The sequence below is a fragment of the Nonomuraea sp. NPDC049419 genome (assembly GCF_040676995.1).
GTDB lineage: Bacteria > Actinomycetota > Actinomycetes > Streptosporangiales > Streptosporangiaceae > Nonomuraea > Nonomuraea salmonea.
On the sequence record NZ_JBFAQB010000017.1, the window covers coordinates 1 to 111215 of the forward strand.

The following is a 111215-nucleotide window of genomic DNA, read 5'->3' on the forward strand; positions in this document are numbered from 1 at the left end:
CCATCTGGATGCGGTTCGACACCGTCGGCCAGCGGCGCAAGGAGGCGAAGAAGGCGCAGGTGGAGGCCGAGTTCGAGGAACTGTCCGAGGAACCGACGGCCGGTGGCTTCCCTGTGCCGCCGCTCGACCTGCCGCACTACCACGGGGTGCAGCACAAGGAGATTCCCAGTGGGACTAACTGACTGGCTGAACCCCGTCAAAGGCTTCGGGGTCACCTTCCACACGATGTTCAAGAAGCCCGTCACGACGAACTACCCGGAGGAGAAGAAGCCGACGGCTCCTCGCTTCCACGGGCGTCACCAGCTCAACCGCTGGCCTGACGGGCTGGAGAAATGCGTCGGGTGCGAGCTGTGCGCCTGGGCGTGTCCGGCCGACGCCATCTACGTCGAAGGCGCGGACAACACCGAGGACGAGCGCTACTCGCCGGGCGAGCGTTACGGACGCACGTACCAGATCAACTATCTGCGGTGCATCCTGTGCGGCCTGTGCATCGAGGCGTGCCCGACGCGAGCGCTCACCATGACCAACGAGTACGAGCTCGCCGACTCCAGCCGCGAGAGCCTCATCTACACCAAGGAGATGCTGCTCGCGCCCCTCACGCAGGGCATGGAGCAGCCGCCGCACCCCATGCGGCTCGGTGAGACCGAAGAGGACTACTACCGGCTGGGGCGGACCAATGGGTGAGACCATCACTTTCTGGGTGCTGGCCGTCGTCTCCGTCGGCGCCGCACTCGGCATGGTCTTCAACCGCAAGGCCGTGTACTCCGCGCTGATGCTCGGCACCGTCATGCTCTGCCTGGCCGTCCTGTACGCCGTGCAGGACGCGCCGTTCCTGGCCGCGGTGCAGATCATCGTCTACACCGGCGCGATCATGATGCTGTTCCTGTTCACGCTCATGCTCGTCGGCGTGGACTCGTCCGACTCCTTCGTCGAGACGCTGAAGGGCCAGCGCTTCTGGGCGATCATCGCCGCCGTCGGCTTCTCGGTGCTGATCATCCTGGCCGTGGGCAACGCGATCTTCGCGCCCGAGGCCGGGCTCGCGGCGGCCACCCAGCAGGGCGGCTACATCCGCTCGATCGCGCTGCAGCTCTTCACCAAGTACGTGTTCCCGTTCGAGATCACCTCCGCGCTGCTGATCACCGCGGCGCTGGGCGCGATGGTGCTGGCGCACCGCGAGCGGGTCACCAAGAAGGCGACCCAGAAGGACCTGTCCCGGGCCCGCTTCCAGGGCGACCGCCCGTCGCCGCTGCCCGGCCCCGGCACCTACGCCAGGAACAACGCCATCGACATGCCGGCGCTGCTGCCCGACGGGTCGGTGGCCGAGTCCTCGGTCAACCGCTACATCGCCCGCTACGACGTGGAGCACGACCGCCTGCCGGACAATCCCAAGCTGGCCGAGGCGATCAAGCACACGGCCGAGGAGGGCACCGCGCCGACCGAGGCCGAGCAGGACGCCGAGAGCAATGAGGTGACCAAGTGACGACCCACTACCTCGTCCTGTCCGGCCTGCTGTTCGCGATCGGCGCCATGGGCGTGCTGATCAGGCGCAACGCCATCGTGGTGTTCATGTGCGTCGAGCTCATGCTCAACGCCTGCAACCTCGCGTTCGTGACGTTCGCCCGGCAGGTGGGCAACCTGGAGGGCCAGATCATCGCGTTCTTCGTGATGGTGGTGGCCGCGGCCGAGGTCGTCGTCGGCCTGGCCATCATCGTGACGATCTTCCGAACCCGCAGGTCCGCGTCCGTCGACGACGCCAACCTGCTGAAGTACTAAGAGGTGACTGGTGGAATCTCAACTCGCTGAGATCGTCCAGCACACCGGTGGAGTGATCGGCAACGCCTGGCTGATGATCGCGTTCCCGCTCGTGGGCGCGTTCATCCTGCTGGTGTTCAACCGGTTCACCGACCGTTGGGGCCATCTGCTGGGCGTGGCCATGTCCCTCGCCTCGTTCGTCGTGGCGGTGCTGGCGTTCTTCGAGCTGATCGGGTTCGGGGCGGAGGAGCGCCGCCGGGCGGTGCACCTGTACGAGTTCATCCCCGGCATGGTCGACATGGGGCTGCTCATCGACCCCCTGTCCATCAGCTTCGCGCTGCTGATCACCGGTGTGGGCTCGCTGATCCACATCTACTCGATCGGCTACATGGCGCATGACGAGCACCGGCGCAGGTTCTTCTCCTACCTGAACCTGTTCGTGGCCGCGATGCTGCTGCTGGTGCTGGCCGACAACTACGTCGGGCTGTTCATCGGCTGGGAGGGCGTCGGTCTGGCGTCGTACCTGCTGATCGGGTTCTGGCAGTTCAAGCCGTCCGCGGCGACCGCGGCGAAGAAGGCGTTCGTCGTCAACCGCGTCGGTGACTTCGGCCTGCTGGTCGGCATGTTCGTCATCTGGACCACGTTCGGCACCCTGACCTTCCAGGGGCTGGGCGAGCAGATCCAGCCCGGCCAGACCAACGGCACGATGCTCGCCATCGGCCTGCTGCTGCTCCTCGGCGCCTGTGGTAAGTCCGCGCAGCTGCCGCTGCAGTCCTGGCTCCTCGACGCCATGGAGGGCCCGACCCCGGTCTCGGCCCTCATCCACGCCGCGACCATGGTCACCGCCGGTGTCTACCTGGTGGTCCGCTCGGGGGCGTTCTTCTTCCCCGAAGGCTCGGGCGCCGCGCTCGCCGCCGCCATCGTCGGCGCGGTCACGCTGCTCGCCGGTGCGATCATCGGTTGCGCGAAGGACGACATCAAGAAGGGCCTGGCCGGCTCGACGATGTCGCAGATCGGCTACATGATGCTCGGCGCGGGCCTCGGCCCCGCGGGCTACGCCTTCGCGATCGGCCACCTGATCACGCACGGCTTCTTCAAGGCCGATATGTTCCTCGGCGCCGGCTCGGTCATGCACGGCATGAACGACGAGGTCGACATGAGGAAGTACGGCGCCCTGCGCAAGGCCATGCCGATCACGTTCGTCACGTTCTTCATCGGCTACCTGGCGATCATCGGTTTCCCGCTGCTGTCCGGCTACTTCACCAAGGACGGCATCATCGAGACCGCGGTGCACCACCAGCCGATCCTCGGCTGGCTGGCCGTGCTCGGCGCCGGCGTCACCGGCTTCTACATGTCGCGGATGGTCTTCATGACCTTCTTCGGCGAGAAGCGCTGGGACAAGGAGGCGCACCCGCACGAGTCGCCGCTCGTGATGACGGTGCCGCTGATGATCCTCTCGCTCGGCGCGCTCGGCCTCGGTGCCTACCTGGTGCTGGGCGGCACGCTGTACAAGTTCCTGATCCCGGCGGTCGGTGGCAGCCTCGACACGGTGCCGGAGTTCGCGCCGTTCAGCACGCCAGGGCTCGTCACGCTCGCGCTCGTCGCGGTCGGCGTCGTGTTCGCCTGGCTGCGTTACGGCCGGGTCGAGGTGCCGTCGGTGCAGCCGCGCGGCAACTTCCTCACCACGTTCGCCCGGCGCGACCTGTACGGTGACGCGCTCAACGAGTCGCTCTTCATGCGGCCCGGCCAGTGGCTGACCCGCCTCGCGGTGTTCTTCGACAACCGCGGCATCGACGGGATCGTCAACGGCCTGGCGGCGGGCATCGGCGGCAGCTCCGGGCGCCTTCGGCGGATCCAGACGGGCTTCGCCAGAACGTACGCGCTGTCCATCCTGATCGGTGCCGCCCTGCTGACCGGCGCCCTGCTCCTCGTTGGGAACATCTGATGTCACCCTGGCTTCCGATACTCATGGCGGTGCCCGTGGTGGGCGCCGTCGTGGTGGCCCTGCTTCCCAAGGGCAGTGACAAGCTGGCCAAGCAGGTCACCCTGCTGTTCTCGCTGGCGACGCTGGTCCTGACCGGCGTCATGGCCGCCGGGTTCGACCCCGACGGCGACCGCTTCCAGTTCACCGCCGCCTACAACTGGATCCCGAGCTTCGGCGTGAAGTTCGGGGTCGGCGTGGACGGCGTCGCGCTCGTGCTCATCGCGCTGTCGGTGGTGCTGGTGCCCATCGTGGTGCTGGCCTCCTGGCACGACGCCGACGGCGTGAAGACCGCCGACGGCACGGTGATCGCGCCCAAGCGCTCGGTGAAGACGTACTTCTCCCTGCTGCTGGTGCTGGAGACGATGATGATCGGCGTCTTCGCGGCGACCGACATCTTCCTGTTCTACGTCTTCTTCGAAGCCATGCTGATCCCGATGTACTTCATGATCGGCTCGTACGGCGGCGCCCAGCGGTCCTACGCGGCCGTCAAGTTCCTGCTGTACTCGCTCTTCGGCGGCCTGCTCATGCTGGTCGCGGTCATCGGCCTCTATGTCGTCGCCGGCAAGCAGTCCTTCATGTTCCCCGAGCTCGTCGGGGCCATCCAGGACCCCGCCATGCAGAAGTGGCTGTTCGGCGGCTTCTTCATCGCCTTCGCCATCAAGGCGCCGCTCTGGCCGGTGCACACCTGGCTGCCCGACGCGGCCGCCCAGGCTCCGGCCGGCGCCGCGGTGCTGCTGGTGGGCGTGCTGGACAAGGTCGGCACGTTCGGGATGCTGCGCTTCTGCCTGGAGCTGTTCCCCGACGCGGCCAAGGCGTTCACGATGCCGATCGTCGTGCTGGCGGTCATCAGCATCATCTACGGCGCCATCGTCGCCATCGGCCAGACCGACATGAAGCGGCTCATCGCGTACACGTCGATCTCGCACTTCGGGTTCATCGTGCTCGGGGTGTTCGCCATGTCGGACGTCGCCCAGTCCGGCGCGGCGCTCTACATGGTCAACCACGGCTTCGCCACGGGCGCGCTGTTCCTGGCGGCCGGGTTCCTCATCGCGCGGCGCGGCTCGCCGTTCATCGGGGACTACGGAGGCGTGCAGAAGGTCGCCCCGCTGCTCGCGGGCTTCTTCCTGATCGCCGGTCTGGCCGGTCTCTCGCTGCCGGGCCTGTCGTCCTTCGTCAGCGAGTTCATGGTCATGATCGGCACGTACTCCAGCCAGGCCCACGGGTCCGGCGCGCTGACGGTGGCGGCGATCGTCTCCGCGGTCGCGGTGATCCTCGCGGCCGTCTACATCCTGTGGATGGTCCAGCGGACCATGAACGGGCCGACGGCCGAGCCGGTCAAGGCGTTCAAGGACCTGAACGCCCGCGAGGTCTGGGTGCTGGCTCCGCTGGTCGCCCTGATCATCGGGTTCGGCTTCTTCCCCAAGCCGCTGCTTGACGTGATCAACCCGTCAGTGCAACAGACGCTGACCAACGTGAAGGTACCCACCTCCACCGTCGCTGAGAAGGGGACAGGCCAGTGAACCCCGCCATCGAAGCGCCGACGATCGAGTACGGCACGCTGGCGCCGCTGCTGGTCGTCTTCGGCGCGGCCTGCATCGGCGTGCTCGTCGAGGCGTTCGCGCCGCGTTACCTGCGCAAGTCCATCCATGTGCCGCTCACGCTGCTGAGCCTGGCCGGCGCGTTCGCGCTGGTGCTGGTGCAGACGCTGCGCGGCCAGGTGTCCTCCACGCCGGCCGCCATGGGCGCGCTCGCCGTGGACGGCCCGTCGCTGTTCATCTGGGGCGTCATCCTCGTCCTGTCGTTCGTCTGTGTGCTGCTCATCAACGACGAGGGTCACTTCGTGGCCTCCGCCGCGGCCGTGCCGGGCAGCGCCGACGAGGAGGAGGCCGAGGCCCACGACAACGGCACCGGCCACACCGAGGTCTACCCGCTGGTCCTGTTCGCGGTGGGCGGCATGCTGCTGTTCCCCGCCTCGCACGACCTGCTGATGATGTTCGTGGCCCTCGAGGTCATGTCGCTGCCGCTCTACCTGCTGTGCGGCCTGGCCCGCAGGCGGCGCCTCCTCTCGCAGGAGGCGTCCATGAAGTACTTCCTGCTGGGCGCGTTCTCCTCGGCCTTCTTCCTGTACGGCACCGCGATGATCTACGGCTTCGCGGGCACCGTCTCGCTGCCGGGCATCAACCAGGCCATGGCCGCGGGCAACTCGCTCGACCCGCTGCTGCTCATCGGGTTCGCGCTGCTCGGCGTGGGCCTGCTGTTCAAGATCGGCGCGGCGCCGTTCCAGGCCTGGAAGCCGGACGTCTACCAGGGCGCCCCGACGCCCATCACCGCCCTCATGGCCTCCGGCACCCTCGTCGCGGCCGTCGGGGCCGTGCTGCGGGTCTTCTGGGTCGGCCTGGGCAACCTCGACTGGGAGTGGCGGCCGGTCATCTGGGGCGTCGCGGCGCTCACGATGATCGTCGGCTCGATCCTGGCGATCACGCAGACCGAGATCAAGCGCATGCTGGCGTACTCGTCCATCGCGCACGCCGGCTTCCTGCTGGTCGGTGTGATGGCCACGTTCGGCGACGCGCGGCAGAACGCCGACTCGCTGAAGGCGATCCTGTTCTACCTCGCGGTCTACGGCATCACCACGGTCGGCGCGTTCGCCGTGCTGACCCTCGTCCGCGACCCGGGCGGCGAGGCGGGGCACCTGTCCCGCTGGGCCGGTCTCGGCAAGCGGGCGCCGGTCCTGTCGGGCGTGTTCGCCTTCTTCCTGCTCGCTTTCGCCGGCATCCCGCTGACGAGCGGCTTCTTCGGCAAGTACGCCGTCTTCGCCGCCGCGCTGAACAGCGGCACGCAGCCCGGCGACTCCATGGGCGGCTGGATGGCCGGCCTGGTCGTCGTCGGCGTGATCGCCTCCGCGATCGCCGCGTTCTTCTACGTCCGCGTCATCGTGCTGATGTTCTTCAGCGAGCCGGCCGCCGACGGCCCGGCGGTCGCGGTGCCCAGTATGGGGACCGTGGCCGTCATCGCCGTTTCGCTGCTGGTTACGGTAGGGGTGGGGCTCTATCCGGAGTCCGTGCTCGGTGTTGCCAACGACGCTGCTAGCAGCCTGTTCATCAGATAAGGGGATCTCGTATGTCCGCGCCTCCCGTGGTTGACCTTCCCATCGAGGACGAGCGGTTGGCGCAGGACGTGGCCAACGGACTGGCCGCGGTCGAGAAGCTCCTGCGCTCGTCCGTCGAGAGCGAGAACGCCTTCGTCACGGAGGCGTCCAAGCACCTCATCGAGGCGGGCGGCAAGCGGTTCCGTACGTTGATGGTGCTGCTGGCCGCCCAGTTCGGCGACCCGTCGGCGCCGGGTGTGGTGCCCGGCGCCGTGGTCATCGAGCTGACCCACCTCGGCTCGCTCTACCACGACGACGTCATGGACGAGGCCCCGGTGCGCCGGGGCTCCCCGTCCGCCAACGCCCGGTGGGACAACACCGTGGCGATCCTCACCGGCGACTACCTGTTCGCGCAGGCCTCGGACCTGCTCGCCGACCTCGGTCCCGAGCTGATCCGCATCCAGGCGCAGACGTTCTCGCGGCTCGTGCAGGGCCAGATCAGGGAGACGATCGGCCCGCGCGCCGACGAGGACCCGATCGCCCACTACCTGAGCGTCCTGTCCGACAAGACCGGCTCGCTGATCGCGGCCTCGGGCCGCTTCGGCGCGCTGCTGTCGGGCGCCCCGGCCGACGTGGAGGAGCGGCTCAGCCGCGCCTGCGAGGCCATCGGCGTGGCCTGGCAGCTCGGCGACGACCTGCTCGACGTGGCCTCCTCGGGCGCGCAGTCGGGCAAGACGCCCGGCACGGACCTCAAGGAGGGCGTCAAGACCCTCCCCGTCCTGTACGCGCTCGCCGCCGGTGACCACCCCCGCCTGACGGCGCTGCTGTCCGGCCCGGTCGCCGATGAGGACCTGGAGGAGGCCCTGACCCTGCTCCGCGCCCACCCCGGCATGGAGCGGGCGCGGGCGGAGCTGGTGGCCTGGGTGGATCGCGCCCGGGCCGACATCTCGGGCCTGCCCGACATCCCGGCCAAGGACGCGTTCCTCGCGCTCTGCGACTACGTGGTCGAGCGCTCCGGCTGAGCGACTACGTGGCTGAGCGCTCCGGCTGAGCCCTGAGCGCCGCGACGCGGCTCCGGGCGGTCTGACGTGCCGCCCGGAGACTGTCGTACGAGAAGAGCGCCAGCGCCAGCCAGACGATCGAGAAGCCGATCCAGCGGCTGGGCGGCATGGTCTCCTTGGCGATGAGCACGCCGCAGGCGAACTGCAGGATCGGCGCGATGTACTGCAGCAGCCCGATCGTGCTCAGCGGCACCCTGATCGCCGCCGCGCCGAAGCAGATGAGCGGCACCGCCGTGATGAGGCCCCCCGCGACCAGCAGCAGCGCGTGCCCCGCGCCCTCCTGGCCGAACGTGGCCGTCCCCGTCGTCTGCAGCCAGGCCAGGTAGGCGAGGGCCGGCAGGAGCAGCACCAGGGTCTCGATGGCCAGGCTCTCGGTGGCCTCGACGTTGGCCCGCTTCTTGACCAGGCCGTAGATGCCGAAGCTGAACGCCAGCGTCAGCGCCACCCACGGCAGCCGCCCGTAGTCGAGCGTCAGCACCAGCACCGCCAGCGCGCCGAACCCGACCGCCGCCCACTGCAGCGGACGCAGCCGCTCGCGCAGCAGCGCCACCCCGAACAGCACGTTGACCAGCGGGTTGATGAAGTAGCCGAGGGCGCTTTCGACGACGTGGCCGCTGTTGACCGCGTAGATGTAGGTGCCCCAGTTGACGGTCACGAAGATCGCGGCCAGCGTCAGCAGTCCGAGCTTGGCGGGCTGCCTGAACAGCTGTTTCACCCACGACCAGTGCCGGCGTACGGCCAGCGCCACGGCCACCACGACCAGTGACCACACCATGCGGTGGGCGAGGATCTCGATGGCGCCGGAGGGCTTGAGCAGCGGCCAGTAGAGGGGGAACAGGCCCCACATGGTGTAAGCGGCGATCCCGTAGAAGATGCCACGCCGGGAGTCAGGCATGTACTCCAGTTTCGGGCATTACCACCTTTCAATACAAATTTGATCTTCTTGGAGTGAATATGTAGAGATGCTTAATTGTCGGGCGCCGCCAGGGCTACGACTGCGGCACCTAGTACCGCTCTGCCTTCCACTACCACTTGCCGGAGCTGCGAGCGGCGGTGGAGGAGTCGCGGGATGCGTACCAGCGCGTGCTGAAAACCGCCGGCTACGGCGCCATCACCACCCAGCTCGCCCCGTCGGCCCTTTCGGCTTCGGTGGCATGGTCATCAGCGTAGAAGGCGGTGCTGGTCCTGCACCGTTCTCATCCTGCTCGATGAGCGGAAAAGCGACATAAGAGACAACTTGGACATGATCCATAGTTGATGCGTATGCCGGAGTGTCGGCGTGTTCTTGCGAACGCCCGTGATCCTTCGTGCATCGGCGAGATGTGCTGGTGGTCCTCCTGTCTTGCGGCCGAACCGCCTCCCATCTGAAGCCACACAGGCGGGGAAGCCGAAAGGGCAGGCCGCTCGACATGGTGGTCCTGCTCTCCGCGTGGGACGTACTGTTCTGCCCTCAGGCTTCCACTGGGACGTCTCCTCATCTGAGCAGGTGACGATCCATTCGCCGACTGCGGTGTGGAAGCTGAAAGGGCGGGACGCTTACCTGAACATATATCCAGATGGATACATCAGAGCTACCAAGCGAAGCCCTGGGGCAATGAAAGTGTGGCCCAAAGAGGGTAGAAAATAAAATACCCCAGCGCTGCCGGGGCATTTTTGTCGAGGTCTGAATCCTACTCAGGATTCCACGGTGAGCTCGTCTGTCCGCTGCTGGCGTGGTTCAGAGGGTGATGACGATCTTGCCGTGTACGTGGCGGGCGGCCTGGAGTTCCGTCGCCTCGCGGATCTTGTCCACGGGGAACGTCGCTGCGATGGGTACCCGGATCTTGCCTGTTGCGACCAGGCGGGCGAGCTCCGCCAGGTCGCCGGGGGCGGCGGTGGCGCCGTTGGCGGCTGGTACGCCCTCTACCTGGGCGGCGATGGTGCAGATGCGGTTGTCCGGGACGCCGAGTTTTCTGGCGGTCTCCACCGTCTCCGTTCCGTGCAGGTCCAGGGCGGCGGTGATGCCGTCGGGGGCGAGGGCTTGGACTCGGTCGGCCAGGCCGTCCCCGTACGCCACCGGCTCGGCGCCCAGGTCGCGGAGGAAGCCGGCTGAGGTCGTGGAGCCCGTACCGATGACGCGTGCTCCTGTGAGCCGGGCCAGTTGCACGGCGAAGACCCCGACCCCGCCCCCCGCGCCGCCGATGAGCACGGTGTCGCCTGGACCGAGGTCGGCCACCCCGACGGCGGCCAGGGCCGTGCGGCCGGCGATCGTGAGGGCGGCGGCGGTGAGGTCGTCGATGCCGTCCGGGGTGTGGTGGGCCTCGTTCGCCGCGTTCCCGTCGGCCGGGTCGATCATCACGTAGTCGGCGACCGCGCGGGACAGAGCGCCGCCGAACACCCGGTCGCCGGGCGCGTAGCCGGTCACCCCGTCGCCGACCTGGTCGACCACTCCCGCGTAGTCCGTACCGAATCCGGCCGGGAGGGTCAGGCCGAACCGGGCGGCGGTGTCGGCGTCGGCGGTCATGATCCAGTCCATGGGGTTCAGGCCGGCCGCGGTGACTCGTACGCGGATCTGTCCAGGGCCGACCTCCGGAACGGGGACCTCACGGACGTCCAGGACCTCGGGGCCGCCCCACGCGTCGAGCCGGACCGCCCTGCCCTTCTGCTGTTCCTGCATGTGCACCTGTCTCCTTGGGGATCGAGGGAACGCGTTGAAACGGACTATGCTCCGTTTATTGACTCGACAGTAACACACAACCGGAGCGTGATCCGTTTTGACTGAGGCTGAGATGCGCGCGCCGCGGGCGGATGCGGCCCGCAACCGCGACCAGCTGCTCGCGGTGGCGACCCGCATGTTCATGTCGGCCGAGGCCGAGCCGTCGATGCGGGCGATCGCGCGCGAGGCCGGCGTCGGCATCGCCACGCTCTACCGGCACTTCCCGACCCGTGAGTCGCTGGTCGACGCGGTCTACCGGGACCAGGTCGTACGGCTGACGTCCGGCGCCCGCGAGCTGCTCGACCGCATGCCTCCGGCGGAGGCGATGCGGCGCTGGATGGACCTGTTCGGGGACTGGATCGCGGCCAAGAACGGCATGATCGACACACTGGTCGCGATGATCGAGTCGGGCGAGATCGCCCATGCGCGGACCCGGGGCGAGCTGCTGGCGGCCATCACCACGATCCTGGACGCGGGGCGCGCGGCCGGCGACCTCCGCTCCGACGTCACCGCCGAAGACGTCGCCGACTCCCTCATCGGCGTCTTCACCGTGGCGCCCAGGCGCGAACACGACGCCAAGGCCGCCCGCCTCCTGAACCTCCTGATGGACGGCCTCCGCCCCGTCGCCTGAGCCCCGAACGGACGGTAGGGCTGATGCGCTTTTTCTGGTGGGTGGTGGTGCCGGTGCTGGCCGGGCTCGTTCTGTTCGCCGCCGTACGCGAGGTGGTCCCCGCGTACACCGCGCAGTTCGGCACCGGAATCCCCGGCACTTTCACCGCCACCGAACGCAAATGCGGTGGGCGCAGTTGCAGCTGGCGGGGGAATTTCGTCTCTGACGACGGCTCAGTCGTCAGGCGTGGGATCGGTCTGACGCCGGGCGTGGAGCCGGCCCGGGTGGGGGATCGGGTGCCGGCGATAGAGGCGGGCAACCGGTACAACGTCTATCCACGGGACGGCTCCACGGACTGGTTCCTCATCACCTTGCTCGGCGCGGTCAGCGCGGGCGTGCTCGCCGCTTGGGGCATCGGAGTGGTACGCGCGATTCGCCGATCGGTGGGCTGGGGTTCGTCTGGATCCTGAGTCGGAGGGCTTGCCGCTCTTGACCTTCAAGAGGCGGTCGGCGTGTGGGCTGAGTACCGATCCAAGCCTCAGTAGCTTGCGCATCCTGGTTTCAGCTCAAGGCTTCGTCGGTCCATTCGGCGACCTCGTACGTTTCGTACGCCGCCAGCTCGCCGGGCTTGTGGAAACGGTCGGGCCCGGAATATCTATCAATGCCGGGCGGTGAGTTCCTGGGTGCCGATGACGGACAGCAGAGCTAGGCGCTCGGCGTCCTCCGTTCCCGGTTCGGCGGTGTAGACCATGACGCGCAGGTCCTCGCCGGCCACCACCAGCACGTCGCAGTCGAGCGTCATGGCGCCCACGTGCGGGTGGTCGATGGTCTTGCGGGCTGATTGGTGGCGGCCCACCGCGCCGGACGTCCAGAGGGTTTCGAACTCCGGGCTTTCGATGCGGAGGCGGCCTATGAGGTGGTGCAGGTGGCGGTCGGCGGGGTAACGGGCGGCGGTTCTGCGCAGATCGGCTACCTGGGCGGCGCGGAGGGCGCCGAGTGAGTCCGGGGTGTGGCGGACGCGGGTGCCGGCGCCGAGGAAGTTGCGCCAGACGGCGTTGAGGTCGTCGCCCTGCCAGTCGCCCATCAGCGCCGTGTAGAGGGGGTTGGCCAGGAGCTGGGTCCAGGCGGCGTCGAAGACCGCGACGGGCGTGCCGGTGAGGCGGTCCAGCATGCGGTGGACGCTCGGCGGGATGTACGCGGGGACCGTCGCAGCGCCGGGGGCGGCGAGGCCGGCGAGCTGGTAGAGGTGGGCGCGGGCGTCGCTGGTGAGGCGCAGGGCGCGGGCGAGCGCCTCGACGACCTGGGCGGAGGGGTGGGTGGCGCGGCCCTGTTCGAGGCGGGTGAGGTAGTCGACGGAGATGCCCGCCAGCTGCGACAGCTCCTCCCGCCGCAGCCCGGCGGCCCGCCGGCGACCGCCCGCGCGCAGGCCCGCCGCCTCCGGCGAGACCCGGTCATGCCAGTGCCGCAGCGCCGCACCGAGTTCTGTGGCTGCCATAACGGACAGTGTGCATCATCTCGTACGAACCGGTCCTGGCCCTGGCAGTCCTATGACCTGTCAGCGGCGTCACCGGCGATGGGGGTCGGCGTAAGGGCTCGTCGACTGGCGTACGGACTCGACGACGGGCCGCATGGCCGGTCCGGCCACGTAGTGACGACCTCGTGCCTGCCCCTGCGGCATCAGCCACTTGAGCCGGCACATCTCGCCACCCGCGTCGGAGAGCGCCGGCACGTAGGTCATCGCTCGCCGGTGGCTCTCGACCTCGCGCACCGTGGCGTCGCCGGTCTCCAGCGGGGTCTCCCCGGCCATGAGCGCCTCGACGTCGTCGACGGACGTCGCGTACCCCTCGATGGTGTTCGAGCCGACGATGGCCCTGGCTGTGAGACTGCGGCGCGACTGCTTCGTCCACCGCTCCTGAGGGCGGAGGTGCATGCGGAGCTCGTGTCGCATCTGCTCACATCATGAGTCATGCAGTCAAACGTGCCATGTCGATGGTTCGCCGTGACGGGATCGGCTCAAAGTCACTCGCCGGGTGGGAAGGCGGTGGCGAGGGTGAGGTGGCGCCAGCGGGCTGCTTCCTCGGCCCGGGCGCGGGACGACTGGTCGGCGAGGGTCAGGGCGTCCTCGCCCATGAGGAGGCGTAGCGGGAGGTCGTCCAGGGTGACGACGTCGAGGAGGACGCGGGCGGCGCGGGCCGGGTCGCCGGGGGCCGAGCGGTCGAAGCCGGCGCGGCGGTAGTTCATGGCGCCGACGGTCTGCTCGTAGTCGGGGCCGACCTGCGGGATGTGCATGGACGAGCCGGCCCAGTCCGTACGGAACGCGCCGGGCTCGACGATGGTGACCTTGACGCCGAACGGCTTGACCTCGTTGTTGAGCACCTCGGAGAAGCCTTCGACGGCGAACTTGGCCGACTGGTACGCCGCCAGCCCGGGCGAGCCGCCCACCCGGCCCCCGATCGAGGAGAACTGGATGAAGTGGCCCGAGCGCTGGGCGCGCAGGACGGGCAGGGCGGCCTTGGTGACGTTGACGACGCCGTAGAAGTTGGTCTCGACCTGGGCGCGGAAGTCGTCGTCAGGGGTCTCCTCGATGGGTGAGGAGTTGGCGTAGCCGGCGTTGTTGACGACGACGTCGAGCCGGCCGAACGCGGTGACCGCCTCCTGGACGGCGGCGCGGGCGGCGGCGGCGTCGGTGACGTCGAGGGCGAAGGTGCGGGCGCGGTCGCCGTACCGCTGGACGAGGTCGTCGAGCCGGTGCGGGTCGCGGGCGGTGGCGAGCACGTGGTCGCCGCGCTCCAGCGCGGCCTCGGCGAGGGCGCGGCCGAAGCCGCGCGAGCTGCCGGTGATGAGCCAGGTGGTGGTCATGGTGGTCCTCACGAAATAAGTGTCACTCTTCTGTGGCAGTAAGTTAGGTATATGCCACGCATGTGCGTCTGTCAAAGAGGGATGTGTCACAGTGCGCGTAGACTGATCAGGTGATGAGAGCCGACGCCGCGCGTAACCTGAGGGCGGTCCTGCGTACGGGCGCTCGCCTGCTGGCCGAGGACCCGGCGACGAGCATGAGCGCCATCGCCGCCGCGGCCGGGGTCGATCGCAGGACCGTCTACCGCCGCTTCCCCACCCGTGAGGCGCTGCTCGCCGCCGTCTTCCAGACCAAGCTCGACGGCTCGGAGCGGGTGCTCGACGAGGCCAGGCTGGTGGAGGCGCCCGTGGCGGTGGCGCTGCACCGCTACGTCGAGGGCATCATCCCGGTCAGCAGGGAGTGGCCGGTGGACGTGCGGCGGATGATGCGCGCCGACCCGACGGCCGACGTGCGCCGGAACGAGCAGAGCGGGCGGCTCGACCGGTTCGTGCGGCGGGCCGCCGACGAGGGGCTGATCCGCGGCGACGTGCCGGTGGCGTGGGCCCGCGCGATGCTGGACGACCTCGTCGACACCGCCGCCCACCGCTTCCCCGACCTCGACCCGCCGCAGGCCGCCGACCTGGTCGTGCGGAGCTGGCTCGGCGGCGTCGGCCACGGCTGATCCGTTCACAACGGGAGAGCACGGCTGATCCGCTCGCGACGGGAGGGCACGGCTGATCCGCTCGCGACGGGAGGGCACGGCTGATCCGCTCACAGCGCGAGAGGCGGATTTGTGCGTCTCTACCTGGGGAAATCACGGATTGCGGGCGGGAAAGCGATCACCGTAAGGTGAGGCGTCCCGACCCGAGCGGAGTGGTGATGCGCGAGCCGGAGCCGACGGCGGCTGATCAGTGGTCCACCTGGCCGACCGAGCCCGAGCCGCCGCGCTGCTGGCCGGGGCTCGGCGACGAGCATCGCGGTGACGGGTTCCACATCGACCGCAAGGGCGTCAAGAGCGTCGCGGGGCAGATCGTCGGCCTGTCGTTCGGCATGCGGCGCTTCGACGGGGTCCAGGACGCCGGCCCCGGAGTCCCCGAGGGCGAGTGGCTGCTGCCGTACCACCTCGGCCTGATGCTCTCCTCCGCCGCGCACGCCGTGGACGTGTTCTGGCGGGACCTGCACGCCGAGGTCGGCGTGGCCGGCCTGCTGATCGAGCGGGCGTCCTCCCGCTACGACCTCGCCGACGACCCCAAGCTCGGCGACGTCCCCGACTCCACTCTGAAGGAGCGGCTGCCGATCACGGGCGACCGCAACCACCTGAGCGACCTCTACCCGAACGGCAGCATCGACCTGAAGCTGCCCGGCACGTCGTACGACGTCGGCCACCTGACGGCAAGCCAGGCGCAGTGGAGCGTGTCCACCCTGCCCAGCGCCGCGGGCGCGGCCGGCATGATCTTCGGGCGGATGCCGGAGCCGCTGGTCGACGTGGCCAACCTGCTGCTCCGCCGGGCCCAGGACCTGCGCGACGCCCCCTGGTACGGCGCCGCCGCCGACCGGGCGCAGGGCGTGCTGCGGCAGATCTACGCCAACGCCACGGCGCTGGCCGCCGTCTCCGGCCGGCTGGACGCCGCGGCCCGCTCGTTCGTGGAGATCAGCGACTGGTGCAGGAAGAACTTCGAGCGGGTGGCCGACCCCGATCGCGGCGTCCTGCACGAGACCTTCGACTTCGGCGGCACGCCGGACAGCCGGGCCAGAGACTTCCTCGCGCGGGCGAACAGCGCGTACATGGAGGTCTACGACAGCATGCCCAAGCGGATCGCCGAGGACCTCCCGGGGCTCCAGGTGACCGACCGGGACGTGGGCGCGGAGGGCAGGAGGTTTCTCGAACTGCGGCTCCGTGCCGAGGAGAGCCTGGCCGACAACCTGGCGGACGGCCCGCAGTGGTGGGTGGACCACGAGGAGGTCTTCGAGGGGCGCCGGCAGGCGGAGAAGGAGTACGGCTGAGCAGGCGTCGTGAAATCGGACACCGAATGGACCGCCGCTTTCCGGCCGGTGTCCATCGGCACCGGCAGGTGGACACGGCGAAACGAAGAAAGGATATTGGAAGGAAAGCGGAGGTGTTTTCATGCGCGTACGCCTTGACCATCTCGTCTGCTGGGTCTCCGATCAGCTCGTCTCGCTCCATTTCTACGAGCACGTGATCGGACTGCCCGGGGTGCGGGCCGAGGAGTTCCGTGAGGGGAAGGCACCGTTTCCCAGCGTGCGGATCACGCCGACGTGCATCCTCGACCTGATGTCCTTCGAGGTGACGCGGGGCGTGGACGAGGGCACCGGGGTGCACGGCAGCGCCGGGCACCAGATCAACCATTTCTGCCTGGCGTTCGGAAAAGAGGATTTCGACGCCCTCAAGCTACGCCTCAAGAAACACCGGGTGGAGATCACCGGCACCGGCACGAACTCGTTCGGTGCGCAGGGCATCGCGCCGGAGACTATCTATTTCCCTGATCCCGACGGGAACGTGATCGAGGCCCGATACTACGAGTGAGCCTGGCGCGTACGGCGCGGCGCGCGACGGGGCCCATGTCCTCCAGGGCCGTCACCAGCACCGCCAGCTGTTCGAGCGCGTCGAGCGCCTGCGCCGCGCCGTCGCCGTCGACGCCCTCGTAGAGCTCAAGCCCCACGAACGCCGCCGCCGTGGCCTTGGCCAGCCCCGCGACGTCCACGAACTCGGCCAGCGGCGAGTTCGTCAGCACCCGCGCGAGCGCCTGCTCGACCTCGGCGATCCACAGGTTGAGCCCGGCGACCACGGCGGGCGCCAGCTTCTCGTCGGTCTGGCTGCCGGCGAGGAGCTGCGCCAGCGCCGCCACGTTGCCCTCGGCGGCCTCTTCCGCGTGCACCTCGCGGCCGAGGTCGAGCAGCTCGCGCAGGGTGGTGACGGCGGCGAAGCGGTCGCGGTAGCGCTCGACGCGGCGGGTCGAGCCGTGGGCGCAGGCGGCCGACAGGAGCTGGTCGACGCTGCCGAAATGGTAGAAGACCAGGGCCTGGTTGACGCCCGCCGCGGCGGCGATGGCGCGTGCCGACGCGCCGGACATGCCGGACGTGCTGAGCGTCTCCAGCGCCGCTTCGAGCAGCTTCGTACGTGTGTCGGCCACCGCTCCCACTCCGTGCCGGTCAACGACGGGCGTCCTCCCGTCTGGGCCTCACGCTAGCGGGAACACCGTGCTCCGCGACGTCCACGTACGAGACGGTGAAGCTGCCCCAGTAGCCGAAGACGCGGCCGAGCCACGGGTTCGACACGGTCACCGCGATCCTGAACCGCTCGGCCTGCTCGTCGTAGTGCTCGGTGACCACGGCGGCGCCGGTGGCGGCGGCGGGCAGCGGCAGCGCGAGCGGGCCGAGCAGGCGCTGGCGGCCCGAGCGGATGACCAGGCCGCCCCGGTCGTCCACGGAGAGCGCCAGGGGGACGGCGAGGTGCTGGTGGGTGCCCAGGTAGTCGACGATCTCCCCTTGGACGGGGTCGTAGATCATGGTGGCGTCGAAGCGGCTGCTGGGGAAGGTGCGGACGAAGGTGACGGTCTCGCGGCCGTAGGAGTCGGCGTACGGGTAGTTCTCGATGGTGAACGGCAGGTTCGTGCCGGTGTCGGTGGCGAGGATGTTGCGGCGGCGGCCCAGGGAGAGGAACGGGCGGACGGCGGGGCCCGCGTTCCAGACCCGGTTCATCACGCCGGTGCCGACGCAGGCCTCTCCTGAGTCGAGTCCGACGCCGAAGCGGCGCTGGAGCTGAGGGTGGAGGCGGTCGAAGCGGGCGCCGAGCGCGCGCTGGAAGATCGAGGGCATGGCGGCTCCTGACGTTCGGGGCGGTGACGGTGGTGGTGGCGGACGCAGCGGCGGGCGGCGGGGGTGCCGGGGAGCGGCGGCCAGAGCAGGGCGGCGATGAGCACGGTCAGGGCCGCCCAGAGGGGGAGCGCGCAGCCGGCCGCGACGACGGCGGACGCGCGGACGGCGACCTCCCCGAGCGCCCGCCGCAGCAGGCGCTCCGGGCTGACGCCGGTCTCCAGCCACAGGCGCAGCCGGTCGAAGGACCAGGCGGTGGCCCACCACATGAGGCGGCGGGGCAGCAGGCGGGGGCGGTAGTCGTAGGAGGTGAGGAAGCGCGTGCCGGCCGGGGTGGGCAGGTAGCGCCAGTAGCCGGCGCCTGAGCGGATCGGCGACAGCGGGTGGGTGGAGCCGAAGCGCAGCGCCGACGTACGGGTGCCGTCGGCGGCGTGCCGGTCGCCCGAGGCGATGGCCGTTCCGCTGATGCCCAGCGTCGAATAGCGCAGGCGGCCGGAGCCGAGCGCGGTGATGCGGCCGAAGCGCAGGTCCCAGCGCTGGTGCAGCTCCAGGCTCTGGGTGGCCTGCCAGATCCGGTCGATGTCGGCGCTGATCAGGGTCTCGACGTAGAGGGGCATGGCGCACGTCCCGGTGTTTTTGAGCGACTGCTTAAGGCGACCGTACGACGATTTGAGCGATCGCTCAAGTGCTCGGAAGTGTCGGACTCGTCTGGTACACAGGCGGCATGGGTGTGACCGTGGATGAGTTCCTTGAGCTGCTGGACGAGTTGCCCGAGGTGCGCACGAACCATGCGGGCGAGTGGATCGGCCTCAAGGTGCGCGGCAAGGGCTTCGGCTACCTGTGGGAGGCCACCGAGACCGTCGGGCTCAAGGCGACCATCGAGGAGCAGATCGCGCTGGTCAACGAGCGGCCCGAGGTGTTCGAGGTGCAGTTCACCGCCGGGCGGTTCGGCTGGGTCGTGGTGCACCTCGACAAGATCGACATCGACGAGCTGCTTGAGCTGGTGGCCGAGGCGTGGTGCCTGACCGCGCCCAAGCAGCTCGTGGCCGACTTCGAGGCGAACCACCCGATCGGGCAACGGGTGCAATCCGGGTAATCTCGGGCAGCGTGACCTTCGTGAACGTCCGCCTGCGCGCGTGGCGCGACGACGACGCCCCCGCGGTGCTGCGTGCCTTCCAGGCCCCCGACCTGCGCCCGCAGGCTCCCTGGCCGATCGTCACGCTCACCGACGCCCGCGGGTGGATCGCCTCGTGGGAGGGGGTCGGTCACGCCTTCGCCATCGTGGAGCAGGGCGTCGGAGTGAGTGTCGGGGTGGGTGTCGGCCAGGAGGGTGCGCGAGGCGCCCCAGCGGACGACTCGGCGGACGGCGCGGGGGAGCGGGTCGTCGGAAACGTGGCGGTGACCAGGATCGACGATCACCGTAACGGCTGGGTGTCCTACTGGGTCGTGCCCGAGGCCAGGGGGCGCGGGGTCGCGGTGGCGGGCGTCGAGCTGCTCGCGCGGTGGGCGTTCGAGGAGCGCGGGCTGTTCCGCTTGGAGCTGGGCCACCGCACCACCAACGCGGCCTCGTGCCGGGTCGCCACCAAGGCCGGCTTCCTGCCTGAGGGCGTCGAGCGCGGCAAGCTCGTCCATGAGGGCGTGCGCTACGACGTCGAACGGCACGCCCGCCTGGCCACCGACCCCGCTCTGTCACGCTCGCTTGGTCACTGACCCACTCTGGCACGCCCCCGCTGGCCCCTCGCCTGGTCACGCAGGGGTGTCCTGAACTAACCTTTTCGGGTGGACAGCGAGAGTCTGGCCGCAGCCGGGCTGCTGGCGGCCCTTGGTCGGGCGTCGGAGATTCTCGCCGAGTTACGCCACCCGTTCGTGCGCAGCGCCCCCTTCTCCTACTTCTTCCCGCCCGCGGGCGCCCGCGTCGGCACCGCGCTCACCCTGCCCGACGGCCGCGAGCTGCGCTTCGAGGTGTCGATCCGGGCGGCGGGCGGCGCCTTCCACGTCGAAGGCGGGGTCGCGGCCGAGGACGAGGGGCTGCTGACGCTGCCGCGCAAGAGCGTGCCGGGCATCCACGACGGTCTCGCCGTCTTCGAGGACTACGCGGGGGAGGTGGCGGCGCCGGCGTCGCGGTTCATCGAGCAGCTGCTGGAGGAAATTGTCTGACAACTAGACGCTGACTGTCTTATTGTCTGACAATGTTCGCCATGAGAACCGGACCATTCGCCGTGGTCGGCGCCGCCGTGCTCTGGGGCACCGCGGGCACCGCAGGACTGCTCGTCTCCGCCGACTCCGTCGCCCTGGCCGCCGCCCGCCTGATCATCGGCGGCGCCGCGCTCGCGCTCGCGGCGGGAGCCGGCCTGCGGCGCGTGCTCAGGCCGGGGCTGCTGCTGGGGGCCGTGGCGGTGGCGGCGTACCAGCTGTGCTTCTTCGCGGCCGTGGGCCGCACCGGCGTCGCCATCGGCACGGTCGTCGCCATCGGCAGCGGCCCCGTCTTCACCGGGCTGCTGTCGTGGATCCTGCACGGGCGGCGCCCGACCGGCCGGTGGACGGTCGCGACCACGGCGGCCATCTGCGGCTGCGCGGCGCTCATCGCGGGCGGTGGCGCCCAGGCGGGGGCGCAGGTGGTCGCCGGCGTCCTGCTCGCGCTGCTGGGCGGCCTGCTGTACGCCTTCTACGCGGTCACCGCGGCCCGCGCGATCGACCAGGGCCACGAGTCGAACGCCGTGATGGGGCTGATGTTCGGCGGTGCCGCGCTGCTCATGCTGCCGGTGCTCGCGCTGAGCGGCGTCGGCTGGCTGGCCGAGCCGCGCGCGCTGCTCGCCGTGCTCTACCTCGGCCTCGGTACCACGGCGCTGTCCTACTTCCTGTACGGCCGCGGCCTGCGCACCACCCCGGTCGCCACGGCCGCCACCCTGGCCCTGGCCGAGCCGGCCGTGGCCGCGCTGCTCGGCCTGGTGGTGCTGGGCGAGCGGCTGGCCCCGGTGTCGATCGCCGGGCTGGTGCTGCTGGGGCTGAGTCTCGTGGCGGTGGCCGTACCGGAAAGGGAGCTAGAGTCGCAGCCGTGACGTTGCCGCTCAGACCCGTCTCCACCGTCGGCGCGCTCGCCGACGCCCTGCGCAGCAGGGTGTTGTCGGGTGAGATCCCGCCCGGCACCACGCTGCCCGAGCAGGAGATCGCCGCCTCCTACGGCGTCGCCAGGCCGACCGTGCGCGAGGCGCTGGCGAGGCTGGTGCACGAGGGGCTGCTGCGCCGCGAACGCCACCGCAGCGCCTATGTCCCGGAAGTGACGCTTTCGGACCTGGAAGACCTCATGTACGTCCGCCGCCCCCTGGAGGACCTCATGGCCGGCGCGCTGGCCGGCCGGAGGGTCCCAGGCGCGCAGGCCGCGCTCGACAGGATGGCCGCCCTGCCCGCCGACGCGCCGTGGTCGGAGGCGGTGGCCGAGCACATGGCCCTGCACGAGGCGCTCATCGAGGCGGTCGGCAGCCCGCGGCTGGAGCGGCTCTACGGCGCGCTCGCGGCCGAGACCCGGCTCGGGCTGGTCCGGCTGCGCGCCGTCTACAAGGACCGTGACGTGCTCGTGGACGAGCACCGCGAGCTGCTCGACGCCATCGCGAACGGCCCCGCGGAGGCGGCGCGGGCGGCGGTGGCGGCGCATCTCAGCCACTCCTGGGGCGGTGACTGATCTTCCGTGTGGTGCTCGCATCGGCACCTTTGAGTGCGAACCCTTGCGGGAGTGGCCCGTAACTCGCAAGAATCGCGGCCATGCACGGCAATCCGATGCCGGACTCCTACGTGTATGTCACGGAAGAGGGCGTCACTCGTCACTATGCGGACGGTAGCGTCGAGGCCCTCGCCTGGGAGGACGTGGTGGAGGTCCGTGTCGTCACCGAAGCCGGCGAAGACGTCCTCTACATCCTGCTCGACCGCGAGGGGGAGGGCTGCGTCGTGCCGCGCTCGGCCACGGACGCCACGTTTCTCGCCCGCCTGCGTTACCTGCCGGATTTCGACGTCGACCGGCTGACGCTGGCCGCCGACTCGGCGCACGACGGGGTGGTGGTGGTCTGGCGCAGCCCGGATCCGCCGTCGGCGCTGCCTGACCTCGAATACGACTAGGACGCCGTTTCGCGCGGCCGGGCGCTTGCGTCCGCGTAGCCGCATCCCATAACGGAAATCGACCGAAATTCCCTGGCAAAACTCCTGCCGACTCTTGCCACTTATGGACCGTTCCGTCAACCCCTGGGCCGGTCTATCAATCGTCCGATTGTGGACATATGTCGTTATTCCCCAGCTCGGAACGGATCTTTACTCTTTAGTGGGGGCCGCCGCCCTTTGTTCACGTGGGACTTGTCAACCCATGTGGTGCAAGGAACGTCAAGTTATCGCGGTGAACGGAGTTGACAGGGTGGTGCTATGAGGGTGGGGACTGGGGAGTCCGCTGTCGTGCTCCTCGAGGCCGTACCGCGCCGCGCGTCGAGCATCTGGACGCGTGCGTACTTACGGCTCCTGCTGTACGGCGACACGACCTGCGTACTCCTGGCATGCGTGTGCGTGCTGGGCATCAGGTTGCTCGCCGGGTCGTACATTCCGGTGGCCGAGTTCCTGCTGGGAGCCGGCCTCGTCATCGCCTGGCCGATGGCGCTGATGCTGGGCGGTGCCTACCGCCAGCGCGCCAACGGGGAGGGCACCGAGGAGTTCAAAGCGGTTTTCAACGGCGGAGCCGGGCTGATGGCCGCCGTCGCGATCATGGCGTACGCCACGCAGACCGCCATCGCCCGCAGCTTCGTGATGGCGATGCTGCCGCTGGCGCTGCTGGCCACGCTGTTCTACCGCTACCGGATGCGCAAGCGCCTGCACCGCAGGCGAGCGGCGGGCGAGTACCTGCGCCAGGTGATCGCGGTCGGGCACCGGGAGTCGATACTCGACCTGGTCATGCAGTTCAGGCGGCAGCCGTACCACGGGATGCGGGTCGTGGGGGCCTGCCTGCCCGATCACGCGCCCGACCTGGACCTCGACGGCATCCCGGTGCTGGGCACGTTCGCCGACGTGGCGCGCGTGGTCGAGCGGGAGGGGGCCGACGCCGTGGCCGTGCTGGCCTGTCCCGAGCTGGACGGGGCGGCGCTGCGCCGGCTGGCGTGGAGCCTGGAGAGCGCGCGTACGGACCTGTTCGTCGCGCCGGCCCTGCTCGACGTGGCAGGGCCGCGCATCAGCATCAGGCCGGTAGCCGGAATGCCACTGCTTCACGTGGAACATCCCGAGTTCGACGGCACGCGGCAGTTCGTGAAGAGCGTCTTCGACCGCGTGGTCGCCGGGCTCGCGCTCCTGCTGTTCGCGCTGCCGCTGCTGGGGATCGCGCTGCTGATCCGCGCGACCAGCGACGGCTCCGCGCTGTTCCACCAGACCAGGATCGGCCGGGGCGGCAGGGAGTTCCGCCTGGTCAAGTTCAGGACGATGGTCGTGGACGCGGAGAAGCTCAAGGGCACGCTGCTGGAGGCGAACGAGTTCGACGGCGTGCTGTTCAAGATAAGGAACGATCCAAGGATCACGCGAGTAGGCGCTTTCCTGCGGAAATACTCCCTCGACGAGCTGCCGCAGCTGCTGAATGTCCTGCGCGGCGAGATGTCCCTGGTCGGCCCGCGCCCGCCGCTGCCGGAGGAGGTCGGCAAGTACGGCACCGACGTGCACCGCCGCCTCGCCGTCAAGCCGGGCATGACCGGCCTGTGGCAGGTCAGCGGCCGCTCCGACCTGACCTGGGAGGAGTCCGTACGCCTCGATCTGCGTTATGTGGAGAACTGGTCGCTCATCCTCGACCTGCAGATCCTGTGGAAGACCTGGTCGGTCGTCACCCGCGGAGAAGGGGCTTACTAGCGGTGAAAGCACTCGTGCTCGCCGGAGGGTCGGGCACCCGGCTGAGACCCATCACGCACACCTCGGCCAAGCAGCTGGTCCCCGTCGCCAACAAGCCGGTGCTCTTCTACGGCCTGGAGGCGATCGCCGAGGCCGGCATCACGGAGCTGGGGCTGGTCGTCGGCGACACGCACGCGGAGATCGAGGCGGCGGTCGGCGACGGGTCGGCGTTCGGGCTGCGGGCGACGTACCTGCGGCAGGAGGCGCCGCTCGGGCTGGCGCACGGCGTGCTGATCGCCAGGGAGTTCCTGGGCGACGAGGACTTCGTCATGTACCTCGGCGACAACTTCATCGTCGGCGGCATCAGCGAGCTGGTGGGCCGCTTCGCGCGGGAACGTCCGGCCGCGCAGATCATGCTCACCAAGGTCGCCGATCCGCGCCAGTTCGGGGTGGCCGAGCTGGACGCCGAAGGCCGGGTGATCGGGCTGGAGGAGAAGCCCGAGCGGCCCAAGAGCGACCTGGCCCTGGTCGGCGTCTACCTGTTCAGCCCGGCCGTGCACGACGCGGTCGCCGAGCTGAAGCCGTCGTGGCGGGGCGAGCTGGAGATCACCGACGCCATCCAGTGGCTCATCGAGGCGGGGCTGCGGGTGGAGTCCTCGCTCGTCTCCGGATACTGGAAGGACACCGGAAACGTCACCGACATGCTGGAGGTCAACCGGCTCGTGCTGGAATCGGTCGAGCGCAGCGTCGGAGGGCGGGTGGACGCCGGCAGCGAGCTGATCGGCCGGGTGGTCGTCGAACCCGGCGCGGTGGTCGAAAGCTCGCGGGTGGTCGGCCCCGCCATCATCGGCGCGGGCGCGCTCGTCCGCGACAGCTACGTCGGGCCGTTCACCTCCATCGGCGCCGCCTGCACGGTCACCGGCAGCGAGATCGAATACTCGATCGTGCTGCCGCGAGCGTCGATCGCCGGGGTCGGTCGCATCGAGGCATCGCTGATCGGCCACGACGTCGAGGTCACCCCGGCGCCCAACACGCCAAGAGCCCACCGCCTCGTGCTGGGCGATCACAGCAAGGTACAGATCAGTTCCTGACATCCTCCCCCCTCGTGAACGAGGGGGATTCCCACGGTCGCCCGTCCCACGGAGGTATCTGATGACAAGAGTCCTGGTGACGGGGGGCGCGGGGTTCATCGGCTCGCACTTCGTCCGCACCCTTCACGACGCGTACGTGACCGTGCTCGACCTGCTCACCTACGCCGGCGACCGGGCCAACCTCGACGGGGTGCGCCACGAGTTCGTGCACGGCGACATCTGCGACGCCGAGCTGCTCGCCCGCGTGGTGCCCGGGCACGACCTGGTGGTGAACTTCGCCGCCGAGTCGCACGTGGACCGCTCGATCGAGGGCGCCGCCGCGTTCATGCGCACCAACGCGCTCGGCACGCAGACGCTGCTCCAAGCCTGCCTGGACGCCGGGGTGCCGAAGGTGGTGCAGGTGTCCACCGACGAGGTCTACGGGTCGATCGACGTCGGCTCGTGGGACGAGAGCGCGCCGCTGCGGCCGCGCTCGCCGTACGCGGCCTCGAAGGCGAGCGGCGATTTGATCGCGCAGGCGTACGCCATCACCCACGGCCTGAACGTGTCGATCACCCGGTGCGGCAACAACTACGGCCCCGGGCAGTATCCGGAGAAGATCATCCCGTTGTTCGTGACCCGGCTGCTCGGCGGCGGCACCGTGCCGCTCTACGGCGACGGCGGCAACGTCAGGGACTGGGTGCACGTCGAGGACCACTGCGCCGGCATCCGCCTGGTCGCCGAGAAGGGCGAGCCCGGCGAGGTCTACCACATCGCCGGCACCGCCGAGCTGACCAACAAGGAGCTGACCGCGCGGCTGCTGGAGGCGTGCGGGTGCGGCTGGGACCGGGTCGAGTACGTCGCCGACCGCAAGGGCCACGACCGCAGGTACTCGCTGGACGACAGGAAGCTGCGGGCGCTCGGCTACCGGCCGGGGATCCCGTTCGACAAGGGGCTGCGTGAGACCGTCCGCTGGTACGCCGAGCACCGGGACCGGTGGAGCGCGTGATCGCCCGCTTACGCCGGGAGGCGGCATGAGGTGGCTCATCACCGGGGGCGGCGGCATGCTGGCCACCGACGTGCTCGACCGGGCGGCGCTGACCGGGGAGCCGGTGCTCGCGCTCGGCCGCTCGGAGCTCGACGTGTCCGACCGGCGGGCCGTCCGCGACTTCGTGTGCGCCTACCGGCCGCGCGTGGTGGTCAACTGTGCCGCGTGGACGGCGGTGGACGACGCCGAGGCCCATCCCGACGCGGCCCTGCGCGTCAACGGGCGGGCGGTGGGCTGGCTGGCCGAGGCGTGCTCGCGGGCCGGGGCGCGGCTGGTGCACGTGTCCACCGACTACGTCTTCGACGGCGCCTCGCCGCTGCCCTATGGGGAGGACGCGCCGGCTGCGCCGGTCAACGCGTACGGGCGGAGCAAGCGGGCGGGGGAGCTGGCGGCCCTTGAGCACGGGCACTACGTGGTGCGCACGGCCTGGCTCTACGGCGCCGCCGGGCCGAACTTCGTCCGGACCATGATCGGGCTGGCGGGTGAGCGGGACACCGTGGACGTCGTGGACGACCAGCGCGGCCAGCCGACGTGGACGGCGGACCTCGCCGACTACCTGGTGCGCCTGGCGCAGTCCGACCTGCCGCCCGGCGTCTACCACGGCACCAGCGCCGGCGAGACGACCTGGTACGGCCTGGCCAGGGAGATCTTCGCGCTGCTCGGCCGCGACCCGGAGAGGGTGCGTCCCGTGCCCTCGGAGGCGTTCCCCCGCCCGGCCCGCCGCCCGGCCAACAGCGTCCTCGCCCACACCCGAGCGGACCCGCTCCGCCACTGGCGCGACGCCTTGCACGCCGCCTGGCCGGTCCTGACCCGCGGTCGCCGGTGCAGCACCGTGTAGGCGCTTCAGGCGCGGGGGCCATGCGGCCAGCCACCTCCGCCGGCCGTGCCGCCACCGCCCGGTCCGCCGCGACCGCGGCGTCCCCCTGGCCTGCCCGTGCGGCGTGGCCGTATCCGGCCACGTCAGCGGGGCTGTGGGGTGTCACGTTTCCGGGGCTGGGAGCGATATCCCAGGGACACCCAGGGGGACGGATGACGAAATTTCCGGATCGGACCGGCAGAAAAGCGTTATTCGGCACCGTGCTGGACGCCCTGACCATGAGCCAGGTGATCGAGCGCTGCGTGGCGGCCGTGGCGGAGCGGCGCCCGCTGACCATCGGCGTGGTGAACGCCGCCAAGGTCGTCAACATGCGCACCGACGCGGGCCTGCGGCGCTCGGTGCTCGACAGCGACCTCGTCCTGGCCGACGGGCAGTCCGTGGTGTGGGCGGCGCGGCTGCTCGGCCACCGGGTCCCCGAGCGGGTCGCGGGCATCGACCTGTTCACGGAGCTGATGGCCGAGGGAGGACGGCGCGGCCTCAGGGCGTACTTCCTCGGCGCGACCGACGAGGTGCTCGCCGACATGCTGGCCGAGGTACGCCGCCGCTATCCGGGACTGGCCGTGGCCGGCTCGCGCAACGGCTACTTCCCCGACGAGGAGTCGGCACGGGTGGCGGCCGAGATCGCCGCGTCCGGGGCCGACCTGCTGTTCCTCGGCATCACCTCGCCGAAGAAGGAGATCTTCGTCCGCGAGTGGGGCCCGAGCACGGGCGCGTGGGTGATCCACGGGGTGGGCGGCTCGTTCGACGTGCTGGCCGGGCGCACCAGGCGGGCGCCGGTGCGCTGGCAGCGGCTCGGCCTGGAATGGCTCTACCGCATGGTGCAGGAGCCGGCCAGGCTCGGCCCCCGGTACGTGCGGACCAACGGCAGATTCCTGCTCCTGGTGCTCCGGGAGTGGGCCGGTGTCAGACGCAGGATCGAGGAGACGACGTGACGGATCACCGGATCGCTCTGCTGAGCTCCGGACATCAGGACTTCGTGACCGGCATGGTGGACCTCGCCGTACGCGGGCTGCCCTTCGCGTACGAGGACGGCGAGTTCGTGTTCACCCGCCGTGCCAGGCGAGAGCCAGGCGGCACGTGGACGGCGGTGCCGGAGGGACGCAGCATCCGTTACGCGGCGATCGTCGCGCTCGGCGTGGCCACCCTCGACGAGCACCGGCAGCGCGCGGCCCTGGCCGGCGACGACGTGCACGACCTGGTGGGCGCCCTGGTCAAGCGGCTGCCCGAGGTGAGCGGCGTCGGGGATGCGGCGCTGATCTGCTGGGCGGCGGCCGAGACGGGCCACGCGGACCTCGGCAGGGCGCTCGACCGGCTGGACGAGCTGGACACCGCACCCCATCTGCACACCGTCGAGGCCGCGTGGGCCCTGGCCGCCCTGGTCGCGGCCAGGGTGGGGGACGCGCGCCTGGAACGTGCCCGCGCGCGCCTGCTCGGCGGGCTCGCGGGCAACCGCCTCTATCCGCACGCGCTCGGCGAAGGGCCGCTGGTGCCGCGTTACCGCGCCCACGTCGGCTGCTTCGCCGACCAGGTCTATCCGCTGCAGGCGCTGGCCAGGCTGCACGCCGCCACCGGCGACGACGCGGCGCTGGAAGCCGCCGAGCAGGTGGCGCGGGGCATCTGCGCCGCCCAGGGGCCGGACGGCGAGTGGTGGTGGCACTACGACGCGCGGACGGGGTCGGTGGTCGAGGGCTTCCCCGTCTACTCCGTGCACCAGCTCTCCATGGGGCCGATGGCGCTGCTCGACCTGGCCGACGCGGGCGGCACCGCGTACGTGGCCGAGATCGAGAAGGGGCTCGGCTGGATGATGGCGCGGCCCGGGTTCGTGCGTGACGACCTCGCGCTGACCTGGCGCAAGGAGGCCAGGAACGACCCGCGCAAGCTCGTACGCGGCCTGCGCGCGGCGGCGACGGGGGTGCACCGGGGGCTGCGGCTCGGGGTGCTCGACCGGCTCTACCCGCCGGTGGCCGTGGACCGGGAGTGCCGGCCGTACGAGCTGGGCTGGCTGCTCCACGCATGGCTGACCAGAAGCGGACAAACATCGTGACTTCCGGCTAATTGCATGCGATAGATCGAATTCCGGGCTCGGGGGAGTTTCGCTCTTGGAGGGGGTCCTCGTGGTGAGACGGCTTTGCCGTGCGCTCTTATCCACCCTGTCAGCCACACTGCTGATCACGACCGGTTCAGTGTTCGTCGCCTCGCCCGCCGCGCAGGCGCTGCCCGCCAGCTTTCAGCGGCAGGTCGTCTTCAGCGGGCTGACCAATCCGTCGAACATCGAGTTCGCCTCCGACGGCCGGGTGTTCGTGGCCGAGAAGAGCGGCCTGATCAAGGTTTTCGACTCGCTGAGCGACACCACACCGAGCGTCTACGCCGACCTGCGCACGCAGGTGCACAACTTCTGGGACCGCGGCCTGCTCGGCTTGGCCCTGCACCCGGACTTCCCCGACGACCCGCGCATCTACGTCCTGTACTCCTACGACGCCGTGCCAGGCGGCACCGCGCCGCGCTGGGGATCGCCCGGCGCGACCGCCGACCCCTGCCCGACCCCGCCGGGCCCGACCGGCGACGGCTGCCTGATCACCGGCCGGCTGTCCACGCTGACGCCATCGGGCACGGGCGGCGCGATCGTCGAGACGCCGCTGATCACCGACTGGTGCCAGCAGCACCCCAGCCACTCGGTCGGCGACCTCGCGTTCGGCCCCGACGGCATGCTGTACGCCAGCGGCGGCGACGGCGCCAGCTTCAACTTCGCCGACTACGGCCAGGACAACCTGACCGGCTCCGACATCACGCCGGACAACCCGTGCGGCGACCCGCCCTCGCCGGTGGGCACCGCGCTCACCCCGCCGGCCGCCGAGGGCGGCGCGCTGCGCTCGCAGGACCCGCGCACGACCGGCGACCCGACGGCGCTGAACGGCACCACGATCAGGATCGACCCGGACACCGGCGCCGCCGCCCCCGGCAACCCGAACGCCGGCAGCAGCGACCCCAACCTCGCCAGGATCGTCGCCTACGGCCAGCGCAACCCGTTCAGGATCACGATCAGGCCGGGCACCGGCGAGGTCTGGGCGGGCGAGGTCGGCTGGAACATCTATGAGGAGATCAACCGCATCGCCGACCCGACGGGCCCGGTGCGCAACTTCGGCTGGCCCTGCTACGAGGGCGCGGGCCGCCAGGGCGGCTACGACAACCTCAACCTGACGCTCTGCGAGAACCTGTACGCGGCGGGGTCGTCGGCCCACACGCCGCCGTACTTCGCGTGGAGCCACAACTCCAGGCCGGCGCCGAACGACCCGTGCCCGTCCGGCGGCTCGTCCTCCAGCGGCGTGGCCTTCTACGAGGGCGGCACCTACCCGCCGGCCTATGACGGGGCGCTGTTCTTCTCCGACTACAGCCGCTCGTGCGTGTGGGTGATGACCAAGGGCGCGAACGGCCTGCCCGACCCGGCCACCATCGCCACGTTCGACTCCGGCATCCCGGCCGTGGAGCTGGAGACGGGGCCGGGCGGCGACCTGTTCGCGGTCGACTACAACAACGGCCGCATCGTCCGCTACCTGTACGACAACACGCCCCCGGCCGCGGTCATCGGCGCCAGCGCCACCTCCGGCAGCGCCCCGCTCACCGTGAACTTCACCTCGGCGGGCTCGGGCGACGCCGACGGCGACCCGGTGACGTTCCGCTGGGACCTCGACGGGGACGGCGACTTCGACGACTCCACCGCGGCGAGCCCGTCGCACACCTACACCCAGCCCGGCTCGTACGTGGTCAAGCTGCGGGTCGACGACGGCCGGGGCGGCCAGGGCGACGCGACGGTGACGATCAACGTGAACAACACGGCGCCGGTCGCCGCCATCACGACCCCGTCGGCCGGCTACACGTGGGCGGTCGGCGACACGGTGACGTTCTCCGGCACCGGCACCGACGCCCAGGACGGCTCGATCCCCGGCTCCCGGATGTCGTGGCGGCTGATCCTGCACCACTGCCCGAGCACCTGCCACGAGCACGAGATCACCACCTACACCGGCGCGAGCGGCTCATTCGCGGCTCCCGACCACGAGTACCCGTCGCACCTGGAGCTCAGGCTGACCGTCACCGACGCGCACGGGCTCAGCGACACCGCGAGCGTGCTGCTGCAGCCGAAGACGGTCGAGCTGACCTTCCAGACCGAGCCGGCCGGGCTGCAGCTGGGCTTCAACGGCGAGCAGACGATCGCGCCCTTCACCAGGACGGTGATCGCAGGCTCGCACAACTCGGTCTCCGCGCCGTCGCCGCAGAGCGCCGACGGCCGGTCGTACACGCTGGAGTCCTGGTCGGACGGCGGCGCGGCGACGCACAATGTGACCGCGCCCGCCACGGCGGCGACGTACACGGCGACCTATGAGGAGGCTGAGGCCCCCGATGGCCTGGTGGCCGCGTACGGGATGAACGCCGGCGCCGGGACGGCCGTCACCGACGCCTCCGGCGCGGGCAACGACGGGACAGCCGCGAACACCTCGTGGGCCGTGACCGGCAAGTACGGCCAGGCACTCACCTTCAACGGCACCTCCAGCTGGGTCACCGTGCCCGATGACGGCTCGCTCGACCTGACGGACGGCATGACGCTGGAGGCGTGGGTGCGGCCGACCACGGTCACCGGCTGGCGGACGGTGCTGATGAAGGAGTTCGGCGCCGACCTGTCGTACGCGCTGATGGGCAGCGGCGGCAGCGGCCCCGGCGCGTTCGTCCACACCGCCTCGGGCGCCAACGCCCAGGCCCCGGCCAACCTGCCGCTGAACACGTGGAGCCACCTGGCCGCGACCTACGACGGGACGACGCTGCGGATGTACGTCAACGGCACGGAGGTCGCCACCAACTTCACCGGCGGCGACCTGCGCATCGGCACGGGCCCGCTGCGCATCGGCGGCAACGGCGGCTCCGGCGAGCACTTCGGCGGCCAGATCGACGAGGTACGCGTCTACGACAAGGCGCTCACCGCCGCCGAGATCGTCACCGACATGAACACCCCGGTCGGCCAGCAGGGCTCGCCCGACACGCAGCCGCCCACCGCGCCCGGCTCGCTGACGGCGGCGGGCGGCCCCGGCAGCGTCCAGCTCTCCTGGACGGCCGCCACCGACGACACCGGCGTGACCGGCTACACCGTGCACCGCTCGGAGACGGCCGGGTTCACCCCCTCAGGGGCCAACCAGGTGGGCTCGACGGCGGGCACGTCGTTCACCGACTCCGGGGTCGCGGCGGGCACGTACCACTACCGCGTGGTGGCCTTCGACGGGGCCGGCAACACGGGCCCGCCGTCCGGTGAGGCGTCGGCGGTGGTCACGGAGCCGCCGGGCGGGGACGGGCCGGTGGCCGCGTACGGGATGGACGCCGGGTCGGGCACCACCGTGGCGGACACCTCGGGTGGCCATGACGGCACGGCGACGGCCACGACCTGGACGGCCGGCAGGTACGGGCAGGCGCTGACGTTCAACGGCTCGTCCAGCTGGGTCACGGTGGCCGACGCGCCCGCGCTGCGGCTCACGGACGGCATGACCGTGGAGGCGTGGGTGCGGCCGACGACCGTCACGGGCTGGCGGACGGTGGTGATGAAGGAGTTCGGGGCCGATCTGGCGTACGCGCTGATGGGCAGCGGCGGCAGCGGCCCCGGCGCGTTCGTCCACACCACGTCGGGCGCCAACGCCCAGGCCCCTGCGAACCTGCCGCTGAACACCTGGAGCCACCTGGCGGCCACCTACGACGGCACGACGCTGCGGATGTACGTCAACGGCACGGAGGTCGCCACCAACTTCACCGGCGGCGACCTGCGGACCGGCACGGGCCCGCTGCGCATCGGCGGCAACGGCGGCTCGGGCGAGCACTTCGGCGGCCAGATCGACGAGGTGCGGATCTACGCCAGGGCGCTCACTCCCGCCGAGATCGTCACCGACATGAACACCCCCATCACATGACCGGATCAGCTCCTGCTGCTCTCGTCGCGCAGCCAGGTGGTGTAGTCGCCCGCGCGGATCGCGCGGGCGGCCCGCCTCCTGGCGAGCACGGCGACCAGCGCGAACAGCGCCGCCGCCGGGGCCAGCCACGGCCGCCTCGCCACGACGGCGAGCAGGTCGCGCGCCCCCGTGCGCTCGCCGGCCGTGGCGGCGGCCTGCTCCAGCTCGCTCACGCTGGTGACGGCCCGCACCCGGCGGCGCATCAGGTCGGCGAACGTGCGCGGCGGCCTGATCACGGCGCGGGCCCCGGGCACGATCACCCGTTCGCCGGGCTCGAACGCGAGCGAGGCGGAGAGGTCGTCGGCCATCGCGGGCGGCAGCGCCCTGATGCGCGCGTTGCCCTCCTCGCCGACCGCGATGACGCCGCGGCCGAACAGCCCGGCGCGCACGTGCGGCAGCCGCGTCCAGATCGCGTAGTAGGCGCGGACCGTCCAGGGGCGGCCGGTCATGGGCAGCTCGCGGTCTGGGGCGGCGGCGAGCGGGCCGCCCGGCGCGGACAGGGCCGCCGCGAGCGCGCGGGCGGCGGCGGTGCTCAGCTCGATGTCGGCGTCGACGTACAGGCGGGGGTAGCCGCGGGCGGCGGCGTCGCCGAGCCGCAGCGCCTCGCGCTTGGACGGCACCGGAGTCGTCAGGACGCGCACGCCGTGGGAACGTGCCACGCCCTCGGTGCCGTCGGTGCAGCCGTTGGCGACCACCACGACGTCGAACTCGCCCGGCGCCGCCTGCGCGAGCAGGCCGCCGAGCAGCCGGCCGAGCACCGCGGCCTCGTTGTGCGCCGGGACGACGACGCTCACCATGACGGGAGGATGCCCGCGTCGAGCGCCTGCTTGAGCGTGGGCGCGGCGGCGTCCTTGGCCGACAGCAGGGGCTCGCCGTCCAAGGGCCACTCGATGCCGAGATCGGGGTCGAGGGGGTGGACGCCGTGCTCGCGGGCCGGGTCGTAGGGCGTGGAGCAGAGGTAGACGACCGTGGCCGACTCGCTGAGCGCCAGGAACGCGTGGCCGAGACCCGCGCCGATGTAGAGGCCGTGCCGGGACTCGTCGTCCAGCCGTACGGACTCCCAGCGGCCGAAGGTGGGCGAGCCGGCGCGCACGTCCACGACCACGTCGAGCACCGCGCCCGCCGCGCACGTCACGTATTTCGCCTGGCCGGGTGGCACGTCGGCGAAGTGCACGCCGCGGAGGACGCCGCGCCTGGAGACGGAGCAGTTCACCTGGGCCAGCTCCATCGAGTGCCCCAGGGCCTCGCGGAGGTCGGCGGCGCGGAAACTCTCCAGGAAATCGCCGCGGTGGTCGCTGTGGATGCGGGGGGTGTGCAGCAATGCCCCGTCGATGCTCAGGCGTTTCATGCAGACACTTGTAACACTCTTTGCCACCTATCCGAAGTACGTCTGTGGGTTGATATAGGGGGAAATCGTGCCATTAACGGGTGGGATCCATCGATGACGACAGCGTGCCGCTTGTGCGGGGCGAAAGACCTGGTCAGCGTGGTGGATCTGGGGGCGACGCCGCCCTGTGAGCTTTTTCTCACCGCCGAACGCCTTGACGAACCCGAGACCACGTATCCGTTGCACCTCCGGGTGTGCACGCAGTGCTGGCTCGCGCAGATACCGCCGCTCATCACACCGGAAGAAACTTTCACGGAATACGCATACTTCGCCTCCTATTCTTCGTCCTGGGTCGCGCACGCCGGACGCCATGTCGCCGCGGCCGTGGAACGGTTGAAGCCGTCCTTCGTGGTCGAGGTGGCCAGCAACGACGGCTACCTGCTGCAGCACGTGGTCGAGCGCGGCATCCGGTGCCTCGGCATCGAGCCGTCGGCCAACGTGGGGCAGGCGGCCAGGGACAAGGGCGTGCCGACGCTGACCGCGTTCCTGACCCCGGAGACCGGCGCCGAGGTGCGGGCCGGGAACGGTCCCGCAGATCTCGTGGTGGCCAACAACGTCTACGCGCACATCCCCGACGTCATCGGCTTCACCGAGGGCCTGCGCGCGCTCGTGGCCGACGACGGCTGGGTCTCGATCGAGGTGCAGCACCTGCTGACGCTGGTCGAGCTCAACCAGTACGACACGATCTACCACGAGCACTTCCAGTACTACACGGTCGCCTCCGCGCAGCGGGCGCTGGCCGCCGGCGGGCTGACGCTGGTGGACGTCGAGCTGCTGCCCACCCACGGCGGCTCCATCCGGCTGTGGGCCCGGCCGTCGGGCAGCCCGTCGCAGCGGGTGCGCGACGTGCTCGCCCGTGAGAAGGCCGCCGGGCTGCACGACCTGTCCGGGTACGCCGGCTTCGCAGACCGGGTCGCCAAGGTCAGGCGTGACCTGCTGCGCTTCCTCATCGACGCCGCCGACGCGGGCAAGACCGTCGTCGGGTACGGCGCGCCCGGCAAGGGCAACACGCTGCTCAACCACTGCGGGATCAGGCCCGACCTGCTGGCGTACACGGTGGACCGCAACCCGTACAAGCACGGCAGGTTCACCCCGGGCACCAGGATCCCGATCGCCGAGCCCGAGCGCATCGCCCGAGATCGCCCCGACTACGTGCTGGTGCTGCCCTGGAACCTGCGCGACGAGCTCACCGCCCAGCTCTCCTACGTGCACGAATGGGGAGGCCGGCTGGTCTTCCCGATTCCCCACCTGGAGGTCGTGTGAAGGTCGTCCTGTTCTGCGGCGGTTACGGCACGCGCATGCGGACGGGCGTGCCGGGCGAGGTGCCGAAGCCGATGGCGCTCGTCGGCCCGCGCCCGCTGCTCTGGCACGTCATGCGCTACTACGCGCACTTCGGGCACAAGGAGTTCGTCCTCTGCCTGGGGTACGGCGCCCACCACATCAAGGACTTCTTCCTCGGCTACCAGGAGGCCACCTCCAACGACTTCGTGCTGCGCGGCGGCGAGGTCGAGCTGCTGTCCAGTGACATCTCCGACTGGTCGATCTCGTTCGTGCAGACGGGCGTCAACTCGCCGATCGGCGAGCGCTTACGCCGCGTCCGCGACCACCTCGGCGGCGCGGAGATGTTCCTCGCCAACTACGCCGACGTGCTCACCGACGCGCCGCTGCCGGACATCATCGACCGGTTCGTCGCCTCGGGCGCCGCCGCCTCGATGATGGTGGTGCCGCCGTCACAGACCTTCCACTGCGTGGACGTGGCCGAGAACGGCCTGGTCGGCGGCATCTCCCCGGTCAGCGAGATGCCGGTGTGGGTCAACGGCGGCTATTTCGTGCTCACCCAGGAGGTCTTCGAGCACATCCCGGAGAACGGCGACCTGGTCGCCGACGGCTGCGTCGAGCTGGCCAAGCGCGGCCGGCTGCTGGCCTACCGGCACCGCGGCTACTGGCGGCCCACCGACACGGTGAACCAGCGGATGGAGCTGGACGAGGCGTACTCGCGGGGCGAGCGGCCGTGGGCCCTGTGGGAACGGTCCCGGTGATCGGGCTCGGCGTCGGTCGGCTGACCGGCATCGTGGCGCTCGCCGCCCACTGCGACGACCTCGCGATCGGGGCCGGCGGCAGCCTGCTGACCGTCTGCGCCGCCCGCCCTGGGCTGCGGGTGGACGCGCTGGTGCTGACCGGCGGCGGCACCGCGCGGGAGGACGAGGAGCGCGCGGCGCTCGCCGACTTCTGCCCCGGCGCGGACCTGCGGGTCACCGTGCTCAAGCTGCCCGACGGCTACCTGCCCGCCCGGTGGGAGGAGGCCAAGGCGGCGGTGGAGGACCTGCGTTCGCGTACGGACCCCGGCCTGATCTTCGCGCCCTGGCGGGGTGACGCCCACCAGGACCACAGAGGGCTGGCGAAGCTGGTGCCCACCGCCTTCCGCGATCACCTGACGCTCGGCTACGAGATCGTCAAATGGGACGGCGACCTCGCCGCCGCCTCCGTCTACCAGCCGCTCGCCGACGAGGTGGCCGCGCTGAAGGCGGACCTGCTCCAGCGGCACTACGCCTCGCAACGGCACCGCCCCTGGTACGACCGCGAGGCGTTCCTCGGCCTCGCCCGGATCCGCGGCATCGAGTGCCACGCGCGCTACGCAGAGGCGTTCCACGTTTCCAAGCTGACCGTCGATCTGGAGAACTGATGCGGGTACTTCTCACCGGCCACCAGGGCTACCTGGGCACCGTGCTGGCCCCCATGCTCGTCACCGCCGGGCACCAGGTGATCGGCCTCGACTCGGGGCTGTTCGCCGACTGCGTGCTCGGCCCGTCCCCGGAGCCGGTGCGGGCGCACGCCGTGGACCTGCGGGACGCGGAGCCCGAGCACGTGGCCGGCTGCGACGCCGTGATCCATCTGGCCGCCTTGTCCAACGACCCGCTCGGCGCGCTCGCGCCCGATCTCACCTATGACATCAACCACCACGCCTCCGTCCGGCTGGCCAGGCTGGCGAAGGACGCGGGCGTGCGCAGGTTCCTCTACGCCTCCACGTGCTCGGTCTACGGCGCGTCCGGCGGGGCGGACCTGCTGGACGAGGACGCGCCGCTGCGGCCCGTCACCCCGTACGCCGAGTCGAAGGTGCGGGTCGAGGACGACCTGGTGGCGCTGGCCGACGCCGGCTTCACGCCGGTGTTCCTGCGCAACGCCACCGCCTTCGGCTTCTCGCCGCGGCTGCGGGCCGACATCGTGCTCAACAACCTGGTGGGGCACGCGTACCTGACGGGCGAGGTGCGGGTGCTGTCGGACGGCACGCCGTGGCGGCCCCTGGTGCACGCCAAGGACATCGGGCAGGCGTTCGTCGCGGCGCTCGAAGCACCCCGCGAGGCCGTGCACGCCAGAGCCTTCAACGTGGGCACCGAGGTCAACAACGTGACCGTGGCCGAGATCGCGGACGAGGTGATCGAGGCGGTGCCGGGTTCGACGCTGACGATCACGGGGGAGGCGGGCGCCGACCCGCGCTCGTACCGGGTGGACTTCTCCCGCATCAGGGCCGCGCTGGGCTTCGAGGCGCGCTGGACGGTCAAGGCGGGCGCGGTCGAGCTGATGGACGCCTACCGCGACTACGGCCTGACCAGGCACGACTTCGAACGTCGCTACACCCGCCTGGCCAGGCTCGGCGACCGGCGCGCGGCCGGCACCGTCGACGCCACGCTGCGGCCATGACCGGCGAGGAGATGCACGCCCTCGTACGCCGCCTCTATCCGCTGTGCCGCAGCATCACCGGCGACGGGCTGCGCCGCACCCTGGAGATCATCGGCGAGTCGGCGCCGCTGCGGCTCACCGAGGTGCCGACGGGCACGAAGGTGCTCGACTGGACGATCCCCCGGGAGTGGAACATCCGCGACGCCTCCATCAAGGACCCCTCGGGGGCCAGGGTGGTCGACTTCCAGGAGTCGAACCTGCACGTCGTGGGCTACAGCGTGCCCGTCCACGCCACGCTCACCCTGGACGAGCTGCGCGGGCACCTGCACACGCTGCCAGAGCAGCCGCATCTGGTGCCGTACCGGACCAGCTACTACGCCGAGACGTGGGGCTTCTGCCTGAGCCAGGACACCCTGGACACGATGGGCGAGGGGCCTTACGAGGTGCGCATCGACGCCACGCTCGCCGACGGCCACCTGACCTACGGCGAGCACGTCGTGCCCGGCGAGAGCGCGCAGGAGGTGCTGATCTCCTGCCACGTCTGCCACCCGTCGCTGGCCAACGACAACCTGGCCGGGGTGGCGGTGGCCGTCGCGCTGGCCCGCCGGCTCGCCGAGCTGCCGGAGCGCCGCTACACCTACCGGTTCGTCTTCGCGCCGGGGACCATCGGGGCCATCACCTGGCTGGCCCGCAACAGGGAGAGGACCGGGCTCATCAGCCACGGTCTCACGCTGGCCTGCGCCGGAGACCCCGGCCGGCTCACCTACAAGCGCAGCAGGCGGGGGGACGCCGAGATCGACCAGGTCTTCGCGTACGTGCTCAAGGACCGCCCGCACACGCTGCTCGACTTCACCCCGTACGGCTACGACGAGCGCCAGTACGGCTCACCCGGGTTCAACCTGCCCGTCGGATCGCTGACCCGGTCCACCTACGGGAGTTACCCGGAATATCACACCTCGGGGGACGACCCGGATCTCGTCCGCCCCGAGGCCATGGAGGACACCCTGGAGACCCTGTGGGCCGCCGTACAGGTGCTGGAGGGCAACCGCCGCTACCAGAACCTCAGCCCGTACGGTGAGCCACAGCTCGGCGCCCGCGGCCTGTACGGCTCGCTCGGCGGCCGCAGCGACACCAAAGAGGCCCAGCTGGCCATGCTGTGGGTGCTGAACCTCTCCGACACCGAACACAGCCTCCTCGACATAGCACGTCGTTCCACGATGCCGTTCGCCGCGCTGGCGGACGCCGCACGGTCATTGCAGAACGCCGGTTTGCTGAAGGAGTGGATTAGTTGAGTCCGACGCTGAAAGTCGGAGACGTGGTCGAGGTCCTGAGCGCCGAGGAGATCCTCGCCACGCTGGATGAGAACGGGGAGCTGGACAACCTCCCCTTCATGCCCGAGATGCTGCGCTACTGCGGACGCAGGCTCACCGTGCACAAGGTGGCCAACAAGCTCTGCGACACGATCAGCAGCACCGGCATGCGCCGCATGCGGGACGCCGTGCACCTCGCGGGCACCCGCTGCGACGGCTCGGCGCACGGCGGCTGCCAGACGGCCTGCCTGCTGTACTGGAAGACCGCCTGGGTGCGCAAGGTGGACGGCCCGCCCACGCCGGAGCCCGACCGGGTGAGCCCCGAGCGGCCGCCGCTGCCGATCCTGGAGGTCAACACCCGCAAGGAGCCCGGCCCCGGCGGCGAGGAGCGCTTCCGCTGCCAGGCCACCGAGCTGCTGCGGGCGGCGCCCGAGTTACTGCCCTTCCGTAACGTCGGGCAGTACGTGACGGATATCCGGGTGGGCAACGCCGGGATCGGGCCGACGCTACGGACGATCTTCTTCGGGCTGTTCAACCGCTACCAGCGGCTGTCGCGGAGGTTCCCTCGACGGCTGCGCATCAAGGACGGTCTGGCCTGGGGGTTCGTCCAGCCAGGCCCGCACACCGGACCCGCCCCGACGGGCACGACCGGCCTGCAGCCGGGCGAGCTGGTCAGGATCAAGTCCAAGGACGAGATCGTCGCCACCCTGACCACCAAGGGCTACAACAGGGGGCTCGGCTTCGAGGAGGACATGGCGCGCTCCTGCGGGCGCACCGCCCGGGTGGCCGCCCGGGTGGAACGCTGCATCGACGAGAAGACCGGCGTGATGCTGACCATGAAGAACCCCTGCATCGCGCTCGACGGCGTCATCTGTGACGGCGTCTACAAGTCCAACTGCCCCCGCGCGTTCATCCCGTTCTGGCGGGAGATCTGGCTGGAGCGGATCGACGAGCCGAGCTAGGGAAAGGCGGGCATGGAAGAGCAACCGGGCCCGGACATCAGCGACATCGGACGCAAGGCCGGCCGAGGGGCCGTGTGGAGCCTGCTCGGCACCCTGGTCACCAGGGCGGGCTCGTTCGTCCTCGGGCTCGTGCTGGCCCGGTTGCTCGCACCCGCCGACTTCGGCATCTACGCGGTCGCGCTGGCCGCGACCCAGCTCGTCATGGTCGTCAAGGACGTCGGCGTCATGTCGGCCGTCGTGCAGTGGCGCGGCCGGCTGGAGGAGATCGCGCCCACGGCGACGACGCTGACCATGTGCTCCGCGCTCGGCCTGTACGGGCTCTTCTGGGTCGGCGCCCCCTACTTCTCCGCGCTGGCCGGCAGCGAGGAGGCCACCCCGGTGGTGCGCATCCTCACCGCGGTCATCCTCGTCGAGGCGATCACCGCGGTGCGCAGCGCCGCCCTGCTGCGCTGGTTCCGCACGGGCAGCAACACCAAGGCCGTGCTGGCGGGCTTCCTGGTCAACGCGCCGGTGGCGATCGTGCTGGCCGCGGGCGGGGCCGGGCCGTACAGCTTCGCCTGGGGACAGCTCGTCGGGGCCGTGGTGACCGGGTTCTTCATGCTGTACTACGCGCGGCTGCCGTACCGGCTGGGGTTCGACCGGCGGATCGCGGGGCGGCTGCTGCGCTTCGGCGTCCCGTCGGCGGCCGGGATCGCGCTGGAGATCATGCTGCTCAACGTGGGCTACATCATCGTCGGCAACATCATGGGCAAGGACTGGCTGGGCTTCTACCTGATGGCGTTCAACGTCTCCAGCTGGGTGCCCGGCGTGATCGGCAGCGCCATCCGCATGGTGTCGATCGCCGGCTTCTCCCGTCTCGCCGAGCGGGACGGCGCCTCGCTCTCGCTCGGCGTGCAGAAGAGCGTGCCGCTACTCGTCACCATGGTGCTGCCGCTCGCCGCGTTCATGGCGGTGCTGGCCCACCCGCTGATCATCTTCATCTACGGCGTGCGGTGGGAGCTGTCGGCCGGCGTGCTGCGCTTCCTCGCGGTGCTGATGGTGGTGCGCATGCTCACCTCCTTCGCCCTCGACATACTCAACGGCCAGGGCGCCACCCGCTCGACCGTGTGGATGAACCTCGGCCACGCCGCCGCGATGATCCCCGCCGTCATCGTCGGCACCCACCTCGACGGCATCCGCGGCGCCGCCGTCGGGCAGGCGGCCGCCGCGGTGCTGGTGGCGCTGCCGCTCGCCATGCTCGCCGTGCACCGGGCCGGGGTGCGGCTGGCGCCCGTCCTGCCCGGCCTGCTCCGCCCGGCGCTCGGCGCCCTCGTGTGCGCCGCCGTCATGCTGGGCCTGGCCACCGTGACCGACGGCCTGCCGTTCGTCCAGCTCGTCGTGGCCGGCGGCGGCGGGCTGCTGGCGTACGCGCTGGTCGTCGTGACCCGCGACCAGTTCACCCTGCTGAGCGATCGTCTCGTGCGGCTGCTTCCCGCCCGAGCGCGATGACCCCCGAGGAGAAGAGCGTGCTGGTGTCCATCGGAATCCCGGTCCGCAACGGCGCGGACCGCCTGGAGACGGCCGTGCGGTCGGCGCTGGCCCAGGACCACGCCGACATCGAGGTGGTGATCTCCGACAACGCCTCTACCGACGGCACCGAGGAGCTCTGCCGCGAGCTGGCCCGCCAGGACGAGCGGATCTCCTACCACCGCCAGCCGCGCGACCTGCACGTGGTGGGCAACTTCGTGGAGGTGCTGCGGCGGGCGCGCGGCGAGTACTTCCGCTGGATGGGCGACGACGACCTGCTCGAACCCTCGTACGTCTCCAAGGCCCTGCGGCCGTTCCTGGCCGACGAGCGGCTCATCCTGGTCACCACCGACATGACGTACACGCGGGCCGACGGATCGGTGCACCGGCCGCGCTACCGCGGCACGCGGATGCTCTCCGACGACCCCGTGGACCGGCTCGACGAGCTGTGGGACGTCGTCACCATCCAGCACCACGGGCTCGACCCGCTCTACGGCCTGATGCGGCGCGAGCGGGTGGCCGCCGTGCCCAGGCCGCTGATGATCCGCGAGGACGAGGTCTACGCCACCATGCTGGCGCTGACCGCGCCCTGGGGGCACGTGCCCGAGCCGCTGGCCCACCGCAGCCTGCGTGAGCGGCGGCTGCCCGGGATCGCCGCCGCGCTCGGCGTGCCGGTCTGGACCGCGCGCTTCGCCACCACCCTGCAGTTCCGGGCGATGTACCGGGCCCTGGGCATCGTCGAGCTGTCCGCGGAGCAGCGCGGCAGGGCGCGGGCCGTGCTGGCGCGCACGTACTGGCGGCGGCAGCGGCAGATGCTGACGCACCGTGGCCGCAAACTCGCCGGGCTGGCCGCCCGGGCCGTCTCCTCGAAAGGGTGAATCGCCGGTGTTGATACGTCTCGTGCGGCTGCTCATGCAGCCCGGCCGGATCCTGCTGGCCGTCATGCGCCGCCTGCCGTTCGGCTCGTACGACCTGCGCTGCGCACTCGACCTCTACCCGCGCCCGCACTACGCCTACGGCGTGCGGCAGGCCGCCGAGCTGGCCAGGCGGCTCGGCGTGGGCCGGATCAGCGTGGTCGAGTTCGGCGTCGCGGGCGGCGCCGGCATCGTGGAGCTCAACCGCATGGCGGCGCTGGCCACGGCCGCGACGGGCGTGCGCATCGACGTGTACGGCTTCGACACCGGCGCCGGCCTGCCCAAGCCCACCGACTACCGCGACCTGCCCTACATCTGGCGCGAGGGCGACTTCGTCATGGACGTGGACGCGCTGCGGGCCCGTCTGGGCGACGCCAAGCTCGTCCTGGGCGACATCAGCGACACCGTGATCGACTTCCTCGACGTGGAGCGGCCGGCTCCGATCGGGTTCGTCTCGATCGACGTCGACTTCTACAGCTCGACGGCGGCGGCGCTGGACCTGTTCGAGGGCGACCACAAATACTTCCTGCCGCGCGTCTTCTGCTACCTCGACGACACGGTGGGCGACGACGACCAGGTCATCCACAACGAGTACGTCGGCGAGCTGAGCGCGATCAGGGAGTTCAACGAGGCCCACGAGCTGATGAAGCTGGCTCCGATCAACGGCCTGCGGCACAAGCGCCCGGTGCCCGCGCCCTGGAACGACAACATCCAGGCGCTGCACCGCTTCGACCACCCCGACTACTCCACGTACGTGGCTCGTCCCGACACCGAGACGCAGCTGCCGCTCAGCTGAAGCGCGCCCGCACCGCCGCCCGCAGGCTCTTCCAGCTCCTGTGCCGCTGGAAGGGCAGCTCGAAGAGCGCGGCGAACCCCCACGCGGCGGCCACGCTGACCGGCACGGCCACGGCCAGCGTGACGAGGAACGCCGGCATGCCGGGCGGCACGTTCGGCGCGACGACGAGCCGGTTCAGCACGACCACGATCGGCGAGTGGATGAGGTAGAGGCTGTAGGAGAACGAGCCGAGCCGCCGCAGCGGCCGGGAGTCGAGCAGCCGCACGAGCGGCGCGGGCCGCCCGGTGGCGAGCCCCGCCAGCAGCAGCCCGGCCGCCGGGCCGATCGCCAGGTCGACCCAGAAGAAGTGGCCGACCACCCACTCGGGCCCGGCCAGCACGACGAGCAGCAGCGCCGGCACGGCGGCGGCCGCCGCGAACCAGGGCCAGGGCAGGCGGCGGACCCTTTCCCCGGCCCTTTCCCCCGCCCGCTCTCCGGCCCTTTCCCCGGCCCGCAGGACGCCCGCGCACACCGCGCCCATCGCGAACAGCGCCGCGAACTGCGGGGTGAGCCGCATGAGCAGGTCCACGGCCGGTACGACGGGCGCCAGCGCACCCACCGCCACCACGATCGCGGTCACCGCGCCGAGCATGACCACCGCCCCCCACCTGCGCAGCACCAGCAGCATCAGCGGGAACGCCAGGTAGAGCTGGGCCTCGACGGCGATCGACCACAGGGCTCCGTTGGGGCTCGGCGAGCCGAAGACGTCCTGCAGCAGCAGCCCGTAGACGATCACCGACTTGCCCGTGGGCACCTCCTGGCCGGGCTGCGGGATGACCGCCCACGCGACCACCAGGCTGAACAGCAGCGCCGCCCAGTACGGCGGCAGGATGCGCCAGGCCCGGCGGACGAAGAACGTACGGGCCCGGCCGAGCCGCCACCCGGACCTGGCCGGCGAGACCGCCAGGGAGAACCCGGACAGCACGATGAACACGACGACCGCGAAGTGCCCGTAGAGCAGCCACCCCGTCCAGCCCGGCGCGTCGTTGACCGGGAACCCGGGGAACGCCAGCAACCAGCAGTGGTGCAGCACGACGAAGAGCGCGGCCACACCGCGTACGCCGTCCAGCCCGGCCAGCCGCCCCCGCGTCGACACCTGTTCCGCCGTCAGCCCCACCACACCCACCCCCGTCGCCGGACGTCGTCCGTCTATCGGGTGAGCTGGCCGAGATGTAACCGATCTGGTGAGATGTAACGTTGGACGGCTGACCGGCGATGGGTCTCTATAGAGCAAGCGTCGCGAGGCGGGGGAACGTACCAAATGGAGTTCTGGAAGGCGCTTCTCGCTCTCCTCCGAAGAGCGCTCATCGGTCCTCCGCTGATCCTGCTGTCGATCCTGGCCGGCTTGGCCGTGCACTCCTTCGTGCCAGCCCGCTACACCGCCGACGTCTCCCTCGTGCTGGCCATGCCGGTGAACGGCGGCACGATCCCGAACGACAAGACCAAGCAGGGCATGACGAACCCGTTCCTGTCGTTCAACGACGCGCTCAAGACCGGGGCCAGCATCGTCATCCTGTCCATGAACACCCAGGACGTCTGGACGGAGCTGGGGGCGCCCAAGGACGGCCCGACCGAGATCGTCATCGACGACGGCCGCAGCAACCCCAACGTCCTGGACATCAACGGCCCCTACATCTACATCCAGGTGACCAGCGACTCGGCCGAGCGGGCCACCTCCGTGCTCATGGCGGCACGGCAGCGGGTGGCCACCGAGCTGGCGCAGTGGCAGCGGGCGCTCGGCGCCCCGCCGAACACCTTCATCACCTCGACCGACATCGTCCCGCCAGCCGTGCCCGAGGCCGACGAGAGCCTGAAGTGGCAGGCGGGCATCGGCGCCGGCCTGCTCTGCCTGGTCCTCGGCATGGGCATCGCGTACGCGCTGGTCGTCAGGCGCCCGGCTCGCCCGACCGAGCAGCCCGCCGAGCCCGCCGAGCCCGCCGAGCCCGCCGAGCACTCCGAGCACTCCGAGCACTCCGAGCACTCCGAGCCCGACGCTGTCGAGGCGAAGGAGCCCGAGCAGTCGCCGGCCGACGAGGACAGCTCCGCCACCGTGGAGTTCCCCGCCTACCGGGGCGAGGACCTCTCACCCGTCCCCGGGCCCAGGAAGGCCGGCCAGGACGACGGCGAGGGGTGAGCGGCCCCATGGACTTCTGGGCGACGGTGACGGTGCTGTTCAGGCGCTGGTACGTGACGGTGCCCGCCTTCCTGCTGACGGTCGCCGCCGCGCTCGGCGTGTACGCCGTGGCGCCCAAGACCTTCGTCTCCACCTCGGCCCTCGTCCTCACGCTGCCCGTCACCGGCGGCAGCCTGCCGAGCGACCCCAAGTTCCCCAACCCGCGCACCAACCCGCTGGTCTCCTTCGACCAGGGGCTCAGCATGACCTCCTCGATCCTCATCCAGGCGCTGAACACCCCGAGGGCCGCCGCAGAAGCCGGGGTGCCGCCGGGCGGCGAGGTCACGCTCAAGGTCACCAGCGGCGGCACCAACCCCGAGCTGATGCCGGCCACCCCGTTCATCGTCATCACCTGCGAGGCCCCGAGCGCCGAGCAGGCCCGCTCCATCGTCGTCAAGGTCACCGAGCTGGCCGCCAGGGAGCTGCGCGCCCGGCAGCAGCAGGTCAAGGCGCCGCCCGCCACGTACGTGAGCGCCACCGTCGTCGTGCCGCCGACCGAGCCCGACGAGAAGAAGGGCAGCAGGATGCGCAGCGCGGTCGTCACCGGCGCGCTGGCGTTCTTCGTGAGCCTGTTCGCGGCCTTTGCGGCCGAGAGCTTCGCCCGCCACCGCCTGGCCCGCCGCCGTACGCGGGCCGCGTCCGCGCCCCTGGAGACGGCCGCCTCCAACGGGGCCCGCTCGCCGGCGGGACACGAGGGATGAGGGCCCGGCGTCCCCCCGGTCTGACCGCCGCTCCCGTCGTCGTGCCGCGCCGCGCGGACGGCGCCACGCTGGCCGGCCTGTTCGCGCTGGTGCTGCTGTTCGTCCCGGCCCGGATGGCGGTCGCGGGGCTGCCGCTGTCGCTCACCCCGGCCGAGATCGTGGCGCTGTCGCTGGGCGTGGTGTGGGCGTGCGCGCAGATGGTCAGCACCACCGGCGTGGCCAAGGGGTCGAACCCCGTGCGTACCGCGATCTTCGCGTACGCGCTGGTCCTGCTGGCCGTCTACGGCTACACGACCTCCCTCTACCTGCCCTCGGACGAGCTCAACCTGGCCGACCACACGCTCGTGCTCTACTTCGGCTACGTGAGCCTCGTCCTGGTCATGTGCGACGGCATCGGCAGCCGCGAGCGGCTCGACTTCGTGCTCAAGGCGCTGGTGGCCGGCGGGACGTTCGCGGCGGCCGTCGCGCTGCTGCAGTTCAGGCTCGATTTCGACCTGACGCAATATCTGCAGCTCCCGGGCCTGCGCCACTCCTCGACCGAGGAGGTGCCGACCGTCATCTCCCGCTCGGACCTGCGCCGGGTGGCCGGCACGCTGGGACACCCGATCGAGTTCGGCGCGCTGTCGGCGATGCTGCTGCCGCTGGCCGCGCACCTCGGTTTCCAGGCGCGGCGTCGCGGCCAGGGGGCGGCGCGCTGGTGGTTCTGCGCCGCCGTCATCGCGGCCGGCCTGATGTTCTCCGTCTCCAGGACCGCCGTGCTCGGTCTCGCCGGCGCCGGGCTCATCCTGCTGATCGGCTGGAACAACCGGCGCCGCCTGGCCGCCTTGGTCGCGTTCGGGGCGTTCCTCGGCTTCATGAAGCTGCTCGCGCCCGGCCTGCTCGGCACCTTCTACAACCTGTTCGCCGGGGCCGGCGAGGACAGCAGCATCATCTACCGCACCCACGACTACCCCTGGGCGATGCGCGAGTTCGCCAAGAGCCCGGTCTTCGGCCGCGGGCCCGGCACCTGGTATCCGTTCAAGCACCAGGTGTTCGACAATCAGTACTTGCTGTCCCTGGTCGAGACCGGGCTGCTCGGCGTGCTCGGGTTCGTCGCCGTGATCGTCACCGGGATCGTGACGGCGCTTCGGGTACGCCGCATGAGCGCCGACCCCGACGTGCGCAACCTGGGGCTGACCGTCGCCGCCTGCCTGGTGATCCCACTGCTCGGCGCGGCCACGTTCGACCTGCTCTCCTTTCCCGGCATCACGAGCGTGCTGTTCCTGCTCGTCGGCACGGCCGGGGCGATGCTGCGGCTTGAACGCGCCGCTCAGACCCCCAGCCTGGCCCTGAGGTCCTTCCACGACCCCGCCGACCGGTCCCGCTCGCTGACCACGCTGACCGGCAACGGCCACGGCAGCGCCAGGTCGGGGTCGTCGTAGCGGACCGCCAGGTCCTCCGCCGGGTCGTGCTCCCTGTCGATGCGGTAGCAGACGTCGGCGTGCTCGGTCAGCGCCTGGTAGCCGTGCAGGAAGCCGGGAGGGACGTACAGGTGGGCGAACGTCACGTCGTCGAGCCGGACGGCCGTCTGCGCGCCGAACGTCGGCGAGCCGGGCCTGGCGTCCACCAGGAAGTCCAGGACGGCGCCGTGCGCGGCGCGCACCAGCTTGGCCTCGCCGCGTCCGGAACGCCCGTGCATGCCCCTGATCGTGCCCCTGCGCGAGCGCGACTGGCTGTCCTGCACGAACGCGTGCGGGTCCAGGCCGTGCTCGGCCGCGAGCGCGGCGTCGAACGTGCGGGTGAAGAAGCCGCGCTCGTCGTGGTGCGGCGTCGGCACGAACAGCAGCACGCCTTCGAGCTCCAGGCGCTCGACTCTCATCGCGTTCCTCTCATCCCGGTAGGGTCCGCAGCCGGCGGGACGGCCTGAGCAGCGCCACGACCGACGCCCGCGCCGTACGCCGGCCCGCCGCCGCCCGCATCGCCTCGCCCAGCAGCACCGCGAGGTAGAAGCCCGCGCTCGCCACCCGGCCGCGCCGCCGCCTGAACAGCCGCACCCGGTTGACCGTGAGCAGCGCGGCCAGCATGGGGCTGGTCTTCGCCTCGCCGCCGATGTGCTCGACCACGGCCTCCGGGTCGTACCAGAGCGTCCAGCCGGCGTCCCCGGCGCGCAGCGCGTAGTCGGTCTCCTCGCTGTAGAGCAGGAACGACTCGTCCCAGGGGCCGATTCGCTCGATCATCTCGACCGACAGGAGCATGGCGGCTCCAGTGGCCCAGTCGGCGGGGCCGGGACGCTCGTACCGCTCCGGGTCGGTGACCATCTCGCCCAGCGTGCCGATCCGGGCCGCCGGCCCGCCGCCGATCAGCGCCTCGGCCAGCGCCCTGCGCACCGCCGGGGTGCGGCGCAGCGAGTGGTGCAGCACGCCGTCCGTGCTGACCAGGCGGGGGACGGCGATGCCGGTGCCGGGACGGTCGAGCGCCGCGCAGAGGGCGGCCAGCGCTCCCGGGCGGAGCCGGCAGTCGGGGTTCAGGACGAGGACGGCGTCCAGCTCGGCGAGGTCGAGCGCGGCGATGCCGGCGTTGATGGCGGCCGCGTACCCGGCGTTCCTGCCGACCTGGACGGGCCGTACCGGCAGCTCGGCTTTGCCGGCGAGCGCGAGCGAGTCGTCCTTGGAGGCGTTGTCCGCCACCACGACGGCCGCGAGCCGGGTCCCCTCCGCGCCCGCGGCCAGCGAGTCCAGGCAGCCGCCGAGCACCGGCGCGCTGTTGTAGGTCACGATCACGATCGCGACTCGGGCGGGCGTCACAAATCGGCCATCGCCCCCCAGGAATGGATCGTTACAGGTAACAGAAGGCACATGTGGGGCGATATGTGGATCAGGGGCCGGTGTCGTAGAGACGGAGACACAATCCATGCAGGATCTGCAGGCTTTCACGTTTCGTCGCGACGAGCTCTTCCCGCTCGCGGACAAGTACTCCGAGCAGTTCCGTACGGCGTCGCCGTTCCGTCACGTCGTGATCGACGACTTCCTGCCGCCCGAGGTGCTGGAGCCGGTGCTGGCGGAGTTTCCCGAGCCGAGGGACGCCACCTGGCAGCGCTTCGACACCGCCCGCGAGGTCAAGCTCGCCCTGGCCGACCCCGAGCGCATGGGCCCGGCCACCCGGCACCTGCTGGCGGAGTTCAACGGCGGGGTGTTCATCGACTTCCTGGAGCGGCTGACCGGCATCACGAACCTCGTCTCCGACCCGCACTTCGAGGGCGGCGGCCTGCACCAGATCCGCCCAGGCGGCTTCCTGAAGGTGCACGCCGACTTCAACCGCAGCCGCCGGCTCAACCTCGACCGGCGGCTCAACGGCCTGCTCTACCTCAACAAGGACTGGCAGGAGGACTACGGCGGGCATCTCCAGCTCTGGAACAAGGACATGACCGCGTGCGAGGGCAAGATCCTGCCGATCTTCAACCGGTTCGTCCTGTTCGCCACCACCGACGACGCCAACCACGGCCACCCCGACCCGCTCACCTGCCCTGAGGACCGGGCGCGGCGCTCGATGGCCCTCTACTACTACTCCAACGGCCGGCCCGCGGACGAGGTCACCGAGGAGCACACCACGCTGTTCCGCCAGCGTCCAGGCGAGGCGTGGAAGAGCAACCTGCGCCAGGTCGCCAAACGCTGGACGCCGCCCGCGCTGGCGGACCTGGTCGGCGGACGGAAGACCAAGGGCGAGTGAGGTCGCGCACTGCGGGCAGGGGCCTCCGGGCCGGCCTGGCCGCGCTGCTCGTGCTGGTCTGCACCGCCTGTCAGGCGTCCGGCGGGCGGGAACGTCTGGACGTCACCCCGGCGCCCTCGACCGCCGCGCCCGCCACGGGGAGCGCCTCGGCCACTCCCTCGGCCGCACCCTCTCCCGAGCCCTCCCAGAAGGTCTGGCCGGGGCCCGGCAACACCGGCGTGCCCGAAGGCGTGCGGCTGCGCAAGTCCGGCTCGATGCGGGTGACCAAGAACGGCACGGTCATCGACGGCGTCGAGGTGACCGGGTACATCACGGTCGAGGCCGACGACGTGACCATCCGCAACACCCGAGTCCGCGGCACCAAGGGCTGGTGGGGGATCCTCCAGCGGGAGGGGCGCACGGGGCTGACCGTCGAGGACACCGAGATCTTCGGCAACGGCAAGCAGCGCACCCAGTTCGGGATTCTCAACCAGGGCAAGATGATCACGATCCGCCGGGTGGACATCCACACGATCTCCAACGGCATCCTCACCCAGCAGGGGCTGGTCGAGGACTCGTACGTGCACGACCCGAAGTACTACTCCGGCGACCACACCGACATGATCATGTCCACCGGGCCGCCCGCCCCGGGCACCGAGCTGATCATCAGGAACAACACCGTGATCAACACGCTCGACCAGACCGGCGCGATCGCCCTGTTCCAGGACTTCGGGGTGGTCAAGAACGTCACGGTCGAGGGCAACCTGCTGGCGGGCGGCGGCTGGTCGTTGTACGCGGGGGCGGGGGACAAGGGCACGTCGTCGAACATCAAGGTCATCGGGAACGTCTTCAGCCGGAAGGTGTGGCCGAAGGGCGGGGCGGCGGGGCCGGTTTCGTACTGGGATAATGACGGGCCCGGAAATCGGTGGGAGGGGAACGTCTGGGAAAACGGGGAAACGGTTTCGCCTGGATAGCCGGCTTGTGGAGATCACTTTTCGCGATATTCGGGAAACGTGAGTTTCCTGAGAATGAGAAGGGCGCGAGTCCTTTTTCGCGGAATATCCTCTTTTTGTCCTTCTGCATGGCTAATCTCTCCCCCTGGGGGACTTGACGTGGCCGTGATCGGAAGGAGCCGCCTGTGTCCAGGCAGCGCAGGAAGAGCAGGCACGCCGGCTGGTTGTCCCTCGCCGGAGTCTCCGTGGTGGCGGCGCTGGCCGGCACGTACGTGGTCGTCGTCGGCGAGCCGGAGCCCCGTACCGTCCTGACCGACGCGTCGGAGCCCCGCCTGAGCGGCGCCGAGTCACGGGCGGTCGCTCCCGGCGCCGCCGCGGGCCGTCAGCTGCGCGGCCCCGCCACGACGCCGCCCTGGTACCGGCGCGAGCGGGACTTCTGGCGGTGGTGGCCCCGGCGTCCCACGAAACAGGCGCCCCGCCCGACCCGCCGCCCGACCGCCGCGCCGACCACGACGCGCACGGCGACCCCGGCTCCCAGGCCCACCCGCACCCGCACATCCGTCCCGACGCCGACGCGGACGCGCACGCTGCCCCTCCCCAGCCCGACGGTGACGTGGACGCTGCCGCTCCCGCCGAGCCCCACGCCCGGCCCGACGCGGACGATCACCCTGCCGCCGACCCCGCCCGTCACCCGGACCCCGGAGCCGACCAGGACGCCCACCCCGACCCCGACCCCGACCCCGACCCCGACCCCGACTCCCACGCCGACCCCGGAGCCGACCAGGACCACCGTGCCGCCCTCGGGCGACTGGCCGGGACCCGGCAACACCGGCGTCCCCGCGGGCACCAGGATGGTGGAGAAGACCGGCTCGATCATCATCAAGCAGGACGGCATGGTCATCGACGGCTGGGACGTCACGGGCGACATCACGGTCGAGGCGGACAACGTGACCATCCGCAACACCCGCGTCCGCGGCCAGAAGGACTATTGGGGCATCCTCCAGCGTGCGGGCCACACCGGCCTGAAGGTCGAGGACAGCGAGATCTTCGGCAACGGCAAGCGCCGCACCCAGTTCGGGATTCTCAACCAGGGCAAGATGATCACGATCCGCCGGGTCGACATCCACACGATCTCCAACGGCATCCTCACCGACCAGGGCCTGATCGAGGACTCGTACGTGCACGACCCGAAGTACTACTCCGGCGACCACACCGACATGATCATGTCCACCGGCACCGCAGCCCCCGGCACCGAGCTGATCATCCGCCACAACACGGTCATCAACACGCTCAACCAGACCGGCGCGATCGCCCTGTTCCAGGACTTCGGCGTGACCCGCAACGTCACCGTGCAGGGCAACCTGCTGGCAGGCGGCGGCTGGACCCTCTATGCGGGCGCCGGCAAGAAGGGCATGTCGTCCAACATCAAGGTCATCGACAACGTCTTCAGCCGCCGGGTGTGGCCGAAGGGCGGCTACGCGGGCCCGGTGTCGTACTGGGACGCGAACGGCCCCGGAAACGTCTGGCGCGGCAACACCTGGGAGGACGGCGTCGCGAGCGTGACGGCGGGCTAGCCCCGTATGGCGATCACCGACTTCACCAGCCCGGCCAGCCGCTCGAAGTGCAGCCGCGACTTGGGGAAGTAGTGCCGCATCTCGGTCACGCTGAGCAGCTCGACCTCCATGGCGATCATGCGCGCCGCGTCCCGGTCGGAGGTCGGCGTGTGCACGAGCGGCCAGCGCCGCAGGATCGTCGTCCGCGCCGCCAGCGGCAGGAACTGGAAGCCGGGGAACAGGAAGTGCGGCTCGACCGGGAAATAGCGGTAGGGCGTCTGCACCCAGTGCCGGTCGGCCATCTCGTGCACGGTGTCGGCGAAGCGCTGCCGCCGCTGGTGCCCGCCCACGTGCTCGATGACCGCGTTGGAGAAGACCAGGTCGTAGCGGGCGCCGCGGATCGCGGGCGGCAGGTCGCAGGCGTCGGCCACGTCCGCGCGCAGCCAGGAGGGCAGGTCGGCGGGCGGCTCCTCGAGGTTGACGATGTGCACGTGGGCCGGTCTGACGGGGGCGCGCAGCCAGGCGCCGGCCGTGCCGCCGAGGTCGAGGACGTGCATGCGGCCGAGGTCGGGGAAACGGCTCGCGAACCACTGCCAGCGCCGTGCCCGCGCCTTGGCCCCGAGCGAGTCGGGGGCGTCCACGAAGCGGCTGCGCAGGGCGTTCAATCGGCTCTTCACGCGGGCACCTTCCCGTACCAATCGACTGTTCTCCGTAACCCGTCGTCCAGGTCCGTGACAGGCCGCCAGCCGAGCAGCTCCGCCGCCGGGGCGATGTCGCCGACCTGCGTGATGTCGTACGGACGGTCGGGCGCCACGCCGAAATCCGGGGTCTGCCCAGGGGCGGCGATCGCGAAGAGCTTCATGACGATGTCGTGAGCGGACGTCCGCACCCCGGTCGCGATGTCCATCGTGTGGCCGATCGCCTTGTTCGACTCCCCGGCCCGCACGTACGCGTCCACGACGTCGTCCACGTAGATCCAGTCCGCGAGCTTCGTCCCCTTCGTCAGCCGGGGGCGCTCGCCGCGTGACAGGCACAGCGTCACGTACGGGATGAGCTTCGTCGTGTCGGGCTGGGCGGGGCCGTACACCATGCTGGGCCGCAGCACCGTGACCGGCAGCTCCCACAAGCGGTGGTAGAGCTGCGCGTAGCCGGTGGCGGCCCACTTCGCCATCGCGTACGGCGACGACGGCGGCGCGTGCCCGTTGCCCGGCCGCGGCTCCTCGATCGAGCCGGTCATCACGGTCCTGACGGCGTGCGCGCGGGCCGCGTCCAGCACGTTGACCGCGGCGACGAGGTTGCCCGCCAGCGTGACCCGCACCATCTCAGGGTCCCTGGCCCCGTTGACCTCGCTCGCCAGGTGGTACAGGACGTCGGGGCACACCGTGCGCACCAGCTCGGCCGTCGCCTCGGGATCGCGCAGGTCCACCTGGTGCCGCTGGACCTCGTCCGCTGGGGTGCTCGCGGCGTCGTCTCCCTCCGTCCCGGCGCGCCGGCTCACGGTGTGGACCTCGGCCCCCAGCGCGGCCAGGCGTGCGGCGAGGTGGCCGCCGATGAACCCCGACGCCCCCGTCACCAGGGCCCGCCTGCCCGTCCACGTCATCAGCGCACCTTCCCCCCGGCCCCCCACGGCCCGGTCACAGGTGTATCCCGGCCTGCCTCCGCGCCGTTACGCGGGGAACGCCCCAGAATGCCGAACGCCGCCGCCCTCGCAGGGGCGGCGGCGTTCAGAGGCGGTTTCAGCTGATGCGCCAGGTGTCTCCACCCATGAGCAGGTCGCTCAGGTCGCCGGGACCCTTCTGCGCCACGGCCTCCTCCAGCTGCTCGGCCATCAGCGACTCGTAGGACGGCCGGTCGACGCTGCGGAAGATGCCGATCGGCACGTGCTCGAACGCCGGCTCGTCGAGCCTGCTGAGCGCGAACGCCACCGACGGGTCGGGGCTGTGGGCGTCGTGCACGAGGATCTGGTCCTCGCTCACGCTGTCGCGGGCCACCACCTCGATGCCGCCGGACGGGCCGCGTACGACGGCCTTGCCGGCGCTCACGATCGGCTGGCCGTGCTCGAGCCGCAGCGTGATGTCGTCGCGGACCTCGGGGTCCTTGAGCTGCTCGAACGCGTTGTCGTTGAAGATGTTGCAGTTCTGGTAGATCTCGACCAGCGACGTGCCGCGGTGGGCGGTCGCCTCGCGCAGCACCGACTGCAGGTGCTTGCGGTCGGAGTCGATGGTGCGGGCCACGAACGACGCCTCGGCGCCGATGGCCAGCGAGATCGGGTTGAACGGCTTGTCCAGCGAGCCCATCGGGGTCGACTTGGTGATCTTGCCGACCTCGGAGGTGGGGGAGTACTGGCCCTTCGTCAGACCGTAGATCCGGTTGTTGAACAGCAGGATGTTGAGGTTGACGTTGCGCCGCAGCGCGTGGATCAGGTGGTTGCCGCCGATCGACAGCGCGTCACCGTCACCCGTGATCACCCACACGCTCAGGTCGGGCCTGCTGGCCGCGAGCCCGGTCGCGATCGCCGGCGCCCGCCCGTGGATGGAGTGGAAGCCGTAGGTGTTGAGGTAGTAGGGGAAGCGCGACGAGCAGCCGATGCCGGAGACGAACACGATGTTCTCGCGCTTCAGTCCCAGCTCGGGCAGGAAGCTCTGCACCGCGGCCAGGATCGCGTAGTCACCGCAGCCCGGGCACCAGCGCACCTCCTGGTCGGACTTGAAGTCCTTCAGGCTCTGCTTCACGTCGGTCTTGGGGACGAGCGACAGGCCCCTCCCGTTCACCAGCTCAGTCACTGTCGATCACGTCCTGGATGACTCCGGCCAGCTCCTCGGCCTTGAACGGGAGCCCGCGCACACGGTTGTAGCTGATCACGTCGACGAGGAACCTCGCCCGCAGCAGCAGCGCGAGCTGGCCCAGGTTGATCTCGGGCAGCAGCACCTTGTCGTAGCGCTTGAGCACCTCGCCGGTGTTGGCGGGCAGCGGGTTGAGGTGGCGCAGGTGGGCCTGGGCGACCTTGCCGCCGGCCTTCCTGATGCGGCGCACGGCCGCGGCGATCGGCCCGTACGTCGAGCCCCACCCGATGACCAGCACCTTCGCCTCGCCGTCCGGGTCGTCGACGGCCAGGTCGGGCACGTCGATGCCGGCGATCTTGGCGGCGCGGGTGCGCACCATCAGGTCGTGGTTGTCGGGGTCGTAGGAGATGTTGCCGGTGCCGTCGGCCTTCTCGATGCCGCCGATGCGGTGCTCGAGCCCGGCGGTGCCGGGGATGGCCCACGGGCGGGCGAGCGTCTCGGTGTCGCGCTTGAACGGCAGGAACGCGCCGTCGTCGCCGTTGGGCTCGGTGGTGAACGGCTGCGAGATGTCCGGCAGCTCCGACACCTCGGGCAGGCGCCACGGCTCGGAGCCGTTGGCGAGGTAGCCGTCGGAGAGCAGCATGACCGGGGTGCGGTACTTCACCGCGATCCTGGCCGCCTCGACCGCCGCGTCGAAGCAGTCGCTCGGCGACATCGGCGCCACGACCGGCACCGGCGACTCGCCGTTGCGGCCGAACAGCGCCATCAGCAGGTCGGTCTGCTCGGTCTTGGTCGGCATGCCGGTGCTGGGGCCGGCGCGCTGCACGTCCACGACGATCAGCGGCAGCTCGGTGGTGACCGCGAGGCCGACCGTCTCCGCCTTCAGCGCCACACCGGGACCGCTCGTGGTCGTGACGCCGAGCGCGCCGCCGAACGCGGCCCCGAGCGCCGCGCCGACGCCCGCGATCTCGTCCTCCGCCTGGAACGTGCGGATGCCGAACCGCTTGTGCTTGGACAGCTCGTGCAGGATGTCGCTGGCCGGGGTGATGGGGTAGGACCCGAGGAACAGCGGCAGCTTCGACTGCACGCTCGCGGCGATCAAGCCGTAGGCCAGCGCCTGGTTGCCGGAGATGTTGCGATAGACGCCCGGCGCCAGCCTGGCCGGCCTGACCTCGTACGAGACCGAGAACGACTCGGTCGTCTCCCCGTAGTTCCAGCCCGCCTGGAAGGCCGCGATGTTGGCCTTGGCGATGTCGGGCTTACGCGCGAACTTCTGCTCAAGGAACTTGATCGTGTGCTCGGTCGGCCGGTGGTAGAGCCACGACAGCAGGCCGAGAGCGAACATGTTCTTCGACCGTTCGGCGTCCTTTTTGGACAGGTCGAAACCCTCGAGGGCCTTCACGGTGAGCGAGGTCAGCGGGACCGCGTGCACGCGCCACTCGCTGAGCGAGTCGTCCTCCAGCGGGTTGGCCGCGTAGCCGACCTTCTGCAGGTTGCGCTTGGTGAACTCGTCGGTGTTGGCGATGATGTCCGCGCCCTTGGGCAGATCGCCCAGGTTGGCCTTGAGCGCGGCCGGGTTCATGGCCACCAGCACGTTGGGTGCGTCGCCCGGCGTGAGGATGTCGTGGTCGGCGAAATGGAGCTGGAAGCTCGACACTCCCGGCAGGGTGCCTGCGGGGGCGCGGATCTCGGCGGGAAAGTTGGGGAGCGTCGACAAGTCGTTGCCGAACTCCGCCGTGCCGGCGGTGAAGCGGTCGCCGGTGAGCTGCATTCCGTCGCCGGAGTCACCGGCGAACCTGATGATCACGCGGTCGAGTTGCTGGACCTGCTTCGTCACAGCTCAGTCCTCCTCGACGCGCCACTGCGCGGTTGCCTTAGGCGCGTTCTCTGTTTCCATGCTAGATCCTCGGAAGGTCACGCGTTTGCATGCCACCCAAAGCGGGTAAACGCGGTCGGAGTCAGGTCAGGGTGAGGTGGGAGAGCGACGACACAGCCCGGCGGCCAGCCTGCAGAGGTCTACATGCAGGCGGGCGAACAGGACGGTTCGGGTCACGAGCGCCAACTATACGTCCCCCCAACACGTGCGCTACGTCAGGGGCTGCTTACCCGGCAGCTCGTTCCCTGACCTGTACATGCGGCCGGCCTGCATCCCCGCAGAGCCGTACAACTCAGGAACGGTCACCAAGCTGTAACCCTTCCCGCGCAACCTTTTGAGGATGTCCGGAACCGCATCCACGGTTTCCCGATGAATGTCGTGCATGAGAATGATCGCACCTGGATGCGCTTCGCGCACGACCCGGTCCGCGATGTCCGACGCCTTGGTGGCCGTCTGGTCCTTCGGGTCCACGTCCCAGGTGACCACCGAGCAGCCCATCTCGCGTGCGACGTCGCGTACCTGCTGGCTCACCGCCCCGTACGGCGGCCGTACCAGCGTGGGCGTCTGCCCGATGACCTCCGACACCGCGTCCGAGGTCTTCCCGAGTGAATCGGCGACCTTGCTGCTCGGCTGCTTCGACAGGTCCCTGTGGGCCCAGCTGTGGTTGCCGACCAGGTGGCCTTCCATGCTCATCCGCCGGACCAGCGCGGGCTCCGACGCCACGCCGCCGCCGACCGTGAAGAACGTCGCCCGCGCCCGCTGCTCCGCCAGCAGGTCGAGCAGCCGTCCCGTGTACGGGCCAGGGCCGTCGTCGAACGTCAGCGCCACGCACTTGCGCTTCGCGCAGTCCACGTTGCCCGCCCGGTTGCTGACCGCGTCGGGGCTGCTCGTGGCCGCGAAGCCGGGGTTCACCGGATGCGCCGACCGCCTGGCCGCCTCCCTCACCGCCTGCTGCGCCCGCCGTCCCAGGCCCGACAGCAGCGGCGTGACCTGCTGCGCCGGTACGGCCACCGCGACCCGGCCGAGCGAGCACCTGCCGACCTCGCAGTCGTCGAACTCCACGACCAGGTCGCCGTTCCTGTTGAACGCCATGGAGTCGAACATGTCCGCGTCCGCCGTCACCCGGCTGCGCTCCACCTGCGCGCCGCGCTCCGCGAGCGCCTCCTTGACCAGGGCCGCCAGCCTGTCGAGCGCCGGCCTGCCCGCCAGCAGTCCCGTCGATGTCGCGGCCTTGCCGCTGCGCGGGTCGAACCAGTACGTACGCGTGGAGTTGCCCCAGTTCGTGCCCAGGAACTCGCCGGTTCGCAGGCGCACCCCGACCGCCTCGGGGGAGGCGGCGGCGAACTGCCACTCCACGTTCAGCTCCGGCTTGGGAAGGATGGGGGCGTCGCCGCGGGTCGTGCGCCTGAAGTCCTTGAGCTGCCGCTCGGCGCCGGCCTTGAGCATCCGGTTGAGTGCTGGGGCGCCGGTCAGCACCGGGTACTTGATGTGCACGTATCTGCCGGCCGTCGGGTCGCCTTCCGTGACGGTCGTGGTGGACAGGCCGACGACGGTGGCGGGATCGACGAAGTCGATCAGCGTCGGCTCTGCCGGGACCATGATGTCCCTCCCGTTGGAGGCGGCGGCGAAGCCGCAACCGGAGGCCGAGAGGGCCAGCAGAGCGATTCCCGTACAGAATCGCGATTTGTGCATGCTTGTCAGGGTATGGGTGTGATCTTATGGTTTACCCGGATTTTGTGTGATCAGTCCGGACACTTTGACCACGCTGGGCACCGGGTCAGGTCCAGCTGAGCACCCGCTTCCGCCACGCGTACAGGATCCCCAGCGCGATGAACCCCAGGAAGACGAACATCTCCACCAGCGTGGTCAGCCCGTACCCAGGCGCATCGAACACCGTCGCCCACGGGAAGAGGAACACGGCATCCACTGCGAACACCACGTACAGATACGTGAACACGTAGTACCGGACCTGCGACTGCGCCCACCATTCACCCACAGGGTCGACCCCGCACTCGTAGGTGGTCAGCTTCTCAGGAGTGGGCCGCGACGGCCGCAGCAACCGATTGGCGAAGAGCGCCCCGGCGACGATCGCCACACCGATGGCAAGCAACGCGGCCACCAGCACATAGGAGCCAAAGTAGCCGTCCATGCCCGGATCGTAACCCGCCCCGCCTGACGAACCCACCCCGCATCGGGAACCCCCTCCTACGCCACCCTCCTGCGCCACCCGCCGGCGTTGGCCACCTGCGCCCCGCCGGCGTTGGCCACCTGGCCTCGCCACCCCCCCTCGCGCCCACCCGCCACCGCCAAGCTCTGAAGCGCGTTCCGTACCCCCGCCATCACCTCAGTCCTCACAGCACTCCCACCAACCCCTTCCGCACCACCCTTCCTTTGCCTGTCCTGTGATCCGCGCAAGAATGGCCGTATGGCAGCAACGGACCTTCCGATGCCCACAGTGGGCCCGGTTTCGCGATTGGCGCCCAAGCCGATGCGCTTCATCCTCAACTGGGGCCGCCGCTACTCGCTGTGGGTGTTCAACTTCGGGCTGGCCTGCTGCGCCATCGAGTTCATCGCGGCCTCGACCAGCCGCCACGACTTCATCCGCTTCGGCGTGATCCCGTTCGCCAACGGCCCCAGGCAGGCCGACCTCATGATCGTCTCAGGCACGGTCACCGACAAGATGGCCCCCGCGGTCAAGCGCCTGTACGAGCAGATGCCCGACCCCAAATACGTGATCTCGTTCGGCGCCTGCTCCAACTCCGGCGGCCCGTACTGGGACTCCTACTGCGTCACGAACGGTGTCGACCAGATCATCCCCGTGGACGTCTACGTCCCGGGCTGTCCGCCTCGCCCCGAGGCCCTCCTGTACGGCATCACCAAGCTCCAGGAGAAGATCGCCGGCGAAAAGCTGTCAGACCGCTACATCTGGTCCCGCTCCCACGCGGAGGACCCGTCCGGCGGCCAGGCATGAGCGCCGACCTCGCAGCCGGCCTCGAAGCCCGCTTCGGCGACCGCGCCGAGGTCACGGAGTCCTACGGCGACATCACCATCGACGTGCCCCCAACAGACTGGACGAACCTCCTCGAATACGCCCGCGACACCCTCGGCCACGCCTTCTTCGACTGGCTGACGGGCGTCGACGAGCCTCCCGACACGTTCGCGATCGTGGCCCACGTCTACAACCCGGACACGCGACGCAGGCTGCTCCTCCGCACCCGCGTCCCCCGCGACAACCCCCACCTCCCCACCGCCGTCCCCATCTACCGGGGTGCGAACTGGCACGAGCGCGAGACGTACGAGATGTTCGGCGTGATCTTCGACGGCCATCCCAACCTCGTCCCGCTCCTGCTCCCCGACGGCTTCGAAGGCCACCCGCTCCGCAAGGACTTCATCCTGGCCGCCCGCGTGGCCAAGCCCTGGCCCGGCGCCAAGGAGCCCGGCGAATCAGGACACGGCGCCCCGAGCCGCCGCAAGACCCTTCCGCCCGGAGTTCCAGCCGACTGGGGGCCGCCCGATGCTTGAAGTGGTGCTGAGCTTCGTCGTCATCCTCGTCGTGTTCCTGGTGCTGCCGCTGATCGTCGGTCAGACGGAGCACAAGGTCATGGCCCACATGCAGTCGAGGCTCGGCCCCATGTACGCGGGCCGCTTCCACGGCTGGGCGCAGCTCATCGCCGACGGCGTGAAGTTCGCCCAGAAGGAGGACATCATCCCGGCCGCGGCCGACCGCCGCATCTTCATGATCGCCCCCGGGGTGGCGCTGGTCCCGTACCTCCTCGTCCTGATCGTCATCCCCATCGACCGCGGCCGCGCCGCCGTCGATCTCGACCTCGGCCTGTTCTTCGTCCTCGCCGTCATGGGCGTCGGCGTGCTCGGCTCGATCATGGCGGGCTGGGCGTCGGCCAACAAATACTCCGTGCTCGGCGGGATGCGTTCCGCGGCCCAGCTCATGTCGTACGAGCTGCCCCTCGTCCTCGCCGCCTCCTCGGTCGCGATGGCGGCCGGCACCCTGTCGTTGTCGGGGATCGTCGAGGCCTGGCAGTGGTGGTGGCTGCCGTGGCAGGCGATCGGCGGCATCGTCTTCTTCGTGGCCGGCCTGGCCGAGCTGCGCCGCCCGCCGTTCGACATGCCGATCGCCGAGTCCGAGATCATCATGGGCCCGATGACCGAGTACACCGGCATGCGTTTCGCCCTTTTCATGCTCTCCGAGTACGTCGGCATCGTCGTGCTGTCCTTCCTGACCACCGTGCTGTTCCTCGGCGGCTGGCACGGCCCGTTCCTGCCCGGCTGGCTCTGGACGCTGGTGAAGGTCTTCTTCCTGTCGTTCGTGGTGATCTGGCTGCGCGTGACGTACCCGCGGCTCCGCGAGGACCAGCTGCAGAAACTCGCCTGGGCGGTGCTCGTCCCCCTGGCCCTCGTCCAGCTGGCCCTGACCGGCCTGATCAAGGTCCTGATCTGACCCGGTATGACCAATAATCCAATCCCTTTAGACCGAATTATTGGTCCTTGATACCCCTTCAACCGCCTACGTACGATCACCATCCGAGAAGGAACGTCCCGTACGGAGGTGTTCACGTGCTCTCAAAACGCCTGCTCGCGAAATTGGTCGTAGCCGCCGCCATCATCACCACCGGCATCCTGGCCGCCGCCCCCGCCAACGCCGCAACGGACCCGCCCAGCACCGACGGGTACATCTGGTCCAACTGACCGCACCCCGCGCAGACCAGAAGGCTCCCACGAGAGCCTCCAACCCACGCCCCCGAAGGTGTCACATGATCTCGAAGAAAGCAGCAGCACAGGTCGTCGCGGCCATAGCGATCACCGTCGTCGGCTTCATGGCCGCGAGCCCCGCCAATGCCGTCACCGATCCGCCCAGCGGTGGCCAGGTCGGCACCGACGGCTTCACCTGGTCCAACTGAGGGGACTGCCGACGGGCATCGCGCCGAGCGGGTCAGCGGACGATGGCCAGCATCACGTCGGAGGCCGACGGACGATCCGTGGGCTGCTTGCTCAGGCAGGCGCCCACGACGTCGCGTAAGCCGGCCGGCAACCGCGACAGATCGGGAGCATGATTGAGCACCCGATTGAACACCGCCGGCACCGTGTCCTCCCCGAACGCCGGCCGCCCGGTGGCCGCGAACACCATCGTCACCGCCCAGCTGAACACATCGGACGGCGGCCCCACGGTCTCGCCCTTGAGCTGCTCAGGCGACATGTAGGGCGGAGTGCCCACCATTTTCCCGGACGTCATCGTCATCTGATCGAGCGCCCTGGCGATGCCGAAGTCGATCACCCGCGGCCCGTCATGCCCGATCAGCACGTTGCTCGGCTTGAAATCCCGGTGAACGACCCCCGCCTTGTGGATGGCCGCCAGCGCCCCGGCTGTGGACAACGCCAGCCGCGTCAGACCGTCCTCATCCCGGGGCCCGTGGTTCCTGACGAGCTGCTCCAGCGACGGCCCGTCCACGTACTCGCTGACGATGTACGCGTGCCGCCCGCCGATGTTCACGTCGAGCACCCGGGCTGTGGAAAACGTCGCCACCCGCCGCGCCGCCTCCACCTCCCGCGCGAACCTCGTCCTGGCCACGTCATCGACCAGATCGTGCAGCACCTTCACCGCCACCCGCACCCCGTTGGGCGCCATGGCGAGATAGACCGCCCCCTGCCCGCCGCGCCCGAGCTGCCGCTCCACGCGGTAGTGGCCGATCCACTGCGGCTGCCCCAGCGGCCGGTGCACGGACGGAGCGGTGGTGCGCTGCCGCACGTCGGCAGGGGGACGAGGAGTCGGAGTCGGAGTCGCAGCCGGAGCGAAAACCGCAGTCATGCGAGCCTTGGCCATGAACGGCACCAGAATCCCCGAGTGGATGACCCCGCCGACCCAGCTGAGCAGGAGCCCCAGCGTGACGGGCACGGTCAGCTCGGCGGGAGCGTCGTCATTGGGGTAGGCCAGCACGGCGATGGTGAACGACCCCATGCCGACCAGATAGACACACGCCGCCACCCCGTGCCAGACGTTACGCAGCCAGAACGCCGCGAACCCCACCGTGAACGGGGTCGCGAAGCCGCAGGTGAGCAGCGGCAGACAGGCCCACACCACGGCGGCCGTCCACCGCAGGCCGCTGGGCCGGATCGGATGGCTGTGCTGCATGGCGGAGAGACTATCGCCCTGCCACCCGTTCATATCGGACATGCACACAGCTTGTGGATAACTACCCGCCAGCCTGTGGATAGCTGTGGAAAACCTGGGGACAACCCACTCCCTCATTCACGTCCAGCCCCAAGTGCGTCATGATGTTGAACTATGGGGCGGATACCGGGAGTGGGACTGGCGAAGGGGCTGTCCATCACCCTTCGCCACATGCTGCGCAAATCCGTCACGCAGCAATACCCCGAGGTCAAGCCCGACCTGCCGCCCCGCAGCCGTGGCGTCATCGCGCTGGTCGAGGAGAACTGCACCTCGTGCATGCTCTGCGCCCGCGAGTGTCCCGACTGGTGCATCTACATCGACTCGCACAAGGAGACGATCCCGGCGCCTGAGGGCGGCCGGGCCAGGCAGCGCAACGTCCTCGACCGCTTCGCGATCGACTTCTCGCTGTGCATGTACTGCGGCATCTGCATCGAGGTCTGCCCGTTCGACGCGCTCTTCTGGTCCCCGGAGTTCGAGTACGCGGAAGGCGACATCCGCAACCTCCTCCACGAGAAGGACAAACTGTCCACCTGGGTCCAGACCGTCCCCCCGCCGCCCGCCCACGACCCAGGTGCCGAGCCCCCCAAGGAGCTGACCGCAGCCCGCCGCCCACCCCGCCCCGCATCTCCCAAGCGAGACCAGCCACCCGCGGCCAAGCGCACACCAACCCCGGAGAAGGCCACAACACCCAGCAGGGATGAGGGAACCACGGCAACTGCCGGCACAGACCAGGGCACAACGGCGACTTCCGGCGCAGGCCAGGGCGCCACACCGGCATCCGATGCGGGGCTCACTCAGGGCGCCACGCCCGCCGAACAGGGCCCCACCGCCGGGCCGTCCCGCCCAGGTGGCCGTCCTCGCCGCGCCATGACGAACGTACGAGGAATCCGCCCTCCAGGCGCCCTCCCGTCGAAGGACGAACCCTCCACAAGCCCAGCCCCACAGCCTCAAGAGGCGAAGGGCACCCCAGCCGCGACCCAGCAACCCGCACCACAAGACCAGCACCCCGCACCACAAGAGAACCCCGCACCACAAGAAAACCCCGCACAGAAAGACCGAGAAGGGCCTTCATCCACAGGCGAGCCGCCTCCCGGCGAGTTGTCCACAGCCGAAGACGAGCCGCCGCCGAAGCCCGATCAGCAAGGGCAGACTTCTGCCGCGAGCCGCCGCCGGCGCAGGATGGCCGATCCACGGTCCATCCGCCCCCCAGGGCGGCTCGGTCCTGACGAGTCGGAGGAGTCCGAGGAGGAGTCGTGACCGAGGCGGTGCCCTCCTACCTGTCACCCACCGGGCAAGAGATCGTCTTCTTGCTGCTGGGAGCGGTAGCGGTTGGATCGGCGCTGCTCGTCGTCATGACCAAGCAAATCGTCCACGCGGCCCTCTGGCTCGTGGTCTGCTTCGGCGCGCTCGCCGGGGGCTACCTCGTTCTCACGGCGGAGTTCGTGGCCTGGGTCCAGGTGCTCATCTACGTGGGCGCGATCATCGTGCTGCTCCTGTTCGGCATCATGCTCACCCGCGCCCCCATTGGCCGCTCCGCCGACCTCGACAGCGGCAACAAAGTGGTGGCGGCCGTGGTGGCGGTGGCGACGGCGGCGATCCTCGTCACGGTCGTGATCGACGGCTTCCGCACGGCCTACACACCCTTGACTCCAGGCCCCGGCGCCGCCAAGGAGCTGGGCGCCAGCATCTTCGCCACCTGGGTCCTCCCCTTCGAGGCACTGTCGGTCCTCCTGCTGGCGGCCCTGATCGGCGCCATAGTCCTGTCCCGCACCGACATCCCAGGCGCCCCCGCCCGCGCCTCCGCGCAGCAGCAAGGAAACAACGGCCCCGCCCCCACACCCGGCAACCGACAGAGCCCCTCACCATCCGACGGACCCGAGCGCAGCACATCCTCGGACCAGACCGTGCGCCACGTGTCATCCGACGAAAGCGTGAACGGCCCGCCATCCGACGAGGCCGCGGGCGGCGCACCACCCGACGAGACCGGGGGTCAGTAGTGCACATCGTCTACCCGGCGGTCGTCTCCGCGCTCCTGTTCTCCATCGGCGTCTACGGCGTGCTCGCTCGACGCAACACGATCCTCGTCCTGATGTCGGTCGAGCTGATGCTCAACGCCGTCAACCTCAACCTGGTCGCGTTCGACGTGTGGCTGGGCGATCGCCTGCACAGCGGTCAGGTGCTCACCCTCTTCGTCATCGTCATCGCCGCCGCCGAGGTGGGCCTGGGCCTGGCCATCGTGCTCGCCCTCTACCGCAACCGCCAGACCATCGACCTGGACCACCTCCGCGCCCTCACCGAGCCCGCCGACGACAGCCCAGGCCCCATCACAAGCCCCACCGACGACCACACCCGTGCCGCGGCCGGTCACGCCGGCACGCCCCACGAGGTCGGGGACGGTCGTGCGAGTCCACCCGACGGTCGCCCCAGCACGACGGCCGAGCCCGCGAGACCCGCCGACCAGGCCCAGGACGACTCCGAGCGCCCCGTCAACCGAGGCGGTGGTAAGCGATGACGACCTTCCCCCTTCTGGCCGTGCTGCTCCCGTTCGCCGCGGCGGCGGCCGGTCTGCTGTTGTCCCGCCGGCGCCCAGGCAGACCGCCGACGACCACCACGGGCACCGACCGGGCGGCCTGGATCGCCATCCTCCCCACCGCGGCCGCAGCCGTCCTGGCGGCCTGGCTGGCCTGGACGCCGGGTTTCAGCTACTTCACGCACACCACCACACCAGCCCCACCCACCGGCCAGACCTACGGCACGATCACCACCGGCGGCGTCCCGATCTCCCTGACGCTCCAGGCCGACGCGCTCTCCGCCGTCCTGGGCGTCCTCGTGACCCTGGTGGCGCTGGCCGTCCAGGTCTATTCGGTCGGCTACCTCAAAGACGACCCGCGCTACCCCTCCTACAGCGCCTTCATCAGCCTGTTCACCAGCGCGATGCTCCTGGTCGTCTACGCGGGCGACCTCCTGGTCCTCTACGTGGGCTGGGAGATCATGGGCCTCTGCTCCTACCTCCTCATCGGCCACTGGTGGGAAGACCGCGGCAACTCGCGCGCCGCGATCAAGGCGTTCCTGGTGACGCGGCTGGGTGACGTCGGCTTCCTGTTCGGCATCTTCGTGCTCGGCATGGGCGCGGGCAGTTTCCGCATCGCCGACGTCCTGGCGAAGGTGCCCGAGATGTCCACGGCGACGGTCGTGACGGCCACGATGCTGCTGCTGGCCGGCGTCGCGGGCAAGAGCGCCCAAGTGCCGCTGCACACGTGGCTGCCCGACGCCATGGCGGGCCCGACCCCGATCAGCGCGCTGATCCACGCCGCCACGATGGTCGCGGCCGGCATCTTCATCGTGGCCAGGCTGTTCCCCGCGTTCCTCGCCGCACGTCCCACGCTCGACGTGCTGGCCGTCATCGCGGCGCTCGGCATGCTGGGCGCCGCGCTGGCCGCCCTCGCCCAGGACGACCTGAAACGCGTGCTCGCCTACTCCACGGTCAGCCAGCTCGCCTACATGGCCGGCGGGCTCGCGGCCGGCTCCGACACCGCGGCCGTCTTCCACCTGCTCACGCACGGCGCGTTCAAGGCGCTGCTGTTCCTCTGCGCGGGCGTGGTGATCCACCACGTGGGCTCCAACCTGATGACGCAGATGGGCGGCCTGCGCAGGGAGCTGCCGGTGACGTTCGTGACGATGACGATCGGGTTCGCCGCCCTGATGGGCCTCCCGCCGGCCAGCGGTTTCTTCAGCAAGGACGGCCTGCTCCTCGCGATGGACCGCGCCCTGGCCGGCCCCGGCCTGACCGACGCGGCGGCCCTCCTCCTGTACGGATGCGCGCTCGCGACCGTCGCCGTCACCGGCGCGTACGCCACCAGAGCCTGGCTGCGGACCTTCTTCGGCGAGCCCAGAGCCGTGGCGCTCCCGGAGCCGCCGCCCGGCACCGCCCACGTCGTGGACGCCAGGGAGGCCCCGCGCACGATGCTCGTCCCCGTCGCCGTCCTGGCCGTCCCCGCCCTGCTGCTCGGCTTCGCGGGTGAGCTGCACGTCGCGTTCGGCGTGGCCGCCGTCAGCGTCGTGCTCGCGCTGCTCGGCTCGGGCGTCGTCTACGCGTTCTGGCGCAGCGACCCCCTCGCCGACCCGGCCCGCCTCCTGGGGCCACTGCGGGCGCCGTGCGAGCGGGCGTTCTACGCCGACACCCTGTACGCGTCCCTGTTCGTCCGCCCGATCCTGGCCCTGGCCACGGCGGTCGTGAGGACGGACGACACGGTCGTGGACGGCGCCGTACGCGGATCGGGCACATCAGCCCGCGGCCTGTCGGCGGTCCTGCGCCTGGCCCAGAACGGCAACGTCCAGCTCTACGTGAGCGGCCTCCTGGCCGGCGTCCTGCTGATCGCGGTGGGGGCGGTGGTGTTCACATGACGCGGCGGACCCGGGCGGTGATGTGCGCATGATGGCCTGGCCCTCGACGCCGATCACGGGGCGGTTCCGGGCGGTGGTGTGCAGATGATGGCCTGGATCACGGTCGTCCTCCTGGCCGTGCCGCTGCTGGGCGCTCTCCTGCTCCTCCTCGCCCCAGACGCCCTGCGCCCCGTGCTCAGAACGTACGGGCTGATCCTCTCGGCCGTCACACTGGTCGCGAGCCTCGTGCTCGTGGCGGCCTTCGACTACGCCCGCCCGGCCGCGATGCAGTTCGAGCTGGACCTGCCGTGGATCCCCGACCTGGGGCTGCGCTTCCACCTCGGCGTCGACGGCATCTCGCTGCCGCTGGTCACGCTGACGGCGCTGCTGACGTTCCTGTGCTTCGTCTACCTCAGCCGGGGACGCGGATCCGTGGGGGCACGGCCGAGGGCGCTCGTGTTCACGCTGCTGGTGCTCGAAGTGGGCATGATCGGCACGTTCCTGGCCCTCGACCTGCTGCTGTTCTTCGTCTTCTTCGAGATCGTCCTCATCCCGATGTACTTCCTGATCGGCCTCTGGGGCGGCGAGGGGCGCAGGGCGGCGTCGGTCAAGTTCATCCTGTACACGTTGCTGGGCTCGGTCGTCATGCTGCTCGGCCTGCTGCTGGTGTGGGCGCAGACGGGCACGCTGGACATCGTGGCGCTCACCGAGTCCCACGGGGCGGGGATGTCGAGGTCCGTGCAGATCCTGGCGTTCGTGGCGATCGGCGTGGGTCTTGCGGTGAAGACGCCGATGTGGCCGCTGCACACGTGGCTGCCCGACGCCCACACCGAGGCTCCCACCGTCGGCTCGGTGCTGCTCGCGGGCGTGCTGCTGAAGATGGGCACGTACGGTTTCGCCCGCATCGCCATCCCCGTCCTGCCCGAGGGGGCGGCGGCGGTGGCGCCGTGGCTGGGGGCGTTCGCGGTGGTCGGCATCGTGTACGGCGCCCTGGCCTGTCTGGCCCAGCGTGACCTGAAGCGCATGATCGCGTACTCGTCGGTCGGCCACATGGGCTTCGTCCTGCTCGGCTTCGCCACGCTCACCCCGGTCGGCATCAACGGCGCACTCTTCGCGAACGTCGCCCACGGCCTCATCACCGGCCTGCTGTTCTTCCTGGCCGGCGCCATCAAAGAACGCCACCACACCGCCGACATGCCCACCCTGGGCGGCGGCCTGCTGGCGCGGCTGCCCAGGCTGGGCTCGCTGCTGACGTTCGCGGCGATCGCCTCCCTGGGGCTGCCGGGGCTGGCCGGGTTCTGGGGCGAGATGCTGGCGCTGCTCGGGGCGTTCCAGCCGGGTGCCGGGCTGCCGCTCGGGTTGTTTCGTACGTACATGGTGATCGGCGGGCTGGGTGCGGTGCTGACGGCGGCGTACTTCCTGGTCATGCTGTCGCGCGTCACCCACGGACGGCCGAGCGCGGCCGCCGGGACGGAACGGCCGGCGGTCGACGACCGCCTGATGCCCAGCACCGTCCCGGACGAGCGCCCGGTCGCACCGATCGGCCGGGAGCCCGATGCGGCGGCCACCACCACTGTGACCGCGACCGCGGAACGAGCGACTCCGGCGCCCGACGGGCCCGACGTCGAGCCCAACGAGTGGCTGGCCTGGACGCCGCTGGTGGTGCTGACCCTGCTGTTCGGCCTCTGGCCCGGCCTGCTGCTCTCCCTGACCACACCCCCCGTGCAAGCCCTGCTGGGAGCCCTCTCATGATCCAGCAGATTGACTACTTCGTGATCGCACCCCCGCTGGTGCTCGCCCTGACGGCGGCCCTGGTGCTGGTGCTCGACGCGTTCCTGCCGTCCCGCCCGCTCCTGAGCGGCCTGCTGACGCTGGCGGGGGTCGTGATCGCGGCCGGGTTCGTGGTCGCGCAGGCGCTCGGCACGGGCTCGCGGTCGACGTTCTGCGTCCCGCGGAACCTGGGCGGAACGGCGATGACGTGCTCGTTCGTGGCCGACGGTTTCACGCTGGTGTTCGCCGGGCTGGTGCTGGTGGCCGCGGCGGTGGTGGTCCTGATGTCGATGACCGAGCTGGCCCGCGGCGGCATCCCCGTCGGCGAGTGGTACTTCCTCCTCCTCTGCACCCTCGTCGGCGCGGTCAGCCTGCCCGCGTCCCGCGACCTGATCATGCTCGTCGTGGCGCTCGAGCTGGTCTCGCTCCCCGTCTTCGCCCTCACCGCGCTCAAACGCTACGACGGCCGCTCGTCGGAGGCGGCGGTGAAGCTGTTCGTGGTGTCGGTGGTCTCGACCGCGATCATGCTGTTCGGCGTGTCGCTCTTGTACGGCATCGCGGGCACGGTCTATCTGTCCCGCTTGTCCGGCGTGTTCGGCGGCCAGGTGGCGGCCCCAGGGGCTCCTGAGGCCATGTCCGAGGGCCTGCCCGCGGTCGTGACGGTCGGCGTGGTGCTCGTGGTCGCCGGGTTCGCCTTCAAGATCGCCGCGGTGCCGTTCCATGCGTGGGTGGCCGACGTCTACCAGGGCGCGCCCATCCCGGTCGCAGCGCTGCTCTCGGTCATCTCGAAGGCGTCCGGATTCGCCGGGTTGATCCTCGTCCTGGTCGCCGCGCTCGGCGGGCAGGCGGACACCTGGGCGCCGATCGTCGGCATCGTGGCCGCGCTCACCATGACCGTGGGCAACCTGCTCGCGATGCGCCAGCGGTCCGCCGTACGCCTGCTGGCCTGGTCCTCGGTCGCGCAGTCCGGCTACATCCTCGCGCCGCTCGCGGTGACGGGCGAGTCCGCGGTGCGGTCGTCCATCGCGTACCTCGTCATCTACGCCGCCATGAACCTCGGCGCGTTCACCGTCGTCATGCTCGTCTCCCGCACCGAGCTCGACGACTACCGCGGCCTGGTGTTCCGGCGCCCGGTGGCCGGGCTGGCGCTCGCGTTCTGCCTGATCTGCCTGGCCGGCCTGCCGCCCGGGCTGGCCGGGCTGTTCGCGAAGGTGTTCGTCTTCCGCGAGATCGTCGCGGGCGGCGCCGGCTGGCTGGCGCTCGTCATGGCCGTCAACACCGTGATCGGCCTCTACTACTACGCGGTCTGGACCGCCCGCCTGTTCGCCCCCGGCGACCGCGCGCCGCTCAGGGCGCCCGCCACCGCCTGGTACGCCATGGGCGTGGCCGTGGTGGCGGCCGTGCTGTTCTCGTTCGCGCCGCAGCTCGTGCTCGACGTGTCGTCCCTGTCCTGACCCCCCGCGCGTCGCGCTCCGCCCCCACGTGAGCACATTGGGGAACGAAGAGCCGGGTCATCATCGTTGGACGTGGTGAACCCGGACCACGAAGGGGGGGACCTTGCACCACAACGGTCTGCGCACCGCCGTATTGCTCGGCGGGCTGTCGGCGCTGATTCTCGCGGTGGGCGCGTGGTTGGGCGGCGGTACCGGTGTGCAGGTCGCGCTCATGCTCGCGCTGGCGAGCAACGGCGTCGCGTACTTCTTCTCCGACCGCATCGCCCTGTCGGCGATGCGCGCCAGGCCGGTCAGCGAGGTCGAGCAGCCCACCCTCTACCGAATCGTCCGCGAGCTGTCCACCGAGGCCCGCCAGCCGATGCCGCGCCTGTACATCTCGCCGACGGCGCAGCCGAATGCGTTCGCGACCGGCAGAAGCCCGCGCAAGGCGGCCGTGTGCGTCACGTACGGGCTGACCCGGCTGCTCGACGAGTCCGAGCTGCGCGGCGTGATCGGGCACGAGCTGTCCCACGTGTACAACCGCGACATCCTGATCTCCTCGGTGGCGGGCGCGCTCGCCACGATGATCACCTGGCTCAGCTACGTGACCGTGTTCTTCGGCGGCTCCGACGACGACGAGGGGCCGGGCTTCCTCGGCGCGCTGCTGATGATGGTGCTGGGCCCGGTGGCGGCCATGATGGTGCAGATGGCGATCTCCCGTACGCGGGAGTTCCAGGCGGACGAATCGGGCGCCCGGCTCACCGGCGACCCGCTCGCCCTCGCCTCGGCCCTCCGCAAGATCGAGATGGGCGCCCGCCGGCTTCCGCTTCCCGAGAACAGCCGCCTGACCTCGGCCTCCCACATGATGATCGCGAACCCGTTCAGCGGCTCCGGCTTCGGCCGCCTGTTCTCCACCCACCCGCCCACCTCGGAGCGGGTGGCCCGCCTGGAGCGCATGGCGGGCTACCGCCGCTGAGGCCTACTCGGTCGCGGTGATCTTCCGCAGGATCACCGCGAGGTCCTCAGGAAAGACGGTCTCGTCGGTGGCCTCGAGCTCCTCGGCGCTCCACCAGCGGTGCCCGAGCGTCGTGTCCTTCTCGATCTGCTCCATGTGCTCGAACGACACCGCAGCCTGCCCGCCGAGCCGGATCGCGAAGAATGCCTGGTCCTGAGTGAAGGCGTAGTCACCCCACTCGAACTCGACCAGCGCCTCGGCATGCGGCCCCGTAAACTCCTCGGCCCGCGCCTGGACGCCGACCTCCTCGTACAGTTCGCGCGCCGCCGCCTCCTGCAGCGTCTCGCCGTCCTCCCTGGCCCCGCCGATCGTGAACCAGAATCGCCTGTCCGGCTGAGCCGGATCGAGACCGTGCAGCAGGAGGACGCGGTCATGCTCGTCGATGGGCAGCACGCGCGCCGTGAAGCGACGCAGGGGGATTTTCGTCACGTCTATGGAGCATACGGTCGCAGTCGTACGACGGGACGTACTGGCCCGAAACGGCGCGGTCGTGGTCGTGGTCGTGGTCGTGCGATGGGGCGTTTCGGGCCGAAGCGGCGTGGTCGTGGTCGTGCGGTGGGACGTTTCGGGCCGAAGCGGCGTGGTCGTGGTCGTACGACGGGACGTTTCGGCCGGAACGGAGCGGTCGTGGTCGTACGACGGGACGTTTCGGCCGGAACGGAGCGGCCCGAGGCACAAGGCGCGTCGCTGGACGGCGCGGTCCGCCGCCGTTGTGCCCCGGAACACGAGCCGGCTCAGCATTCAGCGGTAGTTCACGAACTGCAGGGCGATGTCCAGATCCTTACCCTTGAGCAGGGCGATGACGTCCTGGAGGTCGTCCTTCTTCTTGGAGCTGACCCGAAGCTCCTCGCCCTGAATCTGCGCCTTGACCCCCTTCGGGCCCTCATCGCGGATCAGCTTGGAGATCTTCTTGGCGTGCTCCTGATCGATGCCCTCCTTGAGGCTCACCATCAGGCGGTACTCCTTGCCGGACAGCTTCGGCTCATCGGCGTCGAGGACCTTCAGCGACAGCCCGCGCTTGACCACCTTCTCCTTGAAGACGTCGAACGCCGCGTTCGCCCGCTCTTCGCTGTTGGCCTTGATCTCGATGTTGTTCTGTCCGGACCAGCTGATGCTCGCCCCCGTACCCTTGAAGTCGAAGCGGTGTCCGAGCTCCTTGACCGTCTGATTGAGGGCGTTGTCGACCTCCTGGCGGTCGATCTTGCTAACGATGTCGAAAGATGAATCGGCCAAAGCACCCATCCTCTCAGCTGCGGTGAACCGGCCCGGCTTCGAACGCACGGACCCAGCGCACGAGCCTAGCCAGCATCGGCCCGCCGTGCAGGACCCCGCCCCCTTGCTCACCCCGTACCCCGACCCTCCCGTACGCCCGATCCATCCGTTTTGACCCCATCCGCCGCTCCTCCCACTGGCGTGGTGGGCCTGGCGGAGATCGAAAGAGATCCGGCTCGGGACAAACCGGTGTCACGTACACCTCCGAAGTCCGCTATCCTTCTTTCTGTCGCCGCGAGAGCGGATGGCACGGCAGGTTGCCCGAGTGGCCAAAGGGAGCGGTCTGTAAAACCGTCGGCTCAGCCTACGCAAGTTCGAACCTTGCACCTGCCACACCAGCGGGAAGAGGCCTGTCACCAGCGGAAACGTGGTGACGGGCCTCTCGCGTTGTGTCCGGCCGTCTACGACGATCACCGGTCGCCTACGGCATGTCACGGCCAATACGCGGCCGAGCCTCAGGGCGCGGGCGGGTACGGGGCCATCTCCGGCAACGCCGTGGGCGGGTCCGCCGCCCTGGCGAGAGTGGGTTACGTCGCCGTCGTACGCCGCAGACTGAACGGCCTTGCAGCCCTCGTCAGCGTCACCTTCGTGGTACTGCTCGTCGCGTCGCTGCTCACGGAAGCCAGGATCCTGCTCGCCAAGGAGTCGATCCTGACCGGCGCGGCGGGCCTGCGCCTCGTGGGCTCCTGAGTCATAGGCAGGATCATCATGTACGCCGTCATCGGCCGGCTCAACGATGCTGAGCGCTGGGAGGAACGGTGGCGTACTGAGGCCGCACTGCGCCGCCGCTTCACCGCGCTGGGCCTCGTTTTGGAGCCGGGCTGCTCCTCGACGCCGCGGTACGGGGGTGCTCATCTACCTACTGCCCATCGACACCAGGGCAGGCCTGTCGATGCCGTTGCACGTCGCCGCCTTCGCCCTGCTGGTGGGAATGCGGCGAGCCCGCACTGCCCGAGGGGCCGCTGTAACCGCACATGAGCAACTACTACCGTTGAGGTGGCAACGGAACGGGCGGTTGCTGGTCAGCGCTCCGCGTCACGAGGTGGGGTCGACTCTGCATTCGGACTTGCCCACCATGGCGCGCGGGCAGATCAAGAGATCACCGAAAAACCGGTCGGTGTAGACGTCGTCGCCTATCCGATACGTCATCTCGATGCCGTGCAACTGTGTGAGACCCGCCGATGTAGCGGCCACCGTCAGAACCAAAGCGACTCCCCGGCGGCTTGGATCCTCCGCCGAGCTTGGGATCGTCGCGCCCTTCGCTGGAACTGGGTCGCTGCCCCACTCGTGGCGGTCACTGCCTGCACGCAAGATCCCACCGCCCAGCCTGCGCCCGGGCCCTACGACGCGCGCTTCCATCAGGAGCATCTCCGGCGCCGGTCGTCGCCCGAGCAACTGGATGGACTCGATACGTGCCGACCGATCCGTTGGGTTTGTGATGATGATATCCGCCCAGTCCATGCGTTCTCCGCGGTCAAGCGTGGCAACGACCTCGCTGCGCGGCGCGTCACAGTCGGGCCTACATGGCCAGGCTAGTGGCCCCCGATCGTCTTTCAGCACGATGGTCCAGAAAAGCACGGCCGCGATGACCAGGGCGGCCGCCGCGGCTACGGCCTTCCTCAATGCCATCCATCTGGCCCCGTTCATGAAGACCTCTTCTGCTTCTGTCCACCAGTCATCGTTGCCGTAGACACAGAACTGAAAACCGGCGCTATCGGGAAGCGTCCTGTCGAACCGAGAGGCTCGACGACCCGATCGTCATCCAGGGGCGACGAACCGTGCACCTGTGGTTTCCGGTCCAGCGCCAGGACCGCGGCCAGCAGCACGAGCCCGGCTGCGAAGCAGCTGTACGCGGCCGTCATCCGGGCGGGGCCTGTCGCGAAGGCGGCGAGCTGTTCGGGGAAGAACGCGTCGTGCCCGAGCTTCAGCAGCACGCCGGCCAGCACCAGGATCGGCCCCAGGATCAGGCCGGCGCCTTCGATCCATCTGCCGGGAAAACGCTCGTTCGCCATCATGACCGTGATCCAAGCGCCCCGGCTCGGGATGCACATGGGCGGACGGATGAGGATCGCAGGTGGACCTGGCTCTACCTCCAGGGTCTCGCTGGTTCGGACCGTCCGATGGAACCGTGAAATGCCTTACGGATAAAGACAGTTGTGACAATCACCTCAGAACGGGAGCACGTCTTGACGGAACCACCACCCTCAAGAGGACGAACGGGGCTGGTGGACGACCGGGATGACGCCTCCATCATCGAAGCGTCGTTGCACACACCAGAGTGCTTCGCCGAGCTCTTCGATCGCCATGCCGCCGCCCTGCACCGCTACGTCGTACGGCGCCTCGGCCCCGATCACGCCGAGGACGTCGTGGCCGAGACGTTCACCAGGGCCTTCGAGACGCGCCATCGCTACGAGTCCGGTCGCACACAGGCGCTGCCCTGGCTGTACGGCATCACCACGAACCTCATCGGCCTGCACCGGCGCGCCGAAGTGCGCGGTTACCGGGCGCTGGCCAGGACGGGCGAGGACCCGGTGATCGCGGCGTTCGACGAGCGGGTGGCCGCCAAGGTCTCCGCGTCGTCCACGCGGCAGAGCCTGGCCGCCGCGCTGGCGAAGCTCGGCCGCGGCGAGCGGGACGTGCTGCTGCTGATCGCGTGGGGCGATCTGACGTACGAGGAGACGGCCCAGGCGCTGGGCGTGCCCGTCGGCACCGTCCGCTCGCGCCTGTCGCGGGCCCGCCGCAAGGTCGCGCACGCCCTGGGCGGCGCCAATCCAACCGAGACGAGAGAAGAAGACCATGGATGACCTCAAGCTGATCAGCGAACTGCGCGCAGAGGTGACGGAGACCGGCCCGGAGGCCCTGGCCGGCGCGCGCGGGCGGCTGCTGGCCGCGATGGCCGGTACGGCGGCTCCCCACCGACCCCAGCGGGCCCGCCGGCCGCTGACCGTGCGGGTCGCGGGCGTCGCCGCCGCCGGGCTGGCGGCGGCCGCCGCCGTCGTGGTCCTGACGAACCAGGCCACCGTTCCCGCGCAACCGCCGGTTTCCGCCGGCGAGGCCCTGCCGCTGACCTCCGCCAGGAACGTCCTGCTCGTAGCCGCGGAGAGCGCGCAGCGCACGCCGCAGGGTTCCGGGAGGTACTGGCACATCAAGCGGGAGAAGGACACCGGTGGGCGCGTCTTCGAGGAGAGCTGGACCACGCGCGACGGCCGCCGGTGGACCAGAGGATCGGACGACGGGGCCCCCGTGGTGCAGGCGGACTCGGGCACGTTCTGGATCGGCCCCGCCGACAGCGGCACCGAGGTCTCCGTCAAGGACCTCGAGGCGCTGCCGACGGACCCCCAGGCGTTGCGGCAGAAGGTCACCGCGATGCAGCACGGCGACCCCAGCTTCGGGGAGGACGTCGCCCTCCTGCCGCTGGCCTCGCTGGTCGCAGAGCTTCCCGCGCCTGCGGACGTCCGATCGGCGGCGTTCCGAGCGCTCGCCGACCTGCCGGGCGTGCAGCGGGTCGGCACGACCGAGGGCGGCGAGGAACTGCTGATCCAGCGCGGCAAGTACGACGCCAGGATGGTGGTCGATCCGGAGACGTCCCGGGTGACCCGCACCAACTGGTTGCCCACCGCCACAGGCGGGATCGCGGGCGCGAACAACGGCCACTTCATCCAGCTGATCACCGAGTGGACGGACGAGCTTCCCCGGTGAGACCCGTGTACCCCTTCATTCTTGAAGCGACATCATGACTTCAGGTAAGGCGTTCCTCGCTGTTCTGCTGGCGGGGACGATCAGTGCGGTACCCGCCCAGGCGGCACAGGCTCCCGCCCCGAAGGGCTGACCTACACGCTGGTGACCACGTGGCTCAGCAAGGACGTCTCACCGGGCCCGTACGTCTCCACCCTGGTCGACCGGCACACCGACGGCCTTCCTGAGGACCTCACCTACCACGCCATGCGTAAGGACCTGGCGAAGGTCACCGCGACCTACCGGGCCTCCGGAGCGGCCGGCACGGGCACCGCCGAGGTGGCCTGCCCATCGGCGGCTCGCTCGGAACGTTTCCGGTGTTGTCGGTGCCCGGCATCGCGCTGCCCGGCACGCTCTTCCGTGCCACCCCTTCCGGCGCGTGAACCGCTCAGCGCGGGACGCGGCCGAGGTAGCGGAGCAGCTCGTCGGTCACCGGGGTGGCGGACGGGGCGCCGCCGGCCTCGACCACGGCGGCGTAGGCGCCCCACTGGCGCAGCGGCTCGACGACCTGTCGCGCGGCGGCGAGCAGGTGGCCCGCGAGCTCCTCGTCGAGCGGGGACGGCCCGCCGGCGGCGATCACGATGTCCCAGGCGTGCACGGCGGCGTCGAGCGCGCACATCACGGCCGCGACCGGGGTGGGCAGATCGCCGTGCGGCAGCGGCGTCGGCACCGTCTCTGTGTCGTCGGACACCGTCGCCCACGCCGCGGCGGTCTGCTCGATGGCCTCCTTCACCAGGGCGCTGGCGGTGCCGTCCACGGTGCCGGACGGCGAGAAGGGGTCGTAGGACGGGCCGGCGCCGATGCCGAGCATCTTCGCGTAGGCGAGCTGGTCGCCGGCAGCGTGCTGGATCACCTGAGTGACCGTCCAGGCCGAGCAGGGGGTGGCGTTGTCCTCCTGGCCCGGCCGCACTCCGGCGACGCTGTCCTCCAGCGCCCGATAGGAGGTGGCCAGCACCTGGCGCCAGACCGGCCGCAGGGAGGTGACGGTGGCGCTGTCGATGGCGTTCATGGTCGCACCTTTCGGGGTTCTTTCTTGCTGGTGAGACCAGCTTAGGGCGCTATTAGGCTATTTTTATTCCTAATAAATCCGGCGCGGAATGAGGAATCGATGGCTCCTACGACGACCCGGGTGCTCCGGCTGCTCTCCCTGCTGCAGGACCGGTCCTACACGGGCCGCGAGCTCGCCGCGCGCCTCGGCGTCACCGAGCGCACGTTGCGGCAGGACGTGCAGCGCCTGCGCGAGCTCGGCTACCCGGTGCACGCCGCGCGCGGCGCCGTGGGCGGATACCGGCTCGGGCAGGGCGCGAACATGCCCCCGCTGCTGCTTGACGACGACGAGGCGGTGGCCGTGGCCCTGGCCGTCGACCTCGCCGGGGACGGTTCCACCGGCATCGCCGACATCGACGTCAGCCTCAGGCGGGCACTCGCCAAGCTCCAGCAGATCCTGCCGAAACGCCTGCAGCGCAAGGTGACCGCGCTGCGGTCGGCCACCGCGGTCGGGCCCGCCACGGTCGGCTCCCGCGAGCCGGACGCGCCGGTGCCCGCCGCCACCCTCACCGTCCTGGCCGGCGCCATCCGGGACGGCGCGACCCTCCTGGTGGCCCCCGCCGGCGTCGAGACCGAGGTCGAGCCCTACCGTCTCATCAGCTGGCGGCGCCGCTGGTTCCTCGTCGCCTACGACCTGGGCACGCACGCCTGGCGGGCGCTGCCGGTCGCCGGCCTGACCGAGGTGCGCTCCACGTCCCGCCGCTTCGCCGCCCGTTCCCTGCCCGATGACGACCTCGTCGCCTTCGTCCTGCGCGAGGTGGCGCAGACCGGCTGGAAGGTGCACGCCCGCGTCACCGTCCTCGCGCCGGCGGAGACCGTGATCGCCCGCATCAACCCTGCCGTCGGCGTGGTGGAGGCGGTGGACGCGCGCACCTGCGTCCTCGTCACCGGCGCCGACGCCATGGAGACCATCGCGATCTACCTCAGCATGCTGATGATGGACTTCCGCGTGGACGGCCCGCCGGAGCTGGTCGAGCACGTCCGCACGCTCGCCCGCCGCTACACCGAGGCCGTCGGCGGATGAAGCGGCCCGTCGCCGGCTGGCGCGGACCGCGCGCGCGGTTGTAGCTGCGGAACCGCCAACGAAGGCGTCCGTTGGGTTATTGGGCGGGTTGCCAGATACGGTGCATGGCGTCGCGTTGCTGACCGTAGATGCACTTGGCGTAGACCCGCACCAGGACGTCGACGCTGTGTCCTGCCCACTCGGCCACCGGATCTCTGCTCTGTCCGGCCGGGCTCGCTACAAAGATCACAACGTACGCCGAATAACGATCCCGGAATCCGGCTATCCAGCAATCCAGCTCAGGAGCCGTCTACTTGTTTGTCCACTTGGCCTTGCAGCGGTACTTGCCTTCGAAGAAGGACGTCTCGTAGGTGTACCCCTTCTGCAACACCATGCCCCGGCTGTAGTGCGTCTGCCCTGGACCCAGGTCGACGTCCAGCTGGCTCATGCCGACACCGTTCTTCAGCGACTTGAACGTGCCGGTGCGCTCCTTGGTTATGCGGCCCCAGACATAGGTCGTGCCCTTGTACGTGCCTGTGCGCACCTGACACTTCAAGCCCAACGGCCCCGACCAGACGGTGTCGGTGTCCCGGGTCTTGACGTTGCTCGCCTTGCTCGGGTCGTCCAGGCCGCCGCGGGCCTGGGCACCGGGCGCGTAGACGGTGAGTCCGACGGTCGCGGCGGCCAGGCCGCTCACGACGGCGGTGACCCAGCGGGTACGGTTGCTCGTCATTGGTCTCCCCCAAGAGTCGATTCTTGCGGACAAGTCGACCGTAGGGATCGCCGGTATGTCCGAGTATGTCGAGCCCGTTCCCGGTTGATCGAGGGCGGGCCGGCAGCACCACCTGATCACCGACGCCACCGGCATCCCGCTCGCCGTCACCCTGACCGGCACCAACCGCAGTAACCGCTTCCACCGCTCACATCAGGATGGTCGTGCCATCAACCGAGGTAGCGAGGGGTCAACCATGGTCACGCACAACCGGCTTCAGAGCCAGGTCAACACCCCTACAGGCCAAGATTCCAGCAATTCCCAAGCTGACAGCGCGGTTCGATTCTGCCACCCGTCCCCGGGGGCTCGGAGGGTTTCATTCCTCCCTTATCGACGGGCGGTCCTCCGTCGGCGGTACTTGGATTTTATCCACGATAGCCGTTCCGCACGCGCCTGTTCCTCGTCGCAGCATGCGCACGGGATATCCACCTCTATTCGGTCAAGGGCCTCTATCCCGTGTTGGGCGACCAGGAACTTCACCGTGTCGCCATACAGGCGTGCCAATCTGTGGCGCCGTCTTCCGTACCGGGTGAAGTGCTGCTCGATGGCGGTTGCAGTCTCAGCGGTCAGGGGCATGAGCACTCCATCTGGTAGGGACAGCCAGGGGGGACGCGGATAGGTGCCGGCCTGGTTCTAGCAACAGCTCACCATGACGTGCAATATGCGATGCCCAAGGTCCGCCGGCCGGTCCAGGGCTTCGTACCTCAGCCCCGGCCCACCGGACTTCTGCGGCGTCCTGAAGCCTGTACGGCTGGAGCCTCTGCCGGCCTGTGTCCGGCGGATGCGCCCGTTCACCTGACGCGCGATGAACCGGTCCTCGCGATGACGATCACCCAGTGACCCCAGGTTGCGCTGAGTCGGCCAGGATGGCCGCCAGTTTGAGGCCTTCGTCGGCGAAAAGTCGTCCTGCCTGCTCTCCCTTGGCACGTGTTTCCAGAAGGACGAGCCAGGAGGAGCCGTCGCGTTGGGGTACGACGCGGATCTGCCGCACCTCGCTGAAGCCGACCTCCTGTAGTTCGGGGTGGATCGCCGTCGGTGACCAGTGCACCTTCCAGGCGCGATCGAAATCGATGATCTCCAGTTGTCCGTCATAGGTGTAGGGGACCGGTCCGTCGAGGGTGACGGCGAACGAGGCGTAGTAGGTGGCGGTCTCCCCGAAATTCAAGTACGTCTTGGGGCGGACGCGGATGCCATGGATGATTATCCGCTTGGCCTGGGAGCCCTTGGTGAAGGCGTTGTAGATGCCGTCGAAGTCTCGGGGCGGCTCCAGCACCTGGGCCTTCATGGCGGACAGGTCGCCGCGCTGCCAGGCCGTCAGGAACGCGGTCGCCGTCTGCTGGGGCGAGCCTTTGGTGCGTACCGTCAGGTAGACGGCGATGCCCAGACCGAGGACGGCGATCAGAGCTACGGCGACGGGGATCGCTGTCCGTCGCCGCCGGCGAGAAAATGCGGGCATATCGGGCGATCTTATTGGTTGGGGGGACAACACTCTGGACCGCCGCCCCCGGGGCGTGACCCGGCGGGGAGTCGCGGAGACTGTGATCAGTGCTACGAAGTCCCAGTTCTTTCACCGCCTGGGCGAACCCGGCGAACTCCGGGGCGCTGGCTAGAGCTTGCCTTCGAGGAGCACGGTGCGGTGATCGGCGAGGTGGCGAGCGAGCTCATTGACGAACTGCGAGCGTAGCGGTGGCCAATTCCAGAACGTGAAGCCGAGATGGGCGAGTACGAAGTAGTCATCGGCCCACTTCCAGGAAGTCGGTTCGACCGGCTGCGCGCAGCCTGGACAGGCGATGATGATGTCGTCTCCTTCATCCCAGCCTCGTACGACTGCACGGAAGGGTTCCCATACCTCGTAGTTGAGTTCGAAGCCCTCGTCGACCAGGTGGGTCGTCATCGAGCAGTGCGGGCAGGTAACGGCCATGGGGTCGCCCTGCCCCGCGTCGAAGACGGTACGGCCGACAGTGATGGCGAGGCCGTCATGCCAGGGCACGCTCCAACCGGACGAATTTACCGCTGTATCGGCGCGCGGGCCGGGCGGGTGCCCGAGATCGGCGCCTAGGACGCAGTGCGTGGGCTCTGCAGACACGATTCCTGCGGAAATCAGCCAGCTCCGAACGTCCGCCGCCAGAGTTTCCGCCTCCTCAGGAGTCGCCTGGACGTCCACGATCGTCTGAAACCAATCTCCCATGATCTTTCCTTGTCTATCGGCGCAGGACGACGTGAAACGATACAAACAGTCACTGACAGAACCATGGGACCGTGCTCCCGTCGGCGCGGCATGTGGCTCTCGGGTGATCTCAGTCAGGAGTGGTGTACCTCGCGGGGACGCCGGCTGACGCCAAGGCAGGCGACCACGCGTGATGCGTCCGAGGCCAGGAAGAGCTGGAAGTGGTAGGCGGGGTCCGTGCTGGTGACCATGCCCAGGATGAGGTGCTGATGTTCGCAGGAGCTGAGCTGCGCGACCGCCTCGTCGAAGCCTAAGGATGGGATCTCTTGCCGGTGAGTGAGACGTGCGCGACGCCGGTACGTGCTGATCAGGTAGAGCGTCTCAACCGGGTCCGGCCATATTGTGATGTCGGCTCCAGCCGCGAGCGCCTGGCGGAACGCAGGGATTGCTTCTCCTTCTGCGTTGTCGAGGAGTTGAACGAGCGTCTCTCTGTCCACGAGGGCAGCATAGGCACAGCGGGTCTCTGGGAGTCATGCACTATGCGGGCAATGATCATGACGGCGGGTTTTGGGTATCGACCTGTCCGGGTGGGGATTGCGACAATCTTGCGATGCGTCTTTCCGTGGTGGTCGGGTTCGTGCTCACGGCTTTGCTCTGTACTTTGCGCGACGGAAAGACCGCATGTCCTGCAACAGGGGAGACGTCCTAGGGCGCAGGTGGAGGCCCTATCACTGTGTTGAGACCTCTGGCCGTTCCAGGTGCAGCGGTGGGTTGTTCCCTTGACCTGGCTCATCGGGTGGCGTGGCTGATTGTCGAGCTCGGCCCTTGGACTCGTGGATCGTGAGGTGAGGAGCCATGGGTAAGAGGCGCTACGTCGCCAGAGGCGTGCCCGGCGGCTATCGGATCTGGGACAACAGGGCGCGGCGTGATCGGTGAGCTGGTGGCGTCCAACAGGGGCTCGGCTACCTGATCAACGACGCGGCCGCGCAGTTCGACACCGCAGGGGGTTCGCCACGCTCGTCGTGCTGAGCGTGATCGCGGCGCTGCTGAACCTGGTCGTCGGGCTGCTCGACCGGCGGGCGAGCCGGTGGAAGCCGCTGGGGAGGCCGGCGACGTGCCAGGATTGGATCGGACCTCCCATGGGGTCGTGCTCACCACACAGCGGATCATCGACAAGAAGCCCAAAGAGGTCGCGGCCTTCCAGGCTGCTCTCGGCCGCGCCCAGCGCTTCATCCCGCGAGGCCGAGCCCGATGAGATCATCCGGTCGCTGGGCGTCTATCTGAAGGGCATCGATCCCAAGGCGCTGACCGAGCTGCCGGGGCTCATGCGTACCGAGATTCCCTCGAGCATCGGCTTCTCCCGCTCCTCCTTCGAGGCGGCCCTCGCCTTTCACCGGATGACCGGGCTGGTCAAGCACCTGCCGACGTACGAGCAGATCGTGCCGGCCGCGCTGCGGACGGACGCTACCTGATCTGCTGAGGGCGGTGGGTCAGGAGTTCCAGGGCTGCTTGGGTGCTGGCGATCAGGTTGGGGTCGCCTTTGGCTGTGCGTAGGGCGAGGGCCTCCTGCAATGCCTCGCGGGCCTCCTGCATGCGGTCCAGGTCGGTGAGGGCTTTGCCCAGGTGTTGGAGGGAGAAGCACGTCATTTCCGGTGCTTCCTCTCTTGAGAGGGTGAGCGTTGCCCGGCAGAGGGCTTCTGCGGTTGTCGCATCGCCTGCGTAGCGGTGGGCGTCGGCCAGGTTGAGCGAGGCGGCTATGCGTCTGCGGGCGGTGTCGGCCTGGGCGAGGGCGCGGGTGAGGTGGTCGATCGCGGCGGCGTGCTCGCCCAGGACGAGCAGGCCCACCCCTAGTGCGCGCAGGGTGGTGTAGTCGGTGGGGTTCTCGGTGCGGGCTGAGGTGACCAGCGCGGCCAGCCGGTCGCGGTCGGTGGGGATCATGCGCTGACGGTCGTCGTACGTGATGAGCTCGTTGATCTCTTGGAAGAGCACAGCCAGAAGACTAGGGGTGGATGGGGCTTGGGGAAGCACCGAGTTCGAGGCCGGCAACTCGTGGCTGGCGGCGTGGCAGCACGATCTCGTGTCTGCGCAGGATCCCGGGCAGGGGAGGCGCGGCGGATTTGGGCGAGGGTGGCGCTTTCGGCGCTTGATGGGTGCTGAGCGGGCCGGGTATCTCGCGCGGAACGCCAATGTGAGCCTGTCCGCCTCGCCGCCGCTGCCCGCGCGGCAGGTCGGACTCGGTGAGATCTACGACTCGGAACCAGCCGGCGTCAAGCAGACGCAGGAAGGCTGCCTCCGCCTTCGCGCCCGTACGCAACGCTCGTGGTTTTTGTCATCCTGGAAGGTCGCGGCCACGATGGGGCCGGTGTCGGGTTGCGATCACGCTTCGTGACCGTAGCCCTCCTTTAGGATGTCTTCCACCAGTTCTGAGGCGTCGCTCCGGCCGGCTTGGTAGGCACCGAAGAGGGTGGGCGTACCGTCGGGGCCGTGCTCGGGTTCTTCGGTGCGTGAGTGGACAAGGTGGAGGAGTCGCGCGCGCTCTTCCCGCACCTGGCCAGGCCGGAGTTGATCGACCAGGCGGTGACGGTCTTCGTACTCTTCCTGCGGTGCCGTCATGCTGTCGCGTTTACGGAGCGAACCCGGGAAGCAAGCGGTTGGCGGCGGACATCGCTGCGAACTCATCGGCTTCCTCGTCCACGCAGGCCGTGGTGGCCGGCGATGCGTCAGCTCGTCAGTTGGGCCAGCGCCTGGTCGAGGGCCTTTTCGGCGGGGCAGGGGATGTCGGGTTGTACGCCGGTGCCTTCCCAGTTCGTGCCGGAGATCGGGTTGATGGCGCGGCCCGTCGGGACGGTGACTTCCAGGTGGGGGTGGACGGTCCAGCCCTTGCACGGGTGGGCGCCGCCGCGGGTCGGCTCGCCCACGATCACGGCGCGGCCGAGTTGCTGGAGGTCGTAGGCCAGTTCTTCGGCGGCGGAGAAGGTGGTGGTGCTGACCAGGATGTAAAGGGGCTTGGTGCCGCCGAAGCGGGCGCCGGGGACGTGGGGGAGGCTCCAGGACTGCTCGGTGCGGTCGCCTTTGCGCCAGTACATGCTGTTGAGGTGGGTGCGCTTGTCCAGGAGGTGGCTGCAGACGAAGGCGACGGTGTCCGGGTCGCCGCCCCGGTTGCCGCGCAGGTCCACGATCAGGGCCTGGGCGCGGGAGGCCAGGGTGAGCGCGGCGGTCAGCGGCTCGGCGGCCCAGCCCAGCGGGAACAGCATCGGCGCGAGCTCCACCAGGGCGACGCCTCCGTCGAGCAGCTCCACCCGGGGCGCGCCGCCCAGTGAGGTGTCGAAGTCCCGGCGGATGGACTCCATGGTCGCCGCGCCCTGCTCGGAGGAGACCGGGTCGGCGTGGTGCTTCAGCCTCAGGTGCTTGTCGCCGTTGACGGACTGCAGGTCCGCGGTGACCAGATCGGCGAGCTCCTCGGCGCTGCCGACGTCGTAGGCGCCCTCGGCGAGACGGCGGCGCAGCAGGTCGGCGAGTTGCCCGGCCACCTCGGGAAAGACGTAGTGCTCGGTCAGCAGCCCGGCCGTCTCGTCGATGATGGGTGCAGGCTGCAGGTTCGTCAGGGTTGTCACGGCGGGAAAGTAGACCAGTTCGCTGACGAAACAGTCAACGGCTCCCCTATGTGAAGGGTCTGCGCTGGGCGGGAATCTGGTGTGGTCCTCTCGCCGGCGGTGGAGGGCGTGCTGATCAGGGTCTTTCGACAGCAGCCCGATGAGCGGGCTCCAGGTCAGGTCCAGCGTCTGTTGGTGCGGTCCACCTCCAGCTCGGCCGGGGTCAGGTCCACGTGGACGGGGATGCCGGGGCGGCCTCCCACCTTCACCAGGAACTTGCCGCGGCCGGGGGGTTCGCCGTCGCGGGCCCGGGCGTTGTCCCAGCTGGGTGGGGTGGACCAGTCGACGATCATGCGTTGCTCGGCGGCGGACATCCCCACGACCTGGGTCAGGGCGGACAGCTCGGCCTCGGGGAGGCCGCCGCAGAGGATCATGCCGGCGCGTTCGGCGAAGCCCCTCGCCTTGAGACGGTCGGCCTCCTCCGTGAGGGCCAGCAGGTCGCTCATCGTGTGGGTGATCATCGCCTGGCCGACGCCGCGCTGGCGGTTCAGGCGGGTCAGGGCGTCCACGCGGTCCACCAGGCCGCGGCCGGCTCGCAGGACGCGCCACAACTCGTCCAGGACCACCCAGAAGCGGCGTTGCGGTGCGAGGCCGGCGTCGGCCAGGGCGTGGGCGGCCTCGATCGCGCCGAAGCCCTCCGACCAGCAGGCCAGCAGGACGGCGGCCTGCAACTCCTGGTCGGACTCGTCGATGCCGGAGATGTCGATGCAGCAGCCGGCCGGGGTGTCCAAGCGGATGGGGGTGGTGGTGGCGCGGGCGAAGGCGTCCCCGAGCGGGCCGTCCACCAGGCCGAGCAGGGAGGCGTGCAGGGGGTCGACGACCTGCCGGTAACGCTCCTCGCTGCCGCGGGCCAGGGTCACGGCTCGTACGGGGTCGGGGCCGGCGTCGATGACGTGGATCAGGTCGGGGAGGATGGGGACGCCGGGGTGGCGTTCGTCGAGGACCCGCAGGGCGGCGGACAGGATCGTCCGCTCGGTGTCGGCCACCGGGCGGCCGCGGACGATGGTGACGAGGGCGGCGACCGCGTTCAGACGGCGGCCGTGCGCGTCGGCCAGCAGGCGCTCCCGGTCGAGGCCGGACAGGCGCGCGGCGGCGGCGCCGATCTCGCCGGGGTCGAGGACGTTCAGAGCGCCGAGCCCGCGGCCGAGCTTGATGATCTGGCCGCCCATGGCCGCGATCAGGTCGGTGTAGTCGGGCTTCAGGTCGCCGAGCACCAGCGGGGTGACGCCGTAGCCGGCCAGGCCGACGACCTGGCGGCGTACCAGCGTTGACTTGCCCAGCCCCGGCTTGCCGAGCACGAGCTCCGACGGGTTGTGGATGAGACCGGCGCGGGCGAACCAGGAGATCGGGTCGCAGCACAGCGTCGCGCCGCCGGTCAGCTCGCGCCCGAGCGGCACGCCGATCGCCGGCGTGCTGAACCCGACCCCGAACGGCCACAGCCCGCACACCTGCACGGTGGTGCCGCGCCACTCCGGGGGCGCCTCGACGTACGGTACGCGGCCACCGCCGCGCCCGGCGTATCCGCGCGGGCCGAGCCGCGGGGAGGTGTACGGCATGGTCAGCTCCCTTCGGAGGAACGGGTCACAGCGTCTCCCTGACGAACGCGGGAATCCGCAGGTGGTCCGGCAGGACCAGGCCGAGGGGCAGCGCGGCGGCGAAGCTCGCGGCCTGGGCGCCGTACATGCGGCGCAGGCGTACCCGGGCGGAAGGGGCGAGCGTGTCGATCGCGGCGACGGCGGCGGGCAGGTCCTCGGAGCGCGCGACGGTGGCGGTGACGAGCATCGCGAAGCGGACGAGACCCGCCCCTTTCGCCTCCTCCCTGGCGCTCTGGTCGGCGGCGGCCACCGCCACGGTGTCGCGGGCGGCGGCGTTGACGCCGCCGAGGCGGAAACGGGCGTCCTTGCGGTCGCGCTCGACGAGGCGGGCGGCGCTGCCCGGGTCGTACGGGCGGTAGAGCAGGGAGACCCGCTTGCGTGCGATGTCGCGGTGCGGCGCGAGCAGGTCGGTGAGCACCGGCGCGAGCACCTCTCCTCTTGGTGCCTCGCTCATCCCCCAGGTGACGGAGACGCCGGAGTCATGGCGGTAGTGGTCCCAGGACTCCTGGGCGGCCACGGGGCCGATCTGGTCCCAGGGCTGGGCGATCGGCTCGCCGCCCGAGCGGGCCGCGTCCAGGAGCCGCTGGCTGGCCGGGTCGTACGCGATCCTGATCGCCTCCGCGATCTCCGCGGCGGTCATGGGACGTGAGGCGCCCGCGCCCGCCATGCTCAGCCCGGCGGTCAGGCCGGGCAGCCGGGTGGCGATCTCCCGGGTCATGGCGGCGGTGCCGCGGGGCCGGCCGCCGCCGCGCGGGTTGGCGGCGTAGGTGACGGCGATGCGGGTGGAGACCTGCGCGGAGCCGGCGGGGTAGGTGCGGACGACGTCGTTCAGGACGGCCGCCGCCAGCGCAGGGGCGTCGGGCGAGAGGTTGTCGGCGACCTCGCGCCGCAGGCGGGTGCCGAGGTCGGGCGCGGTCTCGACGGTGACCGTGGCCGCGACCAGGGACGGCTCGTGGGCGAGCCCGGCCAGCCACTGGCCCCAGTGCGCCACCCACGTGTCCACCTGGTCGCTGTCGACCAGCGCGGCCCCCTCCACGGACGCCTCGAACACCGCCGTGTGATGGCCGGTCGCCGGCACCACGATCAGGCCGAACGCGCGGCCCCGTGAGTCGGTGGCCTCCACGACGTGCGAGCCGGCGGCCAGGCCGGGGAGCTGGAAGGCGCCCTTGTGGGTGAGCCCGAGCGGCCCCGACCGGTACAGGTGCCGGCCCCGCCCCCGCCCGCGCAGCCACGACAGGCGGGCGACGGCGATCTGCAGCCCGGTGCGGCCGTGCCGGTCGCGCAGCAGCAACATCGGCGTCAGCACGAACGCGATCACCGCCGCCAGCACCAGCGCCGCCTTGAGCGAGACCATCATCGTGATCACGCACGCGACCAGGCCGCCGAGGAGCAGCAACGTGCCCAGCAGGCCCAGGTCGCCGATGCCCGGGCTGGCCGGGCGGCGCCAGTTGCCGTAGGTGCGCTCGCTGTCAGCAGTCGCCATCCGATCCTCTTTCTCGTAGGGGTGACTCGCCGTCGGCGGCCGTCTTGGTGAGCGTCGCGGTACGGGCGCCCGACGGGCCGGCGGGGCGGGCGGGCCTGGCCGCGTCCACGTTCCTCGCGAGCGTGGGCAGGATGCGGGCCCCCATGGCCACGGTCACGTCCCCGGTGGCAGAGAGGGAACCGCCGCCGTGACGCACCGCGCCGACCGCCGGGGCCAGCAGCCGCAGCAGGGCCGGCAGCGCCGCCACCGCCAGGATGATCACCACCAGGCCGGACAGCTGCGCCAGCTCCGATGACGGGTCGCCGATCGCCAGGAAGGCGTAGCTGTAGACCGTGGCGGCGGCCGGCTTGTACAGGGCGAAGGCGAGCGCCCACACCGCGATGCGGGCCAGCCAGGCGCGGCCCGCCTCGGTGCCGCTCAGGGCCGCCGCCATCGGCAGCATGCCGACCAGCAGGCCGAGCAGAGCCACGCGGGCCAGCATCAGCACGATCTGCAGGATGCAGGAGATGATCGAGGCGAACGCCAGCACGATCATCAGGCCGGGCGGCAGGGTCATGCCCTGGAAGCCGGCCAGGCGGGTGATCGCCGCGCCGAAGTCGCCGCCGAAGCCGCCGCTGTCCAGGGCCTGGCCGATGATCCAGCCGGAGTACGCGTCTCCGGCCTCGACCAGCAGGGACATCGCGGCCGTCCCGCAGCCGGTGACCACCGCCAGCGTCAGCAGGCCGGTCACCGCGCGCATCGCGGGCTCCGACCTGCGGCGCATGGCCAGGCGTCCCGCTGCGATCACCAGGCCCAGCACCGCCAGCAGGGCGACGTACCAGTGCGTACGCTCCTGCAGCCAGGCCACCGGGCCCACGCTGTCGGACAGGGGCGGCGCCGCGGCGCTGCTGCCGGAAAAGCCGGCCATCATGCCCAGGACCTTGACCTGGGCCTCCTGCAGGGCCGTCGCCAGCTCGTCGATGACCCCGCCGCCCTCGGCGGCGCCGGTCACCCCCGCGCAGACCGCGTCGGCGCCGGGCAGGTCGCACAGGCTCGTGCCCTCGGGTGTGGGAGACCTCATCACACGCCGCCCCACGGCACGAACCCCGCCAGCGAGGTCACCGCCTGCAGGCTCGGGCTGATGGAGCCGTCCGGCTGCAGCCGCAGCCGCCAGTCGCCGCCGCTCCACACCACGGTGACGGTGTTGACCTGGAGGTGTCCTGTGGCGGCGAAGCGGGAGACGAGCTGGACGGTGGCCACGTCGGGGGTGTACGAGGCGAACGCGTAGGCGGCCAGCTGGCCCTTGCCGCCGGTGTCCTCGCCGGTGTTCACCTGGCGGCGCTGTTCCGCGTACGCGTCGCGGCCCGGTCCTGGCATCACCTGCTCGTCGACGACGCGCCGCCAGCCGTCGGCCAGGACGAACCTCGTGGCGATCTGCCAGGCGGCGATCAGGGCGCCGGTGGGCGTACGGGAGAAGCAGCGGTGCACGTCGGCCTCCTTGCGGTGCGGGCCGTGCTCGCGTGAGGCGGGTTCCGCCACGCCGTGGAACACCGTCCACGTGACGTCGGCGGGTGGTTGCGCGGGAACGTCCTGGGAGGCCGTCGCGGGGGTGGCCGGGCAGTGACCCGGCGCGGCGGCGGTCGGCGTGGGCGGCACGGAGGGCGCGGCCGGCGGCGTGACCGCCCAAGCCGGCGTCGACGGGGACGGCGGCGGCGCCGCCGGTACGGCCGAGCGCGGTGAAGCGTGGCGCGCCGGCCGGTCGGCGGTGTCCTCGCGGTCGGGCCGCAGAAGCACCATCACCGCAAGAACCGCCATCAAGGTCACGAAAACCGCTGCAACCCAGAACGCAGCCCCACGGGAGGCTCCACGAGGGGGCGCGTCACGGAAGGCCGCGCCATGGGAGGCCGTGTCGTGCGGGGCTATGTCGTGCGGGGCCGGGTCGCGTGGGGCCGGGTCGCGTGAGGCCGCGGTGCGCGGGGTCGTGTCGTGCTGAGGTGAGGTAGGTGGCGGTGGCGTGGGGTGGGTGGGTGGTTCAGGGGGCCGGTGGTTGGTGGCGGTCATGACAGGAGGGCGCTCACCAGGCCGGATGCCGAGCCGAGGAGGACGCAGGCGGCCATCACCCACGCCAGCCCCACCGCGTGCCTGCCGCCCTCCCCACGGTGGTGGATCAGGGCCATCCTGGCGGCCACCCCCATCACCCCGGCCACGCACATCCCGGTGACGATCCACGTCGCCCAGCCCAGCGCCGTCAGCAGCTTCTCCGAACCGGGCGGCGGCGTGCCGATGCCCGGATCGGGGACGCCCACGAGCGGCAGCACACCGGCCAGAAATTGCGTCATGAAGGTCCTCCGGGGTGATCAGATGCGATGTTCCGGTACGCGTCGCCGGCCCATGGCAACCCCCCAAGGTCCGTGCTCGTAAAGAGAATGACCAAGCCTTTCTTATTTCTCCGGTGCGGGGACTCGCGCAGCGGCCGACCACCGGAATTACTCGCTGCATGGGCCGTTGACCAGGTAAAACCTTACTGCTCGGGATTGTGCAGGGCCACTAGCGACACCTTTTCCCAGCGGGGTTCGCGAGGGCTGGAATTAGCTTCCCGGCACATGGTGAATGGCACCGACAAGAGAGACGTTCTTTATGAATAAGGGTGGAAAGCTGGTCATCCTGGCGACGGCCACATCTCTGGCTCTCTTGGTCGGCCTGGTGCTCCTCCTGAGCGGCGGGCCGCCGAGGACGGGGTCGGTGGTGTCGTTGCGTCCCGGCAGCGTCCCCGCCGCCTACCAGGCGTGGCTCAGCCGGGCGGGCCGGCTGTGCGGGCACGTCAGCGCGCCGCTCATCGCCGCGCAGGTGGAGGCGGAGAGCGGCTGGCGGTCCAAGGCGCGATCCAGCGTGGGGGCGCGGGGCATCGCCCAGTTCATGCCCGCCACCTGGGCGAGCTACGGCCGGGACGCCGACGGCGACGGCGTCACCAGCCCCGACGACCCCCAGGACGCGATCATGGCCATGGCCCGGTACGACTGCGGCCTGGCCCGCACCACCGCCCGGCTGCCCGGGGATCCGACCTCCAACATGCTCGCCGCCTACAACGCGGGACCCGGCGCGGTCCTGCGGCACAAGGGCGTGCCGCCGTACCCGGAAACCCAGGAGTACGTGCGCCGCGTCCTCGCCCGCGTCGCGCACTTCACCGACATCCCGCTCACGGCGCTCGGCGCCACCCGGTTCGGCAGCGCGGTGGTGGCCACGGCGCAGCGCTGGCTCGGCACCCCCTACTCGTGGGGTGGCGGCGGCCCCAACGGCCCGACCCCCGGCATCGGCAGGGCGACCGGGATCGTCGGCTTCGACTGCAGCGGTCTCGTGCTGCACGCCGTCTGGGCCGCCTCGGGCGGGCGCGTCCAGCTTCCGCATCTGGCCGCCACGCAGGCGACCGAGTACGGCACCCCGGTGCCCCGCGACCAGTTGCTGCCCGGCGACGTCATCGGCATCGACCACCGCGACGGGCGCGGCATCAGCCACATCGTCATCTACGCCGGTCGCGGCCAGGTCATCCACGCGCCCCAGACCGGGGACGTCGTCCGCATCGCCCCGCTGAAGAACTTCGCCTCGGCCGCCTGGACCATCCGGAGGTACGCATGAGCCCCCGACCCCTCACGCTCACGGCCGTCGCGACGGCTCTCGCGCTCGCCGGTTGCGCCGCGGCCCCCGGCTCGGTGGCCACCGGGCGTGTGACGCCCCCGCCTCGTGCGTCCGTGCCTGTCACGTCCGCGCCGCCGGCGTCCGGTTCGGTGATGTTCGGTCCAGGATCGGCCACGCCCACCCCGAGCAGGTCCACGGTGGCCGCCCTCGACCCCGCCTCGATCGACCAGCGGGACGCCGACGCCGTCAGCACCGCCGTCCTGACCGCCATGTGGAGCGTCGACACCACCACCGACCATGACCAGCGCGACGCCGCCCTGCGGGCCGCCGGCTGGCTGAGCCCCGAGTACCTGGCGGAGCTGCGGGACGGCCCGCAGGTCGGTACGGACGCCGCCTGGGCCACGTGGGCCGCCCACCGCGCCCGTACGCGGGCGTCCCTGACCGAGGGCCGCGACACGCGCCCGCCCGACACCGCCACCCAGGCCGACCGGCAGTGGCAGCTCACCGTCACCCCGATCGGCGCCGGGGGCTGGCGCGGCAAGCCCCTCACGATGACGGCGTTCGTCGCACTCGAACGCCCCAAGCGCAGCGCCCCCTGGCGGGTCACGGCCGTCACCTTGCGCTGACCCCCGCAGAAAAACGCCGTGGCCGGCTCCTGCGCAGGAGCCGGCCACGGCGCGCTACAGCGGGTGCGTCAGCTCCTGCCGCTCACCTCCCGCACGTCCAGCCGCCTGTCGGCCTTGGAGGCCATCGGCCGGAGCGTCTCGACGGTGACGTTGTACTCGCCGACCATCGCCACCTGCGTGAGCGCCTGGTACGTCCCCGGTTTCCCGGGCACCTCGGCCATCACGATGGGCCCCTGGCGATGGGCCATCGGCATGGCCACCATGTCCGTATGGGCCACGACCTGCGCCTTGGTGATCGGGTCGTAGCTGCCGGGCGCGCTCACCTTGGCTTCGATCTTCACCTGCAGGTCGCCGAGGTGGGTGGCGGTGATGTCGATCGCCGCCTTCGGATGCGCTCCGTGCGGTCCAGGAGCCGCCGCCGAGTCCGTCCCGGCCGCCGGAGCCTGGATCGTCGGCCGGGTGACGAGGAAGCCGATCGCCCCGATGGACAGGGCGAACGTCATCCCGATGCACCCCCCGAGCACCAGCCCCTGGCGGAACGGCGTCAGCCCGGCCGGCTTCTTGGGCGCCTTGCCGGGAGCCCGTCGCGGGCTCGGCACCCGCCGGGCCGGCGGCTGCTCGTCCCGGGACGACCTGAGCTTGCTGAGCAGGCTCATCCTGACCGCCTTCCGTAGCTCGCCCTGCTGCCCTGACCCGCGGTGCCGAACCACGCGTACGGCAGCTCGGACCCGGCGGGATCGCCGCCCTCGTCCCGTACGGGCATCTGGTTCGCGCCCGCCATCCTGCTGTCGGGCAGCGGGATCAGGTTGGGCTGGAGCCTGGCGTGCACCCGGAACAGCCCCCACTGACCACCGGGAAGGTGGCGGGGCAGCGTGCCGGAGCGGTAGAGATAGTCGCCGGGCACGTGACGGAACCCGCCGGCGCCGCCCGAGCTGCCCGGGTCGGCCAGCAGGTCGCGGACCACGCCGGGCACGATGTCGTACACGCTGCCCGGGTTGAACTGCCCCTGGGTAGCCGCGATCTGCGAGCCGGGGTCGCGGGGCGCGCGGCGCCAGGTGTGGCCGTGCAGGGCGAAGCTCGTCGAACGCGGGTCGCCCATGGCCTGACCGACCCGGAAGATCGTCCGATCGCCGGCGTAGGCCTGGAACACCGGCGTCGCCGGGTCACCGTGCACCCGGGAGCTGAAGATCTCGGTGATGTTCTGGTTCCTGGCGTACCGCCACGACCAGGGCTCGTTGGTGTAGTTGATGGAGAACTCTCCCAGGTCCTCCGGGTCGTCGGCCTCCCTGCTCGGCTGGAGCACGAGGTCGAAGTTGTCCGGCACGGGCTTGCCGGTCTTGCGGAACAGCGCCAGGTCGCTGTTCATCAGCACGATGTTCTCCCGGAAGTCAGGATCCTCCGGATGGGTGATCACCGCGCTGGTGCCGCTGCGCAGCGGCCGGCCGTTCTTCGGGTCGAGGTACTCGGAGCCGGGCTTCTCGATGATCAGCGCGCCGTACAGGCCGTGGTGCAGGTGGTTCTGCACGTCGGCGTTGTCCCGCAGCAGCGCCATGCCGGTCGTGTCGGCCGGCAGTTCCCAGCGGTACTGGATGCTCTCCCCTGGGGCCACCGCCTCGGGCGGCTCGGCATTGACCAGCTGCGGGCTGATCGACGCCTTGGAACTCACCGGGAACGGCTCGAAGCCGGGCACGTTCTGGTGGTTCCTGGGCGGCCGCTGGATGCACTGCGGGAAGCGCAGCACGTTCTCCCTGAAGCCGAGCTGCCCCGGCTCGGTGGCCTCGTGGCAGTGCGGACGCATCTTGCGTGGATCGAGCTTGTTGGTGAAGTTCACCGTCACGCAGTCGCCGGCGTTCGCCCTGATCACCAGCGGTTCCGGTTGTTTCCTCCCGTCGCGCAGCGCCTGTTCGTCGGCCGCGAGCGCGTACATCAGGCCGTTCGGGTCGTGATCGCCGTTCTTGTTGTAGACGATGTCGTGGTTCATGGCGATGACGTCGAACGAGCGGTTCTGGCCGGTCCGGCAGGGTGTCATCGGGCGGCTCCGCAGCCGGGCGGCTCCCGTCGTCCCGAACATCCCGGCGCGGGACTCGTGCTGGTCGATTGTCAGCTCGGACCATTCGTCGCGCTCGTTCTCACCCGTACAGGTGTCGCGCGGGAAGTCCGGGAGCTCCCGAATCGGTGGCCCGCCCGCGCTCGGGTTGGAGCACGAGAAGATGCGCAGCAGTCCCCAGTCCCCGAGGAACCAGTCGTCCGCGCCGGCGTAGGCGTACTGGTAGTCGGTCACCTTCAGATCGGGTGTCGGCGGTGGCATCTCGTCCGGCAGCGGATCGACGTCGAAGTATTCGAGCATGCCGATGTGCTGGGCGCCGACGATGTTCGAATCGGGATCTCGTGGCTCATGGCGCCATCGGAAGTGGTCCAGGTTGAACCCGTGTGACTCCTCCTGGGACAGCTGGAAGAGCCGGAACCTGATCGGATCGCCCCGGTACGCCTTGAGCACCGGCGTGAACGGATCCCCGTGCACCTTCGAGTTGAACAGCAGCGACGGGTCCCTGTTCCTGCGGGCCTCGAACGGCTCCAGCCGGTAGTTGACCCCCATGCCGCCCTGGTCGTCGTTGCTCGACGGGAACTTGGCCGGGAAGATCGGCACCCCGTCCGGGGTGTCGAACTTGTCGTCCGCCCGCGTGCGCGGATCGTTCGGCTGGAACAACGGCACGTGGTCCTCGATGAAGAGGGAGAAGTTGCGGTAGTCGACTCCGTCCGTGAGCTGGTTGTTGTGGTCGATCACCGGTTCGCAGTGCACGTCGAACTGGGTCCCGACGACCCCGCGGGTCCGCGCGCCCGGCACGTCGGGCACGCAGCCCGCCGGGTGGATGGTCGCGCCGCCGAACAGCCCGTTCTTCTGGTGGGTGTTCGGGAAGAAGTGGTCGTGGAACGAGTTCGTCTTCGTGTTCTCCTGCACGAAGTCCCGATAGGTGATCGTCTCGCCCGGTCCCGCGCCCTGGTCGTAGTTCCAGCCGTTGGCGGCGCCGTCGGAGCTCAACACGTCGAAGTGCACCATGTGCTGGTGGATGCCGACCTCGTTGGTCTCCTGCGACCGGTCGAAGACGTTGCCGCCGAACATCCGGGGCAACTCGTTCGTCAGCTTGTAGATCACGCAGTCGCCGACGTTCAGGATGGGCGCGAACGGTTCGGGTTTCTTGCCGTTCAGCACCGCCTGTTTGTCACGTTCCAGGACATAGACCCGTGACTGCGGGATCGTCCATTTCAGATCAGGGTTGTACGTCTGTTTGATCTGGATGGCCGCGACCTTGAAGACCTTGGTCGGCCGGCCTATGGGACACGGGTCCTGGAAGAAGGCGCCCGGCTGCTGCCCGCCCGGGTCGGCCGCCGCCCGCTCCAGCGGTGTCGGCGGGAAGACGCCGTCCTCGGCCCGCGAGGCGAGCCCGAGTGGCGGCTTGGGCGCCTTGAAGCCGAACACTCCCGGGATGAAGTTCGGGAAGCCCGGCCGTTCCGGCGTCGGACTGGGCGGTGGCTGCCGCCCGGGGACGCCGGGCTGGTAGTCGTGATCGGGCAGCGGGAACAGCGGGAGCAGGCGCGTGCCGTCCGGCTGCCGCCGCGTGCCGTCCGACAGCGTCTCCAGCGTGCGGTTGAGCCCCCACATGCCGTTCGCGAAGTGCGGATAGAGGTGGCAGTGGAAGATGATGTCGCCGAAGGACGCCGGCTTGCCCGCGTTCGCCGACCCCGCGCCGCCCTGGATGATCAGCGGGTAGTGGCTGCCCGGCGAGACCGCCTGCACGTCGAGGAGGTTGGTCTTCCTCGTCACGTTGGCGGGCTCGCTGATCTCGTCGATCCCGCCCTCGTCCTCAGGGTCGAACATCCAGCGGTTGACGTGCCAGTGGAAGGTGTGGGTCTCGACCTCCGCGGGGTGCATGAGGCGGACCTGCGTCGGCTCGCCGCGGTAGTTGCCGATCACCAGGTCGCCGCCGCCCGGGTCGCCGTACGCCCAGGAGGACAGCGACGTCTCCTCACCGATGCAGCGCTCGGCGTCGAAGCCCTGGGCCTGGCGCCGTGCCGCCGGGCAGCCGACCTCGTCGCGGTTGAACCCGGGTTCTGAGCGGTAGTTGAAGGCGAAGTATTCCAGCTTGACCGGGACCTCGCCCTGCACCAGCGCGTCGGCGTCGCCGCCGCCGAGAGCGCGGATCGTCCCTCTGGTGAGCAGCCTGAGCTGCTCCCTGCTGGGCTGCACGCAGGACGTGCCACCCGCCTGTGGGCCGCCCCCGTCCTCGCGGCAGAACCGGGTGAGGATGCCGGGCTCGGCCTCCACCTCGTCGTGCATGAACATCACGTGCTCGCGGAAGTCCTTGCCGTTCGGCCGGATGATGACGGCCTGCGTCCCCGACTCCAGCGGCTCGCCCGTGCGCGAGTCCACCCAGGTCGCCCCGGGCTCCTCGATGATGAACGCGCCGAACGCGCCGAACGCGTGCGAGCCGATGAAGCGCACGTTCCCGTCGCGGTCGATCGGGCGGGTCTGCTGCGAGGTGAAGTCCGCCCCGTCCTTGAACTGGAACTCACCCTGGATGTGGGCGTGCAGCTTGTACCTGATCGTCTCGCCCGGCCGGGCCGTGGAGTCCGGGTTGTTGCCCACCACGGTGCCGTCCGCGCGCCTGACGTCGTAGTCGAGGCCGTCGAAGTGCATCGAGGCGTTCGGCGCCTTGCGCGGGTCGAAGTCGATCTCCGGCACGCTCAGCGCCGGAGCGAACTCGCGCGGCCGCGGCGTCGGCGTGCCGGGCGGCAGCAGCCGCTCGCCGGGCAGCGTGTAGATCGCGTTGTTGCGGATCCGCTTGTTGAGCGGCGGCGCCGGCTCGTTGAGCCGGTTGGTGAAGAACACCTTGATGCAGTCGCCCTGGTTGGCACGCAGCACCAGCGGCTCGATCAGGTCGCGCAAGCCGCCTTCGCGCGGGTCGGCCGCCCGCGTGTAGTTGGCCCGCACGGCCGCGATGTTCTCGTCGAGCACGTACATGCGGCCTTCGGGAACCACGTCGCCGAAGCGGTTCACGAACAGCGGCAGGTTGATCAGTGAGACGTTGAACGTCTTGGGCTTCTTGCCGCTGCATGGATGGCGGGTCGGCTGCTGGATGTCGGGCAATCGCTCGGCGAGCGCATTGCTCATCATCCACATCGACCCTCCGGCGAGGGCCATCCACAGCCCCGCCCCGGTGGCCAGCAGGATCTTGATCGGCCAGGACCTGTTGCGGGTCCGGCGGGTGAGCACGGCCGTCGCGATGACGGCCAGCATGAGGAGCGGGATGAGTTCGGTGTACGGCGCGTACAAGCATCCTCCAACCGAATGACCACAGAGTGGTCTGCCGTCGGGGGCTGTGACAGAGACCGGCCAGCGGAGGGGATGACCGCCGGCATCGCCGCCCCGGCGCGGCCGCCCCCGAGTCATCTCGACCGCGCGCCTGGCGATGCATGCCTGGTCAGAGTACGAGTAATGACCTTGGAACTCATCCGACCCGCCGTATCAGCGTCGGCAGCGCCGATGGGCGCGGGGGTTCCGCCTTCGGCCGCGTATACGCGGCGTGTGCCGGACGTATTCCACCGCTCGTTACGCTCCCCGCAATCCAGTCATTCGTGACGACCGGCGTGATAGCCGGTCGGGACGGACCAGGGAGCGGGTGGTGCGGATGGCCGACGCGCGGTCGTGGGTCAGCGCCCACGTCTTCCACGACGGCGACCTCGACCTCGTCATCACCGACCTGCTGGCCGCCGTGCAGAGCCGGCTCGACGCCGACGGGGCCGCCCGCGGGCTGTTCTTCCTGCGGTACTGGGAGGGCGGGCCGCACCTGCGGGTCCGCGTCCTCGCCCGGCCAGGACGCGTCGACGACGTGCGGCGGATCCTGTCGGGGGCGGTCGCGGACGCGCTCAACCGCCTTCCCGCGCTCGTCCGGGTGACCCAGGAGGACTACGACCGCTACGCGCCTGCGATGGCGGCGCGGGAACTGCGGCAGTCGTACGAGCGCCGCCGCCGGCCACCGAACTCGTTCGCCTTCTTCCCATACCGGCCGGAGACCGACAAGTACGGCACCGGCGCGGCCCTGCACGCCGTCGAGGACCACTTCGTCCGCTGCAGCACGGCCGTACGCCGGCTGCTGGCCACCGGCCCCTCCGACGACCGGCGCACCACGGCCGCCTTCGCCGTGCTCGCCCTGAACCGGTGGATCGCCTCGCGGGGCACCGGATGGCCGCAGCGCGAGCCGCACCCGTGGCAGCCCGGCGAGCGGGCCCGCTACCTGCGCCGCCGCCCCGCCCTGCGCGCCCTCGCCGAGCGGACGCGCGCGCTGGCCGCGAACCCGCCCGATCGGCCGTCCGGGTTCGCCGGCGCCCTCGCCGCCTCCGCCGCCACGCTGGCCGGCCGGCCCGACGCGGGGCCCGTGCTCGACATGTGCGCCCACCTCACCTGCAACCGGCTCGGCGTGGGCCAGGAAGAGGAGCTCCACCTGCGCGACCTCGCCGACAGGACCTTCGCGGAGCTGGTCGAGGAGGAGGCGCTCGCATGACGACCGGCTGGCACAGCGTGCACGTCCACCACTACGGCGACGCGACCGACCGGCTGCTGCTGGACGCCGTGCGGCCCATCATGGCGGAGCTGGCCGGGCGCGGGCACCGGTCCTGGTTCGCCCGGCACTGGCGGCAGGGGCCGCACGTCCGGCTGCACGTCGAAGCCTCGGAACCAGCCTTCCTCACGGACGTGCTGCCGGTGGTCGCGGCCAGGATCGAGCCGTACCTGGCCGGGCTGCCTTCGGTGTCGCCCGACATGGAGGCGCTGCTGCCGCTGCACCGCCGGCTGGCCGAGGCCGAGTCGGAGCGTGGCCCGCTGACCCCCTTCTACGCCGACAACTCCTGGCACGTCGAGCCGTACGACGACCGTACGGCGGTGCACGGCACGCCCGAGGCCGCCGCCCTGTACGCGGACTTCATGTGCGCCGCCAACGAGCACGCCTTCGCCGTCCTGGAGGGGCGCGACGTGCTCACGGCGGCGTTCGACGCCATGGTGGTCGTGGCCGACGAGTTCCACGAGGACGGCATCGAGGCCGGTTACCTCAGCTTCCGCTCGCACGCCGACGCCTTCCTCGCCCAGCAGGGCGGCGGCGCGGCGCGGCGGCTCGCCTGGGACGCGCGCTTCGAGGCCCGCGCCGGCGCGTTCGCGGGCCGCCTGGACGCGCTGCTCGACTCCGGCGCCGTGGACGAGGCGACGGAGAGCCTGGTCGCCGCCCTGCTCGCGAGCCGGGAACGCGGCCTCGGCCTGCGTCGGCGCGGCCTGCTCCCGCTCGGTGAAGACGGCGACCTCTCCTCGGTGCGGGACGCCTACCGCGACCTCAGCCCGTTCCACCGGGCGCTCGCCGAGAACGAGCGGTGGCTCGCCGAGGTGCTGCCCTCCACGTGGTTCGCGCTCTTCCGGCTCGTGCTGAACCTCATGTACCTGCAGTTCACCCGCCTGGGAGTGACGCCGTTGCAACGGTATTTCCTCTGCCACCTGGTCGCCGCCGCCGTGGAACGGCGCACCGGCAGGCAGGCCACCGACGTCCTGCGCGTGTTCGCGGCGGCCGGGGACGTGGGATGAGCGGCACGGTGTACGAGACCCTGCGGCTGCGCGCCGGGGTGTCGGCCGGTCGCGGGCGGAGCGGCGTCCACCTGGTGGGCTACCCCGACGTGCGGCCGATCGGCGGCGACGACCTGGCCGTGGTGCGGGCGCTCGCCTCGGGTGAGCACCGCGCCGACGCCTTTCCGCCACCGGCTCGGCGGCTGCTGTCGGGACTGCGGGAGGACGGCTGGCTCGTCGCCACCGTGTACGACGGCGACACGCCCGTCTACACCCTGGACCCGCAGGTCTGCCCGGACGGCGACGGCCCCGCGGCCCCTGCTGACGTCCGGTTGTCGCGTTTCACCACGATCGCGGCGGCGCCGGGAGGTGGGCTGCGGGCGACGTCGCCCCGGGCGTGGGCGTCCGTCACCGTGCACGCTCCCGGTGCGCTCGCCGTGCTCGCCGACCCCGGCGCCCGCGTCCCGCCTCCGGGGGTCGGCGCGCGGGCGGCTTCGATGCTGCGGCGGGACCTGCTGCGGGCCGGGCTCGCCGTGACCGGGGACGAGGACGCGGAGTTCCGGGTGCGGCAGTGGTCGGCGGTCGATCTGGCGTTCCACCGGAGCAGCCGGGGCATCGACGGCGAGGTGGGGGTGGCTGGCGGGTTCGGGGCCACGTACTGGGGGCGGGAGCACGTCACCGACGCGGGTCACCGGCCGCCGAGCGGGCCCGTCACCGAGCTGCCCCGCCCTGACCTCGCCCGCGTCATCGCCGCCGACCCGAAGCTGACCGAGGTGCTTCAGGCGCGCCGGTCCTTGCGCGACCACGACGCCGCCAGGCCGGTCACGCTGGGGCAGCTCGCGGAGTTCCTGCACCGCTGCGCCGCGACCGCCGACCACCCGACGCCGCACGGCGACCGGCCACGCCGCGCCTATCCCGGCGGTGGCGGCGTGCACGAGCTGGAGCTGTACGTGGTGGCGCACCAGGTGGCGGGGCTGGAGCCGGGGACGTACCACTACGACGGCTACGGGCATCGGCTGGAGCTGGTGGGCCGGCAGGCCGGCGCCGAGCGGACGCTGCTGGAGGCGGCGCGTTCCATGTCCGACGCCTCGGCCATGCCGCAGGTGCTGGTGCTGGTGACCGCCAGGTTCGAGCGGCTCATGTGGGTGTACGAGGGGCTGGCGTACGCGCTGATCCTGAAGAACCTCGGCGTCCTGGTGCAGACCATGTACCTCGTCGCCACCGCCATGGGGCTCGGCGGCTGCGCCCTGGGCGCCGGCGCGCCGCGCGCCTTCCAGCGCATCTCGGGCGCCGATCCCCTGAGCGAGGACGTGGTGGGGGAGTTCATGCTCGGCACCGTCGCAGGGGAGCACCACACGGAGGGGAACGCATGAGGCTGCGCCTGGCCGACCACACGTACATGGCGCCGATCGAGAACGGGCTGCACATCGTCACCCCGGCCGGCCCGGTCACGCTCACGGGGCCGTCGATCGCCCGGTGGGTCGAGGCCCTCGTACCGCAGCTGGACGGCCGATCCGGCCTCGACGACATCACGGCGGGCCTGCCGACCGCGCACGCGGTGATGGCCCGGCAGATCCTGACCCGCCTGCTCGACGCCGGCGTCGTCCGCGAGGTCACCGCCCCGCCCGGCGGCGAGCCGGTCGCGGGGCCCGCGGAGGTGGCGTTCGTGGGGGCGCACACCGAGGGGGCGGGGGCGGCGTTCGCGCGCTTCCGCGAGCTCAAGGTCGCCGTCGCGCACGAAGGCCAGGCGGGCGAACCGCTGGCGGAGGCGGTCGCCGACGCGCTGCGGACGTCAGGGGCCGCGGACGTCAGGGTGTGCGCGGCGGACGCGCTCGGCGACGACGACCTGTGGGGCCTGGACGCGCTGCTGGTGATCGGCGAGCTGGGCGCGAGCGGGCATGAAGGGGCGGCGCGGAACGGGCTCGCCGTCGGGCACGTGCTGCGGGACGGCACGGACATCTGGTACGTCCCCGTACGGGCGGCCAAGGAGGACCCGCTCGGCCCGGCCTCCCTGCACGCCCGCCTCCGCACGGCCCCACGCGCCCCTGAGCCGATCAGCGACCTGCACGTGGAGGCCGCCGCCGCCCAGGTGGGACGTGCGGTGCTGCGCTGGGCCACGGGCACGGCCGACCCGCGCCACGCGGGCAAGGTGACCAGGATCGGCCCCGACCTCACCACGTCGAGGCACCACTGCGCGCCGCACCCGTACGAGCTGCCGGCCACGGCGTCCACCCCCGAGGCGCTGCTGACCCGGGTGGTGCACCTCAGATTCCGGCCCGTCGAGGACGGGCAGGCGTTCTCGGACGCGGCGGTCAGGGCGGCCGACGAGCTGTTCGGCCCGTTCCGCTTCCTGCCTGACGACTCCGCCGCGCAGAGCCCCCTGCACGTGTCGGAGGCCGAGGTCGGCGACGGCGTCGTACGGGCGGTGGGCTTCGACTACGCGGAGACCAGGATCGAAGCGGCCCGAGCCGCGCTGACCAGGTACGCCGCCGCCACGGTTGACCCGCGCCGCCTGGTGGACGGCGGCGGCTCCGCGCTCGCGTACGACCTGGCGGCGGCGGCGCCCGTACGGCTGCCCGCGCACGAGGCATTCCCCCGCCCGGCGACCGGCGTGGGCGAGGGCTATGGCGCGAGCTGGGACGAGGCCGTGGCCCGAGGGCTGTGCACCCACTGGACGCGCGACCAGGAGCTGATCGAGGACGTGCGGGGAATCCCCGTCACGGTCGATCCCGGCGAGCTGGACGCGACGGGCCGCCGCTGCTTCGCCCTGCTGGCCGAGCTGGGCGAGCTGCCCGAGGTCCGCGAGCACGGGGGCCGCTTCGGCGTCACCGTGCTGTCGTTCCGCCGCGGCGGCGTGGAGGTGGCGAGGACCGCGGGGACCGCGTCGGCGGCCTGGACCAGGGGCCTGCTTGACGCGCTCTACGCCGTCCAGGTACGCGTCCACGCGGGCCGCCCGCGCCCGCCCGCCGAGCCCAGGCCGTCCCTGCCGACCGCCATGTGGGTCGATCCAGGCCGGTCCATCGACCCTGACGAGGTCGCGGCGGCGCTGGCCGCCGACGGCCGCCGCGCCGTCGTCCTCCCTCTCGACCACGACCCCTTTGCGGCGGCGATCGCCCCGCTGAGCGTGCGGGTGGCGATCACCAAGGAAGGACGGCAGGCATGACCGAGCACCCCGTGACCGTGCTGGCGGGCGGGCGGATCGCCGGCGCCGTGGCGGAGCGGCTCGGCGTGCCGGCCGTCCCTCTTCCCGACGGTGAGCTGCCCCCGGGGCCGACCGTCGCCGCCGCGGACGGCTGGGCCGAGGTCGTCACGCGGGACCTGCGGGCCAGGCTCACCGGCCCCGTGCTCCCCGCCCGCGTCGAGCTGGACACGATCGTCATCGGCCCCTGGGAGACGCCGGGCGAGCAGGGGTGCGCCTCCTGCGCCGCGTACCGGCAGTCGTGGGCCGCTCCTGCGTACGAACGGGGAGAGATCGTCCGCGAGCGTCACGCCGACCGGCTCGCCGCGCCCTCGCCGCTGCTGACTGAGGGCGCGGCCGGGCTGGCCGCGGCCCTCATGGCCGGCGACCTGCGCGCGTACGCCGAAGGCGCGACGCCGCGCACCCGCGGCACGGTGCTCACCGTGGACCTGCACGACCTGTCGATCACCCCGCACCGGGTGCTGCCCGACCCGCTCTGCGCGGTCTGCGGCCCGCGCGTGACCGACGAGCCGCCGACGGCGCTGGGGACGCCCAGGCCGGTCCCGAGCCACGCCGAGGGCGCCGTACGCGGGCGCGACCTCGTCGGGGAGCTGGACGCGCTGACCGACACGTACGTGGACGAGCGCACCGGCGTGGTCTGGCTGCTGCACGACCGCACCTCCGGCGGCGCGATCCTCAGCACGGCGGAGGTGTCGCACCGGTGGGCCCGGGGGTCCGGCGGCTACGGCCGCGCCTCGGAGCGCCGGGTCAGCAGGACGATCGCGCTGCTGGAGGCGCTCGAACGGTTCTCCGCCTCGCCGGGACGGCTGCACCCGCCGAAGGCAGGGACGTACCACGAGCTGCGGGACCGCGCGCTGGACCCGCGCACGCTCGGCCTGCACCCGCCGCAGGCGTACGAGGAGCCCGGCTTCGCGTACGAGCCGTTCGACCCGGACCGGAACTACCGCTGGGTGTGGGGCTGGTCGTTCCTGCGCGGCGAGCCGATCCTGGTGCCCGAGACCGTCGCCTACTACGGGACGCACTCCCACGAACCCGACAACCGCCCCTTCGTCTACGAGATCTCCAACGGCTGCGCGCTCGGCTCCAGCCTGGAGGAGGCGGTGCTGTACGGGATGCTGGAGATCGCCGAGCGCGACGGGTTCCTGCTGACCTGGTACACGCGGCTGCCCGCACCGGAGCTCGACCTCGCCACCCTCGACGAGGTCGACGCGCTCCACCTCGCGGCCCTGCGCGCCGAGACCGGCTACGACCTGCGCCTGTTCGACATCACCACCGAGCACGGCATCCCCGCCGTCTGGGCGCTCGCCACCGCGCCTCCCGGCACGGACCTGCCGGCGGCGTTCTGCACCGCGGGCTCCCACCTGTCCGGCCGCCGCGCGGTCACGGGCGCGGTGGCCGAGCTGGGCGACATGCTGACCAACGGCATCAAGTACGGCGGCAGCCCCGAGATCAGGGCCAGGGCGGCGGCCATGGCCGCGAACTCCTCCGCCGTCGAGGAGATGGAGGACCATCCGCTCCTCTACCACGACCCGCGCGCCGCGGCCCGGCTGAGCTTCCTCACCGCCGGCACGCCCACCCGCGCGGTCGGCGAGGTCGGCTCGGGCACGGAGGAGTTCGCCTCCGACGACCTCGGCGAGCTGATGCGCGCGGTCGTCGGCCGCTACACCGCGTCGGGGATGGACGTCGTGGTCGTGGACCAGACCTCCGACGAGCTGCGCGCCATGGACCTGCACGCGGTCAAGGTGCTGATCCCCGGGACGGTGCCGATGACGTTCGGGCACCGGTACCGGCGTACCAGCGGGCTGCCCCGGCTGCTGGAGGTGCCGCACCGGCTCGGCCACATCGGCCGCCCCCTCACCGAGGACGACCTCAGCACCGATCCGCACCCGTTCCCCTGAAGCCGCGGAGGAGATCATGACTCGACAGGCGGCGCCCGTGTGGCGGACCTTCCTGGGCTGGGCGCGGCCCTACCGCGCCCGGCTCGCGCTCGGCCTCGTGCTGGCGCTGTTGTCCGCGGCGAGCGTGCTGGCGCTGCCGCCGGCCACGCAGCGGCTCGTCGGGCAGATCGCCGGCGGTGACCGGACGGCCGGGTCCGTGCTGCTGATCGTCGCGCTCGTCCTGGCCAACCTGCTGCTCAACGCGGGCAGCTGGTTCCTGCTCGACCGGACGGGCGTCATCCTGACCAGGGACGTCCGGCAGCGGCTGGCCTCGCGGCTGGTGCGGCTCGGCATCCCGACGTTCGACCGGCTCAGGCCCGGTGACCTGTTGTCCCGCGCCACCGCCGACGCGGCGAGCGTGGACGATCTGGCCACGTACGTGCTCGTCGGGCTGGGCGTGCACATCCCCGTGATCGTCGCGGTGCTCGTCTTCATGGCCTGGCTCGACCTGCTCCTGCTGGGGCTGACGCTGGCCGTGGTCGTGCTCTCGTTCCTGGTGTTCCGCCTCGTCGCGCCCATGATCAGGAACGCGAGCATGGCCACGGCCGAAGCCGTCGGCACGCTCAGCGCCGACCTCGAGCGGGCACTGGGCGCGCTGCGCACGATCCGGGCGTTCGGGGCGGAGCGGGCGGAGGAGGCTCGCCTGCACGGCGCGGCGGAGGACGTACGCAGGGCCAGGACCAGGGCGTCGCTGTGGGAAGGCGTGTCGGCGAACGTCACCGGCCTCACCTACCAGCTCGCGCTCCTGACCGTGCTGACCGCCGGGGCGGCCCGGGTGGCGACGGGGACCATCGAGGCCGGCGTGCTCGTGGCGTTCCTGCTGTACGTGTTCTACCTGATCGGGCCGATGCAGAACGTCATCCAGGCGCTGGCGTCGTACCAGTCGGCCGGCGCCGGGGTCACCAGGATCGCCGAGGCGCTCGCGTACCCGGCCGAGCCCGGCCACGACCCGCCGGAGCCGCAGGCCGACCGCTCGCCCCTGAGCGTGCGCTTCGACTCCGTGCGCTTCGGCTACGGCACCGGCCCCGTGCTCAAGGGGCTCGGCTTCTCGGCGGCGGGTGGCACCGTGACCGCGCTCGCCGGAGCGTCGGGAGCGGGGAAGTCCACGGTGTTCGGCCTCATCGAGCGGTTCTACGAGCACGAGGACGGCCGCATCCTGGTCGGCGGGCGCGACATCAGGGACTGGCCGCTCGCGCAGCTGCGCCAGGCCATCGGGTACGTCGAGCAGGACGCCCCCGTGCTCGCCGGCACCATCCGCGACAACCTGACCTTCGGCGTCTCGGACGCCACGGACGCGGAGCTGGCCGAGGTGCTGCGGATGGCCAGGCTCGACCGGTTCGTGGCCGCTCTGCCCGACGGGCTCGACACGCCCGTCGGGCACCGCGGCGGCACCCTGTCGGGAGGCGAGCGGCAGCGCCTCGCCATCGCCCGCGCCCTGCTCCGCAGGCCGCGCCTGCTGCTGCTCGACGAGGCCACCTCGCACCTCGACGCGGTCAACGAGGCGGCCCTGCGCGACACCGTACGCGGCATCGCCAGGTCGGTCACCGTCCTCGTCGTCGCGCACCGGCTCTCGACGGTCGTGGACGCCGACCGCATCGTCCTCCTCGACCAGGGCGTCGCCCGCGCCGTCGGGACGCACGAGGAGCTCAGCGAGACCGACGACCTGTACGCCGAGCTGCTCGCCCACCACCTGGGCGGACTCGCGCCCGTAAGTGCTCCGGCTCCCAGCGGGGGAGCCGGGTGAGAGAAAGGAACGCCATGAGCCCTGCGAAGTTCTCCGTCGCCGACCTGCCCGTCGACGTCTTCGAGCTGGAGACCGGCGACCTGGAGATCGAGTCGCTGACCGGCGGCCACGGGATGCTGGAGCACGGCGCCTCCAGGAACTGCAGTTGCTCCTGCCAGCTGGTCGGCTGCAGCTGCTGCAGCGCTTCGCCCAAGTCACCGAGGTAGCCCACCGGCCGGCCGACGATCCCGGCCCGGCGCCTCACGGCCGGGCCGGGTGCTCCCGGAGTGCGAAGGAGACCGATGAGCTCAGGGGAGGCGTCCGCCCTGCTCGTGGGCGTGACGGGCGACGCGGTGGTCCGCGTCGCGGGACTGACGACGGCGGTGCTCGACTGGATCCGTTCGCCGCGCCTGACCGAGGCGCTCGACGACGTGCTGGCCCGCCGTGACGGGCTGCGCACGCAGGGACGCGCGCTCGCCGACGCGCTGCACCCCGTGATCGGCGGCCTGCCCCGCGACCGCGTACGCCCGCGCGTGATCGGCCTGCGCCGGGCCCTGCACGCCGGGCGGCGACCGGCCGCGCGCGAATGGACGCCGGAGATCGCCGCACGCCTGCCGTCGGAGGTGTCGAGCGGGATCGCGGACTGGCTGGCCGGCACCGCCGCCCTCGCCGCCGTCGAGGAGAGCCTGCCGCAGGTCCTCGCCGCCGAGCGGGAGTGCGGCCTGAGCGCGCTGCTCAAGGCGGCGACCGACCCGGTGTTCCGGATCGCGCTCGGCGGGACGAGCCCCGTACTCGCGGCCGAGCTGGCGAAGTGGATCGCCGACCCCGGCAGAACTCCCAGGCCGGGCACCACGACGACCCTCGCCCGCTACCTGGCCCGCGCCGCGACCAAGACCAGCCCCCTGAGCACGTTCGCCACCAGCGGCCCCGTGCGGTGGCGCGCCGGCGGCCCGGCCGTCGAGACCGTTCCGGCCGATCGCTCCGGCGCCTTCGAGCTCTCCTACTACCACATCCGCGAGAACATCGCCGCCTTCGTCCTGGACCACGCGGCCGATCGGGCGCCGATCGCGCTCAACGCCTCCACTCAGCGCCTGGGGGAGCAGATCGTCTTCCTGCGCGGTCTGGGCATGCTCGGGCTGCTCGGCGGCGAACGCTTCTGCGCCATCCCCGCCCGACCGTCCGTCCTCGCCCTGATCGACGTGCTGGGCGAGGAGCCCGGCGGACTGCCCCGCCCCGTCCTCCGCGACCGCCTCACCTCGGGGGACACCTCCCTGAACGACGAGCTGGACGCCTTCGTCGACCACCTCCTGGACGCCGGCCTCCTGGTCCGCGGCCTCCCCCTCACCCACCCCCACGAGGTCCTCGCCGGCGCCGCCACGTGGACCCGGCCGTCAACCGGCCTTCCTGACGCTTCGGCGGCTGTTCCGTCGCCCGCCCTGGCCGGCGCTTTGGAGCGGGCGGCCGCCGCGCTGGGGGCGCGGCCCGCGGCCGACGACGCCGGCTTCTACCGGGCGCGCCGCGAGACGGTGGTGAGCAGGCTGCGCGAGCTGGCCGCCTTCACCACACCGGGCAGCCCGCACCACGCGATGTTCACCTCGCTGACCGCCGTCAACGTCCGCGACACCGCGGTCGCCGCGGAGCCGCCGGCCGCCTGCTCGGTACGCACCTGGCAGCCGGTCGCCGGCGACCTGGACGTGATCCGCCGATGGATCGCCCCCTTCGCGCCACACCTCCCCGCCAGGCTGGCCCTGACCGAGCTGTTCGGGGAGCGGCTGCGCGAACGCGGCCCCGTCCCCGTGCTGGCGTTCTACCGCGAGTACCAGTGGGCCATGACGGAGATGGACGAGGTCGGCGCCGAGCTGCGCGGCACCGTCCTCGCGCCGTCGGCCCGGCACCCCGAGGACAGCGTGCTCGACGGGGTACGCCGGCTCGCCGGCGTGATGGCCACCGCCCTCGCGGCCCTGACCCCGTACGAGACCGGAGGGGCCGGAGCCGTCGCCGTGCCCGTCGAGGCGCTGCGGGCGGCGATCGCCGCCTACCCCGCGTGGGTGCCGGAGGTGCGATCCATCAGCGCCTACGTCCAGCCCGCCGACGGTCTGGGCGTGGTCAACGCGCTGGGCACCGGCTTCGGCTCCGTACGCGCCCGCCTCGACCACCTGACCGGCCGCCGGGACCCCGGCGTGGAGGACCCGGGCACCGGCCCGATCCACGCGGAGTTCGGCAGCCGGTTCGGCATCTCGCTCAACGACCACCGCCGCTGCCTCCCGTTCCAGCTCGGCGGCACCCCCAACCTGCTCGGCGACGGCGGCGCCCGGCTGCGGATCCAGGACCTCGTCGTCCGCCTGGACGAGCGGACCGGCCTGCTCGGCCTGGCGACGACCGGCGGGCGCGAGGTGCGCGTCGTGCACACCGGCGCGGCCGCGCGCGAGTTCCTGCCGCCGTTCTCGCTGCTGCTGACGGTGCTGTCCGGCGAGGTGCCGCCTCTCACGATCCTGCCGCCGCACCCGTCCCGCACCGCCCCGCGTGACGGCCGCCGCGACTGGCCCCGCCTGGTGACGGGCTCACTGGTGATCGGCCGGGCCCAGACCAGGTTCCCGGCCGGCGAGGTGCCGCTGCCCGGCCAGGGCGAGGAGGAGAGCCGCTTCCTCCTGCGGCTGGCGGAGTGGCGGCGCGCGGAGGGCATCCCCCGAAGGTGCTTCTTCCGCACCCGCCCCGACCCCGACGACATGGACGAGACCAAATCCCCGGTCTCGTGGACTCAGGCCCAGGAGAAGTGGCACAAGCCCATGTACCTCGACTTCGACAGCCTTCTCCTGGTACGCGGCTTCGTCGCCGCCCTGCGCCGCCCCGGCACCGCACTGGTGACCTTCGAAGAGGCCCTGCCCGACCCCTCCGCCGTGGAGGGCGGCGATCACCACGTCGCCGAGCTGGTTCTGGACATCACCGCCGCCCCATGAGCCACACCCTCGCCGTCCTCGGCATGAGCGGGGATACGAAGGCGGCTCGGCGGATGCTCGCCGGCCGCCCGGCACGGCCCGGTTCTCTATGATCCGCAGCTCGACGAAGCCTTCTCCTGAGGCGCGTCGAACACCTCCCTGACGAGCCGCTCCGTCGCCTTCTGGAACGCCGGGCCCAGGGAGAGCGTGGGGTCGTCGGTGTAGTTCAGTGCGGCGGTCAGGGTCCTGGCGCCGTCGGGCGTGCTGTACATGAGCGCCGCGTGGCCCGCGATGCCGCCGTTGTGGTTGATGACGGTGCCGCCGCCCTGCGTGGTCTGGACGAACACCCCCAGGCCGTAGCCCGCCCCGGGGATGCCGGTCGGGTGCGGCGCGCACATCTCTTCGAGCAGCGCGTCCGGCAGGAGCCTGCCGCCCACCAGCGCGGCGATGAACGTCTGCAGGTCGCGAGTGGTGGAGATCATGTCGCCGCCGCTGGAGATCCAGGAGGGGTTGTGCCGGGTGACGTCGACCGTCCCTTGCTCGGATCGGTAGTAGGCATGGGCGTACGGCTCGGGGACGTCGACCTCGTCGGACGGCTGGACGGTGCCCGTCAGGCCGAGCGGGTCCAGGATCAGCCGCCGCATCTCGTCGGCCAGTGGGCGGCCGGTGACCTTCTCGATCAGCAGCCTGGCCAGGACGTAGTTGGTGTTGGAGTACCTCCAGTCGGTGCCCGGCTCGAACCTGGCCGGCTTCGACAGCGCCAGCCGTACCAGCTCCTCCGGCTGGAAGGTCGTGAACCGGGCCGCCACCCACTCCTCGCCCGAGGTGGTGGCGGGGCTGCCCGGCACGTACGTGCCGTCGGGGTCGAAGTCGCCGGTGAAGTTGAACACGCCGCTGGTGTGCTGCAGCAGCATCCGTACGGTGATCCGCGGGTCGAGCCCGAACCCCGCCAGGCGCCCGGCCACCGGATCGTCCAGCCCGAGCCTGCCCTCGGCCACGAGCCGCAGCACCACGGTCGCGACGAAGGTCTTGGTGTTGCTGCCGATCCTGACGTGGCCGTCGACCGGCGGCCCGG

The 111215-nt window shown here is 70.7% G+C and carries 106 protein-coding genes, 1 tRNA gene and 4 pseudogenes (1 of these 111 running past the window's edge); 71 read left to right on the forward strand and 40 right to left on the reverse strand.

Going from position 1 to position 111215, the window contains the following annotated elements; translation table 11 throughout:
* The 8 genes and pseudogenes from AB0K12_RS35585 to AB0K12_RS35620 form a co-directional block, all read left to right on the forward strand.
* A pseudogene (locus AB0K12_RS35585) lies at positions 1-182 on the forward strand (NADH-quinone oxidoreductase subunit H); the annotation flags it as partial.
* On the forward strand, positions 169-684 hold the full coding sequence (nuoI, locus tag AB0K12_RS35590; protein ID WP_355419610.1) for an NADH-quinone oxidoreductase subunit NuoI: 516 nt from the start codon (positions 169-171) through the stop codon (positions 682-684). The pseudogene AB0K12_RS35585 and the gene nuoI, both read left to right, overlap by 14 nt.
* Positions 677-1480: an NADH-quinone oxidoreductase subunit J gene (locus AB0K12_RS35595; RefSeq protein ID WP_364571295.1), complete on the forward strand. Its 804-nt coding sequence runs from the start codon at positions 677-679 to the stop codon at positions 1478-1480. Before nuoI ends, AB0K12_RS35595 begins: the two co-directional genes overlap by 8 nt.
* On the forward strand, positions 1477-1773 hold the full coding sequence (nuoK, locus tag AB0K12_RS35600) for an NADH-quinone oxidoreductase subunit NuoK (protein WP_106246199.1): 297 nt from the start codon (positions 1477-1479) through the stop codon (positions 1771-1773). Before AB0K12_RS35595 ends, nuoK (AB0K12_RS35600) begins: the two co-directional genes overlap by 4 nt.
* A 73-nt stretch (positions 1774-1846) precedes the next feature.
* The gene (nuoL, locus tag AB0K12_RS35605; RefSeq protein WP_364571689.1) at positions 1847-3697 is read left to right on the forward strand and encodes an NADH-quinone oxidoreductase subunit L; all 1851 of its coding nucleotides are present in this window, start codon (positions 1847-1849) and stop codon (positions 3695-3697) included.
* Positions 3697-5256, forward strand: a complete 1560-nt coding sequence (locus tag AB0K12_RS35610; protein WP_345394376.1) for an NADH-quinone oxidoreductase subunit M — start codon at positions 3697-3699, stop codon at positions 5254-5256. The genes nuoL and AB0K12_RS35610 overlap by 1 nt, the downstream gene beginning before the upstream one ends.
* Positions 5253-6845, forward strand: a complete 1593-nt coding sequence (gene nuoN, locus AB0K12_RS35615; RefSeq protein WP_364571297.1) for an NADH-quinone oxidoreductase subunit NuoN — start codon at positions 5253-5255, stop codon at positions 6843-6845. Before AB0K12_RS35610 ends, nuoN begins: the two co-directional genes overlap by 4 nt.
* 11 nt (positions 6846-6856) lie before the next feature.
* Entirely contained in the window at positions 6857-7846 is a 990-nt protein-coding gene (locus tag AB0K12_RS35620; protein WP_355419619.1) for a polyprenyl synthetase family protein, read from the forward strand.
* 4 nt (positions 7847-7850) lie between these two features.
* Here the strand turns inward: AB0K12_RS35620 and rarD are convergent, their stop codons facing one another.
* Together rarD and AB0K12_RS35630 are read right to left on the reverse strand one after the other, a co-directional pair.
* Positions 7851-8780, reverse strand: a complete 930-nt coding sequence (rarD, locus tag AB0K12_RS35625; RefSeq protein WP_364571300.1) for an EamA family transporter RarD — start codon at positions 8778-8780, stop codon at positions 7851-7853.
* Between the two features lie 822 nt (positions 8781-9602).
* Positions 9603-10541, reverse strand: a complete 939-nt coding sequence (locus AB0K12_RS35630) for an NADP-dependent oxidoreductase (protein ID WP_364571302.1) — start codon at positions 10539-10541, stop codon at positions 9603-9605.
* Between the two features lie 97 nt (positions 10542-10638).
* Between AB0K12_RS35630 and AB0K12_RS35635 the strand changes: the two genes are divergently transcribed.
* Positions 10639-11211 carry a helix-turn-helix domain-containing protein gene (locus tag AB0K12_RS35635; RefSeq protein WP_364571304.1) on the forward strand — a complete coding sequence of 191 codons (573 nt, stop codon included), beginning with the start codon at positions 10639-10641 and terminating at the stop codon, positions 11209-11211.
* A gap of 23 nt (positions 11212-11234) precedes the next feature.
* The gene (locus tag AB0K12_RS35640; RefSeq protein ID WP_364571306.1) at positions 11235-11660 is read left to right on the forward strand and encodes a hypothetical protein; all 426 of its coding nucleotides are present in this window, start codon (positions 11235-11237) and stop codon (positions 11658-11660) included.
* Positions 11661-11848: 188 nt separating this feature from the next.
* Here AB0K12_RS35640 and AB0K12_RS35645 read toward each other — a convergent pair whose 3' ends face one another.
* The 3 genes from AB0K12_RS35645 to AB0K12_RS35655 form a co-directional block, all read right to left on the reverse strand.
* On the reverse strand, positions 11849-12685 hold the full coding sequence (locus AB0K12_RS35645; RefSeq protein ID WP_364571308.1) for a helix-turn-helix transcriptional regulator: 837 nt from the start codon (positions 12683-12685) through the stop codon (positions 11849-11851).
* 69 nt (positions 12686-12754) lie between these two features.
* The gene (locus AB0K12_RS35650) at positions 12755-13138 is read right to left on the reverse strand and encodes a hypothetical protein (protein ID WP_364571310.1); all 384 of its coding nucleotides are present in this window, start codon (positions 13136-13138) and stop codon (positions 12755-12757) included.
* Between the two features lie 71 nt (positions 13139-13209).
* Positions 13210-14061, reverse strand: coding sequence for an oxidoreductase (locus AB0K12_RS35655; RefSeq protein ID WP_364571312.1), 852 nt, complete (start codon positions 14059-14061; stop codon positions 13210-13212).
* A 101-nt stretch (positions 14062-14162) separates the two neighbouring features.
* Here AB0K12_RS35655 and AB0K12_RS35660 point away from each other — a divergent pair, with 101 nt between their 5' ends.
* From AB0K12_RS35660 to AB0K12_RS35670, 3 genes are all read left to right on the forward strand, one after another.
* Positions 14163-14708, forward strand: a complete 546-nt coding sequence (locus AB0K12_RS35660) for a helix-turn-helix domain-containing protein (RefSeq protein ID WP_364571691.1) — start codon at positions 14163-14165, stop codon at positions 14706-14708.
* A gap of 197 nt (positions 14709-14905) precedes the next feature.
* On the forward strand, positions 14906-16030 hold the full coding sequence (locus AB0K12_RS35665; RefSeq protein ID WP_364571314.1) for a hypothetical protein: 1125 nt from the start codon (positions 14906-14908) through the stop codon (positions 16028-16030).
* Between the two features lie 121 nt (positions 16031-16151).
* Positions 16152-16571 (forward strand): VOC family protein, encoded by a 420-nt coding sequence (locus AB0K12_RS35670; RefSeq protein WP_364571316.1) that lies wholly within the window; start codon positions 16152-16154, stop codon positions 16569-16571.
* Here AB0K12_RS35670 and AB0K12_RS35675 read toward each other — a convergent pair.
* The 3 genes from AB0K12_RS35675 to AB0K12_RS35685 are packed head-to-tail and all read right to left on the reverse strand — an operon-like array spanning position 16516 to position 18477.
* On the reverse strand, positions 16516-17178 hold the full coding sequence (locus AB0K12_RS35675; protein WP_364571318.1) for a TetR family transcriptional regulator: 663 nt from the start codon (positions 17176-17178) through the stop codon (positions 16516-16518). The genes AB0K12_RS35670 and AB0K12_RS35675 overlap by 56 nt on opposite strands.
* A gap of 19 nt (positions 17179-17197) precedes the next feature.
* Positions 17198-17863, reverse strand: coding sequence for a DUF4166 domain-containing protein (locus tag AB0K12_RS35680; RefSeq protein ID WP_364571320.1), 666 nt, complete (start codon positions 17861-17863; stop codon positions 17198-17200).
* Positions 17746-18477 (reverse strand): hypothetical protein, encoded by a 732-nt coding sequence (locus AB0K12_RS35685; protein WP_364571322.1) that lies wholly within the window; start codon positions 18475-18477, stop codon positions 17746-17748. Before AB0K12_RS35685 ends, AB0K12_RS35680 begins: the two co-directional genes overlap by 118 nt.
* A gap of 107 nt (positions 18478-18584) precedes the next feature.
* On the opposite strand from AB0K12_RS35685, the gene AB0K12_RS35690 reads away from it, so the two are divergent.
* From AB0K12_RS35690 to AB0K12_RS35750, 13 genes are all read left to right on the forward strand, one after another.
* Positions 18585-18956 carry an MmcQ/YjbR family DNA-binding protein gene (locus AB0K12_RS35690; RefSeq protein ID WP_364571325.1) on the forward strand — a complete coding sequence of 124 codons (372 nt, stop codon included), beginning with the start codon at positions 18585-18587 and terminating at the stop codon, positions 18954-18956.
* An 11-nt stretch (positions 18957-18967) separates the two neighbouring features.
* The gene (locus tag AB0K12_RS35695) at positions 18968-19570 is read left to right on the forward strand and encodes a GNAT family protein (RefSeq protein ID WP_364571327.1); all 603 of its coding nucleotides are present in this window, start codon (positions 18968-18970) and stop codon (positions 19568-19570) included.
* 69 nt (positions 19571-19639) lie between these two features.
* Positions 19640-20017: a hypothetical protein gene (locus AB0K12_RS35700; protein WP_364571329.1), complete on the forward strand. Its 378-nt coding sequence runs from the start codon at positions 19640-19642 to the stop codon at positions 20015-20017.
* A gap of 41 nt (positions 20018-20058) precedes the next feature.
* Positions 20059-20919 carry an EamA family transporter gene (locus tag AB0K12_RS35705; RefSeq protein WP_364571331.1) on the forward strand — a complete coding sequence of 287 codons (861 nt, stop codon included), beginning with the start codon at positions 20059-20061 and terminating at the stop codon, positions 20917-20919.
* On the forward strand, positions 20916-21539 hold the full coding sequence (locus AB0K12_RS35710; RefSeq protein ID WP_364571333.1) for a GntR family transcriptional regulator: 624 nt from the start codon (positions 20916-20918) through the stop codon (positions 21537-21539). Before AB0K12_RS35705 ends, AB0K12_RS35710 begins: the two co-directional genes overlap by 4 nt.
* A gap of 80 nt (positions 21540-21619) precedes the next feature.
* Positions 21620-21970 carry a hypothetical protein gene (locus AB0K12_RS35715; protein ID WP_364571335.1) on the forward strand — a complete coding sequence of 117 codons (351 nt, stop codon included), beginning with the start codon at positions 21620-21622 and terminating at the stop codon, positions 21968-21970.
* A gap of 297 nt (positions 21971-22267) precedes the next feature.
* Positions 22268-23722, forward strand: a complete 1455-nt coding sequence (locus AB0K12_RS35720; RefSeq protein ID WP_364571337.1) for a sugar transferase — start codon at positions 22268-22270, stop codon at positions 23720-23722.
* A gap of 2 nt (positions 23723-23724) precedes the next feature.
* A complete protein-coding gene (locus AB0K12_RS35725) occupies positions 23725-24792 on the forward strand; it encodes a glucose-1-phosphate thymidylyltransferase (protein WP_364571340.1) in 1068 nt (355 codons plus the stop codon).
* Between the two features lie 61 nt (positions 24793-24853).
* On the forward strand, positions 24854-25780 hold the full coding sequence (rfbB, locus tag AB0K12_RS35730; RefSeq protein WP_364571342.1) for a dTDP-glucose 4,6-dehydratase: 927 nt from the start codon (positions 24854-24856) through the stop codon (positions 25778-25780).
* A 25-nt stretch (positions 25781-25805) separates the two neighbouring features.
* Positions 25806-26657: a dTDP-4-dehydrorhamnose reductase gene (gene rfbD, locus AB0K12_RS35735; RefSeq protein WP_364571344.1), complete on the forward strand. Its 852-nt coding sequence runs from the start codon at positions 25806-25808 to the stop codon at positions 26655-26657.
* Positions 26658-26848: 191 nt separating this feature from the next.
* Positions 26849-27628 carry a WecB/TagA/CpsF family glycosyltransferase gene (locus AB0K12_RS35740; RefSeq protein WP_364571346.1) on the forward strand — a complete coding sequence of 260 codons (780 nt, stop codon included), beginning with the start codon at positions 26849-26851 and terminating at the stop codon, positions 27626-27628.
* Positions 27625-28740 carry a hypothetical protein gene (locus AB0K12_RS35745; RefSeq protein ID WP_364571348.1) on the forward strand — a complete coding sequence of 372 codons (1116 nt, stop codon included), beginning with the start codon at positions 27625-27627 and terminating at the stop codon, positions 28738-28740. Before AB0K12_RS35740 ends, AB0K12_RS35745 begins: the two co-directional genes overlap by 4 nt.
* 139 nt (positions 28741-28879) lie before the next feature.
* Entirely contained in the window at positions 28880-32638 is a 3759-nt protein-coding gene (locus AB0K12_RS35750) for a LamG-like jellyroll fold domain-containing protein (RefSeq protein WP_364571350.1), read from the forward strand.
* Between the two features lie 5 nt (positions 32639-32643).
* On the opposite strand, the gene AB0K12_RS35755 is transcribed toward AB0K12_RS35750, so the two are convergent.
* Both AB0K12_RS35755 and rfbC read right to left on the reverse strand, forming a co-directional pair.
* A complete protein-coding gene (locus AB0K12_RS35755) occupies positions 32644-33474 on the reverse strand; it encodes a glycosyltransferase (RefSeq protein ID WP_364571352.1) in 831 nt (276 codons plus the stop codon).
* A complete protein-coding gene (gene rfbC / locus AB0K12_RS35760) occupies positions 33468-34025 on the reverse strand; it encodes a dTDP-4-dehydrorhamnose 3,5-epimerase (RefSeq protein WP_364571354.1) in 558 nt (185 codons plus the stop codon). Before rfbC ends, AB0K12_RS35755 begins: the two co-directional genes overlap by 7 nt.
* A gap of 93 nt (positions 34026-34118) precedes the next feature.
* On the opposite strand from rfbC, the pseudogene AB0K12_RS35765 reads away from it, so the two are divergent.
* The 10 genes and pseudogenes from AB0K12_RS35765 to AB0K12_RS35810 all read left to right on the forward strand — a co-directional run.
* A pseudogene (locus AB0K12_RS35765) lies at positions 34119-34304 on the forward strand (SAM-dependent methyltransferase); the annotation flags it as partial.
* 84 nt (positions 34305-34388) lie between these two features.
* Positions 34389-35327 carry a class I SAM-dependent methyltransferase gene (locus AB0K12_RS35770; protein ID WP_364571693.1) on the forward strand — a complete coding sequence of 313 codons (939 nt, stop codon included), beginning with the start codon at positions 34389-34391 and terminating at the stop codon, positions 35325-35327.
* Complete coding sequence (locus AB0K12_RS35775; protein WP_364571356.1) at positions 35324-36103, forward strand: glucose-1-phosphate cytidylyltransferase; 780 nt, start codon at positions 35324-35326, stop codon at positions 36101-36103. Before AB0K12_RS35770 ends, AB0K12_RS35775 begins: the two co-directional genes overlap by 4 nt.
* A complete protein-coding gene (locus AB0K12_RS35780; protein ID WP_364571358.1) occupies positions 36085-36747 on the forward strand; it encodes a PIG-L family deacetylase in 663 nt (220 codons plus the stop codon). Before AB0K12_RS35775 ends, AB0K12_RS35780 begins: the two co-directional genes overlap by 19 nt.
* The gene (locus AB0K12_RS35785; protein WP_364571360.1) at positions 36747-37763 is read left to right on the forward strand and encodes an NAD(P)-dependent oxidoreductase; all 1017 of its coding nucleotides are present in this window, start codon (positions 36747-36749) and stop codon (positions 37761-37763) included. Before AB0K12_RS35780 ends, AB0K12_RS35785 begins: the two co-directional genes overlap by 1 nt.
* The gene (locus AB0K12_RS35790) at positions 37760-39034 is read left to right on the forward strand and encodes a DUF4910 domain-containing protein (protein WP_364571362.1); all 1275 of its coding nucleotides are present in this window, start codon (positions 37760-37762) and stop codon (positions 39032-39034) included. The genes AB0K12_RS35785 and AB0K12_RS35790 overlap by 4 nt, the downstream gene beginning before the upstream one ends.
* The gene (locus tag AB0K12_RS35795) at positions 39031-40014 is read left to right on the forward strand and encodes a hypothetical protein (protein WP_364571364.1); all 984 of its coding nucleotides are present in this window, start codon (positions 39031-39033) and stop codon (positions 40012-40014) included. Before AB0K12_RS35790 ends, AB0K12_RS35795 begins: the two co-directional genes overlap by 4 nt.
* 12 nt (positions 40015-40026) lie before the next feature.
* The gene (locus AB0K12_RS35800; protein ID WP_364571366.1) at positions 40027-41502 is read left to right on the forward strand and encodes an oligosaccharide flippase family protein; all 1476 of its coding nucleotides are present in this window, start codon (positions 40027-40029) and stop codon (positions 41500-41502) included.
* 17 nt (positions 41503-41519) lie between these two features.
* Positions 41520-42398, forward strand: coding sequence for a glycosyltransferase family 2 protein (locus AB0K12_RS35805; protein WP_364571368.1), 879 nt, complete (start codon positions 41520-41522; stop codon positions 42396-42398).
* Between the two features lie 7 nt (positions 42399-42405).
* Complete coding sequence (locus AB0K12_RS35810) at positions 42406-43230, forward strand: hypothetical protein (protein WP_364571370.1); 825 nt, start codon at positions 42406-42408, stop codon at positions 43228-43230.
* On the opposite strand, the gene AB0K12_RS35815 is transcribed toward AB0K12_RS35810, so the two are convergent.
* Positions 43223-44386 (reverse strand): acyltransferase, encoded by a 1164-nt coding sequence (locus tag AB0K12_RS35815; RefSeq protein WP_364571372.1) that lies wholly within the window; start codon positions 44384-44386, stop codon positions 43223-43225. The genes AB0K12_RS35810 and AB0K12_RS35815 overlap by 8 nt on opposite strands.
* A gap of 144 nt (positions 44387-44530) precedes the next feature.
* On the opposite strand from AB0K12_RS35815, the gene AB0K12_RS35820 reads away from it, so the two are divergent.
* The 3 genes from AB0K12_RS35820 to AB0K12_RS35830 are packed head-to-tail and all read left to right on the forward strand — an operon-like array spanning position 44531 to position 47564.
* Positions 44531-45403, forward strand: a complete 873-nt coding sequence (locus AB0K12_RS35820) for a hypothetical protein (protein ID WP_364571374.1) — start codon at positions 44531-44533, stop codon at positions 45401-45403.
* An 8-nt stretch (positions 45404-45411) separates the two neighbouring features.
* Complete coding sequence (locus AB0K12_RS35825; protein WP_364571376.1) at positions 45412-46143, forward strand: hypothetical protein; 732 nt, start codon at positions 45412-45414, stop codon at positions 46141-46143.
* Entirely contained in the window at positions 46140-47564 is a 1425-nt protein-coding gene (locus AB0K12_RS35830) for an O-antigen ligase family protein (protein ID WP_364571378.1), read from the forward strand. The genes AB0K12_RS35825 and AB0K12_RS35830 overlap by 4 nt, the downstream gene beginning before the upstream one ends.
* On the opposite strand, the gene AB0K12_RS35835 is transcribed toward AB0K12_RS35830, so the two are convergent.
* The gene (locus tag AB0K12_RS35835; protein ID WP_364571380.1) at positions 47453-48001 is read right to left on the reverse strand and encodes a dTDP-4-dehydrorhamnose 3,5-epimerase family protein; all 549 of its coding nucleotides are present in this window, start codon (positions 47999-48001) and stop codon (positions 47453-47455) included. The genes AB0K12_RS35830 and AB0K12_RS35835 overlap by 112 nt on opposite strands.
* A gap of 10 nt (positions 48002-48011) precedes the next feature.
* Positions 48012-48977 carry a glycosyltransferase family 2 protein gene (locus AB0K12_RS35840; RefSeq protein ID WP_364571382.1) on the reverse strand — a complete coding sequence of 322 codons (966 nt, stop codon included), beginning with the start codon at positions 48975-48977 and terminating at the stop codon, positions 48012-48014.
* Between the two features lie 55 nt (positions 48978-49032).
* On the opposite strand from AB0K12_RS35840, the gene AB0K12_RS35845 reads away from it, so the two are divergent.
* From AB0K12_RS35845 to AB0K12_RS35855, 3 genes are all read left to right on the forward strand, one after another.
* On the forward strand, positions 49033-49848 hold the full coding sequence (locus tag AB0K12_RS35845; RefSeq protein ID WP_364571388.1) for a 2OG-Fe(II) oxygenase: 816 nt from the start codon (positions 49033-49035) through the stop codon (positions 49846-49848).
* Positions 49845-50801, forward strand: coding sequence for a right-handed parallel beta-helix repeat-containing protein (locus tag AB0K12_RS35850; RefSeq protein ID WP_364571390.1), 957 nt, complete (start codon positions 49845-49847; stop codon positions 50799-50801). The genes AB0K12_RS35845 and AB0K12_RS35850 overlap by 4 nt, the downstream gene beginning before the upstream one ends.
* A 164-nt stretch (positions 50802-50965) precedes the next feature.
* Complete coding sequence (locus AB0K12_RS35855) at positions 50966-52354, forward strand: hypothetical protein (protein WP_364571392.1); 1389 nt, start codon at positions 50966-50968, stop codon at positions 52352-52354.
* Here AB0K12_RS35855 and AB0K12_RS35860 read toward each other — a convergent pair.
* The 6 genes from AB0K12_RS35860 to ndhC all read right to left on the reverse strand — a co-directional run bounded on the left by AB0K12_RS35860 (position 52351) and on the right by ndhC (position 59141).
* On the reverse strand, positions 52351-53010 hold the full coding sequence (locus AB0K12_RS35860) for a class I SAM-dependent methyltransferase (RefSeq protein ID WP_364571394.1): 660 nt from the start codon (positions 53008-53010) through the stop codon (positions 52351-52353). The two genes, AB0K12_RS35855 and AB0K12_RS35860, sit on opposite strands and share 4 nt — an antisense overlap.
* On the reverse strand, positions 53007-53933 hold the full coding sequence (locus tag AB0K12_RS35865) for an SDR family NAD(P)-dependent oxidoreductase (RefSeq protein WP_364571396.1): 927 nt from the start codon (positions 53931-53933) through the stop codon (positions 53007-53009). Before AB0K12_RS35865 ends, AB0K12_RS35860 begins: the two co-directional genes overlap by 4 nt.
* Positions 53934-54069: 136 nt before the next feature.
* Complete coding sequence (locus AB0K12_RS35870; protein ID WP_364571398.1) at positions 54070-55116, reverse strand: 2-oxoacid:ferredoxin oxidoreductase subunit beta; 1047 nt, start codon at positions 55114-55116, stop codon at positions 54070-54072.
* Positions 55109-56953: a 2-oxoacid:acceptor oxidoreductase subunit alpha gene (locus tag AB0K12_RS35875; RefSeq protein ID WP_345394554.1), complete on the reverse strand. Its 1845-nt coding sequence runs from the start codon at positions 56951-56953 to the stop codon at positions 55109-55111. The genes AB0K12_RS35870 and AB0K12_RS35875 overlap by 8 nt, the downstream gene beginning before the upstream one ends.
* 249 nt (positions 56954-57202) lie before the next feature.
* Entirely contained in the window at positions 57203-58684 is a 1482-nt protein-coding gene (locus AB0K12_RS35880; RefSeq protein WP_364571401.1) for a polysaccharide deacetylase family protein, read from the reverse strand.
* Between the two features lie 85 nt (positions 58685-58769).
* Positions 58770-59141: an NADH-quinone oxidoreductase subunit A gene (gene ndhC, locus AB0K12_RS35885; RefSeq protein WP_364571403.1), complete on the reverse strand. Its 372-nt coding sequence runs from the start codon at positions 59139-59141 to the stop codon at positions 58770-58772.
* A gap of 339 nt (positions 59142-59480) precedes the next feature.
* On the opposite strand from ndhC, the gene AB0K12_RS35890 reads away from it, so the two are divergent.
* The 5 genes from AB0K12_RS35890 (at position 59481) to AB0K12_RS35910 (ending at position 61908) form a co-directional block, all read left to right on the forward strand.
* Positions 59481-59963 (forward strand): NADH-quinone oxidoreductase subunit B family protein, encoded by a 483-nt coding sequence (locus AB0K12_RS35890; protein WP_364571695.1) that lies wholly within the window; start codon positions 59481-59483, stop codon positions 59961-59963.
* Positions 59960-60514 carry an NADH-quinone oxidoreductase subunit C gene (locus AB0K12_RS35895; RefSeq protein ID WP_364571405.1) on the forward strand — a complete coding sequence of 185 codons (555 nt, stop codon included), beginning with the start codon at positions 59960-59962 and terminating at the stop codon, positions 60512-60514. Before AB0K12_RS35890 ends, AB0K12_RS35895 begins: the two co-directional genes overlap by 4 nt.
* Positions 60507-61448, forward strand: a complete 942-nt coding sequence (gene nuoH / locus AB0K12_RS35900; protein ID WP_364571407.1) for an NADH-quinone oxidoreductase subunit NuoH — start codon at positions 60507-60509, stop codon at positions 61446-61448. Before AB0K12_RS35895 ends, nuoH begins: the two co-directional genes overlap by 8 nt.
* Positions 61449-61564: 116 nt before the next feature.
* Positions 61565-61696, forward strand: a complete 132-nt coding sequence (locus tag AB0K12_RS35905) for a hypothetical protein (RefSeq protein WP_364571409.1) — start codon at positions 61565-61567, stop codon at positions 61694-61696.
* A gap of 65 nt (positions 61697-61761) precedes the next feature.
* Complete coding sequence (locus AB0K12_RS35910) at positions 61762-61908, forward strand: hypothetical protein (RefSeq protein WP_364571411.1); 147 nt, start codon at positions 61762-61764, stop codon at positions 61906-61908.
* 32 nt (positions 61909-61940) lie between these two features.
* On the opposite strand, the gene AB0K12_RS35915 is transcribed toward AB0K12_RS35910, so the two are convergent.
* Positions 61941-63137 carry a serine/threonine-protein kinase gene (locus AB0K12_RS35915; RefSeq protein WP_364571413.1) on the reverse strand — a complete coding sequence of 399 codons (1197 nt, stop codon included), beginning with the start codon at positions 63135-63137 and terminating at the stop codon, positions 61941-61943.
* A gap of 210 nt (positions 63138-63347) precedes the next feature.
* Here AB0K12_RS35915 and AB0K12_RS35920 point away from each other — a divergent pair, with 210 nt between their 5' ends.
* The 7 genes and pseudogenes from AB0K12_RS35920 (at position 63348) to htpX (ending at position 71738) form a co-directional block, all read left to right on the forward strand.
* Positions 63348-64433 carry a 4Fe-4S binding protein gene (locus tag AB0K12_RS35920; protein ID WP_364571415.1) on the forward strand — a complete coding sequence of 362 codons (1086 nt, stop codon included), beginning with the start codon at positions 63348-63350 and terminating at the stop codon, positions 64431-64433.
* On the forward strand, positions 64430-65173 hold the full coding sequence (locus AB0K12_RS35925; protein WP_364571417.1) for an NADH-quinone oxidoreductase subunit J: 744 nt from the start codon (positions 64430-64432) through the stop codon (positions 65171-65173). The genes AB0K12_RS35920 and AB0K12_RS35925 overlap by 4 nt, the downstream gene beginning before the upstream one ends.
* Positions 65173-65487: pseudogene (nuoK, locus tag AB0K12_RS35930) on the forward strand (NADH-quinone oxidoreductase subunit NuoK); the annotation flags it as partial. The gene AB0K12_RS35925 and the pseudogene nuoK (AB0K12_RS35930), both read left to right, overlap by 1 nt.
* Positions 65488-65684: 197 nt before the next feature.
* Positions 65685-67580, forward strand: a complete 1896-nt coding sequence (locus AB0K12_RS35935; protein WP_364571419.1) for an NADH-quinone oxidoreductase subunit L — start codon at positions 65685-65687, stop codon at positions 67578-67580.
* Positions 67581-67667: 87 nt separating this feature from the next.
* Positions 67668-69311: an NADH-quinone oxidoreductase subunit M gene (locus AB0K12_RS35940; protein WP_364571697.1), complete on the forward strand. Its 1644-nt coding sequence runs from the start codon at positions 67668-67670 to the stop codon at positions 69309-69311.
* On the forward strand, positions 69308-70783 hold the full coding sequence (locus tag AB0K12_RS35945) for an NADH-quinone oxidoreductase subunit N (RefSeq protein WP_364571421.1): 1476 nt from the start codon (positions 69308-69310) through the stop codon (positions 70781-70783). Before AB0K12_RS35940 ends, AB0K12_RS35945 begins: the two co-directional genes overlap by 4 nt.
* A 103-nt stretch (positions 70784-70886) precedes the next feature.
* A complete protein-coding gene (gene htpX / locus AB0K12_RS35950; protein ID WP_364571423.1) occupies positions 70887-71738 on the forward strand; it encodes a zinc metalloprotease HtpX in 852 nt (283 codons plus the stop codon).
* A 3-nt stretch (positions 71739-71741) separates the two neighbouring features.
* Here the strand turns inward: htpX and AB0K12_RS35955 are convergent, their stop codons facing one another.
* Positions 71742-72206: an NUDIX domain-containing protein gene (locus AB0K12_RS35955; RefSeq protein ID WP_364571425.1), complete on the reverse strand. Its 465-nt coding sequence runs from the start codon at positions 72204-72206 to the stop codon at positions 71742-71744.
* Positions 72207-72518: 312 nt separating this feature from the next.
* Positions 72519-73010, reverse strand: coding sequence for a YajQ family cyclic di-GMP-binding protein (locus AB0K12_RS35960; RefSeq protein ID WP_364571427.1), 492 nt, complete (start codon positions 73008-73010; stop codon positions 72519-72521).
* Positions 73011-73300: 290 nt separating this feature from the next.
* Between AB0K12_RS35960 and AB0K12_RS35965 the strand changes: the two genes are divergently transcribed.
* Together AB0K12_RS35965 and AB0K12_RS35970 are read left to right on the forward strand one after the other, a co-directional pair.
* Positions 73301-73382 (forward strand) — tRNA-Tyr (locus AB0K12_RS35965).
* 189 nt (positions 73383-73571) lie between these two features.
* Entirely contained in the window at positions 73572-73739 is a 168-nt protein-coding gene (locus AB0K12_RS35970; RefSeq protein WP_364571429.1) for a hypothetical protein, read from the forward strand.
* A gap of 345 nt (positions 73740-74084) precedes the next feature.
* On the opposite strand, the gene AB0K12_RS35975 is transcribed toward AB0K12_RS35970, so the two are convergent.
* Positions 74085-74696: a hypothetical protein gene (locus AB0K12_RS35975; protein WP_364571431.1), complete on the reverse strand. Its 612-nt coding sequence runs from the start codon at positions 74694-74696 to the stop codon at positions 74085-74087.
* Positions 74693-75064: a hypothetical protein gene (locus tag AB0K12_RS35980; protein ID WP_364571433.1), complete on the reverse strand. Its 372-nt coding sequence runs from the start codon at positions 75062-75064 to the stop codon at positions 74693-74695. The genes AB0K12_RS35975 and AB0K12_RS35980 overlap by 4 nt, the downstream gene beginning before the upstream one ends.
* A gap of 210 nt (positions 75065-75274) precedes the next feature.
* On the opposite strand from AB0K12_RS35980, the gene AB0K12_RS35985 reads away from it, so the two are divergent.
* On the forward strand, positions 75275-75853 hold the full coding sequence (locus AB0K12_RS35985; protein WP_364571435.1) for an RNA polymerase sigma factor: 579 nt from the start codon (positions 75275-75277) through the stop codon (positions 75851-75853).
* On the forward strand, positions 75846-76748 hold the full coding sequence (locus tag AB0K12_RS35990; protein WP_364571437.1) for a CU044_5270 family protein: 903 nt from the start codon (positions 75846-75848) through the stop codon (positions 76746-76748). The genes AB0K12_RS35985 and AB0K12_RS35990 overlap by 8 nt, the downstream gene beginning before the upstream one ends.
* A 424-nt stretch (positions 76749-77172) precedes the next feature.
* Here the strand turns inward: AB0K12_RS35990 and AB0K12_RS35995 are convergent, their stop codons facing one another.
* A complete protein-coding gene (locus tag AB0K12_RS35995) occupies positions 77173-77793 on the reverse strand; it encodes a TIGR03086 family metal-binding protein (protein ID WP_364571439.1) in 621 nt (206 codons plus the stop codon).
* A gap of 99 nt (positions 77794-77892) precedes the next feature.
* On the opposite strand from AB0K12_RS35995, the gene AB0K12_RS36000 reads away from it, so the two are divergent.
* The gene (locus AB0K12_RS36000) at positions 77893-78855 is read left to right on the forward strand and encodes a WYL domain-containing protein (RefSeq protein ID WP_364571441.1); all 963 of its coding nucleotides are present in this window, start codon (positions 77893-77895) and stop codon (positions 78853-78855) included.
* Positions 78856-79144: 289 nt separating this feature from the next.
* Here AB0K12_RS36000 and AB0K12_RS36005 read toward each other — a convergent pair whose 3' ends face one another.
* Positions 79145-79567, reverse strand: a complete 423-nt coding sequence (locus AB0K12_RS36005; RefSeq protein WP_364571443.1) for a hypothetical protein — start codon at positions 79565-79567, stop codon at positions 79145-79147.
* A 91-nt stretch (positions 79568-79658) separates the two neighbouring features.
* On the opposite strand from AB0K12_RS36005, the pseudogene AB0K12_RS36010 reads away from it, so the two are divergent.
* Positions 79659-79742, forward strand: a pseudogene (locus AB0K12_RS36010) (IS5/IS1182 family transposase); the annotation flags it as partial.
* 693 nt (positions 79743-80435) lie between these two features.
* Here AB0K12_RS36010 and AB0K12_RS36015 read toward each other — a convergent pair.
* From AB0K12_RS36015 to AB0K12_RS36025, 3 genes are all read right to left on the reverse strand, one after another.
* Positions 80436-81062, reverse strand: coding sequence for an NTF2-like N-terminal transpeptidase domain-containing protein (locus tag AB0K12_RS36015; RefSeq protein ID WP_364571445.1), 627 nt, complete (start codon positions 81060-81062; stop codon positions 80436-80438).
* A 150-nt stretch (positions 81063-81212) separates the two neighbouring features.
* Complete coding sequence (locus tag AB0K12_RS36020) at positions 81213-81794, reverse strand: hypothetical protein (protein ID WP_364571447.1); 582 nt, start codon at positions 81792-81794, stop codon at positions 81213-81215.
* 113 nt (positions 81795-81907) lie between these two features.
* Positions 81908-82270: a hypothetical protein gene (locus AB0K12_RS36025; protein WP_364571449.1), complete on the reverse strand. Its 363-nt coding sequence runs from the start codon at positions 82268-82270 to the stop codon at positions 81908-81910.
* A gap of 525 nt (positions 82271-82795) precedes the next feature.
* On the opposite strand from AB0K12_RS36025, the gene AB0K12_RS36030 reads away from it, so the two are divergent.
* Entirely contained in the window at positions 82796-83245 is a 450-nt protein-coding gene (locus AB0K12_RS36030; RefSeq protein WP_364571451.1) for a hypothetical protein, read from the forward strand.
* Here AB0K12_RS36030 and AB0K12_RS36035 read toward each other — a convergent pair.
* The 8 genes from AB0K12_RS36035 to AB0K12_RS36070 form a co-directional block, all read right to left on the reverse strand.
* Positions 83238-83762 (reverse strand): tetratricopeptide repeat protein, encoded by a 525-nt coding sequence (locus tag AB0K12_RS36035; protein ID WP_364571453.1) that lies wholly within the window; start codon positions 83760-83762, stop codon positions 83238-83240. The two genes, AB0K12_RS36030 and AB0K12_RS36035, sit on opposite strands and share 8 nt — an antisense overlap.
* Positions 83763-84149: 387 nt before the next feature.
* Positions 84150-84386 carry a hypothetical protein gene (locus tag AB0K12_RS36040; RefSeq protein WP_364571455.1) on the reverse strand — a complete coding sequence of 79 codons (237 nt, stop codon included), beginning with the start codon at positions 84384-84386 and terminating at the stop codon, positions 84150-84152.
* 107 nt (positions 84387-84493) lie between these two features.
* The gene (locus AB0K12_RS36045; protein WP_364571458.1) at positions 84494-85387 is read right to left on the reverse strand and encodes a S41 family peptidase; all 894 of its coding nucleotides are present in this window, start codon (positions 85385-85387) and stop codon (positions 84494-84496) included.
* Between the two features lie 155 nt (positions 85388-85542).
* Positions 85543-86982, reverse strand: a complete 1440-nt coding sequence (locus tag AB0K12_RS36050; RefSeq protein WP_364375589.1) for an ATP/GTP-binding protein — start codon at positions 86980-86982, stop codon at positions 85543-85545.
* A 25-nt stretch (positions 86983-87007) separates the two neighbouring features.
* Positions 87008-88504, reverse strand: coding sequence for an SCO6880 family protein (locus AB0K12_RS36055; protein WP_364571460.1), 1497 nt, complete (start codon positions 88502-88504; stop codon positions 87008-87010).
* Positions 88491-89564: a hypothetical protein gene (locus AB0K12_RS36060; RefSeq protein WP_364571462.1), complete on the reverse strand. Its 1074-nt coding sequence runs from the start codon at positions 89562-89564 to the stop codon at positions 88491-88493. Before AB0K12_RS36060 ends, AB0K12_RS36055 begins: the two co-directional genes overlap by 14 nt.
* The gene (locus AB0K12_RS36065; RefSeq protein ID WP_364571464.1) at positions 89564-90283 is read right to left on the reverse strand and encodes a hypothetical protein; all 720 of its coding nucleotides are present in this window, start codon (positions 90281-90283) and stop codon (positions 89564-89566) included. Before AB0K12_RS36065 ends, AB0K12_RS36060 begins: the two co-directional genes overlap by 1 nt.
* 257 nt (positions 90284-90540) lie before the next feature.
* Complete coding sequence (locus AB0K12_RS36070) at positions 90541-90822, reverse strand: hypothetical protein (protein ID WP_364571466.1); 282 nt, start codon at positions 90820-90822, stop codon at positions 90541-90543.
* Positions 90823-91120: 298 nt separating this feature from the next.
* Here AB0K12_RS36070 and AB0K12_RS36075 point away from each other — a divergent pair, with 298 nt between their 5' ends.
* A complete protein-coding gene (locus AB0K12_RS36075) occupies positions 91121-92116 on the forward strand; it encodes an NlpC/P60 family protein (protein ID WP_364571468.1) in 996 nt (331 codons plus the stop codon).
* A 152-nt stretch (positions 92117-92268) separates the two neighbouring features.
* Positions 92269-92742 carry a hypothetical protein gene (locus AB0K12_RS36080; RefSeq protein ID WP_364571470.1) on the forward strand — a complete coding sequence of 158 codons (474 nt, stop codon included), beginning with the start codon at positions 92269-92271 and terminating at the stop codon, positions 92740-92742.
* A gap of 68 nt (positions 92743-92810) precedes the next feature.
* On the opposite strand, the gene AB0K12_RS36085 is transcribed toward AB0K12_RS36080, so the two are convergent.
* Complete coding sequence (locus AB0K12_RS36085) at positions 92811-93398, reverse strand: hypothetical protein (RefSeq protein WP_364571472.1); 588 nt, start codon at positions 93396-93398, stop codon at positions 92811-92813.
* The gene (locus AB0K12_RS36090; RefSeq protein ID WP_364571475.1) at positions 93395-98074 is read right to left on the reverse strand and encodes a hypothetical protein; all 4680 of its coding nucleotides are present in this window, start codon (positions 98072-98074) and stop codon (positions 93395-93397) included. The genes AB0K12_RS36085 and AB0K12_RS36090 overlap by 4 nt, the downstream gene beginning before the upstream one ends.
* A gap of 355 nt (positions 98075-98429) precedes the next feature.
* Here AB0K12_RS36090 and AB0K12_RS36095 point away from each other — a divergent pair, with 355 nt between their 5' ends.
* The 8 genes from AB0K12_RS36095 to AB0K12_RS36130 all read left to right on the forward strand — a co-directional run bounded on the left by AB0K12_RS36095 (position 98430) and on the right by AB0K12_RS36130 (position 110161).
* A complete protein-coding gene (locus AB0K12_RS36095) occupies positions 98430-99302 on the forward strand; it encodes a lantibiotic dehydratase C-terminal domain-containing protein (protein WP_364571699.1) in 873 nt (290 codons plus the stop codon).
* Positions 99299-100366, forward strand: coding sequence for a thiopeptide maturation pyridine synthase (locus AB0K12_RS36100; protein WP_364571477.1), 1068 nt, complete (start codon positions 99299-99301; stop codon positions 100364-100366). Before AB0K12_RS36095 ends, AB0K12_RS36100 begins: the two co-directional genes overlap by 4 nt.
* Positions 100363-101718, forward strand: a complete 1356-nt coding sequence (locus AB0K12_RS36105; protein ID WP_364571479.1) for a SagB family peptide dehydrogenase — start codon at positions 100363-100365, stop codon at positions 101716-101718. The genes AB0K12_RS36100 and AB0K12_RS36105 overlap by 4 nt, the downstream gene beginning before the upstream one ends.
* Complete coding sequence (locus AB0K12_RS36110; protein ID WP_364571481.1) at positions 101715-103508, forward strand: hypothetical protein; 1794 nt, start codon at positions 101715-101717, stop codon at positions 103506-103508. The genes AB0K12_RS36105 and AB0K12_RS36110 overlap by 4 nt, the downstream gene beginning before the upstream one ends.
* Positions 103505-105442, forward strand: a complete 1938-nt coding sequence (locus tag AB0K12_RS36115) for a TOMM precursor leader peptide-binding protein (RefSeq protein WP_364571483.1) — start codon at positions 103505-103507, stop codon at positions 105440-105442. Before AB0K12_RS36110 ends, AB0K12_RS36115 begins: the two co-directional genes overlap by 4 nt.
* Positions 105443-105458: 16 nt before the next feature.
* Positions 105459-107225, forward strand: a complete 1767-nt coding sequence (locus AB0K12_RS36120) for an ABC transporter ATP-binding protein (protein ID WP_364571485.1) — start codon at positions 105459-105461, stop codon at positions 107223-107225.
* Between the two features lie 14 nt (positions 107226-107239).
* Complete coding sequence (locus AB0K12_RS36125) at positions 107240-107431, forward strand: thiomuracin/GE37468 family thiazolyl RiPP peptide (protein ID WP_364375557.1); 192 nt, start codon at positions 107240-107242, stop codon at positions 107429-107431.
* 75 nt (positions 107432-107506) lie between these two features.
* Positions 107507-110161, forward strand: a complete 2655-nt coding sequence (locus AB0K12_RS36130; protein WP_364571488.1) for a lantibiotic dehydratase — start codon at positions 107507-107509, stop codon at positions 110159-110161.
* An 86-nt stretch (positions 110162-110247) separates the two neighbouring features.
* Here the strand turns inward: AB0K12_RS36130 and AB0K12_RS36135 are convergent, their stop codons facing one another.
* Positions 110248-111215, reverse strand: partial view of a serine hydrolase domain-containing protein gene (locus tag AB0K12_RS36135; RefSeq protein ID WP_364571490.1) — the 3' portion only. It continues 154 nt past the right edge of the window; only the last 968 of its 1122 coding nucleotides appear in the window; the start codon falls outside the window, past its right edge; its stop codon occupies positions 110248-110250.

What these genes read in the sequence shown, in the direction of transcription:
- AB0K12_RS35595 (WP_364571295.1), top strand. Translation starts at nt 677, where the DNA reads ATGGGTGAGACCATCACTTTCTGGGTGCTGGCCGTCGTCTCCGTCGGC.
- nuoL (WP_364571689.1), top strand. Translation starts at nt 1,847, where the DNA reads ATGATCGCGTTCCCGCTCGTGGGCGCGTTCATCCTGCTGGTGTTCAAC.
- AB0K12_RS35610 (WP_345394376.1), top strand. Translation starts at nt 3,697, where the DNA reads ATGTCACCCTGGCTTCCGATACTCATGGCGGTGCCCGTGGTGGGCGCC.
- AB0K12_RS35620 (WP_355419619.1), top strand. Translation starts at nt 6,857, where the DNA reads ATGTCCGCGCCTCCCGTGGTTGACCTTCCCATCGAGGACGAGCGGTTG.
- rarD (WP_364571300.1), bottom strand. Translation starts at nt 8,780, where the DNA reads ATGCCTGACTCCCGGCGTGGCATCTTCTACGGGATCGCCGCTTACACC.
- AB0K12_RS35630 (WP_364571302.1), bottom strand. Translation starts at nt 10,541, where the DNA reads ATGCAGGAACAGCAGAAGGGCAGGGCGGTCCGGCTCGACGCGTGGGGC.
- AB0K12_RS35640 (WP_364571306.1), top strand. Translation starts at nt 11,235, where the DNA reads ATGCGCTTTTTCTGGTGGGTGGTGGTGCCGGTGCTGGCCGGGCTCGTT.
- AB0K12_RS35645 (WP_364571308.1), bottom strand. Translation starts at nt 12,685, where the DNA reads ATGGCAGCCACAGAACTCGGTGCGGCGCTGCGGCACTGGCATGACCGG.
- AB0K12_RS35650 (WP_364571310.1), bottom strand. Translation starts at nt 13,138, where the DNA reads ATGCGACACGAGCTCCGCATGCACCTCCGCCCTCAGGAGCGGTGGACG.
- AB0K12_RS35660 (WP_364571691.1), top strand. Translation starts at nt 14,163, where the DNA reads ATGAGAGCCGACGCCGCGCGTAACCTGAGGGCGGTCCTGCGTACGGGC.
- AB0K12_RS35665 (WP_364571314.1), top strand. Translation starts at nt 14,906, where the DNA reads ATGCGCGAGCCGGAGCCGACGGCGGCTGATCAGTGGTCCACCTGGCCG.
- AB0K12_RS35670 (WP_364571316.1), top strand. Translation starts at nt 16,152, where the DNA reads ATGCGCGTACGCCTTGACCATCTCGTCTGCTGGGTCTCCGATCAGCTC.
- AB0K12_RS35680 (WP_364571320.1), bottom strand. Translation starts at nt 17,863, where the DNA reads ATGCCCTCGATCTTCCAGCGCGCGCTCGGCGCCCGCTTCGACCGCCTC.
- AB0K12_RS35685 (WP_364571322.1), bottom strand. Translation starts at nt 18,477, where the DNA reads ATGCCCCTCTACGTCGAGACCCTGATCAGCGCCGACATCGACCGGATC.
- AB0K12_RS35690 (WP_364571325.1), top strand. Translation starts at nt 18,585, where the DNA reads ATGGGTGTGACCGTGGATGAGTTCCTTGAGCTGCTGGACGAGTTGCCC.
- AB0K12_RS35705 (WP_364571331.1), top strand. Translation starts at nt 20,059, where the DNA reads ATGAGAACCGGACCATTCGCCGTGGTCGGCGCCGCCGTGCTCTGGGGC.
- AB0K12_RS35715 (WP_364571335.1), top strand. Translation starts at nt 21,620, where the DNA reads ATGCACGGCAATCCGATGCCGGACTCCTACGTGTATGTCACGGAAGAG.
- AB0K12_RS35720 (WP_364571337.1), top strand. Translation starts at nt 22,268, where the DNA reads ATGAGGGTGGGGACTGGGGAGTCCGCTGTCGTGCTCCTCGAGGCCGTA.
- rfbB (WP_364571342.1), top strand. Translation starts at nt 24,854, where the DNA reads ATGACAAGAGTCCTGGTGACGGGGGGCGCGGGGTTCATCGGCTCGCAC.
- rfbD (WP_364571344.1), top strand. Translation starts at nt 25,806, where the DNA reads ATGAGGTGGCTCATCACCGGGGGCGGCGGCATGCTGGCCACCGACGTG.
- AB0K12_RS35740 (WP_364571346.1), top strand. Translation starts at nt 26,849, where the DNA reads ATGACGAAATTTCCGGATCGGACCGGCAGAAAAGCGTTATTCGGCACC.
- AB0K12_RS35755 (WP_364571352.1), bottom strand. Translation starts at nt 33,474, where the DNA reads ATGGTGAGCGTCGTCGTCCCGGCGCACAACGAGGCCGCGGTGCTCGGC.
- rfbC (WP_364571354.1), bottom strand. Translation starts at nt 34,025, where the DNA reads ATGAAACGCCTGAGCATCGACGGGGCATTGCTGCACACCCCCCGCATC.
- AB0K12_RS35785 (WP_364571360.1), top strand. Translation starts at nt 36,747, where the DNA reads ATGCGGGTACTTCTCACCGGCCACCAGGGCTACCTGGGCACCGTGCTG.
- AB0K12_RS35790 (WP_364571362.1), top strand. Translation starts at nt 37,760, where the DNA reads ATGACCGGCGAGGAGATGCACGCCCTCGTACGCCGCCTCTATCCGCTG.
- AB0K12_RS35800 (WP_364571366.1), top strand. Translation starts at nt 40,027, where the DNA reads ATGGAAGAGCAACCGGGCCCGGACATCAGCGACATCGGACGCAAGGCC.
- AB0K12_RS35820 (WP_364571374.1), top strand. Translation starts at nt 44,531, where the DNA reads ATGGAGTTCTGGAAGGCGCTTCTCGCTCTCCTCCGAAGAGCGCTCATC.
- AB0K12_RS35825 (WP_364571376.1), top strand. Translation starts at nt 45,412, where the DNA reads ATGGACTTCTGGGCGACGGTGACGGTGCTGTTCAGGCGCTGGTACGTG.
- AB0K12_RS35830 (WP_364571378.1), top strand. Translation starts at nt 46,140, where the DNA reads ATGAGGGCCCGGCGTCCCCCCGGTCTGACCGCCGCTCCCGTCGTCGTG.
- AB0K12_RS35835 (WP_364571380.1), bottom strand. Translation starts at nt 48,001, where the DNA reads ATGAGAGTCGAGCGCCTGGAGCTCGAAGGCGTGCTGCTGTTCGTGCCG.
- AB0K12_RS35845 (WP_364571388.1), top strand. Translation starts at nt 49,033, where the DNA reads ATGCAGGATCTGCAGGCTTTCACGTTTCGTCGCGACGAGCTCTTCCCG.
- AB0K12_RS35865 (WP_364571396.1), bottom strand. Translation starts at nt 53,933, where the DNA reads ATGACGTGGACGGGCAGGCGGGCCCTGGTGACGGGGGCGTCGGGGTTC.
- AB0K12_RS35880 (WP_364571401.1), bottom strand. Translation starts at nt 58,684, where the DNA reads ATGCACAAATCGCGATTCTGTACGGGAATCGCTCTGCTGGCCCTCTCG.
- ndhC (WP_364571403.1), bottom strand. Translation starts at nt 59,141, where the DNA reads ATGGACGGCTACTTTGGCTCCTATGTGCTGGTGGCCGCGTTGCTTGCC.
- AB0K12_RS35890 (WP_364571695.1), top strand. Translation starts at nt 59,481, where the DNA reads ATGCGCTTCATCCTCAACTGGGGCCGCCGCTACTCGCTGTGGGTGTTC.
- AB0K12_RS35895 (WP_364571405.1), top strand. Translation starts at nt 59,960, where the DNA reads ATGAGCGCCGACCTCGCAGCCGGCCTCGAAGCCCGCTTCGGCGACCGC.
- nuoH (WP_364571407.1), top strand. Translation starts at nt 60,507, where the DNA reads ATGCTTGAAGTGGTGCTGAGCTTCGTCGTCATCCTCGTCGTGTTCCTG.
- AB0K12_RS35910 (WP_364571411.1), top strand. Translation starts at nt 61,762, where the DNA reads ATGATCTCGAAGAAAGCAGCAGCACAGGTCGTCGCGGCCATAGCGATC.
- AB0K12_RS35915 (WP_364571413.1), bottom strand. Translation starts at nt 63,137, where the DNA reads ATGCAGCACAGCCATCCGATCCGGCCCAGCGGCCTGCGGTGGACGGCC.
- AB0K12_RS35920 (WP_364571415.1), top strand. Translation starts at nt 63,348, where the DNA reads ATGCTGCGCAAATCCGTCACGCAGCAATACCCCGAGGTCAAGCCCGAC.
- AB0K12_RS35935 (WP_364571419.1), top strand. Translation starts at nt 65,685, where the DNA reads ATGACGACCTTCCCCCTTCTGGCCGTGCTGCTCCCGTTCGCCGCGGCG.
- AB0K12_RS35940 (WP_364571697.1), top strand. Translation starts at nt 67,668, where the DNA reads ATGGCCTGGATCACGGTCGTCCTCCTGGCCGTGCCGCTGCTGGGCGCT.
- AB0K12_RS35945 (WP_364571421.1), top strand. Translation starts at nt 69,308, where the DNA reads ATGATCCAGCAGATTGACTACTTCGTGATCGCACCCCCGCTGGTGCTC.
- AB0K12_RS35975 (WP_364571431.1), bottom strand. Translation starts at nt 74,696, where the DNA reads ATGAACGGGGCCAGATGGATGGCATTGAGGAAGGCCGTAGCCGCGGCG.
- AB0K12_RS35980 (WP_364571433.1), bottom strand. Translation starts at nt 75,064, where the DNA reads ATGATGGCGAACGAGCGTTTTCCCGGCAGATGGATCGAAGGCGCCGGC.
- AB0K12_RS35990 (WP_364571437.1), top strand. Translation starts at nt 75,846, where the DNA reads ATGGATGACCTCAAGCTGATCAGCGAACTGCGCGCAGAGGTGACGGAG.
- AB0K12_RS35995 (WP_364571439.1), bottom strand. Translation starts at nt 77,793, where the DNA reads ATGAACGCCATCGACAGCGCCACCGTCACCTCCCTGCGGCCGGTCTGG.
- AB0K12_RS36000 (WP_364571441.1), top strand. Translation starts at nt 77,893, where the DNA reads ATGGCTCCTACGACGACCCGGGTGCTCCGGCTGCTCTCCCTGCTGCAG.
- AB0K12_RS36005 (WP_364571443.1), bottom strand. Translation starts at nt 79,567, where the DNA reads ATGACGAGCAACCGTACCCGCTGGGTCACCGCCGTCGTGAGCGGCCTG.
- AB0K12_RS36015 (WP_364571445.1), bottom strand. Translation starts at nt 81,062, where the DNA reads ATGCCCGCATTTTCTCGCCGGCGGCGACGGACAGCGATCCCCGTCGCC.
- AB0K12_RS36020 (WP_364571447.1), bottom strand. Translation starts at nt 81,794, where the DNA reads ATGGGAGATTGGTTTCAGACGATCGTGGACGTCCAGGCGACTCCTGAG.
- AB0K12_RS36040 (WP_364571455.1), bottom strand. Translation starts at nt 84,386, where the DNA reads ATGACGGCACCGCAGGAAGAGTACGAAGACCGTCACCGCCTGGTCGAT.
- AB0K12_RS36050 (WP_364375589.1), bottom strand. Translation starts at nt 86,982, where the DNA reads ATGCCGTACACCTCCCCGCGGCTCGGCCCGCGCGGATACGCCGGGCGC.
- AB0K12_RS36055 (WP_364571460.1), bottom strand. Translation starts at nt 88,504, where the DNA reads ATGGCGACTGCTGACAGCGAGCGCACCTACGGCAACTGGCGCCGCCCG.
- AB0K12_RS36060 (WP_364571462.1), bottom strand. Translation starts at nt 89,564, where the DNA reads ATGAGGTCTCCCACACCCGAGGGCACGAGCCTGTGCGACCTGCCCGGC.
- AB0K12_RS36070 (WP_364571466.1), bottom strand. Translation starts at nt 90,822, where the DNA reads ATGACGCAATTTCTGGCCGGTGTGCTGCCGCTCGTGGGCGTCCCCGAT.
- AB0K12_RS36075 (WP_364571468.1), top strand. Translation starts at nt 91,121, where the DNA reads ATGAATAAGGGTGGAAAGCTGGTCATCCTGGCGACGGCCACATCTCTG.
- AB0K12_RS36080 (WP_364571470.1), top strand. Translation starts at nt 92,269, where the DNA reads ATGTTCGGTCCAGGATCGGCCACGCCCACCCCGAGCAGGTCCACGGTG.
- AB0K12_RS36085 (WP_364571472.1), bottom strand. Translation starts at nt 93,398, where the DNA reads ATGAGCCTGCTCAGCAAGCTCAGGTCGTCCCGGGACGAGCAGCCGCCG.
- AB0K12_RS36095 (WP_364571699.1), top strand. Translation starts at nt 98,430, where the DNA reads ATGGCCGACGCGCGGTCGTGGGTCAGCGCCCACGTCTTCCACGACGGC.
- AB0K12_RS36100 (WP_364571477.1), top strand. Translation starts at nt 99,299, where the DNA reads ATGACGACCGGCTGGCACAGCGTGCACGTCCACCACTACGGCGACGCG.
- AB0K12_RS36105 (WP_364571479.1), top strand. Translation starts at nt 100,363, where the DNA reads ATGAGCGGCACGGTGTACGAGACCCTGCGGCTGCGCGCCGGGGTGTCG.
- AB0K12_RS36110 (WP_364571481.1), top strand. Translation starts at nt 101,715, where the DNA reads ATGAGGCTGCGCCTGGCCGACCACACGTACATGGCGCCGATCGAGAAC.
- AB0K12_RS36115 (WP_364571483.1), top strand. Translation starts at nt 103,505, where the DNA reads ATGACCGAGCACCCCGTGACCGTGCTGGCGGGCGGGCGGATCGCCGGC.
- AB0K12_RS36120 (WP_364571485.1), top strand. Translation starts at nt 105,459, where the DNA reads ATGACTCGACAGGCGGCGCCCGTGTGGCGGACCTTCCTGGGCTGGGCG.
- AB0K12_RS36125 (WP_364375557.1), top strand. Translation starts at nt 107,240, where the DNA reads ATGAGCCCTGCGAAGTTCTCCGTCGCCGACCTGCCCGTCGACGTCTTC.
- AB0K12_RS36130 (WP_364571488.1), top strand. Translation starts at nt 107,507, where the DNA reads ATGAGCTCAGGGGAGGCGTCCGCCCTGCTCGTGGGCGTGACGGGCGAC.